The 115343-nt window shown below is 28.0% G+C and carries 115 protein-coding genes, 6 tRNA genes and 1 other RNA gene (2 of these 122 only partly in view); 34 read left to right on the top strand and 88 right to left on the bottom strand.

What is annotated here, in order from left to right; genetic code table 11:
- A protein-coding gene (gene ligA / locus F0310_RS02715; RefSeq protein ID WP_182117418.1) for an NAD-dependent DNA ligase LigA crosses the window boundary here: on the bottom strand, positions 1 to 1107 show its 5' portion. It extends 909 nt beyond the left edge of the window; 1107 of the gene's 2016 nt are visible here — the first part of the coding sequence; its start codon is at positions 1105 to 1107; its stop codon lies beyond the left edge, outside the window.
- A gap of 346 nt (positions 1108 to 1453) precedes the next feature.
- Between ligA and F0310_RS02710 the strand changes: the two genes are divergently transcribed.
- From F0310_RS02710 to F0310_RS02685, 6 genes are read left to right on the top strand one after another with little or no spacing between them, the layout of a single operon-like run.
- Positions 1454 to 1834, top strand: coding sequence for a response regulator (locus tag F0310_RS02710; protein WP_182117417.1), 381 nt, complete (start codon positions 1454 to 1456; stop codon positions 1832 to 1834).
- 10 nt (positions 1835 to 1844) lie between these two features.
- The gene (gene fliS, locus F0310_RS02705) at positions 1845 to 2264 is read left to right on the top strand and encodes a flagellar export chaperone FliS (RefSeq protein ID WP_182117416.1); all 420 of its coding nucleotides are present in this window, start codon (positions 1845 to 1847) and stop codon (positions 2262 to 2264) included.
- Positions 2254 to 2652 carry a hypothetical protein gene (locus tag F0310_RS02700; RefSeq protein WP_182117415.1) on the top strand — a complete coding sequence of 133 codons (399 nt, stop codon included), beginning with the start codon at positions 2254 to 2256 and terminating at the stop codon, positions 2650 to 2652. Before fliS ends, F0310_RS02700 begins: the two co-directional genes overlap by 11 nt.
- Positions 2649 to 5417, top strand: coding sequence for a DNA polymerase I (gene polA / locus F0310_RS02695; protein WP_182117414.1), 2769 nt, complete (start codon positions 2649 to 2651; stop codon positions 5415 to 5417). The genes F0310_RS02700 and polA overlap by 4 nt, the downstream gene beginning before the upstream one ends.
- Positions 5396 to 6007 carry a dephospho-CoA kinase gene (coaE, locus tag F0310_RS02690; RefSeq protein WP_182117413.1) on the top strand — a complete coding sequence of 204 codons (612 nt, stop codon included), beginning with the start codon at positions 5396 to 5398 and terminating at the stop codon, positions 6005 to 6007. The genes polA and coaE overlap by 22 nt, the downstream gene beginning before the upstream one ends.
- Positions 5991 to 6689 (top strand): SPOR domain-containing protein, encoded by a 699-nt coding sequence (locus F0310_RS02685; RefSeq protein WP_182117412.1) that lies wholly within the window; start codon positions 5991 to 5993, stop codon positions 6687 to 6689. Before coaE ends, F0310_RS02685 begins: the two co-directional genes overlap by 17 nt.
- On the opposite strand, the gene F0310_RS02680 is transcribed toward F0310_RS02685, so the two are convergent.
- The 6 genes from F0310_RS02680 to F0310_RS02655 form a co-directional block, all read right to left on the bottom strand.
- Entirely contained in the window at positions 6672 to 8042 is a 1371-nt protein-coding gene (locus F0310_RS02680; RefSeq protein ID WP_182117411.1) for a xylulokinase, read from the bottom strand. The two genes, F0310_RS02685 and F0310_RS02680, sit on opposite strands and share 18 nt — an antisense overlap.
- A gap of 4 nt (positions 8043 to 8046) precedes the next feature.
- Positions 8047 to 9267, bottom strand: a complete 1221-nt coding sequence (locus F0310_RS02675; protein ID WP_182117410.1) for a ribose-phosphate pyrophosphokinase — start codon at positions 9265 to 9267, stop codon at positions 8047 to 8049.
- 188 nt (positions 9268 to 9455) lie between these two features.
- A complete protein-coding gene (locus tag F0310_RS02670) occupies positions 9456 to 10088 on the bottom strand; it encodes a hypothetical protein (RefSeq protein WP_182117409.1) in 633 nt (210 codons plus the stop codon).
- Between the two features lie 95 nt (positions 10089 to 10183).
- On the bottom strand, positions 10184 to 10717 hold the full coding sequence (locus F0310_RS02665; protein ID WP_182117408.1) for a tetratricopeptide repeat protein: 534 nt from the start codon (positions 10715 to 10717) through the stop codon (positions 10184 to 10186).
- Between the two features lie 70 nt (positions 10718 to 10787).
- Positions 10788 to 11873: a hypothetical protein gene (locus F0310_RS02660; RefSeq protein WP_182117407.1), complete on the bottom strand. Its 1086-nt coding sequence runs from the start codon at positions 11871 to 11873 to the stop codon at positions 10788 to 10790.
- A 191-nt stretch (positions 11874 to 12064) separates the two neighbouring features.
- On the bottom strand, positions 12065 to 12292 hold the full coding sequence (locus F0310_RS02655; protein WP_182117406.1) for a KTSC domain-containing protein: 228 nt from the start codon (positions 12290 to 12292) through the stop codon (positions 12065 to 12067).
- 360 nt (positions 12293 to 12652) lie between these two features.
- Between F0310_RS02655 and fusA the strand changes: the two genes are divergently transcribed.
- The 8 genes from fusA to F0310_RS05785 all read left to right on the top strand — a co-directional run bounded on the left by fusA (position 12653) and on the right by F0310_RS05785 (position 18362).
- On the top strand, positions 12653 to 14731 hold the full coding sequence (gene fusA, locus F0310_RS02650; protein WP_182117405.1) for an elongation factor G: 2079 nt from the start codon (positions 12653 to 12655) through the stop codon (positions 14729 to 14731).
- Positions 14732 to 14746: 15 nt separating this feature from the next.
- Complete coding sequence (locus tag F0310_RS02645) at positions 14747 to 15442, top strand: Bax inhibitor-1/YccA family protein (protein ID WP_182117404.1); 696 nt, start codon at positions 14747 to 14749, stop codon at positions 15440 to 15442.
- Positions 15443 to 15521: 79 nt separating this feature from the next.
- Positions 15522 to 15872 carry a bactofilin family protein gene (locus F0310_RS02640; protein WP_182117403.1) on the top strand — a complete coding sequence of 117 codons (351 nt, stop codon included), beginning with the start codon at positions 15522 to 15524 and terminating at the stop codon, positions 15870 to 15872.
- A complete protein-coding gene (locus tag F0310_RS02635) occupies positions 15869 to 16513 on the top strand; it encodes a tetratricopeptide repeat protein (RefSeq protein ID WP_182117402.1) in 645 nt (214 codons plus the stop codon). Before F0310_RS02640 ends, F0310_RS02635 begins: the two co-directional genes overlap by 4 nt.
- 52 nt (positions 16514 to 16565) lie before the next feature.
- Positions 16566 to 16638: transfer RNA gene (locus tag F0310_RS02630), tRNA-Lys, on the top strand.
- Between the two features lie 94 nt (positions 16639 to 16732).
- Positions 16733 to 16805: transfer RNA gene (locus F0310_RS02625), tRNA-Lys, on the top strand.
- Between the two features lie 124 nt (positions 16806 to 16929).
- Positions 16930 to 17364 carry a hypothetical protein gene (locus F0310_RS05790; protein ID WP_232535943.1) on the top strand — a complete coding sequence of 145 codons (435 nt, stop codon included), beginning with the start codon at positions 16930 to 16932 and terminating at the stop codon, positions 17362 to 17364.
- Between the two features lie 155 nt (positions 17365 to 17519).
- A complete protein-coding gene (locus F0310_RS05785; protein WP_232535942.1) occupies positions 17520 to 18362 on the top strand; it encodes a hypothetical protein in 843 nt (280 codons plus the stop codon).
- Positions 18363 to 18374: 12 nt separating this feature from the next.
- Here the strand turns inward: F0310_RS05785 and F0310_RS02615 are convergent, their stop codons facing one another.
- The 4 genes from F0310_RS02615 to F0310_RS02600 are packed head-to-tail and all read right to left on the bottom strand — an operon-like array spanning position 18375 to position 23497.
- Positions 18375 to 21197, bottom strand: a complete 2823-nt coding sequence (locus F0310_RS02615; protein ID WP_182117401.1) for a M16 family metallopeptidase — start codon at positions 21195 to 21197, stop codon at positions 18375 to 18377.
- Positions 21175 to 21939 carry a hypothetical protein gene (locus tag F0310_RS02610; protein WP_182117400.1) on the bottom strand — a complete coding sequence of 255 codons (765 nt, stop codon included), beginning with the start codon at positions 21937 to 21939 and terminating at the stop codon, positions 21175 to 21177. Before F0310_RS02610 ends, F0310_RS02615 begins: the two co-directional genes overlap by 23 nt.
- 18 nt (positions 21940 to 21957) lie before the next feature.
- Complete coding sequence (xth, locus tag F0310_RS02605; RefSeq protein WP_182117399.1) at positions 21958 to 22719, bottom strand: exodeoxyribonuclease III; 762 nt, start codon at positions 22717 to 22719, stop codon at positions 21958 to 21960.
- Between the two features lie 19 nt (positions 22720 to 22738).
- The gene (locus F0310_RS02600; protein ID WP_182117398.1) at positions 22739 to 23497 is read right to left on the bottom strand and encodes an MBL fold metallo-hydrolase; all 759 of its coding nucleotides are present in this window, start codon (positions 23495 to 23497) and stop codon (positions 22739 to 22741) included.
- Between the two features lie 249 nt (positions 23498 to 23746).
- Between F0310_RS02600 and F0310_RS02595 the strand changes: the two genes are divergently transcribed.
- Genes F0310_RS02595 through F0310_RS02585 form a run of 3 tightly spaced genes read left to right on the top strand, consistent with a single transcriptional unit; the run spans position 23747 to position 26452 of the window.
- On the top strand, positions 23747 to 25039 hold the full coding sequence (locus tag F0310_RS02595) for a hypothetical protein (protein ID WP_182117397.1): 1293 nt from the start codon (positions 23747 to 23749) through the stop codon (positions 25037 to 25039).
- Positions 25040 to 25041: 2 nt separating this feature from the next.
- Positions 25042 to 25659: a glucosaminidase domain-containing protein gene (locus F0310_RS02590; RefSeq protein WP_182117396.1), complete on the top strand. Its 618-nt coding sequence runs from the start codon at positions 25042 to 25044 to the stop codon at positions 25657 to 25659.
- Positions 25646 to 26452, top strand: coding sequence for a TIGR02757 family protein (locus tag F0310_RS02585; protein WP_182117395.1), 807 nt, complete (start codon positions 25646 to 25648; stop codon positions 26450 to 26452). The genes F0310_RS02590 and F0310_RS02585 overlap by 14 nt, the downstream gene beginning before the upstream one ends.
- 308 nt (positions 26453 to 26760) lie before the next feature.
- Here F0310_RS02585 and F0310_RS02580 read toward each other — a convergent pair whose 3' ends face one another.
- Positions 26761 to 27537, bottom strand: coding sequence for a type III pantothenate kinase (locus F0310_RS02580; protein WP_182117394.1), 777 nt, complete (start codon positions 27535 to 27537; stop codon positions 26761 to 26763).
- Positions 27530 to 29338: a hypothetical protein gene (locus tag F0310_RS02575; protein ID WP_182117393.1), complete on the bottom strand. Its 1809-nt coding sequence runs from the start codon at positions 29336 to 29338 to the stop codon at positions 27530 to 27532. The genes F0310_RS02580 and F0310_RS02575 overlap by 8 nt, the downstream gene beginning before the upstream one ends.
- Before the next feature lie 111 nt (positions 29339 to 29449).
- Here F0310_RS02575 and F0310_RS02570 point away from each other — a divergent pair, with 111 nt between their 5' ends.
- Positions 29450 to 29857: a hypothetical protein gene (locus F0310_RS02570; RefSeq protein ID WP_182117392.1), complete on the top strand. Its 408-nt coding sequence runs from the start codon at positions 29450 to 29452 to the stop codon at positions 29855 to 29857.
- Between the two features lie 148 nt (positions 29858 to 30005).
- On the opposite strand, the gene F0310_RS02565 is transcribed toward F0310_RS02570, so the two are convergent.
- From F0310_RS02565 to F0310_RS05925, 4 genes are all read right to left on the bottom strand, one after another.
- The gene (locus F0310_RS02565; RefSeq protein WP_182117391.1) at positions 30006 to 31598 is read right to left on the bottom strand and encodes a PP2C family protein-serine/threonine phosphatase; all 1593 of its coding nucleotides are present in this window, start codon (positions 31596 to 31598) and stop codon (positions 30006 to 30008) included.
- A complete protein-coding gene (nadE, locus tag F0310_RS02560) occupies positions 31591 to 33141 on the bottom strand; it encodes an NAD(+) synthase (RefSeq protein ID WP_182117390.1) in 1551 nt (516 codons plus the stop codon). The genes F0310_RS02565 and nadE overlap by 8 nt, the downstream gene beginning before the upstream one ends.
- 92 nt (positions 33142 to 33233) lie before the next feature.
- Positions 33234 to 33386, bottom strand: coding sequence for a hypothetical protein (locus tag F0310_RS05755; RefSeq protein ID WP_198422654.1), 153 nt, complete (start codon positions 33384 to 33386; stop codon positions 33234 to 33236).
- Between the two features lie 11 nt (positions 33387 to 33397).
- Positions 33398 to 33478: a hypothetical protein gene (locus F0310_RS05925; protein WP_476577989.1), complete on the bottom strand. Its 81-nt coding sequence runs from the start codon at positions 33476 to 33478 to the stop codon at positions 33398 to 33400.
- 463 nt (positions 33479 to 33941) lie between these two features.
- On the opposite strand from F0310_RS05925, the gene grpE reads away from it, so the two are divergent.
- Genes grpE through rlmB form a run of 4 tightly spaced genes read left to right on the top strand, consistent with a single transcriptional unit; the run spans position 33942 to position 38255 of the window.
- Positions 33942 to 34490 carry a nucleotide exchange factor GrpE gene (gene grpE, locus F0310_RS02550; RefSeq protein ID WP_182117389.1) on the top strand — a complete coding sequence of 183 codons (549 nt, stop codon included), beginning with the start codon at positions 33942 to 33944 and terminating at the stop codon, positions 34488 to 34490.
- Between the two features lie 24 nt (positions 34491 to 34514).
- Positions 34515 to 36416, top strand: coding sequence for a molecular chaperone DnaK (gene dnaK / locus F0310_RS02545; protein ID WP_182117388.1), 1902 nt, complete (start codon positions 34515 to 34517; stop codon positions 36414 to 36416).
- Positions 36413 to 37513 carry a molecular chaperone DnaJ gene (gene dnaJ, locus F0310_RS02540; RefSeq protein ID WP_182117387.1) on the top strand — a complete coding sequence of 367 codons (1101 nt, stop codon included), beginning with the start codon at positions 36413 to 36415 and terminating at the stop codon, positions 37511 to 37513. The genes dnaK and dnaJ overlap by 4 nt, the downstream gene beginning before the upstream one ends.
- A 7-nt stretch (positions 37514 to 37520) precedes the next feature.
- The gene (rlmB, locus tag F0310_RS02535) at positions 37521 to 38255 is read left to right on the top strand and encodes a 23S rRNA (guanosine(2251)-2'-O)-methyltransferase RlmB (RefSeq protein ID WP_182117386.1); all 735 of its coding nucleotides are present in this window, start codon (positions 37521 to 37523) and stop codon (positions 38253 to 38255) included.
- Between the two features lie 750 nt (positions 38256 to 39005).
- On the opposite strand, the gene trxB is transcribed toward rlmB, so the two are convergent.
- The 7 genes from trxB to der form a co-directional block, all read right to left on the bottom strand.
- Positions 39006 to 39986 (bottom strand): thioredoxin-disulfide reductase, encoded by a 981-nt coding sequence (gene trxB, locus F0310_RS02530; RefSeq protein ID WP_182117385.1) that lies wholly within the window; start codon positions 39984 to 39986, stop codon positions 39006 to 39008.
- Between the two features lie 82 nt (positions 39987 to 40068).
- Positions 40069 to 41811, bottom strand: coding sequence for a phenylalanine--tRNA ligase subunit beta (gene pheT / locus F0310_RS02525; RefSeq protein WP_182117384.1), 1743 nt, complete (start codon positions 41809 to 41811; stop codon positions 40069 to 40071).
- Positions 41812 to 43359 (bottom strand): phenylalanine--tRNA ligase subunit alpha, encoded by a 1548-nt coding sequence (gene pheS / locus F0310_RS02520; RefSeq protein WP_182117383.1) that lies wholly within the window; start codon positions 43357 to 43359, stop codon positions 41812 to 41814.
- Between the two features lie 11 nt (positions 43360 to 43370).
- Positions 43371 to 50228 carry a SpiroCoCo family coiled-coil protein gene (locus F0310_RS02515; RefSeq protein ID WP_182117382.1) on the bottom strand — a complete coding sequence of 2286 codons (6858 nt, stop codon included), beginning with the start codon at positions 50226 to 50228 and terminating at the stop codon, positions 43371 to 43373.
- Between the two features lie 19 nt (positions 50229 to 50247).
- Entirely contained in the window at positions 50248 to 50934 is a 687-nt protein-coding gene (locus F0310_RS02510; protein WP_182117381.1) for an HAD family hydrolase, read from the bottom strand.
- A 5-nt stretch (positions 50935 to 50939) separates the two neighbouring features.
- Entirely contained in the window at positions 50940 to 52190 is a 1251-nt protein-coding gene (locus tag F0310_RS02505; protein WP_182117380.1) for a hypothetical protein, read from the bottom strand.
- Positions 52187 to 53491 carry a ribosome biogenesis GTPase Der gene (gene der, locus F0310_RS02500; RefSeq protein ID WP_232535957.1) on the bottom strand — a complete coding sequence of 435 codons (1305 nt, stop codon included), beginning with the start codon at positions 53489 to 53491 and terminating at the stop codon, positions 52187 to 52189. The genes F0310_RS02505 and der overlap by 4 nt, the downstream gene beginning before the upstream one ends.
- Before the next feature lie 95 nt (positions 53492 to 53586).
- On the opposite strand from der, the gene F0310_RS02495 reads away from it, so the two are divergent.
- Positions 53587 to 54351, top strand: a complete 765-nt coding sequence (locus F0310_RS02495; RefSeq protein WP_346010448.1) for a GerMN domain-containing protein — start codon at positions 53587 to 53589, stop codon at positions 54349 to 54351.
- Here F0310_RS02495 and F0310_RS02490 read toward each other — a convergent pair.
- The 51 genes from F0310_RS02490 to F0310_RS02240 all read right to left on the bottom strand — a co-directional run bounded on the left by F0310_RS02490 (position 54338) and on the right by F0310_RS02240 (position 89044).
- Complete coding sequence (locus tag F0310_RS02490) at positions 54338 to 55141, bottom strand: TlyA family RNA methyltransferase (protein ID WP_182117378.1); 804 nt, start codon at positions 55139 to 55141, stop codon at positions 54338 to 54340. The two genes, F0310_RS02495 and F0310_RS02490, sit on opposite strands and share 14 nt — an antisense overlap.
- The gene (locus F0310_RS02485; RefSeq protein WP_182117701.1) at positions 55122 to 55913 is read right to left on the bottom strand and encodes a TIGR00282 family metallophosphoesterase; all 792 of its coding nucleotides are present in this window, start codon (positions 55911 to 55913) and stop codon (positions 55122 to 55124) included. Before F0310_RS02485 ends, F0310_RS02490 begins: the two co-directional genes overlap by 20 nt.
- A complete protein-coding gene (rny, locus tag F0310_RS02480; RefSeq protein WP_182117377.1) occupies positions 55903 to 57444 on the bottom strand; it encodes a ribonuclease Y in 1542 nt (513 codons plus the stop codon). The genes F0310_RS02485 and rny overlap by 11 nt, the downstream gene beginning before the upstream one ends.
- 74 nt (positions 57445 to 57518) lie before the next feature.
- Complete coding sequence (rplQ, locus tag F0310_RS02475) at positions 57519 to 57890, bottom strand: 50S ribosomal protein L17 (RefSeq protein WP_182117376.1); 372 nt, start codon at positions 57888 to 57890, stop codon at positions 57519 to 57521.
- A 17-nt stretch (positions 57891 to 57907) separates the two neighbouring features.
- Positions 57908 to 58939, bottom strand: coding sequence for a DNA-directed RNA polymerase subunit alpha (locus tag F0310_RS02470; RefSeq protein WP_182117375.1), 1032 nt, complete (start codon positions 58937 to 58939; stop codon positions 57908 to 57910).
- Positions 58940 to 58950: 11 nt separating this feature from the next.
- Positions 58951 to 59340: a 30S ribosomal protein S11 gene (rpsK, locus tag F0310_RS02465; protein ID WP_182117374.1), complete on the bottom strand. Its 390-nt coding sequence runs from the start codon at positions 59338 to 59340 to the stop codon at positions 58951 to 58953.
- 27 nt (positions 59341 to 59367) lie between these two features.
- Positions 59368 to 59745: a 30S ribosomal protein S13 gene (gene rpsM, locus F0310_RS02460; protein ID WP_182117700.1), complete on the bottom strand. Its 378-nt coding sequence runs from the start codon at positions 59743 to 59745 to the stop codon at positions 59368 to 59370.
- 9 nt (positions 59746 to 59754) lie between these two features.
- Entirely contained in the window at positions 59755 to 59868 is a 114-nt protein-coding gene (gene rpmJ / locus F0310_RS02455; RefSeq protein WP_002557090.1) for a 50S ribosomal protein L36, read from the bottom strand.
- 8 nt (positions 59869 to 59876) lie between these two features.
- A complete protein-coding gene (secY, locus tag F0310_RS02450; RefSeq protein ID WP_182117699.1) occupies positions 59877 to 61181 on the bottom strand; it encodes a preprotein translocase subunit SecY in 1305 nt (434 codons plus the stop codon).
- A 16-nt stretch (positions 61182 to 61197) separates the two neighbouring features.
- Positions 61198 to 61638 (bottom strand): 50S ribosomal protein L15, encoded by a 441-nt coding sequence (gene rplO, locus F0310_RS02445; RefSeq protein ID WP_182117373.1) that lies wholly within the window; start codon positions 61636 to 61638, stop codon positions 61198 to 61200.
- The gene (gene rpmD / locus F0310_RS02440) at positions 61631 to 61945 is read right to left on the bottom strand and encodes a 50S ribosomal protein L30 (RefSeq protein WP_182117372.1); all 315 of its coding nucleotides are present in this window, start codon (positions 61943 to 61945) and stop codon (positions 61631 to 61633) included. Before rpmD ends, rplO begins: the two co-directional genes overlap by 8 nt.
- 3 nt (positions 61946 to 61948) lie before the next feature.
- A complete protein-coding gene (gene rpsE, locus F0310_RS02435; protein WP_182117371.1) occupies positions 61949 to 62443 on the bottom strand; it encodes a 30S ribosomal protein S5 in 495 nt (164 codons plus the stop codon).
- Positions 62444 to 62454: 11 nt separating this feature from the next.
- On the bottom strand, positions 62455 to 62814 hold the full coding sequence (gene rplR, locus F0310_RS02430) for a 50S ribosomal protein L18 (RefSeq protein ID WP_182117370.1): 360 nt from the start codon (positions 62812 to 62814) through the stop codon (positions 62455 to 62457).
- 20 nt (positions 62815 to 62834) lie between these two features.
- The gene (gene rplF, locus F0310_RS02425) at positions 62835 to 63377 is read right to left on the bottom strand and encodes a 50S ribosomal protein L6 (protein WP_182117369.1); all 543 of its coding nucleotides are present in this window, start codon (positions 63375 to 63377) and stop codon (positions 62835 to 62837) included.
- Between the two features lie 17 nt (positions 63378 to 63394).
- Positions 63395 to 63793 carry a 30S ribosomal protein S8 gene (gene rpsH / locus F0310_RS02420; RefSeq protein WP_182117368.1) on the bottom strand — a complete coding sequence of 133 codons (399 nt, stop codon included), beginning with the start codon at positions 63791 to 63793 and terminating at the stop codon, positions 63395 to 63397.
- Positions 63794 to 63802: 9 nt separating this feature from the next.
- On the bottom strand, positions 63803 to 63988 hold the full coding sequence (locus F0310_RS02415) for a type Z 30S ribosomal protein S14 (RefSeq protein WP_182117367.1): 186 nt from the start codon (positions 63986 to 63988) through the stop codon (positions 63803 to 63805).
- Between the two features lie 15 nt (positions 63989 to 64003).
- On the bottom strand, positions 64004 to 64552 hold the full coding sequence (gene rplE, locus F0310_RS02410; protein ID WP_182117366.1) for a 50S ribosomal protein L5: 549 nt from the start codon (positions 64550 to 64552) through the stop codon (positions 64004 to 64006).
- 3 nt (positions 64553 to 64555) lie between these two features.
- The gene (gene rplX / locus F0310_RS02405) at positions 64556 to 64861 is read right to left on the bottom strand and encodes a 50S ribosomal protein L24 (RefSeq protein ID WP_182117365.1); all 306 of its coding nucleotides are present in this window, start codon (positions 64859 to 64861) and stop codon (positions 64556 to 64558) included.
- Positions 64862 to 64871: 10 nt separating this feature from the next.
- Positions 64872 to 65240 carry a 50S ribosomal protein L14 gene (rplN, locus tag F0310_RS02400; RefSeq protein WP_182117364.1) on the bottom strand — a complete coding sequence of 123 codons (369 nt, stop codon included), beginning with the start codon at positions 65238 to 65240 and terminating at the stop codon, positions 64872 to 64874.
- Positions 65241 to 65268: 28 nt separating this feature from the next.
- Complete coding sequence (rpsQ, locus tag F0310_RS02395) at positions 65269 to 65523, bottom strand: 30S ribosomal protein S17 (protein WP_182117363.1); 255 nt, start codon at positions 65521 to 65523, stop codon at positions 65269 to 65271.
- Positions 65524 to 65527: 4 nt separating this feature from the next.
- Complete coding sequence (gene rpmC / locus F0310_RS02390) at positions 65528 to 65728, bottom strand: 50S ribosomal protein L29 (protein ID WP_182117362.1); 201 nt, start codon at positions 65726 to 65728, stop codon at positions 65528 to 65530.
- Between the two features lie 4 nt (positions 65729 to 65732).
- Positions 65733 to 66149: a 50S ribosomal protein L16 gene (rplP, locus tag F0310_RS02385; RefSeq protein ID WP_182117361.1), complete on the bottom strand. Its 417-nt coding sequence runs from the start codon at positions 66147 to 66149 to the stop codon at positions 65733 to 65735.
- On the bottom strand, positions 66150 to 67019 hold the full coding sequence (gene rpsC, locus F0310_RS02380; RefSeq protein WP_182117360.1) for a 30S ribosomal protein S3: 870 nt from the start codon (positions 67017 to 67019) through the stop codon (positions 66150 to 66152).
- A 3-nt stretch (positions 67020 to 67022) separates the two neighbouring features.
- Positions 67023 to 67385, bottom strand: coding sequence for a 50S ribosomal protein L22 (gene rplV, locus F0310_RS02375; protein ID WP_182117359.1), 363 nt, complete (start codon positions 67383 to 67385; stop codon positions 67023 to 67025).
- 5 nt (positions 67386 to 67390) lie between these two features.
- A complete protein-coding gene (gene rpsS / locus F0310_RS02370) occupies positions 67391 to 67669 on the bottom strand; it encodes a 30S ribosomal protein S19 (RefSeq protein ID WP_182117358.1) in 279 nt (92 codons plus the stop codon).
- 9 nt (positions 67670 to 67678) lie between these two features.
- Positions 67679 to 68512, bottom strand: a complete 834-nt coding sequence (gene rplB, locus F0310_RS02365) for a 50S ribosomal protein L2 (protein ID WP_182117357.1) — start codon at positions 68510 to 68512, stop codon at positions 67679 to 67681.
- A 21-nt stretch (positions 68513 to 68533) separates the two neighbouring features.
- On the bottom strand, positions 68534 to 68830 hold the full coding sequence (rplW, locus tag F0310_RS02360) for a 50S ribosomal protein L23 (RefSeq protein WP_182117356.1): 297 nt from the start codon (positions 68828 to 68830) through the stop codon (positions 68534 to 68536).
- Between the two features lie 21 nt (positions 68831 to 68851).
- Positions 68852 to 69481, bottom strand: a complete 630-nt coding sequence (gene rplD, locus F0310_RS02355; protein ID WP_182117355.1) for a 50S ribosomal protein L4 — start codon at positions 69479 to 69481, stop codon at positions 68852 to 68854.
- A 1-nt stretch (position 69482) separates the two neighbouring features.
- Positions 69483 to 70112 carry a 50S ribosomal protein L3 gene (gene rplC, locus F0310_RS02350; protein WP_182117354.1) on the bottom strand — a complete coding sequence of 210 codons (630 nt, stop codon included), beginning with the start codon at positions 70110 to 70112 and terminating at the stop codon, positions 69483 to 69485.
- A 38-nt stretch (positions 70113 to 70150) separates the two neighbouring features.
- Positions 70151 to 70459 carry a 30S ribosomal protein S10 gene (gene rpsJ / locus F0310_RS02345; RefSeq protein WP_120104268.1) on the bottom strand — a complete coding sequence of 103 codons (309 nt, stop codon included), beginning with the start codon at positions 70457 to 70459 and terminating at the stop codon, positions 70151 to 70153.
- A gap of 55 nt (positions 70460 to 70514) precedes the next feature.
- Positions 70515 to 71699, bottom strand: a complete 1185-nt coding sequence (gene tuf, locus F0310_RS02340) for an elongation factor Tu (RefSeq protein ID WP_182117353.1) — start codon at positions 71697 to 71699, stop codon at positions 70515 to 70517.
- 1482 nt (positions 71700 to 73181) lie between these two features.
- Positions 73182 to 74531 (bottom strand): MATE family efflux transporter, encoded by a 1350-nt coding sequence (locus F0310_RS02335; RefSeq protein ID WP_232535940.1) that lies wholly within the window; start codon positions 74529 to 74531, stop codon positions 73182 to 73184.
- Between the two features lie 29 nt (positions 74532 to 74560).
- Positions 74561 to 75844, bottom strand: a complete 1284-nt coding sequence (gene murA, locus F0310_RS02330) for a UDP-N-acetylglucosamine 1-carboxyvinyltransferase (RefSeq protein ID WP_182117351.1) — start codon at positions 75842 to 75844, stop codon at positions 74561 to 74563.
- Positions 75845 to 75879: 35 nt separating this feature from the next.
- Positions 75880 to 76701, bottom strand: coding sequence for a YmdB family metallophosphoesterase (locus F0310_RS02325; protein ID WP_182117350.1), 822 nt, complete (start codon positions 76699 to 76701; stop codon positions 75880 to 75882).
- Between the two features lie 245 nt (positions 76702 to 76946).
- Entirely contained in the window at positions 76947 to 77453 is a 507-nt protein-coding gene (gene lspA, locus F0310_RS02320) for a signal peptidase II (protein ID WP_182117349.1), read from the bottom strand.
- Positions 77454 to 77462: 9 nt separating this feature from the next.
- Positions 77463 to 78209: a Nif3-like dinuclear metal center hexameric protein gene (locus tag F0310_RS02315; RefSeq protein ID WP_182117348.1), complete on the bottom strand. Its 747-nt coding sequence runs from the start codon at positions 78207 to 78209 to the stop codon at positions 77463 to 77465.
- Between the two features lie 2 nt (positions 78210 to 78211).
- Positions 78212 to 78901 carry a peptidoglycan editing factor PgeF gene (gene pgeF / locus F0310_RS02310; protein WP_182117347.1) on the bottom strand — a complete coding sequence of 230 codons (690 nt, stop codon included), beginning with the start codon at positions 78899 to 78901 and terminating at the stop codon, positions 78212 to 78214.
- Positions 78898 to 79689: an LPS export ABC transporter ATP-binding protein gene (gene lptB, locus F0310_RS02305; RefSeq protein ID WP_182117346.1), complete on the bottom strand. Its 792-nt coding sequence runs from the start codon at positions 79687 to 79689 to the stop codon at positions 78898 to 78900. Before lptB ends, pgeF begins: the two co-directional genes overlap by 4 nt.
- Positions 79667 to 80356: a hypothetical protein gene (locus tag F0310_RS02300; RefSeq protein ID WP_182117345.1), complete on the bottom strand. Its 690-nt coding sequence runs from the start codon at positions 80354 to 80356 to the stop codon at positions 79667 to 79669. Before F0310_RS02300 ends, lptB begins: the two co-directional genes overlap by 23 nt.
- Positions 80353 to 80880, bottom strand: coding sequence for a hypothetical protein (locus F0310_RS02295; protein WP_182117344.1), 528 nt, complete (start codon positions 80878 to 80880; stop codon positions 80353 to 80355). The genes F0310_RS02300 and F0310_RS02295 overlap by 4 nt, the downstream gene beginning before the upstream one ends.
- Before the next feature lie 471 nt (positions 80881 to 81351).
- The gene (locus tag F0310_RS02290; RefSeq protein WP_182117343.1) at positions 81352 to 81861 is read right to left on the bottom strand and encodes a nucleoside-diphosphate kinase; all 510 of its coding nucleotides are present in this window, start codon (positions 81859 to 81861) and stop codon (positions 81352 to 81354) included.
- Between the two features lie 233 nt (positions 81862 to 82094).
- Complete coding sequence (gene recR / locus F0310_RS02285) at positions 82095 to 82679, bottom strand: recombination mediator RecR (RefSeq protein WP_182117342.1); 585 nt, start codon at positions 82677 to 82679, stop codon at positions 82095 to 82097.
- 3 nt (positions 82680 to 82682) lie between these two features.
- Positions 82683 to 82982 (bottom strand): YbaB/EbfC family nucleoid-associated protein, encoded by a 300-nt coding sequence (locus F0310_RS02280; RefSeq protein ID WP_182117341.1) that lies wholly within the window; start codon positions 82980 to 82982, stop codon positions 82683 to 82685.
- Positions 82983 to 82985: 3 nt separating this feature from the next.
- Positions 82986 to 84611 (bottom strand): DNA polymerase III subunit gamma/tau, encoded by a 1626-nt coding sequence (gene dnaX, locus F0310_RS02275; protein WP_182117340.1) that lies wholly within the window; start codon positions 84609 to 84611, stop codon positions 82986 to 82988.
- A 164-nt stretch (positions 84612 to 84775) separates the two neighbouring features.
- An RNA gene (gene ffs / locus F0310_RS02270) (signal recognition particle sRNA small type) lies at positions 84776 to 84873 on the bottom strand.
- 2 nt (positions 84874 to 84875) lie between these two features.
- Positions 84876 to 84961 (bottom strand) — tRNA-Ser (locus tag F0310_RS02265).
- A gap of 15 nt (positions 84962 to 84976) precedes the next feature.
- Positions 84977 to 85050: transfer RNA gene (locus F0310_RS02260), tRNA-Arg, on the bottom strand.
- Positions 85051 to 85901: 851 nt separating this feature from the next.
- Positions 85902 to 85988: transfer RNA gene (locus tag F0310_RS02255), tRNA-Ser, on the bottom strand.
- Between the two features lie 69 nt (positions 85989 to 86057).
- A tRNA-Ser gene (locus tag F0310_RS02250) sits at positions 86058 to 86147 on the bottom strand.
- A gap of 67 nt (positions 86148 to 86214) precedes the next feature.
- Complete coding sequence (locus tag F0310_RS02245) at positions 86215 to 87528, bottom strand: tetratricopeptide repeat protein (protein ID WP_182117339.1); 1314 nt, start codon at positions 87526 to 87528, stop codon at positions 86215 to 86217.
- On the bottom strand, positions 87521 to 89044 hold the full coding sequence (locus F0310_RS02240; protein ID WP_182117338.1) for a fibronectin type III domain-containing protein: 1524 nt from the start codon (positions 89042 to 89044) through the stop codon (positions 87521 to 87523). Before F0310_RS02240 ends, F0310_RS02245 begins: the two co-directional genes overlap by 8 nt.
- Positions 89045 to 89158: 114 nt before the next feature.
- On the opposite strand from F0310_RS02240, the gene uvrC reads away from it, so the two are divergent.
- A complete protein-coding gene (uvrC, locus tag F0310_RS02235) occupies positions 89159 to 90958 on the top strand; it encodes an excinuclease ABC subunit UvrC (RefSeq protein WP_182117337.1) in 1800 nt (599 codons plus the stop codon).
- A gap of 752 nt (positions 90959 to 91710) precedes the next feature.
- Here uvrC and holA read toward each other — a convergent pair.
- Positions 91711 to 92688, bottom strand: coding sequence for a DNA polymerase III subunit delta (gene holA / locus F0310_RS02230; protein ID WP_182117336.1), 978 nt, complete (start codon positions 92686 to 92688; stop codon positions 91711 to 91713).
- A gap of 57 nt (positions 92689 to 92745) precedes the next feature.
- Here holA and F0310_RS02225 point away from each other — a divergent pair, with 57 nt between their 5' ends.
- Complete coding sequence (locus F0310_RS02225; protein ID WP_182117335.1) at positions 92746 to 93909, top strand: glycosyltransferase; 1164 nt, start codon at positions 92746 to 92748, stop codon at positions 93907 to 93909.
- On the opposite strand, the gene F0310_RS02220 is transcribed toward F0310_RS02225, so the two are convergent.
- Positions 93893 to 94759 carry a mechanosensitive ion channel family protein gene (locus F0310_RS02220; protein WP_182117334.1) on the bottom strand — a complete coding sequence of 289 codons (867 nt, stop codon included), beginning with the start codon at positions 94757 to 94759 and terminating at the stop codon, positions 93893 to 93895. The genes F0310_RS02225 and F0310_RS02220 overlap by 17 nt on opposite strands.
- Positions 94760 to 94901: 142 nt before the next feature.
- Here F0310_RS02220 and F0310_RS02215 point away from each other — a divergent pair, with 142 nt between their 5' ends.
- Genes F0310_RS02215 through aspS form a run of 7 tightly spaced genes read left to right on the top strand, consistent with a single transcriptional unit; the run spans position 94902 to position 101739 of the window.
- Positions 94902 to 95495, top strand: a complete 594-nt coding sequence (locus F0310_RS02215; protein WP_182117333.1) for a chromate transporter — start codon at positions 94902 to 94904, stop codon at positions 95493 to 95495.
- Complete coding sequence (locus tag F0310_RS02210; RefSeq protein WP_182117332.1) at positions 95492 to 96025, top strand: chromate transporter; 534 nt, start codon at positions 95492 to 95494, stop codon at positions 96023 to 96025. The genes F0310_RS02215 and F0310_RS02210 overlap by 4 nt, the downstream gene beginning before the upstream one ends.
- Before the next feature lie 2 nt (positions 96026 to 96027).
- A complete protein-coding gene (rpoN, locus tag F0310_RS02205) occupies positions 96028 to 97284 on the top strand; it encodes an RNA polymerase factor sigma-54 (RefSeq protein WP_182117331.1) in 1257 nt (418 codons plus the stop codon).
- Entirely contained in the window at positions 97274 to 97570 is a 297-nt protein-coding gene (locus tag F0310_RS02200; protein WP_182117330.1) for an HPF/RaiA family ribosome-associated protein, read from the top strand. Before rpoN ends, F0310_RS02200 begins: the two co-directional genes overlap by 11 nt.
- 6 nt (positions 97571 to 97576) lie before the next feature.
- Positions 97577 to 97855 carry an HPr family phosphocarrier protein gene (locus F0310_RS02195; protein ID WP_182117329.1) on the top strand — a complete coding sequence of 93 codons (279 nt, stop codon included), beginning with the start codon at positions 97577 to 97579 and terminating at the stop codon, positions 97853 to 97855.
- A 59-nt stretch (positions 97856 to 97914) separates the two neighbouring features.
- Positions 97915 to 99975 (top strand): cation:proton antiporter domain-containing protein, encoded by a 2061-nt coding sequence (locus F0310_RS02190; RefSeq protein WP_476577988.1) that lies wholly within the window; start codon positions 97915 to 97917, stop codon positions 99973 to 99975.
- A 3-nt stretch (positions 99976 to 99978) separates the two neighbouring features.
- Positions 99979 to 101739 carry an aspartate--tRNA ligase gene (gene aspS / locus F0310_RS02185; RefSeq protein WP_182117327.1) on the top strand — a complete coding sequence of 587 codons (1761 nt, stop codon included), beginning with the start codon at positions 99979 to 99981 and terminating at the stop codon, positions 101737 to 101739.
- Between the two features lie 26 nt (positions 101740 to 101765).
- Here aspS and F0310_RS02180 read toward each other — a convergent pair whose 3' ends face one another.
- The 11 genes from F0310_RS02180 to dnaA all read right to left on the bottom strand — a co-directional run bounded on the left by F0310_RS02180 (position 101766) and on the right by dnaA (position 111955).
- Complete coding sequence (locus F0310_RS02180; RefSeq protein ID WP_182117326.1) at positions 101766 to 102176, bottom strand: Hsp20/alpha crystallin family protein; 411 nt, start codon at positions 102174 to 102176, stop codon at positions 101766 to 101768.
- A gap of 204 nt (positions 102177 to 102380) precedes the next feature.
- Positions 102381 to 103463, bottom strand: a complete 1083-nt coding sequence (fbaA, locus tag F0310_RS02175) for a class II fructose-bisphosphate aldolase (RefSeq protein ID WP_182117325.1) — start codon at positions 103461 to 103463, stop codon at positions 102381 to 102383.
- A 131-nt stretch (positions 103464 to 103594) separates the two neighbouring features.
- Positions 103595 to 104650: an NAD-dependent epimerase/dehydratase family protein gene (locus F0310_RS02170; protein WP_182117324.1), complete on the bottom strand. Its 1056-nt coding sequence runs from the start codon at positions 104648 to 104650 to the stop codon at positions 103595 to 103597.
- Between the two features lie 169 nt (positions 104651 to 104819).
- The gene (jag, locus tag F0310_RS02165; RefSeq protein ID WP_182117323.1) at positions 104820 to 105527 is read right to left on the bottom strand and encodes an RNA-binding cell elongation regulator Jag/EloR; all 708 of its coding nucleotides are present in this window, start codon (positions 105525 to 105527) and stop codon (positions 104820 to 104822) included.
- Positions 105528 to 105542: 15 nt separating this feature from the next.
- A complete protein-coding gene (gene yidC, locus F0310_RS02160) occupies positions 105543 to 107165 on the bottom strand; it encodes a membrane protein insertase YidC (RefSeq protein ID WP_182117322.1) in 1623 nt (540 codons plus the stop codon).
- Positions 107162 to 107506 (bottom strand): ribonuclease P protein component, encoded by a 345-nt coding sequence (gene rnpA, locus F0310_RS02155; protein WP_182117321.1) that lies wholly within the window; start codon positions 107504 to 107506, stop codon positions 107162 to 107164. Before rnpA ends, yidC begins: the two co-directional genes overlap by 4 nt.
- A complete protein-coding gene (gene rpmH, locus F0310_RS02150) occupies positions 107487 to 107642 on the bottom strand; it encodes a 50S ribosomal protein L34 (RefSeq protein WP_182117320.1) in 156 nt (51 codons plus the stop codon). Before rpmH ends, rnpA begins: the two co-directional genes overlap by 20 nt.
- Positions 107643 to 107731: 89 nt before the next feature.
- A complete protein-coding gene (locus tag F0310_RS02145) occupies positions 107732 to 108031 on the bottom strand; it encodes a DciA family protein (protein WP_182117319.1) in 300 nt (99 codons plus the stop codon).
- A complete protein-coding gene (gene recF, locus F0310_RS02140) occupies positions 108012 to 109079 on the bottom strand; it encodes a DNA replication/repair protein RecF (RefSeq protein WP_182117318.1) in 1068 nt (355 codons plus the stop codon). Before recF ends, F0310_RS02145 begins: the two co-directional genes overlap by 20 nt.
- A 14-nt stretch (positions 109080 to 109093) precedes the next feature.
- Positions 109094 to 110254 (bottom strand): DNA polymerase III subunit beta, encoded by a 1161-nt coding sequence (dnaN, locus tag F0310_RS02135; protein ID WP_182117317.1) that lies wholly within the window; start codon positions 110252 to 110254, stop codon positions 109094 to 109096.
- Positions 110255 to 110500: 246 nt separating this feature from the next.
- Positions 110501 to 111955: a chromosomal replication initiator protein DnaA gene (gene dnaA / locus F0310_RS02130; RefSeq protein WP_182117316.1), complete on the bottom strand. Its 1455-nt coding sequence runs from the start codon at positions 111953 to 111955 to the stop codon at positions 110501 to 110503.
- A 236-nt stretch (positions 111956 to 112191) separates the two neighbouring features.
- Here dnaA and gyrB point away from each other — a divergent pair, with 236 nt between their 5' ends.
- Both gyrB and gyrA read left to right on the top strand, forming a co-directional pair.
- Entirely contained in the window at positions 112192 to 114096 is a 1905-nt protein-coding gene (gene gyrB / locus F0310_RS02125) for a DNA topoisomerase (ATP-hydrolyzing) subunit B (protein ID WP_182117315.1), read from the top strand.
- Between the two features lie 11 nt (positions 114097 to 114107).
- Positions 114108 to 115343 carry the 5' portion of a DNA topoisomerase (ATP-hydrolyzing) subunit A gene (gene gyrA, locus F0310_RS02120; RefSeq protein WP_182117314.1) on the top strand. The gene runs 1197 nt beyond the window's last position, so only the first 1236 of its 2433 coding nucleotides appear in the window; it begins with the start codon at positions 114108 to 114110; its stop codon lies off the right edge, out of view.

The following is a 115343-nucleotide window of genomic DNA, read 5'->3' as shown; positions in this document are numbered from 1 at the left end:
AATATTTAAATCAATAGAATCTATATAATCTTGATTATGCAAAGTTGCATTTTCAATAAAAGCTCCAGAAACAAGAACTCTTTCAATATGCGCAACAGGAGTAATCTTACCACTTCGACCAACCTGAATAAAAATATCTATCACCTTGGTAACGCTTGTAATAGATTCAAATTTATAAGCTATAGACCACTTCGGATGATGTGAAGTATACCCCAAAGCTTCCCTTAAGTTAAAACTATCGACTTTAATAACAACACCATCAATTTCATATTCAAAAGAATTTCTTTTCTCCTCTATTTCTCTAACATAACCCACAATATTTTCTTCTAAATTTTTACCATCAAAAACCTTAAAAAAAGGATTAACTTTAAATCCTAGTTTTTCAAGTTTATCCAAAGCATTATGATTTGTGTTAAAATCTATACTAGAATACAAAACATCATAAACAAAAATATCTAAAGGTAAATTAGAAACTTCCTTACTATTTATTCTTCTAAGAATACCTGAAGCTAAATTTCTAGCATTAATATAAGAGTTTTCAAATGTTTGATTTATTTTCAAAAAATTTTCCTTACTAATATAAATTTCACCCCTTAATACTAAATCAAACTCTTTATCAATAAATAAAGGAACATTTTTGATTGTTCTGACATTCTCAGTAACATCATTACCAACCCTTCCATTTCCTCTAGTTAGGGCTTTATCTAGTATTCCATTCTTATAATAAAGAACAATTGAACACCCATCTATTTTTGGTTCAACAGAAATACAATTTGAAACTCCTAACCTAGTATTACACTCATCCAATCTAATCTTATAAATCCACAACAACAATTCATACTCATTATAAACCTTATCTAAACTTAATATAGGAAAAGAATGCTGAATTTCCTTAAAATCATTTAAAAGATCACTACCAAACTTAAAAGTAGGAGAATCTAAAGTTTTATATTCAGGATACTTATTCTCCAAATCTTGCAGTCTCAAAAGAGATTTATCATAATGAAAGTCATCCACACTTGGTGAAGAATCGATATAATACTCTTTATTCCATCTATTAATTAAATTTTTTAAATATAAGATCTCATTCTCTATTCTTTTATTCATACATTCAAAATAAAAATTACTCAAAAATTTAAAATATATTTTAACAAAATAATGCAAATAATGAATATTATCTTTAAAAAGTAAAATAAAAGTATAAGTAATACTATTTCAAATATAAAAACTATAAATTTTCTAAAATTTTAAAAGTTGAAAATTGAATATACGCTTAATAAGCTATTTCAATAACTAAAACACATCTTTAAGTTAAACGCTAAGTAATAAACAAATTAATTTTTAAAAAAAAACTTAAAATGAACAAAATCAATAATTATGGGTTATATCTTTAATTGATACTGAAATCAATTTTAATATCTTAATTATGTTAAAATAAAATAAGGAGTAAAATTTGAAAGGAAATAGCAAGGCCTTAGTTGTTGATGATTCCATCTTTATGAGAAAAAATCTCATCAAAATATTAAAAAAAATAGGCTTTAACGAATTTTTTGAAGCAGAAGACGGAATTCAAGCGGTAAAGGTATTTGAACAACAAAAAGAAATTGATCTAATAACTCTTGATATAACAATGATGGGAATGGATGGAATTACAACTCTTGAAAGAATGAATGAAATTAGCAATAAATTTTCTAAAAAAATTAATGTATTAATGGTTACAGCACTCGGAAAGCAAGAACTTATTAAAAAAGCATTGAAGCTTGGTGCTAAAGGATATATTACAAAACCTTTCAGAGAAGATCAAATAACAGAACAAATAAAAATATTGGAATAGGAGAAAATTTTTGATAGCAAAAGAAGATATATATAAGAAAACACAAATTAATACATCAAGTCCCCTCTCGATATTAGTTATGCTCTACGAGAAAGCAATACAAGACTTAGAAATTGCTAAAGAATTTTATAAAAAAGAAGATCTAGAGAGTACAATAAAAGCAGATGAAAAAATTTACCATGCACAAGACATAATTATTGAGTTAATGTCTACGCTAAATTTTGAAGATGGTGGAGATATTTCTAAAAATTTACTTTCAATATATTCATTTCTAAACAAAGAACTAGAAAGAGTTGTATTAGAAAAAAATAGAGATTCTATTCAAGAAGTATTAAAACATCTTAAAAATCTACATGTAGCTTGGAAAAAAATACTTAAAAACAACCATAACACTAACAACAAGAAATTAGGAATTAATATTGTCAGTTAACCATATATTAAAAAAATATTTAAAAGATTTAATACTCGAATTTAAAAAATTAAAAACAATTTTAGAATTTGAAAATGAAACTTTCAATAAAGAAATAACAAAAGTATTAAATTTCACAAACCCTAGAAAAGATTTGATTTTAAATTCAATTAATAATTATTATACCACTATAAATTCATGGCTAGAAATACAAGATCAAACACATAAAGAAGTTGAAACTTTAATAGAGAATATTAATTTAATAAAAGAAGAAATATACATAATATATCAAAATTCACGCAAAACTATGAAAGAAATCTATAAAGAAAAATCAACAATACCAAAGGTAAGATTTTCTCAATATCTCTTTGAGTATAACAATCCAATTTTAGTAGATGTTAAAATATGAAAAAAATTTATCTCATCGATGCCCTAAATATAATATTTAGAAGTTATCACGTAATGAAAAATAATCCCCTATTCAATAAAAAAGGAGAAAATGTTAACGCATTCATTGGATTTTTTAAAACTCTCTTTCTCATCATGAAGGAAAAAAATCCAGAAAATTTAATTGTAGCTTTTGATTCAGAAACACAAACCTTTAGAAAAGAAAAATATCCAAGCTATAAATCAACAAGAGATGCGCCTCCTGACAATTTAATACCTCAAATCTACTGGATAAAAGAAGGACTAATAAAAGCAAATATTCCAATATTTGAAATACAAGGATATGAGGCCGATGATCTTATTGCTAGTTTTGTAAGAAAAGCGGAAGCAAATAATTATTTAACCTATATCATCTCTCCAGATAAAGATTTATTACAGATTATGTCTAACCAAACCAAAATATTTAAACTAGAAAATGGCAACTTTATCGAGATGAATAATGATTATGTAAGAAAAAAATTTAAAATAAATAGTTCTCAAATAAAAGATTACCTATCCATTGTTGGGGACAGGTCAGACAATATTCCAGGTGTTAAAGGAATTGGAGAAAAAGGAGCTGCTAAGCTTTTGAGTGAATTTAAAACATTAAATGAAATATATGATAACATAGAGTCTATTAATAAAAAATACAAGAAAATTTTAATAAAAGAAAAAGAAAATGCTTTTTTAAGTTATGAACTTGTCAGTCTTGTAGAAGACCTAGAATTACCTAACCTAGAAGAATTTAAATTAAAAAATTTAAAAGAAGATATTATTGAATTGTTCGAAGAACACTCTGCAATAAAATTAATTAAGTCCTATAAAAAAGATATCTTAAAGAAAACTCCTATAAATCAAGAGCAAAGGTCAATGTTACAAGAAAAGGTTCCAACTATCAATCAAGCAGACAAAGATATTTTAAAAACAATAATTCCATATTCAAACACATTAAAAACAATAAAAGAAGAAAATACCAAATATGAAACAATATTAACAAAAGAACAACTTGATTTACTAATAGAAAACTTAAAAACAGCAGATTATGTAGCAATAGATACAGAATCAACTTCTTTTAATGCTCATGAAGCTAAAATAATTGGGATTTCTGTTTCATTTAAAGAATTCGAAGGTTACTATATCCCAGTAGATAATAAAGAAAAAAAATTCATTGAAAAAGAGTATATAATACAAAAATTCAATGAATTTTTTAAAACAAATCCTAAACTAATTGGACAAAATTATAAGTTCGATTATAAAATACTTAAACATAATGGATTTAATGTAATTCCTCCTTACTTTGATACAATGTTAGCAGCTTATATAATTAACCCAAATACAAAGGTATCCCTTGATTTTCTAGCAGAAAAGTATTTAATGCATAAAAACATAATATATGAAGAAATAGTTACAAAAAATAACACATTAAAAGATGTACCACTTGAAGTAGCATCCACTTATTCTGCAGAAGACGCCGATATCACCTTTAGACTATTTAAAATATTTACAAAAAAGCTCAAAGAAGACAATCTTGAAAAATTGATGATGGAAATAGAAATGCCATTTAGCAATGTAATTACAGATATGGAAGAAAATGGCATTTACATTGATAGAGATTATTTAAGACAATATAGTCATGAACTTGATAAAGAATTAAACTTAATTGAAAATGAAATAATTAAAAGCATAGGCATTGAATTTAACTTAAATTCAACGCAACAACTACATGAAGTATTGTTTGAAAAATTAAACTTGAGTATACCAGAAGATGCTAAGCGAAATTCAACAGAGAGCAAACTACTAGAGGCAATAAAACCTCAACATAACATTATAGAAAAAATTATACAACAAAGACAACTTGCAAAATTAAAAAACACATATACAGATATTTTAATAGATTCTGTTAATAAAAAAACAAATAAAATACATACAAATTTCTTACAAATAAGAACTGCAACGGGAAGAATTTCAAGCACATCACCTAACTTACAAAATATTCCAATAAAAGATGAAAAAGGACGCAAAATAAGAGAAGCATTTAAACCAGACAAAGGAAATATTTTCATTTCAGGTGACTATTCACAAATTGAACTTGTAATATTAGCACATCTTTCGGAAGATGAAAATCTCATCGAAGCTTTTAAAAACAAAAAAGACATCCACACAGAAACAGCCTCACAACTTTTTAAAGTAGATAAGAATAAAGTAACGACTACTATGAGAAGAATTGCAAAATCAATTAATTTTGGAATAATTTACAAAATGTCAGATTTTAGACTTGCAAAAGATTTATCAATTTCAAGAGAAGAAGCCAAGAAATTTATTAATTCTTATTTCACTCTTTATTCTAAAATAGAAACTTTTATGACAAATCAAATAAATTTTGTAAGACAAAATGGGTATAGTGAAACTCTTTTAAAAAGAAGAAGATATATTAAAGAAATTAATAGTCAAAATTATACAGAGAGGTCAAGTGCTGAGAGGATTGCTATAAATAGCACAATTCAAGGAAGTGCTGCTGATATAATGAAGATTGCAATGATTAAAGTTTATGATGAATTTAAACTTAGAAAACTTAAATCAAAGATACTCTTACAAGTACATGATGAGATGTTAATTGAATCTCCCAAACAAGAATGTGAAGAAGCAAAAAAAATAATCAAAGAAATGATGGAAAATGCTTACCCTTTAAAGCTTCCTTTAAACGCAAATATTGAGACTGGAAATTCATGGGGCGAATTACATCCATAATTGGCATAACTGGAAGAATATCAGCTGGAAAAGATACTGTTTCAAAAATAATTATAAGTGAATATGGATATCATGAAATAAATGTAGATAAAATTGGTCACATAGCACTATATGAAAAACAAAAACAAATAGTAAAGGTATTCGGTGAACAAATACTCAATAATAAAAATGAAATAGAAAGATTAAAAATTAGAAAAATCGTTTTTAACGATAAAAAAAAGCTACAAAATCTAGAAGCAATAACACATCCCTTTATACAAAAAGAAGTAGAAAGAATAATATTAAAAAACAAATTTGATAAAATCATTATAAATGCTGCATTACTTTTCAAGTTAGATCTTGAGCAATTCTGTAGATACATATTTGTAATAAAAGCAAGTGATTCTGTAATAAAAACAAGACTAAAAATAAAGCGCAATCTTGAAGATAATTTAATTATGAAAATCCTTAATCAGCAAAAATGCATTTTTTTTAATAAAAATACTCTAAATTTAAAAATAATAAATATAATTAACAATAAGAGTTATAGTTATCTAAAAAAAAAGATTAAAACAAAAATGAAAGAGGTCATAAATGAAAGATTTGAATGAAAATAATAACAAAGGATTTTTAGTAGCACTTACTTCAATTATAGCTGTTTGTACAATAATATTTCTTGGAATAATTATTTTCTTCCCAAACAAAAACCTAGCCTCTGATATTGCAAGTAAAAATATTATTTTAGAAGAAATAGAAGGAAACAAAGACACAGAAAATGAAAACACCGAAGAAACATTAAAAATAACTGACAATCCAAATGAAATTATAATTGATCTTACAAAAGATCTTAAAAAAAATAAAAGTTTGGATAGTAATAGGAATACTGATAATCAAAACTCTAATAATAAAAAAGAATTACAAGTCATAAAACAAAACAAAGCAACAAAAAAACATAAAAAGGAAACATATCAAAAACCAAAAACTATTGCAAAGATAAAAAAGGGCATAAAAGAGAAAGCTTATAATAAAATTGAAAATAAATATGACCCTAATAAAGAATATTACATACAATTTGTATCACTATCAGATCCTGTTTCTGCTGACAATAACATTCAAGAATTAATGAAATACAAAATAAATGCAAAAATCTATTCCGCAACAGTAAATGAAAAAGATATCTACAGAGTTAGATCTGGACCTTATAAAAATATATCAGATGCAAAATCTGACTTAAGAAAAATATCAACATCAAATGTATTTAAAGATGCTTACATTTTAACTATCAATAAATAAATCAAAGTTTGAAACATATTTTTGATATTTTTCTACATAAATATAATGAAGGCTAGTGTTACACAGTATTATCTTTTTAAATTTAGCAATTTTGTCAAATGCTTTTTCTAGCGTTTCAAATTCTTTTAAATAATAAAAAGCCAAAATTGAATTACCGATAATCTCTGAATGCTTAAATTCAAAAATCTTTAAATCTCTACCAATAATATTAGCTTTCAGTTCATTTAAGAACAAATTATCCGAATTAGAACCACTAACAAAAATATCCAATATCTTCTTTCCAAAAGATTTAAACTGTAACAATCTATTATAAAAAGCAAAATAAGAAGATTCAAGGATTGCAATTCCTATCTGTAAAGGACTTTCTAATTTACCCAAAATACCTTTATTTAAATCTTCCTTTATTTGAGAATCTACTAAAGCATAGTCAGAAAAAATTTCCTTTTTGCTTCTATAAAAATAAATATCACTTATAGAATGAAAATTTACCTTAGATATTTCTTCAAAAAATTCTTTAAAAGATTTTCTTTTCTCAAAAAATCTATCCTTAAGTAACTGCAATAAATATCCAGAAGGAACTATTCTTCCTATAACAAACAAATTATCTAAAAAATAAGGATATTGCATAGAAAACCCTGTTAAACACTCATCTGAGACCAAATTAAAACCTTCACTTGTTCCTGTTCTGTTTGACAAAACACCAGGGTAAAACGCACCACTTCCAACAAGAACACTTAAATAATCCATTCCAGCATTAATTACCTCTATTCCACTTTTAATTCCAAATTTAATACTAGCATTAATAGTAACCCTACCAGCACTCTCTCCCATCCTTAAAAAAGGAGGAAATTTATTTTTGTCAAGCTTATATTTTCTTATCTCAATATCACTCCAGATAAAAGGGATATAGGCTGAACTTGGATAGCTTGTAATAAGATTGTCTGTAAGTAAATAAATAAAATATTCAAAACAAGATACAAAATAACTCACTTTGTCATAAATTCCTCTTTCAAGTGTACTAAGAACAAAGGGCAAAAAAGCTGATTTACCTTTAAAACCACTAACTACCTTAGAAGAATTCCAATGTAAAACATCTAAAGGAAAAAAATTTGAATCAAGAGCTATTAAACATGGAGAGATACCACTAATAGAAATACAATCTACGCTCTTATGTCTAAAACTAGAAAATACCTTTTTTAAAGCAAAAACCCATATTCTGTAATCAAAATTTTCAAAATCAACACAAAAATAATCAAAATAGTTTACATCAAAACTTTCTAAAACTCCACAATTAGAATTGAGTAAAGCAGATTTTAAAGTACTAGTGCCAATATCAATACTTAGCACATTCATAAAATTATCTCTTTGAAATTAAATTTTGAATATCATCACTTCTATCAAGAATTTTTTGTAAACTAATTCTATTGTGAATTGCAAAAATTGCACCTGCAAAAATATGCGCAACATTAGCTTCGTAATACCAAGGTTTATTTATAAGTTCAGAATCATTATAAACCGCATTTGTTCCAATGATTTTGTAAAAATACCCTTCCTCATAAGCTTTATCAAAATATCTAATAGCATCTCCATTGAAAAATGGTAAACTTATTGCACATATAATCTTCTTAGCCCCCATGCTTTTGAGTAATTTCATAGCCTTAATAAAAGTTCCACCAGTAGCTAGCATATCATCACTCATAAAAACATTTTTACCCTCGACATCTCCTAGAAGCTTAGTAACAGATATATTGGAATCACTGACACTGTGTACTACTCTTGAATAATCTCTTTCTTTATAAAGTAAAGCTAAGGGCCTCTTAAGATTAGACGCAAAAAATTTATTTCTATTAACAGCTCCTGTATCTGGCGAAACAACGACTAAGTCTAAATCTTTAATATCTATTAACTCAGCCAGGGCTTCAAAAATTTCATAAGATACATTTAAATTCTCAAAATATGCCCTTCTAAAAACATTTTCAATAGCTTTTGAATGAATATCCAAGGTTAAAATATGTTTAACTCCTAATTCTTCTAAAAACCTACCAAAGAGACTTGCTGTTAATCCCTCCCTTGAATGTTTTTTATCTTGCCTTGAATAAGGATAAGAAGGAACAATAACACTTACAGAATTAGCTTTAGCTTGAATACATGCATCTACCGTAGTCATTAAATTCATCATATGATCATTAATAGTCATTATTACCTTTTCATTACCATTTACATTAACTGGAGAAGTATTAGAAACATCTTGAACAATAAAAATATCTTTATTCCTTATAGTTTTTAAAATCTCCGATTTAAATTCACCATTAGCAAATTTAACAAACTTTACAGGAATTGCCATGTCTTCATCAACTCCCATACTAGAAAACTCAAGTCCTTCCAAAAAAGGAGGTAAAATTCCTTCTAGTTTTAAAATATCTTCTTTTAAAGAATCAGAAGTCTCAGAGATTTTTTCAATAATATGCTTTTCAGAATATAGAAATATCTTTTTAAGTTCATCAACTATTTTATTAGCAAATACCTTTCCACCAGGACAAGCAATAATGCCTATTGATTTTTTAATAAGCAAACTCAATTTTACAAACTCCCTAATTAAATAAAATCTTTCTTACATTTTATATTATACTTAATAAAAATTCACATAAAACTAAAGAAGACGCTTAAAGCCAAGACAATAAAAGAGCCCTTTTATTAAGAAAACACATTAATAAATTAATTATTCTAAATTAATACAAAAAATTATTTAAGTTACCCAATAATGTTCTATATAATTCCGAATTCAAATCCTAGCCCAACTTTTAAGTCAGAAAACACATTATTCTTAATATTCCAACTATAAAATGCCTCAAGCATTAAGAAAGAAAATACAATTCTTCCACCTAAATCCCATGAAAAAATACCAAATTCATCTAAAATAGAATCCTTAACCCAAGTAGCCATATTCAATCTAGGACCAGTAAAAAGTGCAACAGCACCAATAAAAAAATCTAATTTTGTATAAATTCGAGGTTCTAATGATCCAATAAAGGAAACCCTATCGCTTAATTGTCCAGAACGATTTATTGCATGAAATACATTAAAATCAAATCCAAGCTCAAACCCAAGTGAGAAAAGATCATCAAATCTCGCTCCCATTTGTGCATGACCCCCATAATTTAAACCAGTCTTAGCAACATTAACCATATCTGAAAATTCTTTTACTATTTGCTTTCTCTCAACTGAAACTACATCTGTTTTCAATTTATTTCCCAAATCTACAGCTGTATTATAAAAGTTTGAAATAATACTAACTGGTATGTCTAGTCCAATCCCAAGATTAAGCTCAAAAGTGGTGTCTGAAAAAGCATTAATTGAAATAAATATAAGAAGACTCAAAAACAAAATCTTCGCCCTCATGTTAACTGACCCTCCAAGATATTTAAACAATTTATTATATCAAAATTGATACAATAAATACTGGCTAATTATATCATAAAACCCATCTTTTAAACTCAATTCTCTAAGATAGAAGAAACTATGTCACTTGCATTAGAGGGTATCAAATAATTTAATTCTCTATACTTCAATATATATTTTTTTGCATTTTCCTTGTCATTCCTTAAATGACAAATGTAAAAAATATTGAATAGTGCTTCCTTATTAGAAGGAGCAACTTCTAACGTCTTTAAATATAAGCTTAAAGAATCTTCCAAATTTTTCTTTTTTAAAAACAAATAAGCTTTTAAATTAATCAACAAAATATTGTTAGGATCACTTTCCATTAAAGATCCAAGTCTAAGTTCAGCTTCATCATATTTTTTCAAATTTATATAAGCTAAAATAAAATTATAACTAGATGCATTATTTAAATTAGAATTAAATTTAATAGACTTCTCATAAAGGGATACAGAAGCCTTATTATTACCAAGATTCTCATTTAATTTGGCGAGCTTATAATACTCGTCTGAAATATCCTGATATTCCCTAGAAAGAGAATTACAAGATAATAACAAACAAAAATATAAAATAAAAAACACTTTATACATAAAAGATATAAATATTATCCATTTGGATAGGTCATTATATATTAAAATTAAATACTAAACAAATAAAAACTTAAATAATTATTGGAATCTCAAATCCAAGTCCAAGTCTTAAGTCTCTATATTTAAAATCACTAATAGAAAACAATCCCGATGTTTCTAAATTAAGAAATGCCAACCTTAATCTAAATCCTGTCTCAATAACATTAAAAGAACTAGTTATTTTATCGTCACTAATCAAATTACCCACATAAATAGGATCTAATACTAAAGATTTATCACTAAAACCCACAAAAAGAGCAGTAGCTATATAATAAATATCGTACTTTAAAAAAAGTCTTGGCATTATCCCAAAACCCAAATCATCAGATGAATAATCCCTTAAAAATCCAACATGAGGTGCTAACGCTCTTCCCAAATTCATACCAAACCCAAGTTCAAATCCAAAATAAAAATCGCTATTTACAATAGGCATACCAACTTGAAAATATCCCTGAAGACCAGTACTAAACAAAGGAGATAACTTCTTTCTAAGAGCATTATTTAAAACACTTTTTGGAGTAGAAATTCCACTTAATAATGCAAAAAAATCATCTGAACTACCAATTCCAAATTCATCCAATTGATTAAATACCATTTCTTTCAACTCAACAGCATGCTTGGATGTCTCGCCTAATTGTGATAAAAATTTTTTAATTCTAATTCCACTAGTTCTATCTAACCTTTCAATCAAAGTACCTACATTTAACTTACTTAATTTAAAAAAAATTTCTCTAAGTTCATGGGCATTAGCTAAAATAGATTTAATATCTTTTAAATAAGATAAATTAACTTCAAAAATATCTGCTATTTGTAAAACTTTTAATCTATTAAGTATACTGAGAACAGAATCATAATTTTCCAAATAAGATTTATAAATAGTAGTAGCACTATTAACAAATACATTAAAACGAGGTATAGCTCTATTTTTAAAATCTCTCAAGATAGAAAATAATCTCATACTTAGCCAATTATCTAATACTGTACCAGTATCTCTATTAAATAAAAAAAGTGATTCAAGACTAACCTGAAAATTAACGCCTGCCGAGAAGTAAAAAACCTTAGCAAAAGAAATCTCCATACACAAAAACATAATTACAATAATTAAAACCTTTTTCATATCTTCTACCTTTACCATATAAACCACAATACTTAACTACTTATAATAATATATCTTATGCTAATAAAGTTCAATTCAACATTTAAAAACTTTTTCTCTTTAAATATTTAAAATAACACTAAATTTAAACAGTAAGTAAATAAATAAGAAGGGTTCCTAGAATACTAGAAACCCTTCTTTACTAACTAAAATTAAAGCTTTTCTTGATCATATTTGTTAAATATATGCTCTGTTAAATATTTGCCAACTGATTTTCTCTCTTGAACAAGCTTAGAGATTATATTAAAATGCCTTGGTTCAATCTTAAAATATTTGTAAGCTCTTCCGTCTTTAAAAAATACAGAAAGCTCAGCCAAAGCAGAGTCATAATCAACTTGACATATTTTACTCAACTCATGAGATATTGTTAAAGTATTCAAACTTATACCCTCCAAATGGTTATTCTTAGGAGTATAAAATATAAAGTAAAGAAAGAGTAAATTCATTAAATAAAAAATCTTAATCAATAAAATCAAAATTTACTAAATGCTATATTCCTGTCAACAAATCTTATATTTTTAATAAAATTTAGTCAAGATAACTAAAAACAAATTAATTACTATAACAATACCCTTCTCTAAACTACAGTTTTATAATGACCATTTATAACTACTAACACTTTAATCTTAATTCAAACTTCTTACTTAACACAGTTAAAATAGCTTTTTTGAAAAAAATCATGTAAAATAATCAATGGCAATTAGTTTTCTATTATGCAAACTTAGGAGGAAAAATGTCCCATGGACTATAAAAAACTGCGAAACATAGGTATTAGTGCTCATATTGATTCAGGAAAAACTACACTCACAGAACGGATTCTTTTTTATTGTAATAAAATACACGCCATCCATGAAGTTAAAGGAAAAGATGGAGTCGGGGCAACGATGGACTCAATGGAACTTGAAAGAGAACGAGGAATTACAATAGCATCAGCTGCAACTCATGTTGAATGGAAAGATTATCCTATAAACATCATTGATACTCCGGGTCACGTTGACTTTACTATTGAAGTTGAGCGTTCACTTAGAGTTCTAGACGGAGCAATACTTATCCTTGACTCTGTTGCAGGAGTTCAATCTCAATCAATTACAGTTGACAGGCAGCTAAAGAGATATAATGTACCAAGACTTGCATTTATAAATAAATGTGATAAAACCGGTGCAAACCCTATTAATGTTAAAGAACAGCTTAAAAAAAAGCTTAACTTAAACTCTGTTTTAATGCAAATTCCAATCGGACTTGAAGATAAACATCTCGGAGTTATAGATCTCATTTTAATGAAAGCCTATTACTTTGAAGGAAAAGACGGAACAAAAATTATAGAAAAAGAAATTCCTAATGAACTACTAAAAGAAGCAAAAGAAAAAAGAGTAGTAATGCTTGATGCTTTGTCTGACTTTAATGACGAACTCATGGAACTTCATATGGAAGGGAAAGATGTTAGTGTGGAAGTAATATATGATGCTGTTAGAGCCGGTACTTTAGCTTTAAAACTTTGCCCTGTATTTATGGGATCTGCTTACAAAAATAAAGGAGTTCAACTTCTACTCGATGCTATAACTAGATTTTTACCCTCTCCCCATGATATTAAAAATGTAGCACTTGACATAAACAACAATGAAAAAGAAATTAACCTTGTGCCTGATGATACCTTGCCTACTGTGGCATTAGCATTCAAGTTAGAAGATGGTCAATATGGACAATTAACTTATGTTAGAATATATCAAGGAGCCTTAAAGAAAGGGCAAGAACTTATAAACTCAAGAACCTCTAAAAAGTTCAAGGTTGGAAGACTGATTAGAATGCATGCTAATAATACTGAAGATATTGAATCTGGAAGTAGTGGAGATATTGTTGCATTATTTGGGATAGAATGTTCATCTGGAGATACTTTCTGTGATCCTTCTATTAATTATTCAATGACCTCAATGTATATCCCAGACCCAGTAATATCTTTATCCATTAAACCCAAAGATAAAAAATCAGCAGATAACATGGCAAAGGCTCTCGGTAGGTTTACTAAAGAAGACCCTACTTTTAAAACGTATGTGGATCCCGAATCAAACGAAACAATAATACAAGGTATGGGAGAATTACACCTAGAAGTTTACATTGAGAGGATGAGAAGAGAATTCAAAGCAGAAGTCAATACAGGTATGCCACAAGTAGCATATAGAGAAACCATAACAGGAAAAGCAGAATTCAATTATACACATAAAAAACAATCAGGAGGAGCTGGTCAATTTGGAAGAGTTGCTGGATTTATAGAACCACTTGACACAGAAGGGAAAACTTATGAATTCATAAGCCTCATAAAAGGTGGAGTAATTCCAACAGAGTATATTCCATCATGTGATAAGGGCTTCCAAAAAGCTATGGAAAAAGGTACCTTAATCGGATTTCCAATTGTAGGCATTAAGATTACAATTAATGATGGACAATACCATATTGTTGACTCATCCGACATTGCATTTCAACTTGCAGCGATTGGAGCATTCAGAGAGGCATATAACAAAGCAAAACCCACTATACTTGAACCAATAATGAAAGTATCTCTTGAGGGACCAACAGAATTTCAAGGGAATATGTTTGGTCTCTTAAACCAAAGAAGAGGTATAATTCTAGGATCTATTGAGGAGGGAAGTTTCTCAAAAGTTGAAGCTGAAGTGCCTTTAAGTGAAATGTTTGGATTCTCGACTATTTTAAGATCATCTACACAAGGAAAAGCTGAATTTTCAATGGAATTCCTAAGATACGGTAAAGTTACAAGCACTATATTTGATGAATTATGTAAAAAATTTAACGAAAAAACTAAATAAAAAGGAGGAATTATTATGTTTGAACTAACTCAAGATCAACAAGAAATAAGAATAAAAAATAAATTCTTATCTCAAGTTTTTGGACTAATGGCAATTGGTCTTTTAATATCTGCAGTATTTGCCTACACAACATCTGAAAATGCAATAATGAGAGCCATAATCTTCTCAAATCCAATGTCATTCATGGCAATAATACTTGTACAATTTGGACTTGTTTATGCAATAAGTGGGGCCATTGAGAAAATATCAAGCACCACAGCAACCGCTCTTTTCTTAGGGTACTCAGCATTAACAGGGGTAACATTATCTTCTGTGTTTTTAATATACACTCAAGGTTCAATATTTTATACATTTGGAATTACTTCTTTAACTTTCCTTGCAATGTCTTTTTATGGATATACAACAAGTACAGACCTTACAAAAATGGGAAGTTACTTTATTATGGGCTTATGGGGTATCATTATAGCTTCTATTTTTAATATATTCTTCAGAAGTACAGGACTTAACTTTTTAATCTCACTGTTAGGAGTAATATTATTTACAGGTTTAACAGCTTATGATGTTCAAAATATTTCTAAAATGAATAGAATGTTAGAAGATGGAACAGAACTCAAAAGTAGAATGGTAGTCGTTGCCTCTTTAAAACTTTACTTAGATTTCATAAATCTATTCCTATATTTACTAAGATTTATAGGGCAAAGAAAAGATTAAAATCAAAATTTTTATATAAATACTTTAATTTTTCAAGTAAAAATGAATGCTTAAGATGCATTCATTTTTAGGAGATAAAATGAGCATAGATAGTTTAGAATTTGAAGAGAGTAACACTCAAAATGTAATAAAGAGTAATTTTGAATTTGAAGGATACATAGAAAGCAGTAAGCCAATAATCATTGAAGGCTTGCTTAAAGGATTAATAAATTCTACAAGTTCAATATATTTAAGAGAAAAAGCTAATGTAAAGGCAGAAATTAAGTGCAACCATTTTCTAAATCACGGAACAATAAAAGGTAATATTGAAGCGTTAGAAACAATAAAAATATATAAAACTGGTAAATTAATTGGAAATATTAAAACAAAAGAACTCTTCATAGATTCAGGAGCAATATTTAAAGGAAATTGTATAATGGAGGAAAAATGACATATAAAAGATTTTTTTCAAGGATAATCTTATTTCTCTTCTCATATTCAAGTTTCTTAATTGCACAAGAAAAAGAAGAAAAAGAAGATTCACTTCTATTATACAAAGGAGGCAGATTTCAAGAAGCAATCGCAAATACTCAAGAAGAACTAAATCAAAATCCAAATAACCTAGATGCAAGAGTAATACTTATATGGAGTCTAATAGGAGCAAGAGAATATAAGAAGGCAGAAATAGAATCCATGAAAGGACTTGCAATAAAAAAATATGATTCAAGAATAATTCAAGCATTAGGAGAATCTTACTTTTTTCAAAAACAATATAAAAATGCACTTAAGTATTTTCAAAAATATATTAGCCTTGAACCAAGCGGACCACGCATAATAAAAGTATACAATCTAATAGCAGACTCTCTATATAAACTTGAAAGATACAATGAAGCTGATTTTGCATATGAAAACGCTCTAAGATTTTTACCAAACAACCAGAACTTACTGCTAAAACTTGCAAAAGCAAGAATTAACACAAAAAACAAAATTTTAGCAAAAGAAACTCTAACAACATTATTAAGCCTAAATCCCAATCATTTAGAAGCAAAAAAATTGCTGGAAAAACTTGAAAAAAATAATAATAATTCTTGACATTGCCCTTATAAAAAATTATTCTATTTATTAGTTTAAATAATAAAGGGCTGGGCTGCTAGCTCAAGTGGTAGAGCGTCGGACTCTTAATCCGCCGGTTACAGGTTCGAGTCCTGTGCAGCTCAAAGAAATTAAAGCTTGTTCATTTAGAAGTATGCATTGACATACTTTTAGGTAAGTTATACTATTAATTTTAGTGGACTTATTTTTTGTTTTCAGGGGCTCATAGCTCAGGTGGTAGAGCAGCGCCCTTTTAAGGCGTTTGTCGTAGGTTCGAGTCCTACTGAGCTCGTATTTGTATGTCCTCTTCGTCTATCGGTTAGGACTCCAGGTTTTCATCCTGGCAAGAGGGGTTCGATTCCCCTAGAGGATGTTTTAAAGAGAGGATCTTTTAGATTCTCTCTTTTTATGCAATAATGAAAAAAATTTTTATCTTATTAGCATTAATAAGCTTTTACGTAATAAACGCACATGAAATAAAAACACAAATAAATAAAAATAAACAAACTACAATATACTTTGACAAAAAAGAAAAATTTAAAACCCTTATACTAAACCTTCAAACAAATGAAAATACAAATATAGAAATCAATACCGAAAGTGAAATTCATTCATACAAAATCCCAAAAATAATTAATCAAGAGAAAGAATTAACAATAGAAATTAAAATGAATAATATCCTGTCTATTATTATAAATAATATTGAAAATAAAAACTTAAGTATAGAAACAGAAGAATCAAATATCAAAAAGTTTAAAATATTAATTAGTCAAAATGAATATTCTATTGCATTTAATCTTGATAGGAATATTTTTCCTCTTATAGGCTTTAAAGCTAAAAAAAAATATTAAATCCTATAATTTCAAAATTATATTCTGAGAAAGAAACTCAAAAAATAATATTATCCAACATTACAAAATACACATCACTAGAGAATGAAAACGACGAAATAAAATTTAATAAAAACAATGATATGATTCAAATAAGTGAAATTGGATATATCAACATGAATGAATATTATGATATTAATAAACCAATAAATTCTGATTTAAAATTCATTTTTAACTACAAAAAAGAAAATTATAGAAGAAACTCTTTTGAATTCTTTAATCTCATAGCAGATCCTGCAATATATGTATTAAAATTCAAAAAATTAAAAGATCAATCTTTAATGCTCAAAAGATTAGCATTTTTTACAGAGAAAAAAAATTTTATAGGAAAAATATTATCAAATAAAGAACTAGAAAATAAAAAAGGTTGGACAGGACACAACTACAGACTTGAAGATATAATTATATTTTTTAATATGGCTAAAAAATTAAATATTAAATTAAATAAAGAAGAGATCATATTAAGAAATATTATTATAGCTAATAAGCTAGTAAATATTGAAAATCACACATTGAAAGTAAAAAATAAATCAAGAAATATTGCATTTGCTACCTATTCAGAAGATAAAACTATATCAAGAGATGCTCAAATGATAATACTAATGCATGAAATCTTGCATATGCATTTCTTTACAGACAATAATATTAGCAAATCTGTCTCTACTTTTTGGAATCAAAATATTCTTAAAAAAGACAAAAAAGCTTGGATAAAATTTCTAGACAGTAAAGATTATTATATTAAGTCTAATAATCTAGTAATAAATGAATTTTATGCTTATACTATCCAAATTCCAAAAGAAGATATTGCAGAATTTTTAATCAATACCAGATATTTTCCCAAATCTGGCGCTAAAAATTATGAAGAATGGGCATTAAAGCTAGAAGAACTATTATGGAATGAAAAAGGACTAATAGCTGGAGAACTACTAATCCTTTTCAAAGACAAATATATATTTTAAACAAAATTCAAACTAATTATTATAATTATCTTTTTCTGGCATCAAAACAATTTCTGTTTTCTGATTAAAATTAATTTTCTTTAAAAATGAATTTATAATATCTTTATTTAAATTATTTTCAATAAATGTAGTACTTATAGTATCTTCAAAAGTACCTGTCCAAAGAACTGAATCTAATATTAAGGAAGCCCAATACCAATTAGATTGAGATTTAATTTTCTCTTCTTTAATGATATTTTTCTTAACATAATTAAAATCTTCTTCCGTATAATCTATCTTTTGTCTCTTTAGCATGTACTCATATACAGATTTTAAGACTTTATCAAGAACTTTAGGCTCAACGGTAAAATTTACAACTATAAATCCATCTGAACTTTTATATTGCCTAACAGAATAATCAAAGTATGCGTTTATTGAGTAAACACTAGACATATCCCTTCTAATATTTTTAACAAGACTATCAGTCAAAAGAGAAGTCAAAGCGTAATAGTTTAAAGCAATCTTGGGTGTGTAATTGAATTCAAAAGGATAAAAAATATAAACAATACTACTTGAATCCTTACCTTTCCTTACTACTATTCTACCAGCATCTTTCTTATAAGAATAATCTAAATCCTTAAACTCATTCAATTTTTTAGTATTCAAGTTACCTAAATACTTCTTTGAAAGAATTTTTATTGTATCTAAATCTATATCTCCCACAAAAACAAACTTGAAGTTATTTGCATAGGTAAATCTCTTTTTATAAAAATCTAAAAGAATTTCCTTTTTCATATTTTTCAAATCAGACTTCTTAATATCTCTATAACGATAATCATCATTATTATAAAATCCATTAATAGCTCTTCTAAAAATATATTTAGAATCCTCCTCCCTGCTTTTAATGACTGCTTCCATATCGCTAATAGTATTTTGCAATACAATATCATCTACCTTTGACTTATTAAATATAAAGTATATAAGCTCAAAAAGAGTTTCAATGTTTTTGACCTCAGCACTGCCACTAAGACTCGTCTGTTGAAAATTAACTGCTGTATTTAAACTTACAACCTTATCTGCCAAATATTTCTCAACTTGAAGTTGAGAATAGTCTCCATAACCTGAATTTGAAACTACAGCTGGCGCCATAGCTAAAACAGGTATAAGATCAGCATTCTCATTTATTAAGCCCCCCCAAGAACTTGCACTAAGAGTAACTATATTCCGCTTATATTCATTATGCTTAAAGTAAACTTCAACTCCATTCTCAAGGGTAAATGATGATATTCCTCCAAAAAATTCTTTATTATCAATAATTTCTTTGCTTACCAAGTCCTCCTTTAAAAATTTTCCTTGAATTAATACATCTTCATAAGGCTTAATTTCTCTTTTTAATGCAAGCTCCTGTATTTCTTGTATTTTATCAAAAGTCAAATCAAAATGAGACTTATTAGAATAAGAATAAATAATTGCCTTATCATTTATAGACGTTTCACCCTTAGCCAAAATTGCTATTGTAGCCAGACTAACTTTATTTAAATGCTCAATAGCAATATCATAATAATCATGCATATCCAACATGTAAGAATTTTCTGCTGCAATATCTACTAAAATATTAATAATAGTAGATGAATCTCTATTACCTATGTTATCTTTACTTAACTTATAAAAGCTTATAAGTTGAGCCTTAACCTTATCCACCTCACCTTGAGTAAATCCAAATTTATTTATTCTCTTAAATTGGTAAAAAAACTCTTCAATACCTTCTTTTAAAGAATCTGGATTTAAATCAATAGAAATTTTATTAATTAAAATATAATTATCATCTGATTTTTTAGAAAAATCATCCTTGTTAAAAGACATAAAATAATTTATTCCAGAAGCCTTTAGCTCAGAAAATCTATTTGTAAAAAGACTATTTAATAAGACCCTTTCAATATTCTTCTTAATATGATTAGATGTAGAGATAGGTACAACAATATCTTTTTTAACAAAAGTTATACTAGGAAAAGGAATTTCAAAGTCCTCTATGCTAATAAACCTTTCATTCATTACTGTATCTAAATTTATGTTAATCTTTTCCTTCTCACTCTTAGGTTTCTTGAAAGATGAAAATTTTTCTTTTATCTTTTCTTCAATCTTACTAGGATCGATGTCTCCTACAATAATGACACTAGTAAGTTCTGGTCTATACCATTTCTTATAAAATTTCTTAAAATCTTCTGATTTAAATGATAAAATTCTATCTTCGAGTCCAATAGGAAATCTGTCTACATATCTACTATTGCCAAGAATAAACTTAAATATTCTTTCAATAATTCTACCTGGATAACTCTCTCCACGTTTCTTCTCTTCAATGATAATATTACGCTCTTTTTCTATTTCTGATTTATTTAATTCCATCTTTGATGCCCAGTTATTCAAAATATTTAAAGCCTCATCAACTGCTGCCTCATTATTACCATCTGGCACATTAAGGCTATAATAAGTTTTATCAAAAGTAGTATAGGCATTAATATCTGCTCCAAATGACATTCCAAACTTTTTAAGAACCTTTAAAACACCCTCACTACCTGGATAATCTTCTGTTCCTTTAAAAGCCATATGTTCAAGGTAATGAGCCAAACCTCTCTCATGATCTTCCTCATTCAAAGAACCAACATTAAATAAAATACCCATATAAACAGCTTTCTCTGGTATTCTGTTAGGATAAATATAATACTTAAGTCCATTCTCAAGTTGACCACTTACCAAGTTCTTGTCAGTTTTTAATTTATAAGTAGCACAAGATAAAATAAGAAATACTGAAATTAAAACGATAAGCCTATTTATATTAGTGATATTCTGATATTTCAATTCTCCTCCTTGAGTCTATTTCTAGACTATAAACTTTTTTAATCTCTTTAAGAATAGATAAAAATCCAAAATCAAACCAATCTTTTATGCCCTTTAACTTCGAAATAGGGAATAATTCATAAAATAAGAACAAAATTTCAATATTAGATAAACTTGAAATATTATTAAAGTAAACTTTTTTATTAAACTCACTAAGAAAAACAAAAGAGCCTACTTTATCCAGCCTAAACTTATTAAAATCAGGATTTAAAATACTTACTTCATAAATTTCAATAGTAGTATGCTCCTTAGACACATCACCATAGCTTTTCTTATAAAAAGAATCTAAAATTACAAACTTACCATCTTCAATGCCTATATTCCGTCCATCTAAAGTTTTTAAAATCCTATCCTTACTATCAAAATAGATTAAAATATTTAAAGCCTTTGATACATTTAAAACAAATTTTTCACTACTGTAGTTCTCAGGTCGTCTTAAAGATTCAATATAACTTTTCTCACCTACTCTATTTTTATCTTGAACTATCCGAATATCTTTTTCAGCTAAAGCTTCCTTAGCTAAGTCAATATATATTAAAAGCTTACTATTTTGGCTCAAATATTTTTCTCGTTCAAATAAATGAATTACCAATACTAATTCTCTCCTATCAAGAGCACGATAAAAATCAATATTTTCTAAATCAATTCCAAAAACAAACACTTGAATAAAAAAAATAAGAATAAATAAAAAAAATTTATTCATGCATACCTCCCCCATTCATCACAAATCTAACTGCAAAAAAATAGGACAATGATCACTACCCATTACTTCACTTAAAATTAAAGCATTTTTTACTCTAGCTTTAAAAAGCTCATTCACAATAAAATAATCAATTCTCCACCCAATATTACGTTCTCTTGCCCTTGTTCTATAATCCCACCATGTATAGTTATATGGATTCTTATTAAACATTCTAAAAGTATCAACATAGCCCTCATTCAAAAAATTATCCATCCAAGTAGTTTCTTCAATATAATATCCAGCATGGTCTCTACTAGTCTTAGGATTAGATAGATCAATCTCAGTATGAGCAATATTAAAATCACCACATATTATAAGGTTTTTACCAAAATTTATGAAAGAATGTGCAATAGACTTAAGATGGATTAAAAATTCAAGCTTAAATTCCAGTCTTTTTCTCAAAAATTGAGAATTAGGAAAATATGCATTAATAAGAATAAAATCATGATAATATAAAATAAGTGCTCTTCCTTCCTTGTCAAATATTTCTTTATTCATGTTATCTACTTTAACAGGTTTTATTTTTGAATAAATACAAACACCACCATATCCCTTTATCATAGAACTTGAAAAATAGGAATGATATCCTTTAATCTTGATAAGATCTTTTGTTAATTGCTCTTTATTTGCCTTAATTTCTTGAAGGCATAAAATATCCGGTCTATGGTTTTCAACAAAATCAAGAAACCCTTTCTTTAAAATAGCCCTTATTCCATTTACATTCCATGAAATTAATTTCACAAAGATCTACAACCTCTAATTAAATATGTATCTGAAGCCTATCATAAGCCAAATAAATATTATCTTTTTTTAAATAATCAAATTCTTCATGCATTATATCATGTGCTATGTGCGTAAAATAAGCAACTTTAGGTTTTATTTTTTTAACCTCATCAGTAGCATCATCAAAATTCAAATGACACGGATGAGATTTAATTCTTAAAGCATCTATTATTAATACATCTAGTTCCTTTAAATATTTATAAGAAATATCTGGAATAAACTTAACATCAGTAAGATATGCTATATTTTTTATCCTATATCCCAAACTAATTATATCACCATGCAGTAAGGGAATTGGAATTATTTCTATTCCTCTAAAAATAATTGGCTTTAATTCTGTTGCTAAATTGGAAATAATATTAGCTTTGCCACTTAAAGATATTTTTGACGTAAAATTATGTGGAAAAGCATTTTTAATATGTTGCATAGTACTTTCCCGGGCATATATATTTAAAGGGAAATTTCTTGTATAAAACTTAATATCATCAAGACCCATAATATGATCATAGTGTTCATGAGTATACAAAACTAAATCAATACTAGAGATATTTTCTCTTAAAAGCTGAGTTCTAATATCAGGACCTGTATCAATCAATATGTTAATTTCACGCACATTAAGGAGTAATGAACTTCTAAGCCTTTTATTTTTAGTAGAATCTGAGTTACATACCCTACAATTGCAATTTAACATAGGGACACCACTCGATGCACCTGTTCCTAAAAAAATCCCCAACACACTATTTCCACTTCACCTCTTAAGGTATCTCATTATACAACAATAAACTAAAAGAATAAAAGAAAACCCAATTTCTATACAAAAGTAAAATATAAATAATATAATCTAATTTCAAAGCACATCTCTACTTTATCAGACAATAGTTAGTTAGTTATATAACCTAAAATTCTTATTTGAAAGGATGTATTTTATAAACTATTTTGTAAATAACATTTTTATGCTTATAATTACTTAAGGAAAAAGTATTTTATGAATGAACAATTTTATGAGATTATATTCTTACTAAGCTTTAGCATATTCTTAATCATAAATTTTTTCAATTTTAAAAGAGAATTTTCTTATGAAGATTGCTTAATAATTTTACCAGGGATATTTTTTATAATAAATCTATATCTGATAGAAGTTAAACCGATTATGCTGTATGTTTGGACCCTATTTTTAGTTTTCTTAATAATCATTATCATTAAAAATATAAAAACAATACTATTTAGAAGAAAAATAACAAACAGAAAAACTAATAAATTTAGGATAATAATTTACTTTATATTCTTTAAAGGAATATTAATAATTCCTTCAATAATGGTTTTACTAATAGCTACATTATTTTCCTACATTGGTTTCTTTACAAATTATCCAGAAGATATACGCTCTAGCTACAAAATAGGTTTTACTAAAATTAAAGATTATACGAATAAGCTAAGTATATCAGTTTGGTATCCAACAAGCCTAACTCTTGGTCTTAAAGGTCAAAATCCTTTTATTTACTATAAGTTTAATCCATTTTTCATCAATGAAATGAATTATATACCAAAATATACAAATGTATATAAAGATGCTTTTATTAGCAACAATCAAAAACTATATAATAGTGTATTTATTATACTACCTTCTCACTCTCATGATTCAATGTTTAAATCATTAGTACATAGACTAGTTAAGAAAGGGAATGTTGTCTATTTATACTCACCCAAATATCAAGCCTATTTTACTGATGACTTTATTAAAAATAATGATAATAGCTTGATAACTGATATTTCAAACAAAGCCATTAAATATTTAGTAGAACCTATAAAAATTTTAAATGAAAGAAAAGATAAAACATCTGAAGTTACTGAAATTCAAAAGATTATTGAACTCATTAAGTCTACTCAAAAACTAGAATTTTTGGATTTAAAGATGAATTTGAATAAATTAACATTAATTACAATTGGAAATCAAGCAAATATTGCGAATTCAATTATTAACAATAATAAAGAGATAAAAAAATATATAAATATTGGGGGAAAGCCTCAAAACTTAAATAAAATAAAAACTTTACAATTATTAATAAAACAAGATGAAAATGAATTAAAAGAAAATCAAATAAATTCATCTTCTATAAAAGTTATAAACATGACTAATATTGGAGAACTTTCTGATTTCATATTTAGTAGAAGTTATTTAAAAAGTTTTAATTTTTTTAAAGACAAAGAATTAATGCTACCAAGATTTAATTTTGTTATTAAAGAAATAAACAAATTTATTGAAGAAAGAGGATTTTAAAAATGTCAAAAAAATCTATATTCTTAGTAATATCAAAAATCTTAATATTATTAACTGTAAAGGGTTACTGCGAAGATGAAATAATTGAAATAAGTACTGAAATAGAAAAAGAAAAGTATATTCCTTTTCTTTTAAGCAAAGGAATAAGCGAAGTAGAAGATCTTGTGAAATATACATTAAAAATGAATCCTTACCTTGAATCAGAATATGTTCGAGTAATTGCACAAACCTATATAGATGAAGCCTTAATCGAAGGGATAAATTATGACATTGCTTATGCACAAATGTTACTTGAAACAGGAATTTTAAAATTTAATGGTGTTGTTTCTAAGGAGCAATATAATTTTTCAGGAATAGGAGCTACTGACAATTTTACAAAGGGAAACTCCTTTTCGAATATTAAAGAAGGAATCAGAGCACATATTCAACACTTAAAAGCTTATGCTTCAAGTCAAGATATAAATTCCAATATGGTCGATCCTAGATTTTACCTTGTAAAAAGAGGTTCTGCTCCAACCATATATGATCTTACTGGTAAATGGGCTAAAGATAAACTTTATGACAAAAAATTAAAAAAAATATTGCTTAGATTATTAGAATTTAATAATGCAAAAAGCTAAAGATATTACATTTAAAATCTTAGAATTCGTATACAATAAATACAATAAGAGAGAATTCGTTCATCCCGATCCCCTAGAATTTTTGTACAATTACACAGAAAAAGAAGATATTGAACTTGCGGGCCTTATTAGCTCATCATTAGCAATTGGAAAAGTTGAAAAAATATTAGAGGCAATTAATAAGATTTTAATCCCGTTAGGAACAAAACCTTCAAAAAAACTTAAAAAGTTTAATAAAGATGACTTAAAAATAATATACAAAGATTTTATTTACAGATTTTTTAAAGCAGAAGACATTATAAAATTAATGATGGCTATTAAAGGAATACAGGAAAAATACTCAACAATTGAGAATATTTTCTATGATATTTACAAAAAGAATGGGAATTTTATATCAAGCCTAGATATACTAATAACCTATATGGAAAAAATTAATGGAGAGTCCTTTGGTTTATTGGTTCCAAGACCTTCAAAGGGAAGTGCATGTAAAAGATTATTTTTATTTTTAAGATGGATGATAAGAAAAGATGAAATTGATTTAGGAATATGGAACAAATTTAACCCCTCAAACTTAATAGTTCCAATGGATACTCACATGACAGATATATCTTTTAAATTATTTAATCTTAAATATAATAAAAATGTAAACCTTAAGAAGGCAATAGAAGTAACACAATATTTCTCAAATAGTAATAAAAATGACCCTGTCAAATATGATTTTTCATTAACTAGGTTCGGAATCAATAGAAAACTTAAAAAAGAAGATTTATTTATAAATATTCTAAAGCTTTAAAATCAATTATTTACAAAAAGATAAAATAATAAGCTTAGTAAAAGAATATAACAATAAAGATACATTATTAACCAAGCTTTAATTGATTTCAATTTCAAGCTCTAGATATAAAATTAACTAATTTATAGCTTATAATATCAAAAATACAAAAATAAATATATAAAACACAAAGCATAAGAAGTAAAAATAAGTGGACAGAATCAGGATAACAAACAATAATTTCAGTTATACTATTCATAACTTTATACTAAAAACACATATTTCCCAATATACAGGACATAAAATAAATTAAAATCTTCAAAAATAATCTATTTAAAAGAACTGCCTAAAATCTTAATTCCTTCAACTGTTAAATATAAATTAAAGACAAAATCTACACTTATTAAAGGTAAAATTAAGTTAGCATTGCCTCCCGTAATTATCAAACTAAATTTTTTCTTATGCTCCCTAATAAGATCATAATAAACTCCTTCTATTAAATATTTGTACTGATAAATTATGCCACTATTGACACTAGAAATTGTTGAAATTCCTAACAATTCTCTTGGTGTTATAAGATCAAATTCATTTAAAAGATATGCACTCTTAATTAATGCATTAAAATTTGTTAAAGGGCCTCCATTAATAATCCCTCCAAGTATCCCATCTGCCCTGGTGACAGCAAAAATAGTACAAGCCGTTCCAACGTCTACTACTAAAGCATTATCAAGATTATAAAGCTCAATGGCGCAAATAAGATTTGCAAAAATATCTGATCCTAATAAAAATTGACTACCCTTATAAGGGTTAAAGCTTATATCATAATTCAAGTCAAATCTAATAAAAAAAGGAATTACCTTATAAAGATAATCAATAACATTTATTAATATATTGTCAATAATTGGTACAACACTACTTATAAATACTTTATTAACTCTAAAATCAAATTTCAATTTAAGAAATTCATAAATTTCATCAAAAGTTAAATCATGTCTTGTTTTAAGCTTACAAAAGATTTTAATTTTATCTTCGCTATATAATGCAAAAGATATGCTTGTATTCCCAACATCAACTATTAACTGTATTTTATCAAAAATATTATTCATCAATATTTCTAGTTATCTTAATATCATCAAATCTTAATAAAACATTTGTATCTTCTTCCTTTTTAGGAGTTATTTTTAATACCAACATCTTGTTACTAGGATAATATCTCCATCCATCTGAATATCTATAAAATTGAGGGTCCGTATGCCAATTAATACCCCTAAATCTAACCAAAGTAGGATTTAAAATACCCTTGAAGAAAAAATATCCAGGAGAATTTAAACTACGATTAAAATTAAGAGAATAACTAACATTAGATATATTGTAACTTGAAATTTTTGACGCTCCATACACCCAATTTCCAATACCAAGGCTTGGAATCAAGGTAAACTTTGGAAGATAATCATTATCTACAATATCAGCGTAATAAGCCTCATAAGGTACTTTATCAACTTCCTTGCTCATTAAAGCATAATAAATAGCATTCAAAGAAAGTTTAAATATTAAATCATCGCTTATCTCATAAGCCAATCTTTTAAGTAATCCGGCAACCTTTAATGTATATTCGAAATCCCAAGATAAATTATTTTTATCAACAGGTATATAAGCCCTTCCATTATTAGACACAAGAAATAAACTAGATATAAAATTACCCAGTTCTTTTTTAAATTTTTCAATAATAAAATTATCATTATTCAATTTTAAAAATACAATATAATTAGATAACACATTATACGCTTGTACCACATTAAACCCAGAATTCAATATTATTTCTGGCTTCTTTAAAATATTTAATGCCTCATTAAAAAGAGAAATATTCTCAGATAAGAAAATCTTTTCTAAAAGAGAAGAATCTTCTTTCAAATACCCTAAAAGTTTATCTGACTCTAAAGAATCAATAAAAGTTTTATTTACAGATAAATAGTTAAAAAACTTATCTAACTTTTCTCCGTCAACATAATAACTTGAACTCAAATAAGTTAAATTATGTTCATTCAGATTCATTAAAAATTCAAGTTTGGGAAAAATATTCCCATGATCTAGTCTTGTAAAAGATTCTGCCAAAAGATAAACAAATATATCTTCATCAAAAGAATATACATTACCTTTAAGCCATCCACCCTGTTTAATACTAAAAGTTGACTCACTAATCCACGAATTATATGCCTTATTCTTAAATCTAACTATTGCAGAGTCAAATACACCTTTTTCTACCTCCTTAATTGTTTCATACACAACAGGAGAACTTATATCTAAAGAAATGCTTCTAAATTCCTCTTTAGCTAGAATTTCTTCTGATTTCTCAATTTCTTTAATCAAATCTCCAATCTTAAAAATTTCTTGAGGGCTAATTAGAATTTCTCTCTCGTTAATCTGAGTCTTATCTCCTAAAAAAACTTCAAAATAAGAATCCCTATTCTTAATTAAAACATTTTGATCAAAAAAAATTTGATAATCACTTTCAATTTCATAGTTTAGTATCAACTTCTTAGAAAGATTTGAACTAATGCTAAATCTATTCTCTGAATCAAATAAAAATAGCAAGAAAATATTATTCTCAAAATAAACATAAATTTCATTATCTTGAAATTTATAAGAAACAGGATGAAGATAGAGTTTACTATCAGGAATAATAAGTGGATTTTCTTTAGATAAATTTATCTTCATTCCTCTTACAATAAAAGTAAGATTATCCAAAACATATTTATTATCTTCAACTTTATTATTAACTAAAATTTTTAAATCTTTTAATAAAAATACATTTAAACTTAAATCTCTAAATTGAATAAAAACAATAAAAAATAAAACGAGTATACCTATTAATAAATTTAAAAAACTTATACTCAAATATTTCTTCATACTACTAAATTTTAGTTATAAAGGATTAAAATATCAATCTCAGTTGTATAAAAGCAAAAAACTTAATAAAATTAATCGGAGCACAGCTTATTTAAATAGGAGTAAATATAAATGAAGATTCCAAAAAATCATATACCAGGAACAAATCCATATAAATCTCTGCCTAAAAAGCCCATGATCGAATCAAATAAAAAAATATCAAAAAAACAAGAGCAAATAAATTCAGAAATAATGAAATCACAAGAAAGAATACTAAAGTTATACATGAGAAGATTGCAAAAAAAAGATCAAATAATGCTCCAAAATTTTATCATCGAAGGATATAAAGTTGGTTCTAAGATTTTCAATAATCTTCCAAAGATTCTAAGAGAGATAATAACTATAATGAACTTAGAATCCTTAAAAATACTACTTAAAAATACAAAAAATCCTTTCAAAATACTTTATATAAAGTTTTCTATTTGGACACTAAATAAACTATTAAAATCTTTTAACAATTCAAAATGTAAATCAAGATAAACTGCCTAGAAAACAAGAAAAAAATGAGAAATTAACAAAAGTAGTAAATTTACTATTTGAAAAGTTTTAAAATATTAACTATTCTTCCTGCTTTAAAAATTTCTCAATACAAAAATAAAATTAAATTTTAAACTTTAAGCTACACCTCTTAATTAATAACAAATTCTAAAACAGAAAAATCATCTCTAAATTTATTATATTTAGATAGGCTAAGCATACTCTCATAAAGATGCATTAAAATAAAATCATCCATGATCTGTGTATTTTCTTTAATTATTTCACAAAAATCATCAATAGACATTATTAAATTTTTTTTATTCTCAATTTCATATACACCATCACTAAAGAGTAATAAATGCGAACTTCTATTTAAAAAGAAGCCACTCTCTTCACAAGAATATCCATCTTTTTCTATTCCAAGAATCATCCCCCTAGTCTTACTAGTCTTAAGGAAAATATTATCTCTAGAATTTATAACAACAGCAGGAGGAGCTCCTGCTGATGAAAATCTAAGGTGCTTCGTACGTATATTTAATACACCATACCACAGCGAAATAAACATATCACTTCTAAACTTAAAAAAATAATTATTAACATATTCTAAGACTTTAGAAGGATTAATAGCATTATTGCTCATAACATAAGAATCAATAACATTTGAAACACTAATAGATAAAATCCCAGAACCCAGTCCATGTCCTGAAATATCTATCAAATAAATTACTAATTCATCATCATTAACAAAATAATAATTAAAAAAATCACCTCCAATTTTCCCTGAAGGAATAAAAATCCAATTGGTACTAAAAAACTCGTTCTGTATTTTATCAGGCAATAAGTTTTCAATGTAGGTTCCAACCTTAACTAATTCACTCTCAAGGTATTCTCTCTCTTCAAGTATTAGGTCTAAATATTTTTGTCCCTGCTCTATCCCTTTTTTCTTTTCAATAAAACTACTTATCCTAGTCTCCAATACTAATAAATCTAAACTTTTTAAAAAATAATCATCTACTCTTTCTTCAATAAAAATTGAAATAATATCCTTTCTAGTTATATTAGAAACAATAATAACTGGAATTGCCTCATAAAGACTATTTTTTTTAATGCCTCTAAGCAAATCTAGAATTAGATGAACATCCATCTCTGAACAAAAATCAAGAATAATTAAATCATAAAAATCACTACAAAGTAGTGTATTGAAAAAGCCAACAGCATCTACAGATATAACATGATATTTTAATGTAAAATATTTTGTAACATTATTACTGTAAATTTTATCCTCAGAAAAAATTAATATTTTATGCCTATCCTTATTTAAGACATGTCTAATTATATGTTCAGAAGAAATATTTAAATTCTCAAGTTCAACCTCTGTAAAAGATATCATTGATGCAATCTTAAAAGAAATAGCCCTTAAAAAAGCAACTCCAGCATCTTTGATTCCACTATAATTCATAGAATTATTTATTAATTCTAAAGATAAATACAAATAAGAAATTAAATCACATTTCATACTTTTAATAAAAAAGTTACCTATTTTTAACTCTTCAGAAGTTTCAAGTTCTTCCTTAAATTTATTGGAGATTTCTAAAGTTAATCCAAGATAATTTGTAATATCATCATAAAAATATCTAGGAGTCTCTTTATAAAGCTCATAAGAATAAGTACTTATTAGTAAAAAAACCTTTTCTAATTTTAAATTAAATTCATTTAATATACTAACAACACTAATGCTATTCATCTATCGTTAATCCAACCTTTGAAACAGGCAATAAAATATCATGACCAAAAGCATTCCTAGAAATTTTAACTATCATAGGCCCTTGCCTCCTTTTATATTCACTACCAGAATAAAGACTTAATACTTTTGTTACCAATTCTTTTCCAAAAGCATTATATAGCAAATCTAAGGGTTCATTCTTAATCAAATATCTAATCAATATATCATCAAGAACTTCATATATAGGAAGAGAATCAGTATCCTTTTGTCCAGGCTTTAACTCAGCAGAAGGTTCTTTTAAAATAATATTAGTAGGAATTACATCTCTACCCTCTCTTATATTAATATGTTTTGCAAGTTCATACACATCACATTTAAATAAATCGCCGATTAAAGTAATCCCTCCACAAGAGTCTCCATAAAGCGTGTAATAACCAACAGCAATCTCACTTTTATTACCAGTATTTAAAAGTAAGGACATATTTGCATTACTATAAGACATTAAAAAAAGACCTCTAAGTCTTGCCTGTAAATTTTCTTCAGTAATTCCATTTGTATTGAAATACCCATTAAAAAATTTTAAAGTAGTTGAAAACACTATTTCAATAGGCATATCAAGCAACTTAAATTTTAATTCTCTAGCTAATTCCTCTGCATCAGAAACAGATTCTGATGATGAAAACTTACTAGGCATAGAAATACCAACAACTTTATCAGAACCTAAAGCAACACAAGCAATATAAGCAACGAGAGCAGAATCAATACCTCCTGAAATACCTAAATGAACTTTATCAAATCCAGTAAGATACACATATTCCCTTAAAGCATTCACTAATGCTAAAATAACCTTATCAAGAATTAAAGAATGAGAATCAAGTTCTAAATCATGAAATCCTTCATTTAATAAAATATCTTCTTCAAACTCTTTAGCTTGAACTAATTTACCATGCTTGTTAATAAAAAAACTTAATCCATCAAATACAATAGAGTCATAGACACCACATAAGTTGGCATAAGCAACCTCTATATTATTTTCAATAACTAATCTTTCAAAAAAAGAAAGCCTTAAGTTATTTTTTTCTTTAGTAAAATAAGATTTTGATGGTATTAAAAGATATTGAATATTTTCAAAACAAGCACTAAAATCATAGTTGAACCCTCTAAATAAAAGCTCATCCTCAAAATTTAAGACGGTAATGCTTTGTCCCTTATATTCAAATAATATTGGGATATTAATTTCTCTGGTTGTTAATATAAATTCATGATTGTTTACTACAGATATACAGTCTACTAACCTTCCATCGTAAAAATCATAATGTCCAAATACAACACAAATTCTACTATCAACCTGATTTTTTATAAAATCAAGGCAATCAAGATTTTTTTTCAAAATTTCTGGCCTATGTAACAAATTTTTATATTCACTATAAACAAAAAACATAAAAGGAAGAAGTAAAATATCAACATTATTCTGCAAAGCATATTCACAAACTTTTTTAAATTCATTCAAAGTTTCTTCAAACTTAGAAATTCTGTGTCTTATCTGAGCTATACATATTTTCACAAACTAAATCATAAGCAATAAAAGAAAAAATTACAATAAAAACTATTTTACATCCAATAATCTTTCAATTACCTCCCCCCCCCCACTTATACTCATTGGAGTAATCTTAGAGAATCATACCTACATACTACTCTAATTTCTCTATCTACCAAAAACTTAGTAAAATTCCATCTAATATCTGCCTTAAACTCTTGAAAAGATTTTTTTGTTAAATAATTTATAAAAAGGATGTGCACTCTCACCATTAGCCTCAATCTTAGAAAAAATAGAAAATGAAAACATTATAAATTATTTGACAAAATCTTAGAATTTCCTCATTTGCTCGAGGTTCCTGCAGACCAAATTGCTTAAAAGGAAATCCTAATATAAAAAGCCTCTCCTTTTTACATTCTATAAATCATTTCAAGATCTTGATACTGACTTGTACAAATACAATTACTTGCCAAAGTTACAATAAGTAATACTTTTGTGCATATAATTTGAAATAGAAATCTCAGGCTCAGACGCAAATCTTACCCTAAAATCATAAATACCTACAATATCCCTCCCCCACAAATATTTTTAAACTTATAGATACTGATTTAAATAAAGGAATAAATATTTTTATTTTGACAAGAAAATACACATAAAAATTCTTTAATTTCAAAATATGTGTAAATACTATACTAATATGATTGAATAGTCAAACTTCATTCTTTTAAAAGCAATCAAAATGAATCAAATTAATCAAAAAATCTTTAAATAAAAAATTTGTAAATTATTCCCTTTAAAGATAAAATACTTTACTAAAGGAGGCTCACATGGAAGAAAATAACAAAGACGAAGAATCTGGAAAGACAAAAGAACAAGGAAAAGATACACTCCCAAATAAAGAAAACTCCAATATGGAGAAAAAAATTACTGAACTAGAAAATGAAATCTCAAATATAAAAGATTTATATCTAAGAAAACAAGCAGAATTTGAAAATTTCAGAAAAAGACTTGAAAAAGATAAAGATAATTTCATTAAATTTGCAAATGAAAACATAATGAAAGACATAATTAATTTTCTTGACAACTTAGAAAGAGCAATAGATTCATCAAAAAAATCAAAGGATCTTGATACTTTGCTATCAGGAATTAGCATGATCGAAAGTGAAATACTTTCTAGTTTTGACAAAAAATATAACTTAAAAAAATTTGGAAACATTGGTGATGTTTTTGATCCAAGCCAGCATGAGGCAATAAGCATAGAAGAAAAAAAAGATATTAAAGACCCAGAAATAATAGAAGTATACCAAAAAGGATACTGCTACAATGATCGCGTATTAAGAACTGCAAAAGTTAAAGTTGCGCAAAGCAAAAACTAACATAAAAATAAAAGGAGGTTATATATGGGAAAAATAATAGGAATTGACCTAGGAACAACAAATTCATGTGTAGCTATAATGGAGCATGGAAAGCCTGTTGTAATACAAAATTCAGAAGGAGGAAGAACCACGCCATCAATCGTAGCCTATACAAACAAAGGTGAGAGACTTGTAGGACAGGTTGCAAAGAACCAAATGGTTACAAATCCTGAAAATACAATATATTCAATAAAAAGATTTATGGGTAGAAGGTTTGAAGAAGTTGCAAGTGAAATCAAGATGGTTCCTTATAAAGTAGAAAAGGGTAAAAATGGAGATGCTCGTGTAAACATTTCTAACATAAAGAAACAAATGTCACCTCCAGAAATATCAGCCGCAACTCTTACAAAAATGAAAGAAACAGCCGAGGCTTATTTAGGAGAAACCGTAACTGAAGCTGTAATTACTGTTCCTGCTTATTTTAACGATGCACAAAGACAAGCAACAAAAGATGCAGGCAAGATTGCAGGTCTTGATGTTAAAAGAATTGTAAATGAACCTACGGCTGCAGCTCTTGCTTATGGAATTGAGAAAAAGCATGAAGAAATAGTTGCTGTTTATGACCTTGGTGGGGGAACTTTTGATATCTCAATACTTGAGCTTGGAGATGGTGTTTTTGAAGTTAAATCAACGAATGGTGATACACATCTCGGTGGTGATAACTTTGACGATGAAATAATTAAACATTTAATTAATGAATTTAAAAAGGATAGTGCTATTGATCTTTCAAATGATAAAATGGCACTTCAAAGACTTAAAGAAGCATCTGAAAAGGCAAAAATCGAACTTTCTGGTGCTCAAGAAGCATCAATCAATCTTCCATTCATTACAGCAGATTCAAATGGACCTAAACACTTACAATACACTTTAACAAGAGCAAAATTCGAACAGATGGTAGATCACTTAGTACAAAAAACAAAGGAACCATGCCTTAAAGCTATTAAAGATGCTGGTCTTAAATCCTCTGATATAAATGAGGTAATACTAGTTGGAGGGTCTACAAGGATACCAGCTATTCAAAAAATTGTAAAAGAAATATTTGGACAAGAACCAAACAAGGGTGTAAACCCTGACGAAGCTGTTGCAATAGGAGCTGCAATTCAAGGTGGAATCTTGACAGGTGAAACTAAAGATATGGTATTGCTTGATGTAACACCTCTTTCTCTAGGTATTGAAACTCTAGGTGGAGTCATGACAAAATTAATTGAAAGGAATACTACAATTCCTACAAAAAAAAGTCAAGTCTTCTCAACAGCAGCTGACAACCAAACTTCTGTAGATATTAAAGTTCTACAGGGTGAGCGTGAAATGGCAGCCCAAAACAGAATACTCGGTAATTTCATTCTTGACGGTATACCATCAGCACCAAGAGGGATTCCACAAATTGAAGTTAGCTTTGACATTGATGCTAATGGAATAGTACACGTTTCTGCTAAAGATATGGGAACTGGAAAAGAACAAAAGATTCGAATTGAATCATCATCAGGACTATCTGAAGATGAGATTGAAAGAATGGTAAAAGACGCTGAAGCTCATGCCGAGGAAGATAAAAAGTTAAAAGAAGGTATCGAAGCTAAAAATACAGGGAATTCTTTAATTTATCAAACAGAAAAATCTCTTAAAGAACATGGAGACAAAATTACAAGTCAAGACAAACAAGCTATTGAAAATAAAATTAAGGAACTTAAAGACGCTCTAGAAGGGTCTGAAGTATCTTTAATCAAATCAAAAACAGAAGAACTTCAACAAGCTTCTTATAAAATAGCTGAGGTAATGTATAAAGATGCTCAAGCCAATGCAGAAAATCAAGGAAATACTCAAAACAATACAGGTAGTGAAAGCAAAGAAGCTGATTACGAAGTTGTTGATGAGGATAAGGGGCAGTGAAAAGGGATTATTATAAAATTTTGGGGCTCTCAAAAGGAGCCTCAAAAGATGAAATCAAGAAAGCATATAGAAAAATAGCAATCAAATATCATCCTGACAAAAATCAGGGCAATAAAGAAGCAGAAACTCTCTTTAAAGAAGCTACAGAAGCTTACGAAGTTCTAGGAGATGACAATAAGCGTGCTCAATATGATAGATTTGGGCATACAGCTTTTGAAAGTGGAGGATCTGGGTTTAGTGGTTTTTCCAGTGGATTTGGAGGATTTTCAGACATTTTTGAAGATTTTGGAGATATTTTTGATTCATTCTTCACTGGAGGACGCGGGAAAGAAAATAACAGGCAAAGTACAAAAGGCAAAGATATACCATATCAAATAGAAATATCACTTGAAGATGCTTATTTTGGATACAAAAATAATATTAATATCACAAGAGAAAAACTATGTGAATCATGCTTTGGGAAAAAATCTGAAAAAGGAACAAGTCCTTCAATGTGCAATATGTGTAATGGCAGCGGTCGAGTAATGCAAGGAGGGGGATTTTTTAGGGTAACAACAACATGCCCAAAATGCCATGGAAAAGGAAAAATAATATCAAACCCATGCAGGTCATGCAAAGGAAAAGGAAGTTTTACAAGTCAAGAAACAATTACTCTCAATATTCCACCAGGAATTGATGACTCACAACAAATCAAAATGAGAGAAAAAGGAAGTATAAATCCTGACAATCAAAAATATGGAGATCTTTATGTAAGAGTTTTAATAAAACCTCACAGAATTTTTAAAAGAAATGGAAAAGATCTATATGCAGCTCTTCCAATAAGCTTTACTCAAGCACTTCTTGGTAAAGAAGTAAAAATAAAAACAATATCTGAAAAAAAGATCACAATTAAAATTCCAAAGGGCACAGAAAATGATGAACAAATTATTATTAAGAATGCAGGCATGCCGATATTACAAACAGAAAAATTTGGAAATCTAATTCTAGTGACTAAAATAAAAATTCCTAGAAATCTAAGTTATAACGCTATTAATTTACTGGAAGCCTTAAGCCAAGAAATTAAAGACTTTGATGAGGTAAGCTTAAGTAAAATTTAATATTAATATGTATATTACACATGCTAATTCCATCATTGAAAGTATAAAAAACAATAAAGGGCTTGAATTATATATATCAAAGACAAGTCCAAAAATAAAAAACATTGAAGAATTAGCTAAGAGACACAACATAAAGGTAATAAAAGTTAAAGATATCACAAAAATAATTAGAAACAATAATCACAGAGGATTTGCCTTAAGACTAAAAAATTTAAAACCCAAAAATATAAAAACTGGCAATAAAAGTTTAGAAAAATTTTTAAAAGAATTTCAACAAAAAAATAATATATTTATACTAATATTAGATGGAATCGAAGATCCTCAAAACCTTGGAGCAATTCTCAGGACATCAGAACAATTTAGCATTGATCTTGTTATTCTTAGCCAAAGACGAAGTGCTAAAGACAACTCAACCGTATTACGCATTAGTTCTGGAGCAAGTCAATATGTCAATAAAATATCAATTCCTAACCTAAATAATGCAATAAAAATTTTAAAAAAAAGCGGATTTTGGATATATGCCAGTGATACTAAAGGAAAAACAATAAATAAAATTAAAATAAATGATACTAAAATTGCATTAATTATGGGAAATGAAAGTAAAGGAATTCACAAGCTTATTAAAGAAAATTCTGACTTTTTAGTTAAAATTCCAACTAGTGGAAAAATAGATTCACTAAATGTATCTGTCTCAACAGGAATTTTAATATTTGAAATCAAAAGGCAACTTAACTTACTTTAGATAGTTATCGAATATAAAATAAATAACAATAATATCTTTAAATAAAACTAACACCTAATATAAATATTAAGAAGTATTTAAAAATAGGAGCTAAGAATAACACAAAAAATGTACTTCAGAAGAATTACCAATACTATAAAATACCACAACAAAAAATTGAAATAAAGTATAAAAAGTTCCAATTAAAATAAGCCAAAAACATGCTTCAAATTTTCAATATCAATTCTCCAAATAAAATAAAAATGTAAAAGAACCTATGTATCTTCCTTTACTTGAATATCCAATTAAAATGTAGAATAAAGCAAATAAAATATATATATTAAAAATGATAATGATAAATATCAAGTAAAGATACAACTAAAATAGAAACAAAATATAAAAATGTTAAAAGCTCTAAATATAAGAATAAAAAAAAGAGTAAAATCATAACATAAAAGATTAAAAATACTTCTAGGTTGCATATAGAATATCGTCATTATTAAAATCTTATATCTTAACCTCTATCCCCCCCCCCTCCTTTTTTTAATTTTTAGAAAAACTAAAATAAAAACTAATACACTATATAAGGAAATAAAGATTTAAAACTAATTTAGAAAACAAAGAATACTGTGGTTATGTGCATACCTAATACACACAAAAATCAAAGATTATAAAGCCATACAAATGATATAGTACCTATCCACATATCATAACATCCAAAAACAATTTTATTTTAATTCAAGCAAATAACCAATGGTATAAATTTCATAATTAACCTAAAAAATTTCTCATTTCAACAGAAGCTATAAACCCTTCAGCTGCTGCTGTAATGGCCTGTGCATAGAGCTTATTGTTAGCATCTCCACATGAAAATACTCCATCAACACTTGTCTTAACACGATCTTGAGTTACAATATATCCATCCTCATCAAGCTCTAAAAATCCCTTTAAAAACTCTGTGTTTGGCTTATATCCAACAGCAATAAATATACCACATACACTTAATACAAAAGTAAAATTATTTTTATTATTCAAAATTTGTATTCCAGATACAGAATTATCTCCCTTAACTTCAATAGCTTCACAGTTATACAAAATCTCAATATTAGATATTTTTTCAACATTCTTCTTTAACATATAAATAGCCTTCAAATAATCCTTTCTTACAATAACATATACTTTTGATACCAATTTACTCAAATAAATAGCTTCTGAAATTGATGTATTGCCTCCTCCAATTACTGCAACATTTTTCCCTCTAAAAAGATGTCCATCACAAATTGCACAAGCAGAAATACCCCTATTCCAAAACAAATCTGCATTTTTGAGCGTATCAAGTCTCTTAGGTGATGCTCCTACTGCAATAATAACAGTTTTACTCTTATAAACATAATTATCAGTAAATAGACAAAAAATATTATCTTTCTTTTCTATAAATCTTACAGTTTCAGGATAAGTAGTAGCCCCTAAATTAACTACCTGCTTATTCATATTCAACATCAGTTCTCTTCCATTTATACCATTCTTAAATCCTGGATAATTATATACCTCTGTAGTTGTTGTAAGCTGTCCTCCAGGTTCTGGACCTTCTAAGACAACCGTTTTATATCCACTCATAACAGTATAAATTCCAGCTGTAAGCCCTGCAGGGCCTGAGCCTACAATTATTACATCTTCAATAGAATTTATTTCTTTTCTTACATTATTTTTACCAGTACGCCTTTTTAAATCAAGTGTTTCAAACTCTAACATAAATATTTCAGCCTCTCTCTAACCTTTTTGCAAATACACTACTAAAATTAATTACTATAAAACAAATTTATCATATAGTATACTAAAATATTTGGGACGCTTTTAAAAGAAAGCCAAGATTAATCTCTAATACAGAACATGGGATATAAATTCCAAAATTACTTAAAACATAAGGTGATACTTCGCCAAAATTTCCAACACAAAAGTCATTTACTAAAATTTCAGCTCTTCTTCCTTCTATATAACGTATTTCTTTAGATTCTATTAGCCTATATTCAATATTTAAATAATAAAAGAGCGACGAAACTAAAGAATTAATCTCATTAAATGTAAAATCTTTATCTGCCATCAGAAAAGCCAAATTATCACACGTTACAGAACCCTCAGGACTACTTGGTTCTCTTAAAGCTACCTTGCCAATTTCAAAAATCTTATGTGGATAAGGAAAATTAGAACTAATACTTTCAGATTTAAGCAAATCAGAGACTATAGAGCCCCTAATATACTCATATTTTTCTGTCATTGGATTATCAATACTTAAAAAGAATTCTTCCATATTATAATTATTTAAATTTTCAATAAGATCCTTTCTAGATCCTAGATAGTTATAAATCATTTCCTGAAACCCCATTCCAATCATTAAAGACCTAATCTTTCTTGAAAATTCTTCTATCTGAGTAAGTCTACCTACGGTAAACCTTTTAGGAAGCTCTGGTTTAAAATTATCCAATCCCCTTGCTATCATTATTTCTTCAACAGCATCAACTTCATGAAGAAAATCATTCCTGTAAACAGGAGGTTCGATGCGAATTTTGTCTTTATATTTAGAATCACCTGTTTTAGAAGAATAAGCAAATGCAGATACCCCTATTTTTTTCAAGTCAAGACACATCTCATCTGCTGTTAATTTACTACCAAGCATTCTATTAACATTATCAACACTAATTTCCAGATTGTCTTGGAAATAGAAAGGACAAACTATTTCTTTACCAAGTAAAGTTTCCTTAGGAAAAATTGTCCTCACTGGGAAAATCTTAAAATCCATATCATGTAAATCACAAGCAACAACTGACAAAGATAACAAAGTAGCCTCAATATTTACCCCTGTAACCTCAATAAATAAATCAGTATCACCCACCTTTAAAGCCCCAACATCATTAGAATTGATTATTGGGGGATAAGATAGGGTTTGCCCCTTATTATCTACTAATAAGGGATATCTATCCCAATATTCAAGAATTGATGAATATTCTATTCCCTTAGGATGCTTTTTATTGATTTCCAAAATAGACATCTTGCTTTCCATACCTAAAGGAATAAACTTATAATTATAGTCACAGGCAATATAACTTATTGGAAAATCAATAAACCTTGCCGAATACATTCCCATTGCAACTCTTCTACGTTTTTGTCCATAATTTTGACAAAGTTTTTCTTGCAACTGAATTAAAGTATCAAGCATTCTTTCATCACAAATTATTCCTTTTGCTAAAAATCCAAAAACAAAAGGCCTGCTGCTAGACATCATTTCAGGATAAACCTTAATCTCACCATAGGACTTTTTTAAATCACCTGCTTTAGAGAAAAATTCAAAAAAAGGCAAACTATCAAAAAGATACGTCTTAATTTGACGTGCAAGCCCTACACAAGACCATAAATCTGGTCTATTTGTATCATTAAACTCAATTTTTATCTTATCATTTGCTTCATGAAATTTATCAACTTCAGCTTTAGCTATTTCAAGTACAGATTCAAGCTCAGAATCCGTTAAATTCTTTCCTATTTTTTTGAATAAAATACTTTTATATAATTCAACCTTTGGCATTTACCTTCCCCGTCTCAAAACAGCACTACCAATATCATGAGTAAAAAGTTCTCTTATATCATCTAAACCCAAATGCATTAAAGCCATTCTATCAATACCAATACCCCAAGCAATAACAGATGCATCAACTCCAAATGGTTTTGTAACCTCTGGTCTAAAAATACCACTACCACCTAACTCAAACCAACCAAGAATAGGGTGCTTCACATGAACTTCAATGGAAGGTTCTGTAAATGGAAAATAAGCAGGAACATATTTAATCTCAGTAGCACCAGCAAGTTCTTTAGCAAAAATTTCAAGAAGACCAAGCAGGGTATTAATATTAACATCATCTCCAATAACAATCCCTTCTGTTTGGTAAAAATCGACTCCATGAGTAGCATCAACTTGATCATACCTGAAACACCTAACAACTCCAAAATATTTACCAGGATTTTTTGCATTCATTAATTTCTTTGCTGATAAAACTGTACCATGAGTTCTTAATACCAACCTCTTTGAAATACTTTCGTTAAAATCATATCTCCATCCTCTTGATCCTGTATCAAATCCATCTTCATGAGCAGACTTAACATTAGAAAAATAAGGCTCTGGCAGGAATTTTATTGAATTTGGTTCTCTAATATAATAAACATCCCTTACGTCACGCGCAGAATGAAATTGGGGCATAAAAAGAGCATCATTGTTAAAAAATTCTGGCTCTACCAAAGGGCCATCAAATTCTTCAAATCCAAGATTTACAAGCCTATCCTTAACCTTAGCAATATATTCAGTATAAGGATTAGCCCGCCCAATAAAAGTCTTACTGGGCGTAACATTAATATTATATTCTCTAAAGATACTATTAACATAGCTCTTGTTTTTTAAAATTTCAGGTGTTAGTTTTCCAATTCGATCTTTTGGAAAATTATGTTTTATATATTCTGTCTTCACCATTATTCCAAAATCAGTGAACTCAAATTTCAAATCCAATCTTTCTATCACCTTAAATAAGGTATCACTAGCTCCTTTTCTCTTAGAAATACCAGAAATAACAAATAATTCATCTTTTGATAAATCATCTTTCAAAAGATCACCATTTTGAGCTCTTGAAAGCAATTTTTTAACTATTTTATAATCAGAATATTTCTCTAAATCCTCACCAATAATTTCTTTATCTGGACCTAAAGATAGTACTTCCTCTTTAATTAAATTACCAAATGCCCTCCCAACATCTTTAACTTCAACTCCTAATTCTTTTGACAAATCAGTAATTAAAACCTTTTTACTAGATATAAGACTTATTATTTTTTCTTCAACCAAACCATTTTTTAAAGCATCAAATCCTTTATCAGTCATACGATAAAATACATTAACCTTTCTAAAAACTTCACTAATAATACCCTTGTAAGAAAGCCACTCTATTATTTTATTTGCCTTTCCCTCATCATACTCTAAATCTTTAGAAAGACTTGAGGCAGAAATTTTATCACCCTTTTTATATCTAAGAATTACTTGTATCTCGAGAGGATGCAATGTTTTTACTATTGTCTTCTGTCTATTATCCACAAAAATACCCTTTAATCTTCACCTTTATTACTACTAATTCCAAGTTCCAAAATAAGCTCTACCTCTCCAACAGATAATTTAGTAGCTCTTGAAATTTCTGAGGCACTCCAACCCTGCCTCATAAGCTTAACAACAGAATCTCTGACTGTTTCATTATTAAGACCAACATTATCTTTATACTTAGACTCTGTTTTTACGAGAATTCCGAGCGTCTTTATTCTTTCTTCCGCAGCAAAATTTAAGTTCTCTAATCTAGTTTCTGATTTTGCAATCTTCTCTCTTATATTTCTAGTGTGTTCTAATTTATTTTCAATCTCTACTAGGATTCCCTTAAGCGCCTGAGCATTACCCAAAGCTTCTTGCGATAAATTCTTATTCACCATTAGTTCTTCTATAATAACTTTTAATTCACCAAGACTTTCCTGAAATTCTAAACTCTCTTTAACTAATACCTGCATTCTATTCTCTATTTCAATTATTAAGTCAAAATTTTTATCAACAGATTCTATGGTGGTTTTTAATATACTCTCCTTATTAATAATCCTATCATAATTATCAAAGATACGGTTCTGTTCATCTCTAATTTCCTTAAGCTTAGTTTTATAAATCTGAATTTCATCATAAGTTTCTCTAAATTTCTTATACCTATCCTTAAAGGAAGCATAAAACTCAAGAAATTGATTAAACTCCTCTCTAATATCTTTAAAGGCTGCTTGGTGAGTCTTTAAATCATTAAATATATCTAAAATATCTGACGACTGATTTTGAATATTATTAATTTCTTTATTAATTTTTTCAAATTCTTTCTTATAGTTTTGAACAAGTCCCATTTCACCAGCTAAAGATCCCCATAAATTTTCCAATTTGTCTTTGAAAGAATAAATTTCGTTAAGAATCTCATTGTTTTTCTCTAGTTCAACTTCAAGCTTCTTGTATTTTTCAACTTGAACACTTATAGTAGCATAATGGCTATCAAATTCCTCTCTCAAATCAGCCTTATATGAAATCAAATCACTTTTAACTTTATCAAGAAAATGACCAAACTCACTATCATAATCCAATATCTTCAACTTAAACTGAGAAACATCATCCTCTATTCCTTTAATCATCTTCTCATACATACTCTTAAGTTCAACTTCCATCTGATTAACACGAATATTCAATCCATCTTTCAAAACTCTAATTTCTTCTTCTGAGTAACTAAAACTATTCCTAATTTCATTTTCAAATGAAATATAATCCTGTCTTATTGAATTGGAAAAAGAATCATAACTCTCCCTTATTGTTTTCTCAATATCAATCCTATAGGTGCTTAGTTTCTCAGAAATTTCTAAAATATTATTTTTCATAATATTCATTTGATATTCAAACTTATCTTTATTATCTAAAAATTTGTCCGCAATCTCTTGTTTTTCTTTTTCAAGTCTCTCAACTATCAAACCAAATTCATATTCTAATTTTTGATTAGCATCTCCTATTTTAACTTCAATATCTTGTTGCTGGCTTAAAGTCATAGCTTCCATCTGAGCTCCAATCTCTTTAATATGAAAATTAACTTTCTCGTCTAGAGATTCCATTTTAGAATCGATTACTTTTTCAATATTTAAAACTCTATCCTTAAATTCGTCTGCAATATTTTTTAAATTAATGCTAGAGCTGTTTTTAAATTTCTTAATGTCTTCTTGCAAATTACCAAAAATTTCTTCTGTTCTTTGATCAACAGTATCTTTAATAACCCTCAATGTATTCTCAATAACAGAAATATCACTTTCAATTCTTTTTACACTTATTTCTGCAATGTCTGTTCTCTCTTCAAGTGCCTTATAGGTGCTTTCTTGCCAATTTTTCATATCATCTTTAACTTTTAAAAACCAAGAGTCAATATTGTTTTGACGATTATCTATGAATTCAATAAATTTATCAATACGACTAGCAACACTTGTTTCCATTGAATTTATTCTACTTTCTGTATCTCTTTTTCTATTATCAAATTCTCTACTAAATTCCAAGTAAAAATTCTCTTTATTACGTACAAGTTCTTGTTCAACTTCAACCTTAAAATTTCTTATAAGGAATGATTTATCTTCCAAACTATTAATTATATCTCTTTCTAAATTTTCAATTCTCTGATCTGATAATTCTACAAAATTTTCTATAGAAGTTTTTAAATGCTCACTTTTTTTACTTAAATCTTCAAAAAAATCCTCTTCAATAAGTTTTAAATGTGATGAAACATTTTGATAAGAATCTTCTTTAAGTTTTATGATATCTTTTTCAATATTATTTAAACCTAATTTAAGTTCTTCAAGTTTATCTAATTGCTCTCTAATTTCTCTAGTCATCCTTGTATTTGAATGATTAAATCCCTCTTCTAAATCAGAAATATATGAATTTAACTTATTCTCCATATCACGTTGCATATTAATATACTTATCCTCAAGTTCACTATACTTTAAACCAATAACATTGTTTATTTCATTATGACATCTACCTATTTTATCTTTAAGTTCTTTCTCAATTTCTCTAAAACTATTCTCAATCAATTCCTGTTTTTCATTGTACTTATTCTCTAGCTCACTATACTTATTTAATATCAATCCTTCTACATAACTACTTCTCTCATTTATCTTACTCTCTATTAAATCATGTTTCTCATCATACTTATCCTCAAGTTCACTATACTTTAAACCAATAACATTGTTTATTTCATTATGACATCTACCTATTTTATCTTTAAGTTCTTTCTCAATTTCTCTAAAACTATTCTCAATCAATTCCTGTTTTTCATTGTACTCATTCTCTAGCTTACTATACTTATTTAATATCAATCCTTCTACATAACTACTTCTCTCATTTATCTTACTCTCTATTAAATCATGTTTCTCATTATACTTATCCTCAAGTTCACTATACTTTAAACCAATAACATTGTTTATTTCATTATGACATCTACCTATTTTATCTTTAAGTTCTTTCTCAATTTCTCTAAAACTATTCTCAATCAATTTAAGAGAAGATATTTTATTATTAATCCCACTTTCATATTTTGTAATCTCTTCATCGATTGAAACAATTGTTTTAATCATATAGGAATCAAATTGAGCTTTCATTTCCTTCTCAATATCTGTCTTAATCACATCAAATTGATAGCTTATAGTATCATTGTTCTCACTTATTCTCTTTTTTAGGCTTTCTTCAAATTCTAAAATCTCTTTTGACCTTTCTTCCACTATCTCAAAATTGCGGTCCATCTCAGATATTTTTATCCTTAATTTTTCATCATTATCAGTAATTGTCTTGTATACTTCATCTCTAATCTTTGCAATAGCACCCTCGCTCTCAATTAAAAATGTTGAATATCTCTCTTCAAGATTATTTTCAATAATTTTGAATCTCTCTTTATAAAGATCATTTAAAAACTCAGATTTATCTTCAATATTATTCTTAAGATCATTAATTATCTCTGCAAACTGCTCTTTTAATTGAATAACATCATTATCCATTATTTTTTTGTAGTTAATAGCTTCTTTTTTTCTATCTTCATATTGTTGTTCAATTTCTTCCAAAAATTTACTAATTCTTATCTCTTCATTTTCTATTAAGTTCTTAATCTTGACTTCAAAATTTTCAACTTGATATTTTGACATATCAAAGGATGATTTAAAACTTTGTAACTCTTCATTAATATTCTTACTCATAACGTTTATTTTATCTGTTAATTTCCTGTTTATATCTTCAATCTCATATACTATTTCATTCTCTAATTTATTTGAAAGAATTTCTGAATAGCCCCTAGAATTAAGTATCACTTCATTATATTTTTCATTAATCTCCTTATTTAAATCATTAAATCTTGAACTAAGAGAATCGAGAGTAATATCAATATTAGCCTGAAATGAAGTAATATCTGTTCTTTTATCCTGTAATAAACTGTCAACTTCTTTAACGAACTCTTCAGATTTTTCTAACACTTTAGCAAATTTCTTAGATAAATTTTCCTCTATTTCCTTAGTATCCGCTTCAAAATGAGTAATAATATTTTTCAGTAACTCATCCGAATATATGCTCCCTTGATGTCTAAATTCATCTATTTTTTCAAGATAATAACTATCAAGACCTTCAATAGTAGTTTTTAATTCCTTAATTTTTAAAGTCATCTCAGAATCTACTAAATTTATATCAACCTTTCCTGAAGATAATATATTTTCAATATTAACAGTTATTTCACTTAATCTTCTTTGCCAATCATTAAGCTTACTGTCTATTTCAACATTAAGCATATCTTTTCTACTTAAAATATCTTCTGTTATCGTACTTAAAAAACCGTCTATCTGTTTCTGATTTTCGTTTTTAATTTCAGAGATTTTTTGTACCCTAGTCTCAATAAACGAGTCAAGGTCAGTCCTAAAACTATTTAAAATATCCTCTCCTTCAAGCTTAAAATCTTTCAACCTATATTCAAACTCCTCTATTTTATCCCGAATTAATTCTTCTTTATTAGAAAAACCTTCATTAAGTCCATTAAGTGCCATAATAACCTTATCATGGATTATTTCAACTTGGTTATCAATAAACTCTTTAATACCTAATAAAATCTCATCTCCCTTCGTATATGACATATCTTTTAATTCTTTATACTTCTCTAATACTGAAATTTCAAGATCTTCAGTTTTTGAAGAAACATATTCAAATCTTTCACTAATATCTCTTTCTAAAGACTCCATTTTTGATGAAGCGGATAAAAGCAATTCTTCACTTGAAATTTTAATATCAAGTAAAGATTTATTTAAAGCAATAAGCTCTTCTTTCCAATTGCTATGCACATCCATCGACTTGTTCTTTATATGCTCTGAGAGTTCATTAAAGATATTTTCGCTAAGTTCCTTTCCCCTTGATCTTTGTACTTCAATCAAACTTAAAAATTCTTCATTTGTTTTATTTAAATGGGATTCAATATTCTCTAAATTAGAATTAACCCTTTCCTGCCATTCTTCATACTTTAATTTAGTAGACTCCATTTCACTAACAAATCGGCCTATATCATCACTATAATTATTCTTTAAACTAGATATTTCCTTACTAATATCATCACTTATACTAATTAAATTGGATTCAAAATCTCCCCTTAAAATCTCAAAGTCTTTAACCAATAAATCATTCAAAGACCTAATCTCATCTTCCAATTTTTTACTAGTAATTTCAAAATTATGATAATCAATATTTGATTTTTCAAAAATTCTATCAAATTTTTCATTATATCTAGTAGAAAAATTATCAATGTCACCCTCAAGTTTATCTACAATATTCTTGTATTTACTTTCAATCTGATTTTCTAAATCACTACTTTTTAAACTTAAAGACTTTATGAGAGCCTCATACCTAGAATTAATACTTTCATCTAAATAAGAATAATCACTAATAAGCCTATCATTGATTTTTTTAAAATCTGCATATAATTCATTATTCAACTTAAGCATCTTATCTTGCACATCTGTTTCAATATTTAAAATCTTAGTTTCTAATTCACCCCCAATTTTATTCATTCTTGAAAATACACTCTCACTAAATTTATCAATGTCTCCCTCTACTTTTGTCTTAAATTCAACATATATTTTATTAGAATCTTCATCAAGATCATCTAACAATGTTTTAACATTGTTCTCTACACTTTCCATTCTAGAGTTAGCATCATCTAAGCTAATTTCTATTCTCTCTCTTATATCATTATTAAACTGATTTATTTTGTTGTCATATTCTTTATAAATTTCCCTTACATTAGATTCAATCTGAACTCTAAACTGATCAAAAATATCTGCCACTTGTTCCTCATATTGCCTTATTTCTTGTTTTATGGTCTCCTCAATAGAATTTAACCTAGAATAAGCATTATCTTTAAAAACAGAACTTACAGAAGAAATTTCATTATCAATGAAGATAAGTTTATCTTCAAGCTTATCTTTCATTTGCTCAGAACGCTCATTAACATACATAAACACTTCATCAAACTTTAGCTGTAACTCCTCATTCAGTCTAGTTAAAATAAAATCTTCCTTTTCATTAACTCTGGATTTTGCCTTTTCAAGAATAGATTCAATATAATTTTCTATCGATTTATATTTATCCTCATAAGCAAAAAAAGATTCTTCCATCTTTTTATTATAATTATCTATACTAGACTCAATTTTAAATAAAAATTCCTTAAATTCATTTGCAAGCTTATCATTTCCTTTATCTAAAATTTCATTTTTTCTCTCCTCAAGCATTACTAAAGACTCTTGATAAGATATAAGCTCCTGATCTAAATTATTCATTCGCAAATTGAGATCTTTAACAGTGATATCAAACTTCTCCCAGCTTTCAATCTTAATTGCCTCAAGATTTTCCCTATTTTTTTTATCAAATTTTTCAAAAACCGAAATCAATCTAGAATCAATAGAATCAATCTGAACATTAAAATTTTTTAAAGTTTTTGAAAGCTTATCTACGATTTTTCCATCAACTTGAAGTCTTTGTATATTATCTTGAACTTTAAGAGTCATGTCATCTAACTCTTTAAGCATAGAGTCATGATAAGCAATCTTTTTCTCCACTTCTGCAAAATCATTACTTTTATTTTTAATTTTTTGTTGAACTTCATCTATTTTTTTTATAATTTCTATGCTAGAACGTTGATAAGCTTCCATATCAACAGCAAGATTATTAATTTCCTTTGTCTTATCTTCAATAAAATCTTCAAGGTTATCCTTAGCAATATCAACAAACTTTTTAATCTTATCTAAAGCTCTTGAACGTCTATCATACTGTCTATAGATAAATAGAATTACAAAAACTAATAAAAGATTAACTAGGATAGTTACAAAATCTATCATAAAATATTTTACCCATAATCTATATATTTAAAAGTATATATTCTTGCAAATCTTTATAATTACTAAAAATAAAATCACATTTCATATTATCTAATAATTTTTTACGAGAAAAGTAAGCAGTTCTCATTAAAACATCACAAGCACCTAAAATATCATACTCATAAGAATTCCCCACATATAAAACATGATTACTTTGAATACCAAGCTCATCCATAATTCTCAAAAAAGCCATTTTATTTGGCTTTAAATAACCAGTATCTTCTGATGAATAAAGAACATCCCAAAAACTATCCTTAATTCCTAATAAATTACTTACACGAGTTGTAATCGGAAAATCTGACATTACTCCCAACTTTATTCCTTTAGATTTAAGAGAATAAATTAAATCATGAATGCCAAAATAAGGCTTAAACCTTCTAAATTTATTTCCAAAAGCTTCACCATAATAAATTTTATTTAATAAAAATTCACATCTGCTCTTACTAAATCCTAAATACATAGAAAGCATTTCTATTTGCATAGACATTAACTTATCTCTATTAGAAGGATCACTTATTCCTTTTTGTAAAACTCTTATTTCTTTCCTTACTCTTTTAAAAGCTAAAAAAAATTTAATATTTCTTACAAACTCAGGAAACATTATTAAATTTATATTAATTTCAGGGTAAAGAGTCCCATCAAGATCAAATACCACAGCTTTTATCATAATATCTAATTATTTATCCTTCTTGGTATTGGAACTACGGTCACATTTTCTAAAGCTTTCACTCTAACTAAATGAATATATGAATTTGGATATCTATCCCTAAGTGACTTAATTGAAGTTTCATTATTAACTTCCATCACAGAAGTTCTAAAAATAGTATCTTTATCAATAAATGGGAATAGTACAACAACATGTTTATGAAATACCTTCCCAGGCAATCCATTCATTGTCGTATTAACAGATCCAAAGTATATATAACCAGGTTCATTTAAAGTCAAATAATATAAAATAAACTCTAAATTATCTATCTCATATCCACGATTTTCAATATAGTTTAAAAAACTAATATTATTTACATCTGCTTCTTTAACCCTATCCAAAACCAAGTCAGTATTAATATACTTAAGCCTGTATCCAATATTACGAATCCAATCAAGAGCAAAAAATAAATCTTTACTAAATTCATACTGTTCAGTAAAACTATTACCCCTAACTCCAATATGTCTCACTTTAAGATCTTCTATTTTTAAGAGTTTTCCAGTCATTGTATTATAAATTGAATCAGCTACCCATTTACTAAATCCAGAACAATTAAATCCTTCAACATCACCTTGAAGTGCACCCGTTTTAATGTATACCATTTCTCCCAATTCACTCATAGCGCCATCAGGAACCTCAGCAATTGAAAAAGTTTTTAAAAACTTTCTAAAGTTATCAACAATATGAGAAACATTCTCATATTCTTTAAAATATTTAGGATCAAAAAGTTTTAAATCAATAAAATTACTAACATATTTAACTATATCAAGAAAAGAACCAGTAGCAATATCTTTAATTTTAAAGGGTAATTTAATATCTTTATATATTAAAGTATTTATTAAATAAAAGTCAGCACTAGAATTTATACCACTTGCTTTTATTCTAATAAAAGTATCAGCTCTATGTATAAAAAATATTTTTACCTGTTCAATACCATTTTTCCCAACTTTAACTACATAAGAACCTGGAAGAATATAAGACACACTTTCTTTTCGATTAAAAAAAGAATAGTAAACATAATCTCCAATTATTGAATTTGAAACCTCAACATAATAGCCATCTGTAGTATAATGTTTTTGAGGATTCATTTTCTTCTTATTACTGCTTGAATTAAAATGTTGTGTATAGCTTGATCTAATAGTAAAATCGTAAACAAAATTTTCAAATCCTAAAACATCTAATTTAATAATGACTAAAAATAAAAGTATATATATCACTTTAAGATTCTTGCCTTTTCTCTCATTTCTATTAATATTGGAATATTTTTATAACCAATTTTACGAATATTATTTACTAAATAATTATAGTAAGAATTGGGAAAATTAGTTACTTTACTAGCGAATAAAATAAATTTAACAGGGTTAACACTAACCTGAGTTATATATTTTATTTTATGTGCATCACTTAAATGATAATCCTTAGTCCAAAAATTTAACATCTTATTCAAATCAGCTGTATTGACCCTAAGTTCAAGCTGTTTTTTAAGTCTAATTGCTTCTTTGAAAAGATTATCCAACCCTATTTTTTCATGTACTGATATCCTTAATACAGGAGCAAACTTTAAAACCGGGAAAAAGAAATTAAGACGATCTCTTATAGCTTCAAAATAACCACTCTTTATCTTTACACAATCCCATTTGGTAAACACCAGTATAATACCCTTTCCCTTTTTAACTGCATAATGAGCAATTTTCTTATCTTGAGCTGTTAAGTCTTCATTAGTATCAATTAATAAAAATACAATATCTACCATATCAATTACTCTTAAAGCCTTACTTACAGAATAATACTCAATAAGTCCATCTATTCTTGATCTTCTTCTTATCCCAGCCGTATCAATAATTTCAAATGTCTTTCCATTCCTTTGAATTTTTGTTTTAACAAAATCTCTTGTAGTTCCAGCTTTATGAGAAACAATTGAAACTTCATATCCTGCTAAAAAATTAATAAGAGTAGATTTACCTGAATTTGGTTTTCCTATAATGCCAATTTTAATATCAATATTTTCTTCATTAACTTTTAATTTACCAATTGAATTTTTTAAGAAATTTTTTAAAGAATTAATTCCTTTACCATGTATTGCACTCACTAAAAAGCTTTTTCTAAACCCCAATTTTTGAAAATCATAAGCCAAAGATTGCTTATTCTGGCTATCTATTTTATTTAGTATCAAGACTATCTTATTGCTATATTTTCTAAGTCTCTCAATAAGTTCATAATCTTCTGATAATATTTCATTTATATCTAAAACAAGTAAAATTAAATCAATACTATCAAGTAAATTTATAACTTTGTCAGCTATAACTTTACTAAGTTCATCCTTTAAAAGTGTAAATCCACCAGTATCAACCAAATAAAATCTATAAAAATCTATCTCGCATATCTCTTTAATTAAATCTCTCGTAACACCATAAGTTTTATCTGTAATACTTCTTTTTGAGTTTAAAAGCTTATTAAATAAAGTAGACTTTCCAACATTTGGCCTGCCTAAAATAAAAACATTACTATAATCTTGTATCTTAGAATTAATCAAAAATAATTTGCCTCTTTCTTTATATAGCTATTTTTATTATAATATCAAATATTGTATGTTTATGCCAATTACAGGCGGATATTCAGTTGAAAAGAAAAAAAAAGCATAGGAGAAAAAAAAATAGTGTTAAAAAAATAGATATATTCCTAGTAATATTTGCCATTTTTCTGACAGGATTTTGCCTATTACTAATAATTAAAAATTCATTAATTAAAAATATATTCAATGAACAAATTAATAATTATGAATACTTTGAATTTGATTCATCAAAACCTAATAAAGTAATAGAAGCAGAGCTAGATAACACAAAAAAAGAAGCCATTAAAATAGTCAGTAATGAAAAATTCTTAATTAGGCCCCCTGAAATAAAAAAAATTGAAGAAGAATTTAAACATCAACAACAAAAAATTTTAAAAAAGAAAAAAATAGTTAAGCTATATTTCATAAAAGTTACTGCTGAAGGACATTTTTTAAAGCAAGATATCAAAAGAACTATTCACTATGACAAAAATATTCTTGAAGAAACATTAAAAGCACTTATTAATGGACCAAATGAATATGAACTTAAAAACAACTTTTTAAGTTTAATTCCTATTAATACTAAAATATTAAATTTAAGCATAAATGATGGAATTGCTAACATTAACCTTTCTAAGGAATTTTATGAAAATAGCTTTGGGGTAGAAGGAATTATCAATCAGGTAAACCAAATTATTTTAACATGTCTTGAAATTAAAGGCATTAATGGAATAACTTTAAAAATTGAAAATAATCCAGTAATACTTGAAGACCTAAATTTAAACTTTTCAGGTATCTTAGATAAGAAAAAATTTAATAAGTATTAATACAATTAAGATTTTTAAGTAGTCCAAGGGATTTCCCAAGATCTAATAAGCTGTTCTTAGTAACCAAAAACATAAATTCTTGATTTCCCTTTTTCCCTTTGATTTTAAGCTTTAATATATCCTTAACTTGTAGATTTTTAGCATAAAATTTTCTAACTATCTTATCTAAAATTTTATCTAGATATCTAGTCTCAACTACACCACTAAAATTTTCTATGTCTAAATCTAATCCTTTAAGTTCAAATTGAGGCTTAATAAGAGCAATAATAAAACCATCAGAAAGTTTATTAAGCATATCTGCGCATATGTTAACCGAAGACCTAAAAGAAACATCAATAACAGCTAGATTGGGAAATATTTCAAATTTATTCATATCAAATATATTGGTTCTTTCAAAAACTCTAACTCTTGGATCAATTCGCAGTTTATAAGAAAGCTGATTAAATCCAACATCAATTGCATAAACCAACTTAGCTCCTTTCTGCAAAAGACAATCTGTAAAACCACCAGTTGAAGCCCCAACATCAACACAAATTTTATCTTTAACAACAATTTTAAATGCTTCTAAGGCTTCTAAAAGTTTATATCCTCCTCTTGAAACAAACTGACTGGTTTCATTTTGTGCTAAACTTATTACACTCTTCTTTAAGAGCAAGGCTTTAGGATTTTTCTCTTTATGAGAATTGACATACACTTTACCAGTTAAAATTAATATTCTCAGCTTTTCCCTTGTCAAATTAGGATACTTTTTACAAAGTAAATTAAGTAAACTATTTCTGTATTCTTTCAATTTTCAAAGCACGTCCTGTTTTCAAATCAGAAGAAATAACAACACCCTGTATAACAACATTATCTTCAATCACCTCTGTCCGTAAAGTTATATACTCAAGTAATCCCCTAAGAGAAATTTCAGGGCTAAATCCTATTACAGAATTTAAACTACCAGTCATACCAAGATCGCTAATATAAGCAGTTCCTTTTTCTAAAATTCTTTCGTCTTGAGTCATTATATGAGTATGAGTACCTACAACTCCTGTAACAAATCCATCTAAAAAATATCCAAAGCTTTCTTTTTCATAATTACTCTCCGCATGAAAATCAACAAAAATAGTTTTAACCTTATTCCCAATCATATTTACAAACTTTTTTATGTTTTCAAAAGGGTTTTTAACAATAAAAGTCATTCCTAAAAATCCTTGAATATTTATAACAGCAACCTTTTCATTTCTTATACCTAAAATACAATAACCATGACCTTCAAGTAAATCTGAAAAATTATTTGGCCTTAAAATATATTTCTGCTTATTTAAATATTCTTTTATACTAGGATCAGAATAAACATGATTACCAGTAGTAATAACATTAACACCAGCTTTAAAAAGATTTTCTGCTATTTCTGGATTAATTCCAAATCCACCAGATGAATTTTCTCCATTAGCAATAACAAGATCTATATTATATTTATTTTTAAGAGTCTTAAGATCAAAAAAAACCTTTTTTAATCCTGCATCGCCTATTATATCTCCAATTAATAAAGTCCTAATAATAGCACTATCTTGCATATTCAATAACTCTGGTCTCACGAATAATAGTGACTTTGATTTTACCAGGATACCTCATTTCAATTTCTATTTTCTTTGCAATATTCCTTGCAAGCATAGTAGCCTTCTCATCATTAACTAATAAATTATCAACAATAATTCTAATCTCACGTCCGGCTTGAATTGCATAGCATTTTTGAACACCTTCAAAACTATAAGCAATTTCTTCTAATCTTTTAAGTCTATTTATATAATTATTTAAACTTTCACGTCTTGCACCTGGACGAGAGGCAGAAATAGCATCAGCTATTTGAACGACAATAGCCTCAAGACTTTCTGGTTTTATCTCATTGTGATGGGCAGCAATAGCGTTAACAACAACATCACTCTCACCACAACTTTGAGCAAGTTCAGCTCCTGTAATAGCATGACCTTCACTATTTTCAGAAATGCTTTCCATTCCTTTACCAATATCATGTAAAAGACATGCTCTTTTTACAACAACAGGATCTAACTTCATCTCTTTAGCTAAAATTTCGCCTATTATTGCTGTTTCTTTTGAATGACTTAAAACATTTTGTCCATAGCTACTTCTAAAATAAAGTCTACCAAGTCCCCTAATAAGTCTTTTATCAAGCCCATGAATATTTAAATCAAATACAACCTTCTCTCCTTCTTCAAGAATAATATTATTTATCTCATTAGTTACGCTATGAACAACTTCTTCAATTCTTGCAGGGTGAATTCTACCATCTGTAATAAGTCTTTCAAGTGTTCTCTTAGCTATTTCTTTTCTTACTGGATTAAAACAAGATATAACAACAGCTTCAGGAGTATCATCAATAATAATATCTGCCCCTATTAAAGTTTCAAGGACTCTAATATTACGTCCTTCCTTCCCAATTATCCTACCTTTCATCTCATCATTAGGCAATGCAACAGAAGCAATCGTAAATTCAGAGCTAACCTCTGTAACCATACGTTGCATTGTAGAAACTAATATATCTTTTGCAAGCTTATCTGCTATTAGCTGAGCCTCTTGTTCGCTTTTATTAATAATAATTTGAGAATCTCTTCTAGATTCATTTTCAATTTTTTCAATGATAATCTTTTTTGCTTCTTCCTTTGTTAAACCAGAAATATTTTCTAATTTTTTAAGTAAAAAAATCTCTTTTTCTCTTATTATTTTTTCTTTTTGTTCAAATTCCTTACCCTTAGAATCAATTCTACTTTGCTGTTTATCAAGAGCAGACATTCTTTTATCTAATGCGTCTTCTCTTTGTAATAATCTTTTTTCCAAGTTAAAAATTTCATTTTTTTTCTCTCTTATTTCCTTTTCTTGCTGATTCTTTTCTTTAAGCAATTGAGCTTTTGTATTTGAAATAATTTGCTTTTTTTCATTTTCTATATCTAAAATTGCTTCTTCTTTTTTCTTTTCTAGCTTTTTATCTAAATTTAATAAAGAAAATCTACCTAAAATAATCCTTATTGCAAAACCTAATATAACTCCTATGATGAAAGCAAGAATAGAAGAAAAAGTAATATACAACATACAATTTACCTCTTATTCTCTAAACTTAATTAAATATAACTCTTTAAAAAGGAAATACTTAATATGTAAGACTATTACTTTTCTTCTAAGGTTTTATCAACTAGCTCAAGAATAGCCATTTCAGCAGAGTCTCCATATCTTTGACCTAGTTTAATAACCCTAGTATAACCACCCTTTCTTTCTTTAAAAATGGGAGAAATTTTGGTAAATAATTTATTAAGAATATATTTATCATGTATAAACTTTGACACTTCTCTTCTATTATGTACGCTATCAACCTTTGCTCTAGTAATTAACTTCTCAGCAAACCTCTTAACCTCAATTAACTTAACTTTAGTAGAAGTTATCCTCTCATGCCTCAAAAGAGAAGTTATCATATTCCTCAAAAGTGCCTTTCTATGACTTGATTTTCTATCTAATCTATTAAATCCTACCCTAGTCTTCATACAAAACAGTCTTCCTTTTACTTAGATATTTTATCATTCTTACTTAATACTTTAAGAGCTTCTGTCCTAGCCATACCTAAAAATAGCCCATAAAAACTAAGCTTTTCAATAATTTCCTCTAAACTTTTTTTCCCAAAGTTTCTTGCTCTTGAAAGCTCCTCTGAAGTCTTACTAATAAGCTCTCCTAAAGTTTTAACATTTTCTTTAGTCAAACAATTTAAAGATCTAACAGATAAATCCAACTTTTCAACACTCATATTAAGCAAATCAGAATCTTTAAATTCAGAATTTTCAAGAGACTGAACAATTTTATCCTCAAAATTTACTAATGGAAGTAAAAATTCCCGCACTATAGAAGCAGCTTTTTTAATAGCATCATTAGCACTAATAACGCCTGTTGTCCATATTTCCATAATAAGCTTATCATAATCAGATCTTTGCCCTACTCTAGTGTCTTCAATAGAATATGATACCTTTTGGATTGGAGAAAATATAGAATCAATAGCAATAGTATTAACTTCTTCTAAATATTTAGCATTGTGCTCAGAAGAAACATAACCTCTTCCATAATTAACTTGAAACTCAAAATCCAAACTTGCATTACTTGAAAGAGTAGCAATTACCAAATCCCTATTTAATACTTCAACTCCTTCTCTTTCAAGATGACCTGCCTTTAAAACATTAGTATCTCTACCATTAACAGAAAAATTTATCACTGTATTATTAATTCCTTTGTCTAACTTTAAATGAACATTTTTAATGTTAGCAATTACTTCAAGAGTATCTTCTACAACTCCAGGTATTAAATCAAATTCACTTGAAACAACCCTTAAAGATCCTCCTTGATTAGATTGAATCCTCATAGCAGATATAGCATATCCTTCAATAGAAGATAATAAAACTCGTCTTAGCGTATTCCCAATTGTAACACCAAAGCCTTTTTCGAAAGGATATATTGTAAATTTTCCATAGGAACCATTATCTTCTCCCCTTAAGAACTCAATTCTATCAGGTATGGTAAAATCTTTCAAAAGTTTCTCTAAAGACATTAACTCCTCCACTAAACTCGCCTTGTTTTTTTAGGCCTGCATCCATTATGGGGTATTGGAGTGATATCTGAAATTGACTTAACAATTATACCCGTTGACCCAACAGCTCGTATAGCAGACTCTCTACCGACCCCTGGTCCCTTAACAAAAACATGTACATAATTAATCCCAAAATCTTTAACTTTACCCAAAGCAGCTTCAGCAGTTATCTGAGCAGCATAAGGAGTTGATTTCTTAGCACCCTTAAACCCCATACCACCAGCACTTGCCCAAGCCAAAGTATTACCCCTTATATCAGATACAGTTACAATTGTATTATTAAAAGTAGCTTGTATATAAATATTTCCCTCTCCAATATTTCTTTTTACTTTTCTTTTGTTAGTTGATAATTTTATATTCAACCTTCTTCCTCCATAAACAAAACAATTTTATTTAGCAGCTATTTTCTTATTAGCCACAGTTCTTCTTTTACCCTTTCTAGTTCTTGCATTAGTTTTTGTTCTCTGTCCTCTTAAAGGTAATCCTTTCCTATGCCTAAGCCCTCTATAACATGCAATATCCATAAGCCTTTTAATAGACATAGCCAATTCACTTCTAAGCTTTCCCTCAATAACATAATCACTTTCAACTATTTTTCTAAGCTTATTAACTTCATTATTATCTAAATCTTTAGCTTTTTTATCTGGTGAAATATCTGTTTTTTTACAAATTTCTAAAGCTCTAGCTCTTCCTATACCATAAATAGATGTAAGAGCTATTTTAATTTGCTTACCATTAGGCAAATCTATTCCTGCTATTCTAGCCATCATATCCCCTTATTTTTGTCTTTGTTTGTGTTTAAGATTATCGCAAATAATCCTCAAGACACCTTTTCTCTTTATTACCTTACATTTTTCACAAATTGGTTTTACACTTACCCTAACTTTCATAAATACCCCTAAATTTTTTGTAAAAAAGCATACTTCTTATTATTTCTATTAGATATTCCTTGTGTCTTTAGATATGCATCAATCTGAATCAATGTATCAAGCGCTACACCAACCATAATAAGCAATGAAGAACTACCCATAATCCTTGAAACATCATAAGGAAATCTAAAAATAGTTTGCACCAAAAACGGAATTATTGCAATAATAGACAAAAAAATAGAGCCTGAAAATAACGTTCTATTCATAATACTATCCAAATAACTCTCCATTTCATCTGCCTTTATACCTGGAATAGTCCCTCCATTTTTTCTAATATTATTACTTATATCTTTGGGACTTAATTGTATTTTAGAATAAAAATATGTAAATCCTATTATCAAAACTATATTTAATAAAGTATAATACATTCCATTAGGCCTTAAATAAGATAAAAACTGCCTTGCAAGAACAGAAGTTTCAGCAAAGCCACTCAAAATTTGCAAAGGCAAAGTAATAAGAACAGATGCAAAAATAACAGGCAAAACACCTGATGGATTAAGTTTTATTGGCAAATATGAACTTACAGAATTTCTTGAGTTTACCCTAGCATAGTGTATAGCAATCCTTCTTTGAGCCTTATACTCATATATAATTAACACTATAACCACAACAAAAATGCTTAAAATTAATATTACAAAAACAGGATTAATATTTTTAGAAGGGTCCCTCATTCCTTGAAATAAATTAAACAAAGCTGCCTGAAGTCTAACTACTATTCCTGAAAAAATTATTAAAGATACACCATTTCCAATTCCTCTCTGATTAATTTGCTCACCAAGCCATAATAGAATAAAAGTTCCCGTAGTAACTGTTAAAATAGCAATAAAAATATACCTATTAAAAGGCATATTAAGAGCTCCTGGTATGCTCCTAGCATAAAGACTAGTAGCGTATCCCTGGGCAATTGCAGCAATAATTGTTAAATACTTTGTATACTTCTTGATCTTTTTTCTTCCACCATCTCCCTCTTGCATCCTTTTAAGAGAAGGAAAAGAATAAACAAGAAGCTGGATAACAATTGATGCTGAAATATAAGGACCTATACTAAGCATAAAAACAGAAAAATTACTAAAAGCACCACCTGAAAAAAAATCAAAATAATTAGTGATTGAAAAATCTGATTGTGTCTTGAAATAACTCTTAAGAGCTACAGGATCTATTCCTGGTATTGGCAAATAAGAACCTACTCTAAAAATAAAAAGAATAAAAAGAGTAAACAAAAATTTAATCCTTAAATCTTTAATACTAAATAAATTGAAAAACAAATCTTTCATTTCACTACCATTCAAGCTAATTTACTAATTTAATATTACAACCAATTTTTGTTACAATTTCTTCAGCTGCTTTTGAAATACGAGAAATTTCAAAATTTACCTTCTTAGTAAGTTTACCATTAGCTAAAACTTTAATGTTCTTAGAATCTTTACCTACAAGCCTCTTTTTAAATAAAGTATCATGATTTACTAAATCTCCATTCTCATAATTTTTCTCTATGTCTCCAAGACCCACAATCTCATATCTTAATCTATAGTCATGATTAGAAAATCCTCTTCTAGGAAGTCTTCTATAAAGAGGAGTCTGACCCCCTTCAAACCCAAGTCTTGGTGAGGTATTCCTAGCTTTCTGTCCTTTTTGTCCTCTTCCAGATGTCTTTCCAAGACCAGATCCTGGACCTCTACCTACAACTTTCCGAGTTTTATTAGCACCCAAAGGTGTCTTCAACTTAATCATTTTTTACCTCACTTATTAAAACCATATTAATTACCTCATTAAGCATTCCTCTAATTGATTTGTCTAAGTTATGTACCCTTATATCTCCTATTCTATTTAATCCCAAAGCTCTCAATGTCCTAACCTTGTTGTCTAACTTACCAATCAAACTTCTCTTAAGTTTAACCTCAATCTTAATGTTATCACCCTTAGAAATAATTTCTCTATTATTCTCCATCCTCCTAATAAAAGCCTTATTTTTAAATCTAGATCTGAAAGCTTTAAATCTAGTATTCTTAAGCTGAAGTCTTAATTTTCTCTTAATCATAAATTAACCCCATAAAGTTCCTAAAGTTTTTCCTCTTACTCCAGCCACATTTCTACCATCTAAAACTAGATCAAACGCTTTAAAAGTTGCTTTTACCACATTCATAGCATTATTTGAACCAATAGACTTACTTAAGATGTCATGAACCCCAACAGCCTCCATTACAGCACGGACAGGCCCACCCGCAATAATTCCAGTACCCTCAGTAGCTGGCTTAATTAAAACTTTAGCCTTCTTAAAATCACCAATAACCATATGAGGAAGAGTACCCTTCTTAATAGGAACAGAACGTAAATTTTTTCTAGCATTTGTTGAGCTCTTCTTTATAGCATCACTAGCATCATTGGCCTTACCAAAGCCCCATCCAACTTGACCTTCTCCATCACCAACAACCATAAAAGCAGCAAAAGAGAATCTTCTACCTCCTTTTACAACCTTAGTAACCCTATTAAGAGATATTAACTTTTCTATTTGTTTTTTATTAGCTTGAACTTCCACCCTATTTCCTCCTAAACATCAATACCAGCTTCACGCAAAGAGGTTGCAAAATCTGCAATAAGACCATGATACTTATAACCATTCCTATCAAAAATAAGTTTACTTATATTTTTATTTTTAAGTCTATTTGCAAGTATCTCACCAAGCTTCTTTACATCATCAATATTCTTATTCAATTTAAGATCTTTTTCAATAGTCGAAACACTTGCCAAAGTATGCCCAACTATATCATCAATAACTTGAACATAAAAATATTTATTGGACTTAAAAACAGTAATTCTAGGTCTGCCTGCAACACCAAGACCAATTCTATCTCTTATTTTTTTCTTTCGTTTGATTTTTCTTTTTTCAGCTTCTCTTATTTTTTTCATAAATAATACTCACTTAAAATTTATTTTTTTACCCCTGACTTCCCTACTTTTCGTTTAATTACCTCATCATCATATTTAATTCCTTTACCCTTATAAGGCTCTGGCATTTTTAATCTTCTAATTTCAGCAGCAACTTGCCCAACCTTACATTTATCTATACCTTCAACAGCAATTTTAGCATTACTATCAAGCTTAATAGAAATACCATCAGGTATCACATATTCAAATTGAGTTGAATATCCTAAATTAAAAAAGAGACTTCTCCCCTGCTGCTCAACTCTGTAACCTATACCATTAATAGTGAGGGATTTCGAAAATCCATCCGTTACTCCTTTAACCATATTAAAAATCAAACTCCTATAAAGACCATGAAAAGCCCTTGTTTGCTTATCTTCAAAAGAACGTTCTACAATAATGCTACTATCCTCAACTCTAACCTTAATGCCATTCCTTATCACCTGACTCAACTTACCTTTATTCCCTTCAACCGTTATCAAATTACCATTAATATCAACTTTAACAGAACTTAAAATTTTTATAGGAAGTTTACCAATACGTGACATCTATATCCCCCCTTTTTTTACCAAATTGAACAAATAAGCTCTCCGCCCACCCTACTATCTCTAGCTTTTTTCCCAGTAATAACACCTTTAGAAGAAGATACAATTAATATTCCATATCCGTTTTTTATTCTAGGCATATTTTTATATGAAGAATATACCTTTCTTCCAGGAGTCGAGATAGCTTCTATTTTATTTATAGCCGGATTTCTTTTATTATCATAATTTAATATTGCCTTAATAAAAAAAATTCCATTTCTATCAAAAAAATTATAATCTTTAATATACCCTTCTTCTTTAAGAATATTCAAAATTGATTTATTTATTTTAGACATCTTTATTTCTACAGATTCATGCCTAACTCTACTTGCATTTCTTATCTTAGTTAACATATCTCCAACTGAATGTGTAACTGCCATAAATTCTCCTTACCAGCTTGACTTTGAAACACCAGGAATTAATCCAGAAGATGCATATTTCCTAAAGCATATACGGCACATACCAAAATCTCTCATATATCCCTTCGGACGTCCACACAATTTACATCTATTTTTTTGTCTTGTTCTATATTTTGGCCTTTGTAAAGCCTTAATTATCATTGACTTTTTAGCCATAAAATACAAACTCCTTTAACTACTAAATGGCATACCAAATTTGGAAAGCAAAGCTTTCCCTTCTCTATCATTTAAAGCCGTTGTTACTATTGTAACATTCAAGCCAGATATCCTCTCTATTTTATCATAATCTATCTCAGAAAATATTATTTGTTCTGATATTCCAAAAGAATAATTACCATTGCCATCAAAAGAATTACCGTTAACCCCTCTAAAATCTTTAACACGAGGCAAGGCTAAATTTATAAGCTTATACAAAAATTCGTACATAATATTACCCCTGAGTGTAACCTTAGCTCCGATTTGTTGCCCTTGTCTAATCTTAAATCCAGCAATAGCTCTTTTAGCTTTAGTCTTTATAGCCAGCTGTCCTGTAATTTGACTAAGCTCAACAACGGCCGAATCTAAAAGTTTTTTATTTTTAACAGCTTCTCCAACACCCATAGAAACAACTATTTTATCTACTTTAGGAACCTGCATAATAGATTTATACTGAAATTCTTCAACAAGTTCTTTTATAATATTATTCCTATAATATCTCTTCAATTCAGGAACATAACTCATGATCTAAATATTCTCCCCATTTACTTTAAGAAATCTCTTTTTTTCATCGTCTTTAAACTTAATTCCTACCCTAGAAGCTACTCCCCCTACATATAGCATTACATTCGAAATGTCTATAGCTGCCTCTTTATCTATTATTTTGCCTTTTTCTTGGGGTGTTCTTGCTTTAATAACCTTTTTAACCATATTACAGGCTTCAACAATAACCTTAAATTTTTTTCTGTCTATGCTAATAATCTTACCAATCTTTCCCCTGTCCTTACCGCAAAGAATTTTTACATTATCACCTACTCTCAATTTTGTCTTCATATAACCCCCCTTATATTACCTCTGAAGCTAATGAGACAACTTTCATAAAATTAGCATCTCTTAATTCCCTCGCAACAGGACCAAAAACCCTTTTGCCTCTTGGATTTAAATTAGCGTCAAGTATAACACAAGCATTATCATCAAATCTAACATACGTTCCATTCTTACGTCTTATTTCCTTAGAAGTTCTAACAACCACAGCCTTATATACATCTCCTTTCTTAACGGAAGAATTAGGAATGGCCTGCTTTATAGCAATGACGATTATATCTCCAACTCTAGCATATCGCTTTTTGCTTCCACCTATAACTTTTATACATTGTGCTATCTTACCGCCCGTATTGTCAGCGATCGTTAGATACGTCTGCATCTGAACCATATTAATCTCCTTTATGAAATAATAAAAATTACTTTGATTTTTCTAAAATTCCAATAAGCATCCATCTCTTCTCTTTACTAATAGGTCTAGCTTCAATAATTCTTACTTTATCTCCAACTTTAGCTTCTTCCTTCCCATCATGGGCCTTAACTCTTCTACTAACCTTCAAATATTTATGATAGATAGGATGCATCCTTCTCTGAACAATTTCAACAACAATAGTTTTACTCATTCTATCACTAACAACCTTACCAATTAATTCTCTCTTATTTTCTCTTGCCATACAATTAAACCTTCCTAATTCCTATTTCATATTCATGAATGATTGTATTAAGTCTTGCAATATCTCTTCTTACTTCTCTCTTTTTTAAAGTATTCTCAACATGCCCCACAACTGCTCTAAACCTTAAATCCATATATTCTTTCCTTAAAATAAGCTTCTTAGCTCTAATATCATCAAGTGACATATCTTTAAATTTCTTTAACATAAACTCACCTCAAATCTCTTCTTACAACAAATATAGTTTTAACCGGAAGCTTAGAACTAGCAAGCATCATAGCTTCTTCAGCAAGTTCTTTAGTCACTCCGGCCATCTCAAACATAACAGTACCAAGCTTAACAGGAGCATTCCAATGATCAACACCTCCCTTGCCCTTCCCCATTCTGGTCTCAGCCGGCTTCTTAGTATAAGGAATATCTGGAAATATTCTTATCCAAACTTTACCTCCCCTCTTAACCCTACGCGTCATAGCAATACGAGCTGCCTCAATTTGCCTTGAAGTAACAAAATCTGTTTCAAGAGAAATAAGCCCATATTCTCCAAAAGATATCTTATTTCCTTTCTGAGCTTCTCCAGTAATATTTCCCCTCTGCCTCTTTCTATATTTAACCTTTTTAGGACTTAACATTTAACTCTCCTTAAGACCATAGGTACTAGAATCCCTCTTAGAAAAAGATTTATTCTTATACCCAGATCCAACTCCTAATTTCTCCTTAAAAAACTTATCCCCATCTATAGCTTTTCTATTTTTGTTATCTGAAACATTCTTATCATTAACTATTTTACTCTTATCAAAGCTTTCATTTTTTTCTCTTAAAATCTTCCTATTTATCAACTGACCAGCATCTGAATTAACTTTTTTACCTAAAAGCTCACCTTTAAACACCCAAACCTTAATACCAATAACACCATAAGTCGTTTGTGCCTCAGTAAACCCATAGTCTATATTAGCTCTAAGAGTATGTAACGGTATTCTTCCTTCTTTAACTTCAAAAGTTCTAGCAATTTCAGCGCCACCAAGTCTGCCTGAAACTTTAATCTTTATACCCTGAAGACCTTTTGAAATAGAAGATGAAATTGAAGTTTTTAAAAGCTTTCTATAAGAAACTCTATTCTCAATTTGTCTTGCTATTCCATTAGCAATAATTTGGGCATCAAATTCTGGCTTCTTAATCTCTTTTATTTTAATATTAATCTTTTTAGAAATTTTCCTAGCTAATAACTGCCCTATCTTTTCAAGATTAGCGCCCTTAACTCCAATAACAGAACCAGGTCTTGGAGTAGAAATTATCACTGTTACACCCTGAAGGTTATTTCTAATAATCTCTATATTGGAAATATCAAATCTAATCCCCTTAAGAAACTTCATAGTTTCTTGTCTTATTAAGAAATCTTCGTAAAGTATCTCAGGATACAACTTTTTATCAAAATACCATTTCGACTTCCAATCCTTATTAATCTTTATTCTTAGACTGTAAGGATGTACTTTTTGACCCATATTTTATTCTCCATTTTTCATCTTTTCATCAACTTCAACAAAAATATGACAACTTCTATTAATAAGTCTGTCAGCTCTACCTCTAGCTCTAGGCCAAATACTCCTACGTCGACTTCCATCATCTACCATAACTGCCTTCACAATTATCATATCTTCAGAAAGATTCTTATTGTGATACATAGCGTTTGATGCTGCCGACTTAACTACCTTATTCAAAAGCTTAGCACCTTTATTGGGCATAGAATAAAGCATTGCAACTGCTTCAATATAAGACTTACCTCTTATATTATTAGCTATAGGTCTTACTTTCTTTGGAGAAGATGGTAAATTTTTACCCCTTGCTGTATATCTTCTATTCACAAACATATCCTCTATTTCCTTCCCTTCTTATCCGATTTAGCATGTCCTCTAAAAATCCTTGTAGGAGAAAATTCACCAAGCTTATGTCCCACAAGATCTTCAGTAATATAAATAGGAATAAAAGATTTTCCATTGTAAACAGATATAGTAAGACTAACCATTTCAGGTATTATTGTTGAAGCTCTAGAATATGTTTTAATAACCACCCTTTTATCTTTGCCAGAAGCTGCCAAAACTTTCTGATAAAGACTTTTTTCTATAAAAGGTCCTTTTTTAATAGATCTTGCCACTACAATCTCCTACTTATTTCTTCGCTTAACTATAAATTTATCTGAGTATTTTTTTTTCTTTCGAGTTTTATACCCCTTAGTAGGTTGTCCCCAAGGAGAAACAGGATGACGTCCTCCAGAAGTCTTACCTTCACCACCTCCATGCGGATGATCAACAGGGTTCATCGCAACACCTCTTACCTTAGGTCTCTTCCCAAGCCATCTACTCTTACCAGCCTTGCCCACAGTAACATTCATATAATCCTCATTTCCAACCTCTCCAAGAGTTGCCATACATTTCTTAAAAATCATACGCATCTCTCCTGAAGGAAGTTTAACAGTTACATAATCTTCATCAGAAGCAAGTAACATAGCATAACTTCCAGCACTTCTTACAAGTTGTCCTCCTCTTCCAGGATTAAGCTCGATATTATGTATCATCTTGCCAACTGGAATATTTTCAAGAGGAAAAGAATTACCACTTCTTATTGGAGCATTCGGACCACTTTCTAAAATATCTCCAACTTTAATTCCTTTAGGTGCAATAATATATCTCTTATCTCCGTCTCTATAAGCAAGTAAAGCTATATTAGAACTCCTATTAGGATCATACTCAATAGAAACAACTTGAGCAGGCACGCCAAACTTATCTCTTCTACCAAAATCAATCTTCCTATATCTTCTCTTATGGCCACCACCTCTTCTCCTAATGCTAATTCTGCCAGAAGAATCCCTTCCAGCTCTAGATGCCTTCCCCTTAGTCAAAGACTTTAAAGGCTTATTGCCCTTACTTAAATCATTAAAAGACAAAGTTGTCTTATATCGCAAAGAAGATGTTTTTGGCTTATAAGTTTTAATACCCATATTTTTCTTTCTCCAAAATAACTAAAAAATATCTATCTTATCTTCTTTTTTAAGATAAACATATGCTTTTTTCCATGAAGAAGTTTTCCCTTTACCTATAGGATAACCTTTCCTTGACACCACTAACTTATTCTTACTTTTAATATTAATCACATTACATGATATTGGAACAACATTAAAAAGTTCTTTAATAGCAGCACTAACCTCTTTTTTATTTGCCTGTTTTTTAACTCTAAAAGCATAAACATTCATATTCTCTCGCTGAATATTAGTTTTCTCAGTAAGCATAGGTGAGATTATTATATCATAAGCTTCCATAATTCATCCTCAACATTTATCTTATTTAACATAAAACTTATTAAGCCCCTTAATAGCAGATTCAAGGACTATTAAATTCTTAGCATAAAACAAATCAACAACTCTAAGTTTATTAAAAGACAAAACTTTTAAATCTCTAATATTCTTTCCCGCCCTCTTAAGCATCTGATCATCATTCCCCAATATAAATACTGTCTTTCCATTATCTCTTGCAAAATTCTTTATTATTAAAGCAAGTTCCTTTGTCTTTCCTGACTCAATAGTAAAATTTTCAATAACTCTAAAATTATCTTTTACAGATGCATGCAGACTAAGAACAGACCTAAAAGCAAGTCTCTTCACCTTTTTTGGTAATCTATAACTATAATCTCTTGGTTTTGGACCTAAAGCTATTCCTCCACCAACCCAGATTGGATTTCTCTTAGTTCCAACTCTAGCACGCCCCATTCCCTTTTGTTTCCAAGGTTTCTTAGAACTGCCTCTAACCTCAGCTCTAGTTTTAGTTGAAGCTGTTCCAACTCTAAGATTAGCTAATTCGTTTTTAATAGCATTATATATAGATCCATAGCTAATATCTATATTAAAAACCCTATCTTCCAATTCTATAGATCGAAGTTCTTGTCCATCCTGAGAAAAAACTTTCATTTCCATATTAAACACTCACTTTTCTTGCTTTTTTAACAATAACAAAAGAACCCTTAAATCCCGGTACAGCTCCCTTTACTAAAAGAGCTCTTCTTTCCACATCAATCAAAATGACTTCAAGATTTTGAATAGTCTGCTGTTCTCCTCCCATCCTGCCAGCCATTTTAGTGCCCTTAAAAGTTCTAGCAGGTGTAGTAGCCTGCCCAGTGCCACCAAGATGTCTATGAAATTTAGACCCATGAGAAGAAGGACCACCACTGAAATTATGCCTCTTCATAGCTCCCTGAAATCCTTTACCTTTAGTAGTACCAGTAACATCCACATACTTAATTTCTTTAAAAACATCAATCTTAATTTCATCACCAGCATCATAACCCTTGAGATCTCTAAATTCTATAACATACTTCTTAGGTACAATGTTTTCTAAGTTTTTATATTGACCTCTTACAGGTTTTAAAACCTTAAAATTTTTAAGATCAACAGAACCCATTATAAGAGCATCATATCCATCCCTCTTTACTGTCTTTTTCCCTATAACATAATTGGATTCAAATTGTATCACCGTAACAGGCACCACAACCCCATTTTCCTGAAATATTTGAGTCATACCTACTTTTTTTCCAATCAATCCCAACATTAAAACACCTCAAATTAATATACTTAAAATCTTGTCCTCTACTTGATATCCACTTCCACTCCCGCTGGAAGCTCTAATTTCATCAAAGAATCCATCAAAGCAGAAGTAGGATCTAAAATATCAATAAGCCTCTTATGAGTTCTCATTTCAAATTGTTCTCTTGATTTTTTATTAACATGAGGAGAACGCAAAACAGTATATTTTTTTATCTTTGTGGGTAAAGGAATAGGACCTTTTATTTGAGCTTTAGATTTTTGAACAGCTCTAACAATAGACTCAGCACTCTGATCCAATATCTTAACATCAAAACTAAAAAGCCTCACCCTTATTTTATCTTTAGCAATCAATTTACTCTCCTAAACTTTGGGGGGTGGGAAATAAAACTACCCTTGCCCCCAAACACTATTCCAATATTTCAAGAATACGCCCGGAAGCAACAGTTCTACCGCCTTCTCTAACAGCAAACTCAACATTCTTATCCATAGCTATTGAAGAGATAAGTTCAACAACAATATCAACGTTATCTCCAGGCATAACCATTTCCTTATCCTCTAAAGTTACCATACCTGTAACATCTGTTGTTCTAAAAAAGAATTGTGGCCTATATCCTGGGAAAAATGGTTTATGTCTTCCGCCTTCTTCCTTAGTTAAACAATATATAGAAGCCTTAAACTTTTTATGAGGAGTAATTGTTCCAATAGCAGCAATAACCTGTCCTCTTTCAATGTCTTTCTTATCAACACCTCTAAGCAAAAGCCCAACATTATCCCCCGCTTGTCCTTGCTCAAGAATTTTTTGGAACATTTCAACCCCAGTAACAGTTGTTTTCCTAGTGTCTCTAATTCCAACAATTTCCACTTCTTGTCCAACCTTAATAAGGCCTCTCTCAATACGACCAGTAGCAACAGTACCACGTCCAGAAATAGAAAAAACATCCTCAATAGCAAGTAAAAATGGCTTATCAATATCTCTTTCAGGAAGATCAAAATAAGTATCCATAGAATCCAGAAGCTCTTTTATACACTTAGTAGACTCAGGATCATCAGGATTTGACATAGCTCCAAAGGCCGACCCCTTTATTATTGGCGTATCACCAGCAAATCCATATTTTTCAACAAGTTCCAAAACTTCAACTTCAACAAGCTCAACAAGTTCAGGATCTGCTAAATCTAATTTATTCAAAAATACTATTATTTTCTTTATTCCCATTCTCTGTGCAAGAAGTAAATGCTCTTTAGTCTGTGGTTCTGCTCCACTGTCAGCAGCAACCAATAAGACAGCAGCATCCATTTGAGCTGCACCAGTAATCATATTTTTAATATAGTCAGCATGCCCAGGACAATCAACATGGGCATAATGTCGAATTGCAGTCTCATATTCAATATGTCTAGCATTAATTGTTATTCCTCTTGCTTTCTCCTCAGGCGCATTATCAATATCTTCATATTTAAGCGCCTTAGCATCTTTATTTACCTTTGAACAATAAATGCTAATAGCAGCAGTTAGCGTTGTCTTCCCGTGGTCAACATGCCCTATTGTACCAACATTCATATGCGGTTTTGTTCTCTGAAAAACTTCTTTAGCCATGAATCACCTCCTAAATTTATACTCCAAATCTTTACTTAATTATTTAAAAAATTCTTATCTTAAGAATTCCACCTTATTTTTAACAATATAAACAATATACAATAATTACAAGATAAATAGAACTACCATAGCATACATTAAAAAGAATATCTTTTCTTAGAAATTGACCCGACTTTCGTGTTTTTCTAAAAGAATCCTTAACAACTTAGATAGTCTACACATTATTTAATATATAGTCAATAGATTTATTGTTTTATTTTAAACACAAGCCCTACTTAAAGATTATTAGAAAAAAGAAAAACAAAAATAGATAAAAAATGGTTATGTAAAAATTTTTACATTTTACACTGCCACTCTCCCCTCTCCCTTCCTCAAAACTTACCGCAACCCATTCCAATAGCCTAAACTTATTCTAAAAATAAATAATTATTAGAATAAATTCAAAACCTCTAAATCATCTTAAAAAGATTATAATGCATCCTCTAAAATAGATTATAATTCACTAACTTTGAATAATAGAATAATACTACTAAAGACATAAGATCTTTTCCTTAAATTATTTTTTACCACACAAAATTATTTTTTCTAAAATTTTACTCAAAAAAAGTAGTAATATCATTTGTAAATTCATAATAATCTAAAAATTTTGAATAATTTAAATTAAAAGATAATCAAAAACAAAAAAGAAAGAAAAGCAATAATCTGCGCAAAAGCAATTTGCAAAGAATAAATTAAAATGTCTATCATTAAAAGATAATCTTACTAGTATCCTTTTGTTTTTGTCTTAAATCTAAGATTTAATAATCTATAGGTTAAAAACAAACAAGAAAATCCTACTACTAATTTTAAAAAAGAGTAATCTAAAAAATACCGACAATATCTAAATTAAGAGCAAATATTAAAATTAAGATCAAGAATAAAACTAGTAATATTTGTAGCTAAAAATGTCATCATTAAAATGATAGTGCATGTGTGCACCACCTTTGGGATTTAATACATATATGTTATCAAAATTCAAAATATTTAAAATTATAGGTATTGCCATAAATTTTCACATAAAAATAAGGCATAAAAAGTTACTTAAGATTTTTTTAAAAGATATTAAATAATAGAATAAGCTCTACAAATAGAAAAATAAAAATTTTAACAAAAAATACAGTATAAAATTAAGGCATAACAACTATCTAACAATTTTTAAAACTTAAAAAATGTCTATTCATAAATAGATTTAGATATTAACGATATGCTTTTTCACCCCCCCCCCTTAGGGAAAATCATAATAAGAAAACTAGTAGAAGAACCCGTAAGATATAGAGATAAAAAAGAAATTCAAATAACTTTCCTATATAAAACATATATTGCAAGTAAACAAAAAGCTTAAATAATAATAGTTATCAGAACAAAAAAATTAGTAGCCAAAAACAATTCACATAAATTCCCTCTTAATATTAACTTTCCAAGCTTAGTTTTACTTTGGGCCATTTAAATTTTTTTCTGCTTCCAAGAACCACTAAGTAAAATAGCAAGCATAATGAAGAATCCAATATAACTTGGAATCATAGCAAAAATCCAAATATATTCAAAAAGTACACCAAAATATTTAATTATTAACATAATGGGCATTGCTACAAGCCATACTCTAGTAAAAGTAACGATCATCACTATATTAGTTAAACCAGACCCGATTAAAGCACTCTGCAGTGCAAGTTGAAAAGAAAATCCAATACTACCAATGGCAACAAAAAATAAATAATAATTTGCATATTCTAAAACTGTTTGATTACTGGTAAAAAGAGATATTAAAAAATTTCTATTAATAATCAAAATTAATGTAGTCGAAATAGAAATCAAACTTATAACAAAAAATCCCTTATGTAAAGTCTCTATAGCCCTTTTTACCTTATTGATTCCAAGATTTTGTCCAATTATCGATGCTAAAGCAGAACTAAAAGCCATTGCAGGCAAAAACAAAAAAGTATCTATCATATTAGAAATACCATAAGCAGCCAAAAAATCAGTCCCAATTGTTACAATAAATGAGTTAAAAATGATAAAAGAAAAAGATACCATAGCCTGACTTAAAGATGCAGGTATACCACATTTGAGTATCTGAAATAAATAATTAAGATTAGGAATTAAATCTTTAATATAAATTTTTAAACATTTATTAAAACAAAAGGCCATAATAAGATAACTTACAATAGTAATTAATTTTGAGAAAAGAGTAGCCCAAGCAGCACCAGCAATACCTAAATTAAAAGTAAATATTAAAATAGGATCAAGAATGAAATTAATAATATTTGCAATTAAAATCATCATCATTGAAATAACTGTGGATCCTATTGCATTTAATACAAACATAATAGACATACTTAAAAACATAACAGGAATCCCATAGATAGCTACAGAAAAATACTCCCTTGCATGATTTTTAAGATCTCCCGTAGCACCAATATAATCTAAAATAGGATCAATAAAAATGAATGCTAATACTACGACTAACATAGAAAGAAAAAAGCTTAATATCAACAACTGGCCTGAATATCTAGCTGTTTTCTTATAATTACCCTCGCCAAAATTCCTAGCTATTAAAGATATACTGCCTATGCCCATGCCCATGCCTAAAGATACAATAAAAAAATTTATAGGCCAAATAAGAGAAAGCGCGCTTACATATAAAGTACCAAGTTTTCCTACATAAAACATATCTGTAAGTTCATAAAAAATTTGAATAATATTAGTAATAACTAAGGGTAAACCAACAACAAAAATTACTTTATATATATTTCCATTAATAACAAGTTCTCTTATTTTATCTTTCTTTCTTATCAAAAACATTCTCCTTTAATAGAATAAAAATTTTATTTATCGATAATTCTTTTAATTTTTGCTCCTAAAGAGCTAAGTTTATCAACAACTTCTTCATATCCCCTCTCAATCTGATAAACATTTTGAATCTGGCTTTTTCCTTTGGCACAAAGAGCAGCAATAAGCAAGGACATACCTGCCCTAACATCAGGAGAAGATAGAACACTTCCCTTAAGAATTGTTTTTCCTGTAACTACAACTCGATGAGGATCGCAAAGAACAATTTGAGCACCCATTTTTATAAGTTTATCTACAAAAAACATTCTTGATTCAAACATTTTTTCAAAAATAAGAACTGTTCCCTGAACTTGAGTCGCAGTAACTATAACTATACTCATAAGATCTGTAGGGAAAGCAGGCCATGGACCATCATCAATTTTAGGAATATATCCTCCATAATCTAGCTTTACCTTTAAATCTTGATTTTTCTTTACATATATACTATCTTCATCATATTCAAAATCAATCCCAAGTTTTGAATACACATGCCTTATTAAAATAAAATGTTTAGTGTCAGCTCTATTAATTTCAAGCTCTCCTCCTGTTAATGCAGACAAGCTAATTAAGGAACCTACTTGCATAAAGTCAGCCCCTATTCGAAATCTAGTTCCTCTTATTTTTTTAACACCTTTTATTTTAATAACATTAGAACCAACTCCAGAAATATCAGCCCCCATAGTAATTAACATCTTACACAAATCTTGCACATGTGGTTCACAAGCAGCATTCATTATCACGGTTTCACCAAAAGCAAAAACAGCAGCCATAATAATATTCTCAGTGGCAGTAACTGATGCTTCATCTAAAAACATTTCAGTTCCAATTAATTTGTCTGCTTCTAAAATAATCCTCTTGTCATTATCTATTAACTTAGCACCAAGTTTCTTAAGTCCATAAAAATGAGTATCGAGTCTTCTCTTTCCAATAACATCTCCGCCAGGAGGAGCAATATCAATCTTTCCACATCTAGCAAGAAGAGGTCCAACAAACAAAATAGAAGCCCTAATTAAATCTGTTAAAGAAGAATTCATTTCCGTTTTAGTAATATTTAAAACTTTAATTCTAACAATACTTCCGTTTCTTAAGACTTGAGCACCTACATCCTTTAAAATATCTAAAATAACTTCTACATCTTTAATATTTGGAATATTTTCTAAAATAACCTCTTCATCTGTAAGTAATGCAGCTACAATACAAGGTAAAGCTGCATTCTTATTGCCACTAGCTGTTATCCTACCACCTATTTTAAAACCACCCTCTACAATATAGCTATACATTATTTTGCCTCCAGTCTTACCCAAGTATCAATAATTTAAATATCATTTTCATTCTTTGGTTTACCTTTAAAATTTACATATTCTCTTACAGTCTCTACTAAAATAGCTTTTCCATTATCATCAATTTCAACTATAGCACCATTAAATCCAAGTCCTTCCCAAGATTCAGAAAATCGGTTATACAAAAATCCTTTTAAAAATTTATCTATCTCAAATTCAGGAACATATCCAATGACACTATTTAAACTGCCAACTCTACCAAGATCAGTAATAACTGCAGTATTATCTAAAATTCTAAGATCAGCTGTCAATACTCTTCTGCCAATACCAAAACAAACACTAACTCTAGATTTCAAATAAAAAAACATAGAATTAGTCTCAGCTGTAGTATTTGAATCAAAAAGCACAATTATATTATTGGTATGCAACTTTATTTTCTCGTAAACATAATCAAAAGAAAAAAAAGGACTATTAAAGTTATATTTCGTAATCCCAGTCTGCCCAACAAGTCTAATTACGGCAACCTTACTACCATTAACATTATAAATAAAATAAGAATAACCCTTTATTCTAGCAGCACAATTTAGAGGCTTTAAAATAAAGTTATATTTATCAAGTTCATCACTTAATACAGTTCTTGAAAACGCATTTTCTCCTAAAGTTAAGACATCAACACCATACTTTTTTAGCAAAAAAACATGTCTTTTGTTTAGGCCCCTAAATCCTGTAGTAAAATTATTACCAGATACAACAAAATCTATTTTTCTATTCTTTTTAAAAGTAGACAAAAACTCTTTCGTAACAACAATGCCAGGTTTGCCTACAATTTCCCCAGCAATCAAAACTCGCAAAGCCACTAAAACCTCTCTTTTTATTTATCTAAATTGAAAAATTTAGAAATAATACTTTTTGCAATAATATTTGATAAAAAATAGCTTATGACAATTGAAATAATTATCATAAGCAAAACCAAAATAAACTGGAGAAAAGGAGAAATAATAATATTAAATTTAGCAACAAAAAAAAATTCTAGAAAAAAAACTAAAAGCATTAAAGATAAGTTAGTCAATGAACACAAAATAAAATATAAAATTTTCATAAATTAATGCTTTCTATTCTTTATAAACAAATCATAAATTGCAAATAAACCTATTCCTACAACAACATAACTGTCTGCAAAGTTAAAAGTTGGCCATCTCTGAAGTCCCAAAATGCCAAAAAATTTTATATCCAAGAAATCTACAACGCCTAAAGGTCTAAACAATCTATCAATAATATTCCCAATACCGCCAGACAAAATCAATAAAAATGAAATTCTAATTATTTTATTATCTTCTTTTAAAGAAAAACAAAAAACAAAAAATAAAACAACAATAGGAATTACAAGAAAAAATAAATTTTTTAAATTATTATCAATATTAGAACCTATTGAAAATAAGGCTCCAGTATTCCTAACATGTGTTATTTTTAAAAAATCTCCAAAAATAGATAAATATTCAGAATAAAGCTTGACATATTTAACAATTAAATACTTAGATAATTGATCAAAAAAAACTAAAATAGAAATAAATATAAAATTATTAATCATTTTGATTTTATTTATATTCATAAAAAATCCTTATAAATTAGTGTCTTTACTAATAAACTTAATTTGTAATTCTTCACAAGCCCTAAAATAATCCATTAATTTTATCAAACCAAATGTTTCAGTAAAATAATGTCCTGCAAATATTAAATTCACACCATACTCTTCAGCTAAAGAATAAATTTGATGAGAAGTATCCCCTGTTATGAATAGATCAACATCATATTGTAAAGCTTCTTCAAAAAAAGAATATCCAGAACCACTAACAATAGCTACCTTACAAACATGTTCTTTAAATTCTTTATAGTAAAGAATGTGTTTATTTCTTTCCTTAATCTTATTAAGGATCTCAGAAAAATTAAGACTAGAAATAGAAATAATGCCTAAATTAACTCCCTTATAGTTCGCAAAAGGGATAGGATCCCTAAAACCAAGAAAGTCAGAAAAAACCTTGCTATGAGAATAAACAGGATGCGCATCCATAGGTAAATGAAGAGAATAAAGAGCTATTTTGTTATCGATAAGATACTTAACCTTTTTATACATCACAGAAACAATTCTTTCAGATTTCGACCAAAAAATACCATGATGAGTCACCAAAAAATCATAACCCTTAGCTTCCTTTAAAGTCATCATACTCGCATCGACAGCAAAAGCAATATTCCTAACCTTGGACTCCAAATTTCCTACTTGAAGGCCATTAAGGCCTTTGTCAATATTCTCAAAATTTTCTATCTTAAATAACTCATCTAACTTAGATGATAAATCCCTAACATTCAAATCTAAACTCTCCAAATTGCAGCATAACTTCTATTACCTCTAAGTCTTCTATAAGAATAAAGATTATGATCACAATGCGTACAAAGACCCGAATCTTTAATATCTAAATTAAAACTAGAAATTAAGCTTAAATTAAAACTAAAATTATCAAAATATATTTTATCATCTCTATTACAAAAAGATATATTTAATAATTTCTTACTAAATTTTAATTTTGCTTCCTCTAAAAATTCCGAAGAAATCTCATAACAGCATACCCTATTATAAGGTCCAAATACAATTCTCAAATCTTGGAAGTTTGAGCCCATATTTTCAAACATAAGTAACATTTTTAAAATAATAAGCTTGAAACTACCCCTATATCCACTGTGAATAAGTCCAATATAGTTTTTTAAACTGTCAAAACAATATATTGGAAGACAATCTGCATAGTAAGCAAGAAGAGCAACATTATAAGAAGAAGAAACAAGACCATCTCCTTCCTGAAAATTGACAAAATCATCATAGACTTCATGAATAATATTTGTATGCAACTGTTTCAAATATTTTATTTTTTTGCTCTTCGGAATAAAATCTAGGTTATCATTGTTAATATCCTTAATACTCAAATTAAAAGGTTTTTTGGTGTAGACTAACTTAAACCTAGGATCTAATTCAAATTCATAATAAAATTCTCTTTCAACTACTCTCATAATCTAAACCCTTCACCAAGATAAAGCTTTTTAGCTTTTTCACTATTTATAATATAGGAAACATTACCTTCATCAAGTACCTGTCCTTGATAAATAATATAAGCTCTATCTATTATATCAAAAGCATCTCTCACATTATGATCAGTAATTAAAACACCAATATTTTTGCTCTTCAAAATTTTTATTATATTTTTTATATCTCCTATAGCAATAGGATCAATACCTGCAAAAGGTTCATCAAGTAATAAAAAATACGGATTAACTGCTAAAGCTCTAGCTATCTCTGTTCTCCTTCTCTCACCACCAGAAAGAGTATATGCCTTTTGATGCTGTATTCTTTTTATTTCAAATTCTTTAAGAAGATTTACAAGCTTTATTTTACGTTCCGCTTGAGATAAATCTTCTCTTCTTTCAAGAGCAACTAAAATATTATCTTCAACTGTAAGCTCTCTGAAAATAGAAGGTTCTTGTGGTAGATATACAATACCTATTCTTGCTCGCTCATACATATTAAGACCAGAAACATCATAATCATTTATTAAGACGCAACCACTATCAGATTTAATAAACCCTACAATAGTATAAAAAGTAGTAGTTTTTCCAGCGCCGTTTGGACCAAGAAGACCTACAACTTCACCTCTATGAACATCAATAGTAACACCATTAACAGCTATTTTTTCTCCATATTTCTTAACAATATTATCTGCCTTAAGAACAATATCATTAACATAGCCAACATCAAGCCTCTCTTTTATTGATTTTATTCTATTTTTTTTCCTTAGAAACATCTTCTTCTATCTGAGTAAATTTACCTTCAACACTCCCCTCAAGATTATATTTATTAGTTTCTATATTAAAAATTATCCTTGCAGCAGAATAATAATTATCATCTTGATAAATAACTGGAACACCCTCAAGAATAATTTCTTTTTCTTCTTTGTTATAAATACCATTCTCAGCTCTTGCAAAAGTTTCACCTTTATATATTTTAACAGAATACTGCATAACATAAGTGTTTGATTTATGGCCTCCCTCTATCCTCTCGGCCTTAACAACAAGTTCATTTTCTAAATCTTCAAGTTCAACACTTTTTTGAAGATAAAAATTATCCAATTTCCTATTAAAGAATAAAAATTGTGATTTAACATTCATTTTATTTTTATAATCTTCATAATAAACATTTCCACGAGCCTCAATATAAGAACTACCCTCACCATAAATCTCAATCTCATCAGCCCTAAGTTTAAAATCAGATGAAGTCACCTCAGGATTTCCCTTCAAAACAACTCTCCTATAAAGAGAAGACATAATCCCCTGGGAAAAATCTGCTTTAAAAGTAAAATCATTTTTATTTTGTGATTTTTTTTCTTTTTTAGCATACTTAAGCTTATTTTTATCTTGCCCATAACTATTAAAGAAAGAAATAAAAATTAAGAAAATAATGAAAAATTTCATCTTAAAAACCCTTCAATACCAGAATAAAAATAAAAATGATTTTGATTTAAAAAATATGAAAAACTTTTGCCAATTATATTACTATCATCAAATCTAACTAATACTATCTCATTTGGAGGTGAAAACAGCTCCTTGCTATTATCTCTCCATAAAAGTCTATTGGTATTAATCAAGTAATAATTATTCATATCTTCTATTTTTAATTCAACAGAATCTTTCATATCTAAATTTTTGGTAACATGAGAACCCTCTAACTTATTAAATTTACCTGAAATCTTATTATCCAATAAATGATATAAAAATCGTCCATTTTCTATTGTATAAATCTTGTAATCATGAAAATAATTAAAACTTAAAGATTCTAATACGGTTTGTTTCTTTCCTCTTACAATATTATGATAGCTAATTCCCAATATTTGTATTGAAGGAGTTTCTTTAGCAGCTTCTGACCTACCAGAATATTCATTATAATCAAAAGTACAACTTAAAAGCAGCGAAAACATAAAGAAAGTAAATCTTTTCATATAAACACATTGCATAAACTTACAAAGCTTTCTCTAGGCTTTTTAATTAAAAGAACAAATATTAAAATCTTGAAACAACCCTTATTAAACAATTTAAGTAATTATATTTTACATCATTAAATCTAAAAAAATCATTAACTTTCAAATTATCAAAGTTTCTTTTAAATTTGTAATTAACTTAAAATAAATTCTTATTATATCCATAAATACAATCAATAATCAGTAAATATTTCTAAAGTGCCTTATCAATAAAACCTATATTATACTTTTTACCTCTTAAATATTATTAATATAATTTTCATTATTAACAAATTTTATATAATTTTTGAACTAAAAAATCTATACAGATTAAAAGTTTAAAATCAAAAGCTTATCTATTTTTATGAGTAATTCAACATTATTAAAAATATAAATATCATCTTATTACCGATTTAGCTTAATATTCTCATTACCAAAAACTGCAAATTAAAATTAATAATAATAATGCTCAAGTTCATCATCCCTTTTATAAGTTACAATTTCATTTTCTTTAAACCAAATGGGAATCTCACGAAGAGCATCTGCAACATTAGCAGAAGAATGAATGATATTATAAATTGAAAACTTTTTTTCATTTGCATATTTAAAGCTATGATAAGAAAAATCTCCCCTTATTGTACCAGGAGACGCTGTTTTTGGTTCTGTAGAACCACAGAGTTTTCTAACAACCTCAATAGATTCAATACCTTCAATCACAAACGCAAAAACTGGAGAACTCATTATAAAATTAATTAAAGATTTCCAAACAATTTCTCCGTGTCTTATAGCAATATCATTGTATAAATAATGTTTTTCAGCTGTTTTTCTGTCAACTAAAACTATTTTGGTAGCTACAATTTTTAATCCCGCTCTTTCAAATCTAGCAATTACATTACCAATTAAGCCTCTTCTAACACCATCAGGCTTAATAATGCATAGAGTTTTTTGTATTAAAACAGACACAAATCCTCCTTACTTTTGGAATACAAATAAAGTTAATTATAAATTATAATTAACTTTATTAATAAATGTCTATTTCAGAATGGATGAGCTATAAAACTATACATATGATAAAATGGAAAATAATACACTAAAATATTTTGTTAAATTTTAATAAAATATTTTAACAATAAAATAAACATTAAACTCTTAAAAAAATTATTATTTATTTTTAAATAAAGAATTACCAAATAATTTTATATCTTAAACCTTAAACGAAAAGCTCTAAGAGTAGTAATTTTATCTGAACTGCTAATACTTCCCCCAACAGGAAGTCCAGAAGCTATTCTCGTAACACTAATACTTAAACTCTTTAAAATATTATTAATATAGTTGGCAGTTACATCCCCCTCAATGCTAAATTCTGTAGCAACAATTACTTCTCTAGCTCCAAGGTCTCTAACATATCCTAATAATTTATCAAGATTTAATTTATTAGGACCAATGTCCTTCAAAGGATCAAGATGCCCATGCAACACAAAATAAAATCCATCATACTCTTTAGTAGATTCAATAATATCTAAGTCTTGTGGTGTTTCCACAACACAAACTAAATTCTTGTTTCTATTTAAATCTGTACAAATATCACAAAACTCTATCTCTGTAAAGTTATAACAATTCCTACATTTTTTTATCTTAGAATGAAGGTTAATTAAACTTTCACCAAGTTTTTTTGAATATTCCTCATTGTTAGATAATATATCATAAACCATCCGTACTGCAGTCTTTTTGCCTATACCAGGTAACTTAGAAATTAAAGTAATCAAATCTTTTATAACCAACTCTTAAATCCCAAATGGGATAGACCCCATTGCTTTTGTCTTTATTTCTTCTTTAACTTTAGAAATAGCATCATTAAAAGCTAGTTTTAGCATATGTTCAAGTGCTTCATTATCTAGATCATTAAAGAATTCTTCTTTAACTGTAACCTTTTTAACAATGAACTCTCCATTCATTTCAACAATAACAACATCACTTCCTACCCTACCATAAACACTAATTTGAGATATCTCCTTTTTGATATTATCAACATTGTCCTTAAGGTTTGACATATTTTTTAAAAAATCTAGAGGACTTACTGCCACATTCTACTCCTTTACCTCAATTGCTCCAAAAATATTTTTAACTTTAATCACTTCACTTTCAAAGTCATCATCACTATCCTTAAAATGGCTTTGAAACACAACCTCTAACTCAGGGAATTCCTTACAAAACTCAATTTTTATCTCATTTTGATAAATCTTAAGCTGATTATACTCAAATATACTAAAAACCTTATAATAAAGTATGCCATTTTCAATTAAAATCTCTCCAGAATATATCAAGGTTTGCACATACCTAGATACAAAATAAATAAATCTTTCCTTAATCTTATCAATCTCTGCTAATTTATTAAAGTCATTTTTTGTTTCTATAAAAATCTCATCAATTTCATGAGAATCTAAATCTTTAGAAGTATCAGATTCTATATTCAAAGGAATAGGTTCGCTTCTATCTAAATCAAGCTTCACTGAAGTAATACTCTCCGATTCTGCGTTTAAATCAATATTATCTATATTAAAACCAGCCTCACTATATGCCTTATCTTCAATATTTTGTATTTTTTCAATTAAAATATGATTTGGAATATAATATTTAAGCCTGAGTATTTTAATGAAATTAATTTCAAGTTCATATTTAGGATTTACTGAAAACTGTAAATTCCTATAAGTTTCAAGTAAAATACTAATACTTCTCTCAATATGACTTAAATCAAAGCTTAATAATTTTTCTCTTAAACTTTCAGATTTAACTCCCATAAAAGTAAGATTTTTAATATCTAATTTTAAAAATAAAATTTCTCTAAAAAACTCAATTGCATCAATAAGAAATTGTTCACACGAAATTCCCGTCAAAAAAGAAGCGTCTAAGACATGAATCAACCCTTTTAAATCTTCATTAAGAATACTTAATGCTAATTTTTCTAAAAACTCATCGCTAGCCAATCCCATCTTAGTTTTTATTTGTTCAAGTTTTATATCAGAATTACTAAAAGAAACAATTTGATCAAAAAGAGTATAAGAATCTCTTACACTTCCCCCACTCTTATAAGAAATCCATTTTAATGCTTCATCCTCATATTTAATATTATCTTCAAGACAAATTTGCTTTAACATCTCATAAATCTTATCTAAAGGCAAAAGTCTAAAATTAAAATGTTGACACCTACTCTTTATTGTATCTGGAAGTTTATGTACTTCTGTAGTGGCAAAAATAAAAACAATATAAGAAGGAGGTTCTTCTACTGTCTTTAAAAGCGCATTAAAAGCAGAATTTGAAAGCATATGTACTTCATCAATAATATAAATTCTATACTTTGAAGTAGCAGGAGGAAACATTATTTCTTCTTTAATTTGCCTAATATCCTGTACAGAAGTATTTGAAGCACCGTCTATTTCAATAACATCAAGGCTATTATCATTGTCAATAGATTTACAACTGATACATACACCACAAGGAGTGACAGTTGGTCCTGATTTACAATTTAAGCACCTAGCAAAAGCTCTTGCAGAAGTTGTCTTACCCACCCCCCTTGGACCTGAAAATATATAAGCATTTGCTATTTTATTTTTTTCTATTGAATGTTTTAATGTTTCAACAACAAAATCCTGTCCTTCAAGAGAATTAAAATCCCTAGGACGCCTCTTAATGGCAGTACCTCTTGAAGATCTCATCTCACTTCTCCATAAATAAAAACCTTTAATTAAACTTTAGATGGTACATTGTAAAAATTATCAAATATAAAAAGACTACTCTTCAAATATTATAATATACACTGCCAACACTTAATTAAATGTTAACCAAATTAACCAAAAAGAAAACATATATACACAAAAATTTAACCTAAGACTTACGCACTCACTAAGTAATTACTTACCGCTGCTACCTTCCAGTCCTGACGGGATTAGGCAATCCTTAATAGTGCGGATCCTAGGAATCGGAGAGAATGGGATTCGAACCCATGATACACCTTGATGTAACACGCTTTCCAAGCGTGCGCCTTCAACCACTCGGCCATCTCTCCAAATTTGACAAATTCCGTGCCCAAGAGGATTTGAACCTCTGACCTTCAGAACCGCAATCTAATGCTCTATCCAGCTGAGCTATGGGCACAAATGATATTAAATTTATTGTAATAAAAAACATCATTTATTACAATAAATTTAACTTATAAAGTTAAACCAAAATATCTTTTAAGCCCAAAAAATGCAAAATAAATTCATTTATAAAATGAGTAATAAATGATAAAAATCCAATTATTATAGCAATACTCATTTTAATTATATCTTGCTCAAAATCTAAGAAAAATACAAAATCTTCTAACATTAATATTTAATATTAAAACAAAAATAATAAAAGAAACCGACTCTTATTAGAACAATAATATTTTTCACATAGATACCTAATTCCATTGTACCGGTAATAGAATCTTAGCTTGAAGATCTTATATAGAAATGCAATACATACAACAAAAACTAAAAATTAGAAGTAACAAATCTTAAAGAATGTAATCATGAATATTTATATTATTTTAATTTTAAAATATTTACAAACTCAAAACTTAAAATCATATCTATTATTCTATACTCATAGTAAGACAACAAAAGAATATGCAAATGAAATTATAAAATATCATCCTATTTAATCTTAAGGAAAACAAAAAAACAAAAATTTTAGATCTAATTTTAAACATAAATTAGAGTCCTTATTGAAAGTATTAAGAGAACAGGAGAAAAAAAATTTAAAGAATTCATAAAATTTGATATGAGAAATTACTTTTCTAAAAATAAATTTGAAGAAATTTTTAACAAAAATAAATATTATTCTAAAGCAATAGTATAATACCTCTTTTATGATTCACTATAATAAAAAACCATTCAAATAGAAAAGTTGAACTCACACTTTCAGCTGATAAGGATAGCTAGAACTAGCTTATTTTTACCAGTTCTCAAAATTATTAAAAACGGAGAGGGTGAGATTCGAACTCACGGTAGGCGTAAACCTACGACGGTTTTCAAGACCGTAGCATTAAACCACTCTGCCACCTCTCCAAACATAACTACAATTTTAATAAATTAAAGAAATTCTTGTCAAGATAAACATTATAACTAGAATTTCTACGGAGAGAATGGGATTCGAACCCATGGTCCTCTTTTTAAAAGAACAACTTCTTAGCAGGAAGCCCCATTCGACCACTCTGGCATCTCTCCTTGTCACATACTAGTAAATAGTATATTAGACACATCACATTGTCAATAAACAATACAATCATTTGCATTAACAATGAATCTTAAAGTCCCTATAAGCATCAATTAAATCCTTAATCTCTCTAATTGAAACATCCATTTTAATATTCTTAAGCTCATTTAATAAAATTTCTCTATTAATATAAACTTCATCATTGCTAACTTTAAGTTCAATATGTTCATCTTTAATTTTCCAAATATAAGGACAAAGCCTAATATCATAATTAATCAAAAATACAGGATCTTTTAAATTTAAAGAATTATCCATAAAAAATAAATATTCTAATATCCAATTCCCTTTTAAAACTATTGCAAACTCTTCTAGAAGTTCTTCAATTAAAATATCTTCTCTAGCCTCAAGTAACCTTAAAAATTCAGAATAAGTACCTGGATTAAGTTCGCAAAGTTTTTTAATATAAAAATATGCATCTTCAAGATCACGATTTCTTAAAAAAAACAAAAAAGCATAAAAACAAATTAAATCCACATCAGGATAATCTAAGACCATTCTTTCAATAGCTTTTTTAGGAGAAAAATTTAAAAGTTCAACTGTAGCAATATGCATATTGTATATTGTGTAAACATTAGGCAAACTTAAAATAGCCTTTACATAAGATTTAGTAGCTTGCGTCATATTTCCTATTCTATGCAAAATAGTGGCCCTATTATGCCACATATATTTAGAGTAATTAGAATCTGTTAAAAACCTTTCAGAAAGTTTAACCGCATTGCCTATCTCTCCCATAGAATAGAGATAGTACATTAAATAATTAATAACAAGAGCAAGATTAGCACTATAAAAACTTTTATCTATTTCTAAAGGCTTTGCGTTATTAAATGTACAATTATTTTTCAAGAGCCATTCATTTATTTTAATAATAGGATTATCTTTATCTATATCAATAGCCTTAATGAGAATATGATTAGCTTCCTCTCTTCTATTTAATATTTCAAGTAAAACCGCAGCATTATTAACAGCCTGAACAAGACTAGTATTTTGTTCGATAGCCCTTAAAAAACAACTTAAAGAATTTTCATATTCTTTAAGTCCAAAATAAAAAATACCAAGATTATAATTTTCAAAATAACTTAATTTATCTATTTTACCTTCAAATTTACTATCATTTAAAAGATTAATTAAAAATCTATATTCACTTAATATAGGATAAGTATTTAGGACATATAAGAGTGCCTTATAATCTTTAAGTCTGAAGTAAATTAGAGCTTTAAGAGACAGAGAATCAAAATTATCATCAAAAACATCTAAATTAAGAAGAGCATTCTTAAAATCACTCTTCTTATAAAGCTCTAATGCTTTTTCAAAATTCCCACTACTACTATTCATACTTTTTAAATATCTCCATAGGCCTTACAGAAATTTCTTTTGAAAAAGAAGCTTCATTTACAATCTTATCTAAATTATAAGAAGCAACACTAATATAATAAAGCCTTCCATCCTCAAGACCTGTAATCTTAAAGGAAGTTTTATTACCTACATCAATAGGAGATGATATAATACCTTCAGATGCTTTACCATGATAATTTCCAGGACTAACTCCAATATAAATATAATAACCAACAATGCTACTGTTAACAACAGGTATCCATTCAACAAATACTTCTCCTGAACCTGGTACGGCTTTTGTTATAACAGGCGGAAAGGGAGCAGCCTCAGGTACATAAGTAATCATCATATTATAAAGCGATGGACTATCTATAGGGTTACCGCTTGGATAAAATTCAACCTTAATTTGTATATATTTTGCTACATTATCAGCATTAGGAAATCCATCTTTAGGATCAAAATGAATCCAATCCCCAGTTAAATCCTTTTTTATCTCTCCATTCTCATATGACCCATAAAACACTTTATTATCTAACCTATAATAATAAATAATATCTGTATCTTTAGGCTTTTTAGTATCAAAGTCAATAGATAGGATTTGAGAATAATCTTTAGATAGCTTTATTGGCTCAGTAATAATATATCCCTTATTTCTTGAAAAAAAAGCATTGCTCACCTCTTCAAAACTTTTATGAATTTCAAAATTTTCAATAGCTCCCGTAAAGTATTGTCCTAAAGTAAAATCAATAAAATTACCAATGTTTAACAAATAACCAGCGCCCTCTTTTTTATCATTTGTAATATATTCTACAGCTTGTGGAATAGAATCTATTAAATACTCAAGCAGGCCTTCCTTCTGCTTATATCTTATAGTATGCAAATGCCACTCTTTAGGAATAAAGTCATCATCACTCTTTATTTTAACCTTAATAGGAATTCCTTCTTCGTTCAAAAAAACGTTGTTAAAGCGCCAAACAAAAGCCCCATCCTCACTCTCCAACCGAATAGCTTGGTCTAACCAAGAGCCCTTAATATTCTTATATCCATTCCAACTTACAATCATCTCTCCAGTAACAGAAGTAGTACGATATAACCAAAATTGAATAGTAAAATCAGATATTACATTGCCTGAATAAAAAAAAGCCTTCTTTGTTAGTGGCTTAAGCTTAATAGTATTTCTACTTGAATAAAAAATTAAAGAATTACCTGAAATATTATGAAAAGAATTCGAAATTTTCACATTTTCTGAATCAACAAAATAATTTAAAGAAGTATCTTTAAGAAGATTATCCTTCTCAATTTCTAATCTCAAATCAATATTATTAATATCTAGTACACCCTTATGCCTATCTAAATAAATTCCAAGAATGCCTCTATTATCCTTTTCAAAGCTAATATTATGACATTCCTGAATAAACTTAAATCCATCTTTGGAATCTAGAATCAACTTAAGTTCTTGAGAAAAAACATAATAAACACATAAAAAAAATAACAAAAACGTAAAAATAAATTTCATTACAAACCTTCAATTTTTCAAACAAAAAAACAAAGCACTTAATAATTATTTTTATGATACAATATTATATCATAAAAATAAAAATATTATTCCAAAAGGTAATAATAGAAAAATATGATAGGACGTTTACAGTATTTATACAAAAAAGTACAAGACTTTCCAACAACTAGTGGATGTTATAAGATGTATTCTACATCTAATAAAATATTATACATTGGAAAAGCAAAAAATTTAAGAGCAAGACTAAAAAGCTATTTTCTAGAAAGAATTGGACACAGAACAAAAATGTTAATGAGAAATGTAGAAAACATAGAAATAATTACTACAAACAGTGAATATGAAGCCTTACTTTTAGAATGCAACTTAATAAAAGAACATAAACCAGACTACAATATTAAACTAAAAGATGACAAGGGATATCCTATGATAAAAATAACTCGTGAGAAATATCCAAGAGTCTTTAAAACTAGAAAAATAATAAATGACGGAAGTGAATATTATGGACCATATGTTAACGCAAAAAACTTAGATCTAATATTAGATCTTATTAACAAAACATTTAAAACCAGAAAATGCAAAAAAAGTTCAAACACTCCATGTCTTTACTTTCACATGGGACAGTGTCTTGGAGTATGTTACAGAGATGACCTTGAAGAAGAATACAAAAAGGAAATAGACAAAATAAGACTAATACTAAATGGAAACATATCTGAACTTTTAGATGAAATTGAAAGAAAAATGAAAGAAGTAATTAAAAAAGAGAACTTTGAACAAGCAATAAAATTAAAAGAAACTAAAAAATCATTAATAGAGATAAATCAAACTCAAATAATTATAAAAATCAATAAGATGAGTACTGACTACATATACGTATACAAATCAGATATATTCAATGTTATTGTAATATTTAAATATAGAAAAGGAAAATTAGTAGAAAAAGATATCCATTTTGATGAGAGCATATATGAAGAGGATGAATTAGTAGCAGAATTTTTAATCCAATACTATACAGCTATTAATATGATAGTACCTGACAAGATATACATTTTTAAAAATATTGAAACTGAGAACATTGCTAAATTAATAAATGAACTTAAGCACATAAAACCTGAAATAATTTATGAAGAATCTCAAAACAACATAAAAATAATGGAAATGGCAATTTCTAATGCAGAAATCGCATTAAGAGAATATGTTAATGAAAGGCATAAAACACTAGAAAGTCTAAGAATTGTTATTAATATGAAAAAACTTCCAAAAGTAATTGAAGGATTTGACATTTCCCATATTAATGGATACAAAACAGTAGCGTCTTTAATTACCTTCAAAATGGGAAAACCCTTTAAAAACGGATATAGAATTTATAAAATAAATTCATTAAATAATGGAGAAATTGACGATTTTAAGGCAATAAAAGAAGTTATATCAAGGAGATATTCAAAATTAATAAATGAAAACTTAGAACTACCTGATTTAATTTTAATCGATGGAGGAAAAGGCCAATTAAACGCTGCTTATTCTATTTTAAAAAGATTAAAAATTGAAGATAAGATTGCTATTTGCGCTCTAGCAAAAAAAAAAGAAACAATATTCTTGCCAAATAAGGCACAAGGTATTAATCTTGTAGAAGGAAATCCTGCTCTTAAAATATTGCAAAATGTTAGAAATGAAGCACATAGACGAGCGAATGGGTTTAACAGTAAACTACACAGAAAAATAAAACTAAACTATGGCGACTTAGAGGGGATCGGTAACAAACTTGCAAAAAATATCTTAAAAACACTAGGAACATATGAAAATATATTAACTTTAAATGAAAATGAAATAGCTGAAAAGATGAGTATTAACATTAATCTTGCAAAAAAAATAAAAAAATTTTCAGAAAAGAAGCATTTTAAAAATATGAATCCATAAAACAAATTGTTTTTATATACCCACATACTAATCTTACTAAAGCAATTAATATAATATTCATACTCTAAGTTTTTTAAGTTAGCTTTATTATGATTAACTAAAGAATTTTGACCATCCATCCAAGAAGATAATTTTAATAAAACTAATCAAGCAACCTATTTCTCTCAGACATATTTGAAATATTATTTAATAATTCTTATACTCACCAAAATATGTTTTTATGAAACTAAACACATATAAAACTGAAACATAATCCAATTTGCCCCCCAAGCTATTTATAACTTCATTTATTATCTTATCCAATAAACTCTTACGCTCATTTTTTAAATGATTTCTTATATTCTCAACTTTTTTAAATCTATCTAAAACTTTTTATATATAACTTTTAAATTTAATATTTCTAATATCTAATATCAACCTCAAATTTAAAAACATCTTCAGCAATAGTTTTATTGAATTACATATTGTATATAATTAAAAATGATGAGATAAAAAGTAAAACATCTTCAGCTTCTATCCTAAGATCAGAGATTCTTGAAATCATATCATTATCACTAGAAATCCTGAGAAATCCATAAAATTTCTCAGGATTATTTTACAAATCTTTAACAGAATTTAAAATTCTGCTAATATAGCATTAACAGCATTATTATCTGATATAAAAGAAACATTAAAAAACAAGAATAAAGTAAAAAACTTGCTGCTCCTTATAAAAATCAAATCATATTCTTTATACTAAAAATTCTATTAATTTAAAAATTATAATTAAATTTACAAGAAAAATTATTAAGAATAGTTTCCTCCTGCCTGAGTAGTATAAATATCATAAAATATGCTAAATTTAAATGTAAATTTTTACCATAAATTCTTGAATACAAGTCAAACTTATGAAATATTTTTAAAATGAATTTAATATCAAAACATGAATAATTTTTAAGTCCTACCTTATAAATACTCTCTAATGAGAAAAATATTTTATATTTTTTAAATACAACCGAAATATTACCAGAATTTTGAAAATCCATTTTTATTTTTAAAAGCTTTTTAAAATGCCAAACAAGACTCATTAATACGCTAATAAAATCCTCTCCATGGTCTAAAATAGATTTAATTCTAACCAAAGAACTTTCCATATCTCTTTTTAAAATTGATTCAAATAAAGAAAAAGAATTTTCAGGTCTCACATAACCAATCCAAGAATTTATATCATGTTCATCAATAGTTTTATTTTTAGCAAGAAGAGAAAGGGAATCTATATAAAATTTTAAAATTTTAGTATCTGAATCTAACATAAAAAGCATTAAACTTATGGCCTTATCCGTAATTTTTGTACCAAGCTCAAAAAAACTTTTCTTTACAAATGAAAACTTAGCAGAATCAGACAACTCATAAAAAATTTTCTTAATTAACTTCAAAGAATCCTTAGGATCAAAGCTAATTGAATTTTCACTAGAAACAAGAATAACAATCTTATTTAAAGACTTAGAAATAGTACTATAAATTAATTCTAAATCCTTTTTGTTTTTTAAATTTTCAGCTTCATAAATAATAAAAGCCTCTTTTTTATAAAAAAAAGAGTTTGTTAATAGTAACTCAGAAAGCTCTACTGATGACAAATCAGATAAAAAAATTTTATTAACCAACAAATCACTAAACTTACTTAAAATGTCTTTCAAATAAGCTTCCTTTAATCCTTGCTCTTTACCTAATAGTAAGTAAACTTCCTGCATATAAAATATTATAATTCAAATGCTAAATATATTATAATTTAACTGTTAGGTAAAAATATGAAGATTGCAATATTCACAGACACGTATCTTCCCGATAAAAATGGAGTAGCGACATCAATAAAGCAAATTAAAGAAGGATTTGAAAAAAAAGGTCATATTGTTTATATTTTTTGTCCAAGTTCTAAAAAAGATTCCTTGAAAGAAAGTAATGTTTACCGATATTTATCAATAAAACTGAGTCACAAGGTAGATGCTAGAATAGCTTTTCCAAATAAATTAAGAATAAAAAAAATTATAAGTGAATATCAACCTGACATAATTCACACACACTCTGAATTCACTATGGGTAAGATTGGAAAAAAGCTGGCTTTAGAATACAATATTCCAATTGTTCATACAAATCATACAATGTGGGATTATTATCTGCACTATTTAGGAATTTTTAAATATTTAACCAAACCAGATAAATTAATGAAAAAATTTTACAATCAAATACATCATTTTATATATCCATCAATTAAGGCAAGAGATAAATATTTTCAACTAGCAAATCATTCTGATTACAAAATAATCCCAAATGGAATTGACAGAAAACTCTTCATAAAACATTTAAACAAAATAAAAAAAGAAGAAATTCTAAAAAAACATGGGATAAGCTTAAATGATAAAGTGATAGTATTTGTTGGCAGGTTAAATAAAGAGAAGAATATACACTTACTACTAAAACACTTAAAAAAGTTTTTAATTGAAAATAAAAATTATAAATTAATTCTTATAGGAAAAGGAAAAGAAGAAAATGCAATAAAAAGATTTCGGAAAAATTTTGGACTTGAAAAACAAATAATACTCATTGGAACAATTCCATGGGAAGAAATGTATTACTATTACAAAATCTCTGATGTATTTGCAAGCCTATCAATGAGTGAAGTATATCCAATGACAGTAATTGAAGCTTTAACTGCTGGAATACCTGCCGTGCTCATTAACGATATAATATATAAAGATGTAATCTCTCAAGGAAAAAATGGTTTTTTAATAGAAAAATATGAAGACATACATAAATATATTAATAAAATAATAGAAAATGATGAAAAACTAAAAACTTTTAAAAAAAACACAGAAGACAACTCTCTTATTTTTTCAAGTTTATTTTTCATAGAAAAAATTGAAGAATATTATTCTCAAATAATTAAACAGAAAACCTCTAACATAATTTATTAAAATCAATAATATGAATAGGAAATTTTATTCCCATATCGTCTAGAACAAATTTAATATTCTCAGATATGAAATATTGAAAATCCCAAAAAAACTCCGTATTTACAAAGCATCTTACTTGAATAATTATGTAATAAGGAGTATAACTGTCTACAATGGTACTAGGACTTTCAATTCCATGTTGTTCTCTATTAAATGAAAAAGCTAATTTTTCTATCTTATCCTTAAGAAGATTAATATCTGTATCATAAGGCACTTGAAAGTTAAAAGCAATTCTTCTTTTAGGATTTGCAGAAAAATTAATAACTGATATATTTGTAAATTTAATATTTGGAAGCCTTACAACCTTACCGTCTACAGTCTTAAGTGTAGTAAAGAATATTTGAACATCATCTACCTGTCCTTCAACATCATCACATCTAATGTAGTCACCGATTTTAAAAAAATTAGAGTTTAGAATTATTAAACCACTAACAAAATTAGATAAAATACCTTGAGCAGCAAGTCCAATTGCAATGCTTAAAGACCCAAATATAGCAAAAATAGAAGTTGTTGAAACACCAAGATAAGGCAAAATTATCAAAACTAAAACCATATCTACCATTACTCTAAAAAATGACTTTAAAAAGTTCAAAATAGTAAAATCTAATTTTGTTTCTAACTTTGATTTTTCCAAAGTCTTAAAAAATAACTTACTCAATTTATTAATCAAAATTCTTAAAAAATACCATACAAAAACAGCTATAAGAATTTTAAAACCATAACTTATTATCGTTTCAAGCATTTTATTAAAATAATTTTGAAAGATAAATATCTCTTTAAATACATTTGAGGTTATTGACTGATCACTCATAAGCTATCAAATTATAACATAAAAAATATAAAATGAATCTTATATCATTAACCACTAATAAAACACTTAAATTAAAAAATCTATATCTAACATGATATAATTATGTTTAAGTTCTATCTATTAAACCTAAACTAAGGAATATATGAACAAACTAAAAGAAGAATCATACGGATTATTTAATTTATTCTACCTTGTACTCAAAATAGCAATATTCACTATTGGCGGAGGACTATTAATAATATCTGAACTTAGAAAAACAATTGTGAATAACAAAAACCTAATTTCTGAAAAAGACTTCAATGACATTCTTGCCTCGTCCAACCTAGTTCCTGGCGTGACGGCTATCAATTTTGCATTCTTAATTGGTAAAAAACTTAAAGGATTTAAAGGAGCAATTTTATTAACCATTGCTGGTATATTACCCTCCATAGTTGTAATTACAACACTAGCATTTTATATAAAGTTAGATTCAAATAATATTTATTTTAAAAAATTTCTTGAAGGTGCAAAAATATCATCTACTATGATAATGTCAATGGTTATACTTGAATTCTCAAGAAAAATGATAAATAAATCAATATCAAAATGGTCCATATGTTTAGCAGTGGCATATATAATATACAATTATCATCTAGACCTAACATATATACTACTAATATTTTTATTAATTTATTTTGCAAAATATACAATAAAAAAAAGATATGATGATAATGTCAATAAAAAGGCACAAATTTGAATCTTATAGATTTATTTATCACATTCTTTAAAATAGGAATTCTAAATTTCGGCGGGGGTAATGGAATTACAGCAATAATTAATAAAGAAATAATTGATAATAAACAATGGATAACAAAGCAAGAATTTATTAATATTATTACAATATCCAGAATTACACCAGGTCCCATTGCTACTAATATAGCAACTTATGTTGGTGCAAAAATTTCCGGGGTTAGTGGAGCCATCATTTCTACGATAGCTTTAATTACTGCACCTCTACTAATTATTACTCTTATAACACTAGTTCTACATAAGATCAATTTCCTAAAATATTATTTGGAAAACTTAAAACCTGTGATTATAGCATTATGGTTAATTACTATATTTATTTTAGTTAAAAGTATATTCTTAAAAATAAACACTAATAACACAGAACTTTTAAAAAGCTTTTCACTTGCATCACTAAACTTAATTATTTTATTACTTTACAAAAAAACTAGCCCTGCTATACTAATAATTTTCAGTGGAATACTGTATATTTTCATGTAAAGATGATTAAGCAAAACTTAAAAATAGCACAAAAACTACGCATGACTCAAATAAATACAATAAAAATGTTAAGTCTTGATACAAAAGACCTAATAAAGATTATATTAAATGAAATTGAAAATAATGATTATCTTCAAGTAGATTCAAATCAAATATTTTTTGAAACACTAAAAACTTATAAAGTTAGAAAACTTTTTTATAAAGAAGATGAAAATACTAAAACTCTATATGAAATTGCACTAGAAAAAACATCAATTAAACCCTCTTTTAAGGAACATCTTTTATTTCAGCTAAGAATTCAAAAATTGAATAAAGATCAAATTAAAATAGGAGAAACTATAATAAATAATTTAAATAATAAAGGATTTCATATAATAAATCCTTATGAGCTATTTAAAAAAGAAGACTGGCCTCAAGTCACTCAAATGGTTGAACTAATTCAAAAGTTTGACCCAATAGGAATTTGTGTTTTTAACATAATAGAATCACTAATACTACAAGCAAAACACCATAAATTAGACAATATTATAATTAAAATTCTTGAAAAAGCTGATTTACTTGATAATACTCAAGAAAAAATAAAAGAAGAACTTAAAATTAATACTCAAGTTTTCAATCAAGCCCTTGAAACAATTAGACTTACCCTTAATCCTAATCCAACATTTGAGTTTAAAGATATAAAAGACACAAATCACTACATTGAACCTGATATCATCATCATAAATAAAAACAATAAACTCAAGATAAAAATTAAAGAAGTAAACATTTTTAAAAAAGAATTAAAAAAACACGAAGTCAAAGATTTAAAAAAATATAAACAAGCAAAATGGTTAATTGAATCATTAAGATATAGAGATGAAGTACTAGCCAAAATAGCAATAGCAATATATACATTTCAAAAAGAATTTTTACGAAGAGGGTTTAAAAGCTTAAGACCAATGAAGTTAGCTGACATATCTGAAAAAATTAACCTATCAAAATCAACTATATCAAGAACAATAAAAAATAAATATCTAAAATTTGATTGGGGGATAATCTCTGTTAGAAAATTATTTAATTCAATAGGAGGTTCAAAAACAAATGAATTTTCTAAATTAAGTATTAAATTAATAATAAAAGGAATCTTAGACAAAAATAAAAAGGTGTCCGATAATAAAATTTCTGATATACTGAAATCTAAGGGAATCTCTATTTCAAGAAGAACTGTAAATAAATACAGAAATGAATTAAAACTTGAGGGGGAAGTTTATGGAACATAAAATACAAGCTATTAATTATCACTTAAGTAGTACTACAGAAGATTTTATTTTAAAAAAATTAAGCAAAATTGGAGAACATATTAAAAAGAATTCGGAAAGTTTAAAAATCACAATAAAAAAAGAAAACGATGCTTTTGATATAGATGCTCATCTTCATTTTAACTGGGGCAAAATAATACATATTAAAGAAAAAGGCAAAGAGTTATACCAAATAATAGAAAGCTTAATATACAGGCTTCAAAATACAGCTAACAAAGAGAAAGACAAAAAAGAAAATAATAAGTAAAATTACATGCAAAAAATAGAAATTGAGATAACCAACAAAGAAGGTATTCACTCAAGGCCATCTAGCATGATTTCGTTAATTTCAAGTAAATATCCTTCTTGCAATGTAAAACTGGTTACAAAAGATGGTAGACAGGCTGACGCCAAATCTACTATTGAAATCATAATACTCGGAGTAATATATAGGGAAAAAATAACGATTTTAGCAAATGGAAAAGAAGAAAGCGAAATTATTGACAAATTATCAAAACTATTAAAATCAAATTTTAAAGAAGAGATTAAATAATGAACAAAAAAATCTTGTACAAAATATTGATTATCCTCAATCCAAAGGTTGCATTTGGCATGCTAGATTATGTGCAAGATGCAAGCCATCATGTTGAAGCTAAAATGTCTTCATTTATAATGAGTCTAGCTGTTATTGTAATTTCAGCTAGCTTCCTTGGGAATTTAGTAGGAAGAATAGGAATCCCAAAAGTAATAGGACAAATAACAGCAGGAATTATCTTAAGTCCAACATTTCTTGGAAAAGTTAAAATACCTTTATTGTTTCCATTAGGAATTACTCGAATTGGAGACAATTATCTAATAAACGAAGAAATATTTGCAATTTCAACAATAGCTTCAATCATCTTACTCTTTACAGCAGGTATTGAAACTGACCTAAAACTATTCCTCAAATTCTTACCTCGTGGAGGATTAATAGGAACAACTGAAGTGATCGGTACTTTTGCAAGCTTCATGCTAATATCTACAATTCTTTTTGATATTCCATTAATCAGTCCTACATCCATTTTTATAGGCATCATTGGAACTCCCACTTCTGCAGGAATTGCTGCAAGCATACTCTCAGCCAAAAAAAAGATGAGCACATCGGAAGGAGTTACCATAATATCAACTTCAATAATAGATGATGTTCTCTCAATGATAATGTTAACAAGTGTAATAACAATAGCAAGATCAATATCAGAACTTGATATCATGAGTTCCATTATAGCTACAATTCAAAACATACTAATTTGGTTATGCCTAACCTTTATATTAATCTTATTATCAGAGCCAATATCAAAACTACTTAAAAGACTGAATAGTGTCACTCTAGCCACTGTAATAACTATTGCTTTAACTTTTATTGTATCAAGCTTCTTTCAAAATTTAGGAATGTCATTTGTAATTGGGGCTTATGTATTTGGTCTTGCCATGTCCAAAACAGATATCGTATATGTAATCCAAGATAAACTAACAATATTTGAAAGATTTTTCATACCAGTATTTTTTACATCAATAGGCCTTATGGCTGATATAAATGAAATACTATCAAAAGAAGTCTTAATACTAGGAGCCATGCTTAGTTGTGTAGCAATAGCAACTAAGCTTTTTTATTGTTTTATTCCAGCATGCTTCCTAGGCTTCAATAAGCTAGGAGCATTAAGAATAGCTTTTGGTATGATTCCAAGAGGTGAAATATCATTAATTATTGCAAACGTAGCGCTTTCTTCCGAATTTATAAGCCAAAAAATATTTGGAATAGTTATAATAATGGTTTTCCTGCCTACAATAATTTCAACACCAATAATCAACTTACTGTTTAAAATAAATAAAAATGGCTTAAGAAAAATATTCAGAACAGAACATAACACTCAAATCACAGTATCGTTTGCATACGATAACTTAGCAAAAATACTTACATGGGATTTAAAAAATGAACTAAGAAAAGAAGGCTTTTTCACTCAACAAGTAAAAAATGATTTCTCTCAATATATAAATGCAAGACGAGATGACATTTCCCTTTCAATTAAAAGAGAGGGAAGTAAAATAACATTTGAATGCCCAAATAAACATTTAATGATAATACAAGATCTTTTTAGAGAAACTATTCTACATTTAGAAACAATAACTGAAGAAGTTAAAACTGTTTCTATGAATGCAAAAAAGTTAGATTACTCAATAAATTATGATAAAATACTTAGAAATAGTAAACTTAATAAAAGAATCAAAAAGGAAAACATTATCTTAGAATTAAAAGCAAAAAACAAAATTGAAGTATTAAGAGAACTTTTAAGCGTAATAAAAGTTGAGATTGACAAAGAAATGATTCTACAAGACTTAATGGCAAGAGAAAAAATCATAACTACAGCCCTTAAAGAAGGATTTGCAATCCCTCATTTAAAGACAAATTTAATCAAAAAAATGCATATAGCTATTGGAATAAGTCATAATGGAATCGATTTTAATGCCATTGATAATAATTTAAGCCACATATTTATATTAATACTATATCCAGCTAAGGATTACGTTAATTATCCTCCAATTTTAGCATCTATTGTAGGTAAAGTTGACCTAAATAAACAAGAAATGCTTAACGCTAAAACTGACAAAGAAATTTATAATATAATAGTAGGATAAATTATGTTTAAGATTATTAAATGCAATCAATTGAACAATAAGCTTATAAACAAAAGGATAGAAATAAATGCTTGGGTCAAAAAAATTAGGCATCACGGAAAAGTTACTTTTATCAACATTAGAGATAGATACGGCGAAGCGCAAGTGCTTGTAAATGATGAAAATCTATTAAAAATAGTATCCCAGATTAAGATGGAATACTGTATTAAAGTTCAAGGAAAATTAAATCTAAGGCCTTTAGAACTTTTAAATAAAGAAATGAAAACAGGAGCTTTTGAAATACTTGCAGAAAGCATAAATGTAATTTCAAGATGCAATGAACTACCCTTTATGATTGAAGATAACAATAATGCAAGTGACAACTCAAAACTTGAATATAGATATTTAGACTTAAGACGAAAAGAACAAAAACAAAAAATAATAATAAGAAGTAAAGTAATACAAATAATTAGGTCTTATCTAACAAAAAAAGATTTTTTGGAATTAGAAACTCCAACTTTAGTAAAGTCAACACCAGAAGGTGCAAGAGACTTTTTAGTTCCATCAAGGATACACAAAGGACAATTTTATGCATTACCACAATCACCACAAATTTACAAACAACTTACAATGATAGCTGGTTTTGATAAGTATTTCCAAATAGCTAGATGTTATAGAGATGAGGATTCAAGGGGCGACAGACAACCAGAATTTACACAACTTGATTTGGAAATGAGTTTTATAAAGAAAGAAAATATTTTTAAGCTAATTGAAAGTCTTATGTCTATCGTATTCAAACAAACACTCAATATTAAGCTTCCCAAAAAATTTAAAAGGATTTCATATAAAGATGCAATGAATAGCTATGGAAGCGATAAGCCAGATACAAGGTATGAATTAATTATTCAAGATATGGGCCATCACCTTAAAAAGTCTTCATTCAATGTATTTAAAGAAGCATTAAAAAATAAGAATACAATAAAAGCAATTATAATTAAAAATGAAGCTCATAACTTTTCAAGAGCCAAGATCAATAATCTAGAAAAGCATGCGAAACTTTATAACAAGGTTAGTAATCTTTACTTTACAAAAATAGAGAATAGCGAGTTTACAGGTGGAATTGCAAAATTCTTAACTGAAACAAAGAAAACTTTATTTGAAGCTTACTCTTTGCAAAATAACGATATAATATTTTTTATATCTGACTCATGGGAAAAAGCTTGCAAAGCAATGGGACAAATTAGGATAAAAATTGCAACCGAACTCAATCTAGCTAAAAAAAATGTTTTTGAATTCTTATGGATCGACAATTTTCCTATGTTTGAATACGATGAGGATACAAAAACCTATAAAGCAGCTCACCATGTATTCTCTCTTCCTCAAAAAAAGTACATTAATACTCTAGAAAAAGAACCAGGTAAAGCTTTAGGCGAAGTTTATGATCTTGTATTAAACGGAATGGAAATTGGCTCCGGCTCCATTAGAGTACATAATAGGGAATTACAACAAAGAATATTTAATATAGTAGGTTTTAATGAAACAATAATAGAAGAAAGATTTGGATTTTTTTTAAAAGCATTAGAATATGGAGCTCCCACTCACGGTGGGATTGCAATTGGAATCGATCGACTATTAATGCTTATGACAAATTCAAGTTCAATAAAAGATGTAATACTTTTCCCGAAAAACTCATTTGCCGTCAATCCTCTTGACAACTCTCCTTCTAAAATCTCAAATAAACAATTAATAGAATTAAATTTAAAAGTGGAAGAATATAAAAAGTAAGGATGCAAAGCATCCTTACTTAAGATTTATTCAATTGAAATCTTTTTCTCTTGCGCTTTCTCAACAACCTCTGTTTTTTTAGGTAGACTAATAATTAGTACACCATCTTTAAGTTCTGACTTGATTTTATTCTGATCAATATTAGTAGATAGCCTAAAACTTCTTGAAAAAGAAATATCTTTTCTTTCTATTCTTAGATACTTATCGCCTTTCTCTTCCGTGTCATACTTACTCTCATAACTTATTGTCAAATAATCATTTTTAAGCGAAATAGAGATATCCTCTTTCTTTATTCCTGGCAAGTAAGCTTCAAGAGTGAATGAAGTACCTTCATCCTTAATGTTAACTGGAACATCTTGAATTCCTTTAGGGCTCATAAAATCAAAATCATCATTCAAAAAATCCAGAAAACTTTTTTTATAATTTGTTAACCACATATACAACTCCTCTTTTATCACTGTATATATAAACCTATGCAAAAACCATACCAAACACCTGCTTCAAATAGTAAAACATAAAAGACAAAAATACAACAACATAAAAACAGATCATACATTTATTATAACTAAAAGCTCTTTTATGTGTATTTAATACACATAAAATCACCTTTCAATTGACAAAATTCTTTTATTATTTTTACTTCAATTTCTATTGATATTATTAAGATTTCTGCAAGCAAGTTTTACACGTTCTTTCATGCTAACCTCAGATTCTCTAAGCCAAACTCTTGGATCATAAAACTTCTTATTTGGAACATCCAAGTTTCTACCATCTCCAAGTTGGCCCTGTAGTCTATCTTCATTCTTTTTATAATAATTTAATACACCTTCCCATGCAGCCCATTGAGTATCTGTATCAATATTCATCTTAACAACACCATAAGAAAGAGCCTCATTAATCTCCTCTATAGTAGATCCAGAGCCTCCATGAAACACATATGAAACAGGCTTAGGATTATTACTTAATCCTAATTTAGATACAACATAAGCTTGGCCATCTCTTAATACTTTAGGAGTAAGTTGAACATTCCCAGGCTTATAAACTCCATGAACATTTCCAAAAGCAGCAGCAATTTGGAAATTAGGGCTAACCTTCATAAGCTCAGAATATCCATAATAAATATCATTAGGAGTTGAAAATAATTCTTGATGTGCCCTATCTGAATTATCAACACCATCTTCTTCTCCTCCAGTAATCCCAAGTTCAATCTCTAAAAACATTTCAATCTTATCCATTCGTTCTAAGAATTTCTTAGATACATCAATATTTTCTTTAATTGTTTCTTCAGATAGATCTAACATATGTGAAGAAAATAAAGGCTTCTTGTGTTCCTTATAATATTTTTCTCCATATTCTAAAAGTCCCTCAACCCAAGGAATTAATTTCTTTGAGCAGTGATCTGTATGAAGCACAACAGGAACTCCATAATATTCAGCCATTAAATGAACATGCATGGCACCAGAAATAGCTCCAAGCACAGAATTTAATTGAGGTTTATCAACCTTCAATCCCTTACCGGAAACAAAAGCAGAACCGCTGTTTGAAAACTGTATCATAATAGGAGAATTTATTTCTCTAGCAGCTTCTAAAACAGCATTAATTGAATTTGTCCCTATGCAATTAATTGCAGGAATCGCAAAACCCTCATTCTTGCATATTTCATATAGAACATGTAAATCTTTTCCATAAACTACACCAGGCTTAATTTTTTTTAATACACCCAACTAGACCCTCCTTATAATATATAACTACATTATACACCGAAACCTTAAAAGTGACTCCAGTTTAAAACAAAATCTCTAAATAGCATTAAAACAAAACTACACAATTCCAATCTAAAATCAAAAAGATAAAACTAAATTAACCTAGACTTATACCAATCTGCAAACCTTTTTATTCCCTCTTTAATAGAAATTAAAGGTTTATAAGCAAAATCATTTTTAAGCTTTGAAATATCACAACAGCTCTCTACAACATCTGCTTTTTGCAAAGGCAAAAAATTTTTTAAAGCTTTACTACCAAGATTTATCTCAAGTTCATTAATAAAATCCATCAATTTAGTAGCATGTCCTGTTCCTATATTGTATATTTTATAGGGAGCAAGTGAGCTTGAAGATCTAGGATTTTTTATATTAAAGTTATTATCCCTCTTAGCAGGATTCCTAAGAACAGTATAAATACCATCTATAACATCATCAACATATGTAAAATCTCTAGCCATGTTCCCATTATTAAAAACATCAATAGTAGTTCTCTTTACAATTCCATCTGAAAACAGATATAAAGCCATATCAGGTCTTCCATAAGGACCATAAACTGTAAAAAAACGTAATCCTGTTGTTGGAATATTAAAAGACGAACTATAAGAATGTGCTATCACTTCATTAGATTTTTTACTAGCTGCATATAAATTTAAAGGATGATCTGTAATATTATCCTCATCTGAAGGAATGATTTCATTTATTCCATACACCGCAGAAGTTGAGGCATAAACAAAATGTTTGATACTCTCTTTATATATCCTACAAGCATCTAAAACATTAAAAAATCCAACAATATTAATTGATATATAACTATCGGGATTTTCAATGCTATCTCTAATTCCTGCTTGCGCTGCTAAATGACAAACATGCGTAAAGTTATGCTCTAAAAAAAGATTTAATATCTGTTCTTTATCCAATATGTCAAGATAAACAAAACTTAAATTATCATACACATCGCTCTTAACAATCTTCTTATTCTTAATATTTTTACAGTCCAAACCTAAAACTTCTAATCTCTCATACTTCAAGCTAGGTTCATAATAGTCATTTAATACATCTACACCTAGAACTTCATGTCTATTATCAGCAAGCTTTTTAGCTAGATGAAACCCAATAAATCCTGCAATACCTGTTAAAAATACCTTCATATAAACCCTCTTAATACCATGTATATCCTGTTAAAAATAAATATATTTTTGAAATATCTAAATTATTATGTTAAATAATACTAGATTGAATTCTTATAACCCATAAAAATTATCTAACTAAAATTTCAATTTCTAGAAAAAAGAAGAAATAAAATTCTAATTCTTTCTTCTAATATCCTCTTCTTTGATAACTACGAAAATTATTATATTTACCATTCCTTACATAAGAAATTCTTACCCTTTTCAAGTTTCCATCCCCTTCGCTTTCTGTCCTAATATCATTATAACGATTTAAAGTAGTATGAATAATTCTTCTTTCAAAAGGATTCATTGTTGGCAAAAGAATGGAACGTCTGCTTCTTTTTACTTTATGCAAAGAGCTTATCGCTAAATTAATAAATTTTGATTTAAATCTTTCTCTATAATCTTCAATATCCAGTATAACTTTGTTAAAATTACCATTTTTTCCAATAAGCTTAGATGCATAAATATTTGCTAAAAGCTGTAAAGCATCCAAATTTCTTCCTTCCCTTCCAATTAATATACTAGGACTATCTGTCTCAATAGATATTTTAATATATTCGCCTTCACTAGACTCAATCTTTAAATCAACACAGTAACCCATCTTAGTGACCATGCCCTTAACAAAATCTAAAACTTTATTATAAATATCTTCACTGTAGTTAACTTCATCTCCTATATTTTTCTCTTTTAAATGAGGAGATACTCTTATTTTAATCATCTCCTTTTTAAACAAAAATCCAACTTTTTCCTTTTCTAAAATCTCTACATCAAACTCTCCTTCTCTTAAATCAAGATCCCTCATTGCCTTTTTAATCGCTTCTTGCTCTGTTTTTCCATAAAATTCATAACTCATTATTCCTATTCCTCCTTAAGATACATGCTTTTTTATATAGTATTGTTGTAAAATAGTAAAAATATTTGTCGTAATCCAATAAATTAAAAGCCCCGACGGCATATCATAAAGTATGAAAAAAAACATAATAGGCATCCCAAAATATAAAAATTTTTGTTGCCCACCAAGATTTTTGAGATCAACATTAGAGCTAAAAATTGTAGAAAATAACTGAGTAAACATCATAATAAAAGGTAAAATTCTAATGTCTGTCCATAAAAAAACTTTATACCCAAAATAATATATGCTATCGCCAATTGATAAATCATCAATCCATCCTGGGATAAAACTAGCTCCCCTTAGTAAAAAGAAATTATTTACAAGTCCATAAAGAGCAAAAAATACAGGAAGTTGTAAAAGGATAGGAAAACATCCACCAAGAGGATTAACACCTTCTTCCTTATAAAGCTTACCTATTTCTTCATTTAATCTTTTAGGATCATTTTTAAACTTGATCTGTATTTCTTTCATCCTTGGTTGCAATTTAGAAAGTTCTGCTGTAGCTCTGAATCCTTTAAAAGTCAAGGGGAATATAAGTATCCTTACAACAATTGTCAAAAATATTATTGAAAGCCCCCAATTAGGGATAACATTATAAAAAATTTGCATTATCAATTGCATAGGAACTTGAATAAAGTATAATAAGCCTTTTTCAACAGACATTCCAAACTCCATATTAAATATATTAAAACTATTTTCATATTTTCTATCAAAAATATCTAAGTATTTATTATCTCTAGGGCCTGCATAAATATAGAAAGTATCATTAATATTTTTATTGTCTATTCTATTTAAAATAAAAGCCTTTAAAATTTTATTTTCATTTTTAAACTCAACATTCATATTTTTTTTTGAAACCAATATTTCAAAATATTTAGTACTAGATCCCACCCATTTAGGTTGAATAACACTTAACCCTTCTTTTCCATACCTAACTTTAGTATCGTAATAAATAGCTTGAGATAAGTAGTTATTGTATTGAAGCTTACCTCTATCACTCAACTTTTCAATATTAGAACTTAACACAAAGTTATAAGAATCAATATCAAGCTTATTGCTAGAGTCAGTGCTATTCAATAAGATTTCAAGCTTTATCAAATATTCATTTTTTTCTGAAAATTTATATCTCTTGACATATTCGTAATTTTGACCATTATATTTAAAATTGGTCTTAAAATCATGAGTATATTCATCTACTTTTTCGTAAGAAAACAAATTTTTAACCAATCCATCAAAACTAACATAGAAAAAACCTTCTCCATCCATACTAGCATTAACCAACTCAGTGGGTTCTTTTTCTAAATTTAAATGGCCTTTAAGTTTCAAAGAAATTAAATTTCCTCTAAATGTTGAAAAAGTAGCATAATATACACCGGTCTCAATGCTAATATCCTCAGAATTAACACTTAAGTTCAAAATATCACCTTCAACAGTCAAAGATCTATCAATATCAAAATTTTTATTTAAGTCAAAACCAACCTTTTTATCAACTACAGAAGGAGACTTTTGAAACAAAAAAATATCATTAATAAGCATAAAAATACCAATAAAAACCAAAGATAAGTAAATAGATCTTAAAATTTTTTTGTTATGACTCACATTTCCCTCTTATCGACCTTTAAAAATAAACTTTTCATCATCATTTCCAATTCATGATAATTAACATTTGATTTTTTGGGAAAAATTAAAAAAATAAAATCAACACTACTGTTTTTAAATAAATAAAGCTGATTTCTAAAACATTCCTTGAAGATTCGCCTGACACGATTCCTATTAACAGCACCTTTAAAACTCCTAGGAAACGTAACAAGTATTCTAGAAATTGCTAATCTTGTATACTTGTAAAATACACTAAATCCATCCATTCTAATTAATTTACCTTTTTTAAAAAGGTCTTGAATTTCTACCTTTGTTTTTATGCTAATACTTCTTTTTTTCATCAGAAACAGTTAATTTTAATCTTCCCTTAGCTCTTCGCCTTGCAATAATAAGTCTTCCATTTTTATTCTTCATTCTAGATCTAAATCCAAACCTTCTATTCCTTCTAACCCTACTCGGCTGATAAGTCCTTTTCAAAAAAACCTCCAATTAAAAATATTCTTTATTACTAAGACACAAATTAAACACTGTAATATTATAGTATACAAGTACAATTGTCAATAAATTCATCTTATTAAAACCTTTACATCTACTATCTTAATACCTGTAGAATCATTTATTAGCTTTATTATTTTTGATTTCCGCAAAGAAAGGCTATACAAAATGCCTGAATTCTTAACTTCAACATATAATATTTTATTATCCCTCAGATTTAATAATTTCACACTCTCTGAAAATTCGCCAAATATCATTTTCCAATTTTGAGAAAGTAATAAACTAGCATTCAGATTTTCATTAGAAATAATATCTGAGTTTAGATACTTCTTAAGTATATTTCCTGCTTTTTTAAAGTTCAAATTTTCCATTTTTAACTTTATATACTATAAAATTATTATCTCTTTTAAAATCATAGCAGTCATCTAAAAATGTAAAAAAGCACTGAGAACTCTTTGGCAAAACATCAAATACTCTCTCTCTTCTTCTTTTATCTAATTCCAAAAATACATCATCAAAAAGCAAAATTGGTGCTATTCCATTTTTTTTATAAAACATAAGAACCTGCACAAGTCTATAAATCAAAGATAGTATCCTATTCTGACCCGTTGAAGAATGATTTGTAAAAACCCTATCGCCATTTAGTACTTCATATAAATCTCTGTGTGGTCCTATTAAAGTATTCCTTTCAACAAGCTCATTTTTCTCATTCAAAAGTAAAGTTTTTAGGAATTCACTTCTCTCATTACATTTAACGGAAGGCATATATTTAATTTTCAAACTGTAAGAAACATCAAAAATTAGTGAATAATAGTGTTGAAAAATTTCATAAAAGTGCTTTATAAATTTTTCTCTCATTTTTGTTATCTCAAGAGCATAGTCAATAAAGGTCTCATTATAAACTTTCAGCAAATTTCTGTCTCCTTGTCTTAAAATTAAGTTTCTTTGTTTTACAATTTTTCGATACTTTCTAAGAGAATCTAAATAACTTAAAGAAATAAGACTTATTGCTTGGTCAAAAAACCATCTCTTCTTAGAAGGAGTTCCTACAATAAAATCAATATCATAATTTGAAAAAACAATTGCTGGAATATTTAATATCAACTCTTTCCTGTCTTTTATAATACTATTGTTAACTTTTATTTCTTTTTTTCCATTTATAAGTGATATATTAATTTCTCCTTCATTTCCTTTAGTACTATAAAAGCATTTTAAATAAAATTCTTTCTCGCCATATTTGATAAGCTCTTTATCAGTATTAACCAAAAATGAAGATGCAAAAGCAAGATAATAAATAGCATCAAGAATATTAGTTTTACCTGATCCGTTCTCTCCACAAAAATAGACATTGTCATAATTAAAATTGATAACCTGATTCTCTATATTTTTAAAATTACAAAGCTCAATTTTATTTATCATCTTATCATAAAATGTTAATTTAGAGTCATGGGCATTATTAAATGCATAAAGTCATCATTGCCAGGTTCACTTAGTTTTAATACATCTCCTTGACTGAATTTTATTTCTAACTTTGAATTATCAAATGCACTAATTGCCTCAGAAAGGTAAGCGCCATTAATAGCTATGACCTCTTTATTTCCTTCATATTCGTAATTAGGTACTTGTACGAAGAATTCTCCTCTTCTCCCTGTAATCAAATCTTCTGCAACAAGTCTTAGTTGATCAACCAAAAAGTTTAAAATCACCTTTTTGGACCTTTTATCTGTATAGGAACTCACTCTTGAAAGCCTATCCTTTAATATACTAATTTCAGTTAAACATTTATTTTGTTGTTCTTTTGGTACGATACTTTCATAATCAGGATAATTTCCACTTATAAGGCTGCATGCTATTTTATAGTTATTAAATTCAACATAAAATTTTTTATCCGAAACTTTAACTTTTACCATGCCTTCTCCCGTTATCATTTGTCTTAATAGATTAAACATCTTTACAGGGACTATAAAATTAATATCTTCTTCAGCTATTAATTCTGTTTTGTATATAGACATTCTATGTCCATTTGTTGCAACAAATATTATTCTAGATTCTTTTTCCTTTGTAATGTAGACTCCATTTAAAACATTTTTAGATTCGTCTAATGATGCTGCAAATGAAACTTTATTTATAATTTTCTTGAATTCATTTTGACTTATTTCAACCGTAAAGTTGTAAATTTCTCCATTTATCTCACAATTATAGCTCTCAACTTCATCATTAGAAAAAGTTGGTTCGCTTAAATGATCATTTATCTCGTTATTGTCACTTTTTCCGGATTCTCCAATTATACTTAGTTTGTTTTCATTTTCTTCAAATGTTATTCTTAGTTCATTGTATAGGTTTAGAGCCTTTACTGCATCAGAGAAATTTGAAGCATTTATTAATACCTTGAAATTTTCTACTGAGACAATAGGAATAGTACTTTCAAAGAATATATTCCTGTCTGTTGATTTTATTTTAAGATTAGAGTTTTTTATTTCAAGTAATATTGAACTCCAAATATCGTTTATGTTTCTGTTTATGATTATGCTTTTTGCTTTGTCAATTTCATTAGAAATTTGTTCTGTATCGCATAGTATAAATTTTTCATCCAAACTTTCACCCTCCTTAATTATTATATTATTATTTCCCTATTTTTATAAGTTTAGTATTTTTGCAATTTTTTTCTTTTATATTTGTTAGTAGTTGTGTTAATAGAGTATTGTCGAATTGTCTAATTCGTCATATTTATATTTTTTAAAAAGAATAATATCTGTCTAATTGTCTGTCTAATTATCTGTTTTTTTTGTCGAATTATTTGTTTAACTTGTTCAAAAGTATTTTACTTTTTATATATTTTATTAGCTTTTGTTGATTTTGTTCATAAGTTCTATGATTAAATTGTTAATTTCTAGGTCGTTATTTCTTTCTTTATCAATCTTATTTATTGAGTAAAGCACTGTTGAGTGAGTTTTCCCTCCAATGATTTTTCCTATTTCAATTGTTGAAAGTTCTGTAAAATTCCTCAGAAGATATGCATAAATGTGCCTTGCTTTTGTAATTTCTGGCTTTTTACTTTTTCCTTCAATATCTTTATTTGTGAGTTTTAATTCTCTTAGTATAACTTTTTTTATGTTTTCAGTATTTATTTTGTTATGTGTATTTGCATCATCCCTTTCATAAACTATTATTTCTTTAATTATTTTGTCTACTATGTTAGTGTCAATTTCTATATTTTCAAGGTCTATGTGTGCTTTTAATTTTGTTACCGCCGCTTCTAAATCTCTTATATTTGTTGTTACTTTTCTAGCAACTAAGTTTAGAATATCTTTTGAAACTTTGATGCCATCCTCTTCTGCTTTTTTTTCTATAATAGCTACTCTTAGCTCAAAATTAGGCTTTGATATATCTACATTCAGTCCTCTTGTAAATCTACTTTTTAATCTATCTGTAAAGTTTGTGAGTTCTGAGGGCTGCCTGTCGCATGTAAATACCATTTGTTTGTTTTCTTCGTAAAGAGCATTAAATGTATGGAAAAGTTCTTCCTGTATCCCTTCTTTTTTTTGTAGGTCATGAATATCATCTATTAAAAGCATATCTAAGTATCGATATTTCTTTTTAAATTTTTTTGTTTCGTTTGTTTTTATACTTTCTACGAATTCATTTAAAAAGTTCTCAGCGGTTACATACAGTATTTTTAGTTCTTTATGTAATTCTTCTGTTTTGTTTCCTATGCTTTGAAGTAAATGCGTTTTCCCGAGGCCAACTCCACCATAAATTAAGCATGGATTGTATTTTTTCCCAGGATTTTTTGCAATTGATAAGCTTGCATTATATGCAAGCTTATTATTTGGTCCTATGATGAAATTTTCAAATAAATACTTTTTTTTTAGAAATGGATTTTTATATTTTTTATGAATTTCTTCTTGTATTATATATTTATTTGTATTTTCTGTTATGTTTTTAATGTAGCTTTTATTGGTTTCTCTTTTTTTATATAAACCTTGTTGTGTTGAAATCTTGTCTAATGCAATATTTTTATATTCTAAATTCTTATTGTTAGGTTCATTTTTTTGATTTGTAAATTCGATGTTAATTTTTCTGTAACCTTTCTCAACTAAGATTTCTTTTATTCTTTTAGAGAATCTTTTTTCTACTTGATTTTTATGGAAAGAATTTGGAGTAGATATTTGTATATTTTCGTTGACTGTATTTATAAAGTATAAATTTTCAAACCATATGTAAAATTCTTCTTCAGATATTTCTTTTTTTATTTCTGCTATAATTAAACTCCATATATTTTTTCCTTCTTGCATTCTTTGTCCTCGTTGATTTTGGTGATTCTAAGCACATCCTTGTTGATTTTGGTGATGTATATATAGTATATAGTATAATGATTAACTAAAACATTGTCTGGATGATTTGTAGATTTTAAAATTTTATTAAGGATAAAGCAAACTAAATATGTTTTATGTTATTTAATAGATATTATCTTGTTTTTAATGTAAAATTTGGTTATATCATAATTTATGATTAATTGTGTGGAAGGTTTATGAATTATGTTGCTAGTAATATTCAAGTTTTAAAGGGACTTGAAGCTGTTAGGAAAAGGCCTGGGATGTATATTGGATCTGTTTCAATTAGTGGACTACATCACTTGGTTTATGAAGTAGTTGATAATAGCATTGACGAGGCTTTAGCTGGATTTTGTGATAAAATAGAAGTTGTTATCAATCCCGATAATTCTATAACAGTAAGTGATAATGGAAGAGGAATTCCTACAGATATTCATGAAGAAGAAGGAATTAGCGCTCTTGAACTTGTTCTGACTAAGCTACACTCTGGGGGAAAATTTAATAAGGGTACTTATAAGGTTTCTGGAGGACTTCATGGTGTAGGTATTTCAGTTGTTAATGCTTTATCGTCTTTTTTAGAGGTTTTTGTACGAAGAGATGGTAAGGTTTTTAGACAGACTTTTTCAAGAGGTGTGCCAACATCTGGGGTTGAGATTGTTGGAGAAAGTTTTTCTAGGGGCACTAAAGTTACTTTTTTAGCAGATCATGAAGTTTTTGAAACTTTGAACTACAACTTTGAAGCTCTTTCAAAGAGGCTTAAAGAACTTGCATTTTTAAATGATAAAATACGAATTTCAATTGAAGATAAAAGAGCAGGAGAAGAGAAATTTAAAGAATTTTATTTTGAAGGTGGAATAAAGGCTTTTGTAGATTATTTAACAAATAATATTAAAAGTATTCAAAGTGAACCTTATTTTATTGAAGGGTCTCTTGATGATGTTATTGTTGATGTTGGACTTAAATGGACAGAGGGATATTCTGACAATGTTTTATCTTTTGTCAACAACATTAATACTAGAGAGGGAGGAACTCATGTTGCTGGATATAAGAGTGGTCTTTTTAAAGCAATGAATGATGCTTTTAAAAGGGCAAAGATAAGTAAAAAAGACGTTCCCATCCTTACATTAGATGATTTTAAAGAAGGGTTAACGGCAGTAGTCTCTATTAAAATACCTGAACCTCAATTTGAAGGGCAAACTAAGGGAAAACTAGGTAACTCTTATGTTAAAAAAATTGTTGAAACTATTGTATATGATGGACTTTTGAAGATTATTAACGATAATTCTTTAGAAATGGAAATTATTTTTAATAAGGCAATAAGGGCAGCTCGTGCACGTGAAGCGGCAAGAAAAGCAAGAGAATCTGAAAGGAAAAAAAGTACGTTTGAGAGTTTAGCTTTACCTGGAAAATTAGCAGATTGTTCTTCTAAGAATCCTGTTGAGAGAGAAATTTATATTGTAGAAGGAGATTCTGCGGGGGGAAGTGCAAAAATGGGGAGAGACAGATTTTTTCAAGCTATTTTACCTTTATGGGGGAAAATGCTTAATGTTGAGAAAACAAGAGAAGATAAAGTTATTACAAATGATAAACTTATTCCAATAATAGCTTCTCTTGGAGCTGGTGTTGGGAAGACTTTTTGTATTGAAAGGTTGCGTTATCATAAGGTTATTATTATGGCTGATGCTGATGTTGATGGTTCTCATATTAGGACTCTGCTTCTTACTTTTTTCTTTCGTTATATGAGGACTTTAGTTGAAAATAAGCATGTGTATATAGCTATGCCACCTCTTTATAAGGTTAAATTTGATGGCAGAGTGCATTATTTTTATGATGACTTGGAAAAAGAATCTTTTTTAGAATCCATTCAGAGTGAAAAGAAAGACAAGGTTATTATTCAAAGATATAAAGGTCTTGGGGAGATGAACCCTACTCAACTTTGGGAAACTACTATGAATCCTACGACAAGAAAGATGAAATTAATAGAGGTAGAGGAAGCTATGCAGGCAGAGAGAATTTTTGTTACTCTTATGGGAGATGATGTTGAACCTAGGAGAAAGTTTATTGAACAAAATGCACTTGATGTAGTAAATCTGGATGTGTAATTGGAGCAGGGATGTCATCTAAAGAGAATGTTGAACAAATATTAAATATTAAAATAGAGGATGAAGTTAGAACATCTTATTTAAATTATGCAATGTCTGTAATTGTTTCAAGAGCTCTTCCTGACGTAAGGGATGGGCTTAAGCCTGTGCACAGAAGAATTCTTTATTCTATGCATGAAATGGGGCTTAGATCAGATAAATCATTTAAAAAAGCAGGGAGGATCGTTGGTGATGTTCTTGGTAAATATCATCCTCATGGAGATCAATCGATTTATGAGGCACTTGTGAGACTTGCTCAGGATTTTTCTCTAAGATATCCTGTAATAAGTGGACAGGGAAATTTTGGATCTATTGATGGTGATCCTCCTGCTGCTATGCGGTATACTGAAGCACGAATGGCAAAAATAGCAGAAGAGCTTGTTAAAGATATAGATAAGCAAACTGTTGATTTTAAGCCTAATTATGACGATTCTTTAAGTGAACCTGAGGTTCTGCCGACTGCTTTTCCTTTTTTATTGGTAAACGGATCTAGTGGAATCGCTGTTGGAATGGCTACAAATATGGCTCCACATAATTTAAGTGAAATTTGTGCTGCTTTGATTTACATGTTGGATCATGATAATATATCTGTTTATGATTTAATTGGGATAGTTAAAGGACCAGATTTTCCAACTTCTGCGGAAATTATTTATAGTGATAGCTTAGTTAAGGCTTATACAACAGGTAAAGGAAGCGTTGTTGTTCGAGCCAAATATCATATTGAGAAAAAACCAGAGGATATTACTTTTATTATAGTGACAGAAATACCTTATGCTGTTAATAAATCTTCCCTACTTATGAAAATTGCGTTTTTATTAAAAGAAGAAAAATTAGAGGGTATTTCTGATATAAGGGATGAATCAGATCGCGATGGAATTAGGATTGTACTTGAGGTTAAGAGAGGATTTGATCCTCTTATTGTTATGAATTTACTTTATGAATATACTGAACTTAGGAAAAATTTCAGCATAAATAATTTGGCTCTTGTTGATGGAATTCCGAGACAATTGAATTTAGAGGAACTTTTATCTGAATTTATTAAGCATAGAAAGGAAATTGTTAGAAGACGGGTGGAATTTGATTTAAAGAAAGCAAGAGAAAAGGCTCATGTTCTTGAGGGATTAAATGTAGCTTTAAAAAATATTGATAAAGTAATAGAAATAATAAAGTTTTCTAGGGTTATAAAGGAGGCTAAGGAGTGTATTATT

Origin of the sequence: Borrelia sp. A-FGy1, from assembly GCF_014084025.1 — a bacterium.
Lineage (GTDB): Bacteria > Spirochaetota > Spirochaetia > Borreliales > Borreliaceae > Borrelia.
Note: the sequence above shows the minus strand (reverse complement) of the source record. Positions and strands in the feature narration are given on the sequence as shown.

Bases quoted from the DNA above. Each gene is read 5' to 3' on its own strand.
- F0310_RS02300 (WP_182117345.1), bottom strand. From the start codon at position 80,356: ATGAAATTTTTCATTATTTTCTTAATTTTTATTTCTTTCTTTAATAGT.
- holA (WP_182117336.1), bottom strand. From the start codon at position 92,688: ATGCAGGAAGTTTACTTACTATTAGGTAAAGAGCAAGGATTAAAGGAA.
- rplN (WP_182117364.1), bottom strand. From the start codon at position 65,240: ATGGTTCAGATGCAGACGTATCTAACGATCGCTGACAATACGGGCGGT.
- rlmB (WP_182117386.1), top strand. From the start codon at position 37,521: ATGTATATTACACATGCTAATTCCATCATTGAAAGTATAAAAAACAAT.
- F0310_RS02245 (WP_182117339.1), bottom strand. From the start codon at position 87,528: ATGAATAGTAGTAGTGGGAATTTTGAAAAAGCATTAGAGCTTTATAAG.
- pgeF (WP_182117347.1), bottom strand. From the start codon at position 78,901: ATGAGAGTAGTTGAAAGAGAATTTTATTATGAATTTGAATTAGATCCT.
- rpmC (WP_182117362.1), bottom strand. From the start codon at position 65,728: ATGTTAAAGAAATTTAAAGATATGTCACTTGATGATATTAGAGCTAAG.
- rplD (WP_182117355.1), bottom strand. From the start codon at position 69,481: ATGGAAATGAAAGTTTTTTCTCAGGATGGACAAGAACTTCGATCTATA.
- rpsM (WP_182117700.1), bottom strand. From the start codon at position 59,745: ATGGCTAGAATAGCAGGAATAGATTTGCCTAATGGTAAGCAAATTAAA.
- F0310_RS02145 (WP_182117319.1), bottom strand. From the start codon at position 108,031: ATGGAAAATTTGAACTTTAAAAAAGCAGGAAATATACTTAAGAAGTAT.
- F0310_RS02580 (WP_182117394.1), bottom strand. From the start codon at position 27,537: ATGAATAATATTTTTGATAAAATACAGTTAATAGTTGATGTTGGGAAT.
- lptB (WP_182117346.1), bottom strand. From the start codon at position 79,689: ATGTTTCTAAGGAAAAAAAATAGAATAAAATCAATAAAAGAGAGGCTT.
- rny (WP_182117377.1), bottom strand. From the start codon at position 57,444: ATGTTGTATATTACTTTTTCTTCTATTCTTGCTTTCATCATAGGAGTT.
- rplB (WP_182117357.1), bottom strand. From the start codon at position 68,512: ATGGGTATTAAAACTTATAAGCCAAAAACATCTTCTTTGCGATATAAG.
- trxB (WP_182117385.1), bottom strand. From the start codon at position 39,986: ATGTTAGAGTTTGAAACACTTGATTTAAAAAGGCGTACTGGTAAAAAT.
- fusA (WP_182117405.1), top strand. From the start codon at position 12,653: ATGGACTATAAAAAACTGCGAAACATAGGTATTAGTGCTCATATTGAT.
- rpsQ (WP_182117363.1), bottom strand. From the start codon at position 65,523: ATGGCAAGAGAAAATAAGAGAGAATTAATTGGTAAGGTTGTTAGTGAT.
- F0310_RS02485 (WP_182117701.1), bottom strand. From the start codon at position 55,913: ATGCAAGATAGTGCTATTATTAGGACTTTATTAATTGGAGATATAATA.
- F0310_RS02665 (WP_182117408.1), bottom strand. From the start codon at position 10,717: ATGTATAAAGTGTTTTTTATTTTATATTTTTGTTTGTTATTATCTTGT.
- F0310_RS02225 (WP_182117335.1), top strand. From the start codon at position 92,746: ATGAAGATTGCAATATTCACAGACACGTATCTTCCCGATAAAAATGGA.
- murA (WP_182117351.1), bottom strand. From the start codon at position 75,844: ATGTATAGCTATATTGTAGAGGGTGGTTTTAAAATAGGTGGTAGGATA.
- recF (WP_182117318.1), bottom strand. From the start codon at position 109,079: ATGATAAATAAAATTGAGCTTTGTAATTTTAAAAATATAGAGAATCAG.
- F0310_RS02670 (WP_182117409.1), bottom strand. From the start codon at position 10,088: ATGAGGGCGAAGATTTTGTTTTTGAGTCTTCTTATATTTATTTCAATT.
- F0310_RS02295 (WP_182117344.1), bottom strand. From the start codon at position 80,880: ATGAAAAGATTTACTTTCTTTATGTTTTCGCTGCTTTTAAGTTGTACT.
- rpsH (WP_182117368.1), bottom strand. From the start codon at position 63,793: ATGGCAGTTACACATTCAGTTGGAGATATGTTAACTAAGATAAGAAAT.
- F0310_RS02215 (WP_182117333.1), top strand. From the start codon at position 94,902: ATGAACAAACTAAAAGAAGAATCATACGGATTATTTAATTTATTCTAC.
- F0310_RS02590 (WP_182117396.1), top strand. From the start codon at position 25,042: ATGTCAAAAAAATCTATATTCTTAGTAATATCAAAAATCTTAATATTA.
- polA (WP_182117414.1), top strand. From the start codon at position 2,649: ATGAAAAAAATTTATCTCATCGATGCCCTAAATATAATATTTAGAAGT.
- F0310_RS05755 (WP_198422654.1), bottom strand. From the start codon at position 33,386: ATGGTGAGAGTGCACATCCTTTTTATAAATTATTTAACAAAAAAATCT.
- F0310_RS02640 (WP_182117403.1), top strand. From the start codon at position 15,522: ATGAGCATAGATAGTTTAGAATTTGAAGAGAGTAACACTCAAAATGTA.
- F0310_RS02515 (WP_182117382.1), bottom strand. From the start codon at position 50,228: ATGATAGATTTTGTAACTATCCTAGTTAATCTTTTATTAGTTTTTGTA.
- F0310_RS02565 (WP_182117391.1), bottom strand. From the start codon at position 31,598: ATGAATAGCATTAGTGTTGTTAGTATATTAAATGAATTTAATTTAAAA.
- F0310_RS02470 (WP_182117375.1), bottom strand. From the start codon at position 58,939: ATGTCTTTAGAGAAACTTTTGAAAGATTTTACCATACCTGATAGAATT.
- rplE (WP_182117366.1), bottom strand. From the start codon at position 64,552: ATGAGTTATGTTCCTGAATTGAAGAGATATTATAGGAATAATATTATA.
- F0310_RS02685 (WP_182117412.1), top strand. From the start codon at position 5,991: ATGAAAGATTTGAATGAAAATAATAACAAAGGATTTTTAGTAGCACTT.
- rpmD (WP_182117372.1), bottom strand. From the start codon at position 61,945: ATGATTAAGAGAAAATTAAGACTTCAGCTTAAGAATACTAGATTTAAA.
- gyrB (WP_182117315.1), top strand. From the start codon at position 112,192: ATGAATTATGTTGCTAGTAATATTCAAGTTTTAAAGGGACTTGAAGCT.
- rplV (WP_182117359.1), bottom strand. From the start codon at position 67,385: ATGTTTGTGAATAGAAGATATACAGCAAGGGGTAAAAATTTACCATCT.
- rplX (WP_182117365.1), bottom strand. From the start codon at position 64,861: ATGAAGACAAAATTGAGAGTAGGTGATAATGTAAAAATTCTTTGCGGT.
- dnaK (WP_182117388.1), top strand. From the start codon at position 34,515: ATGGGAAAAATAATAGGAATTGACCTAGGAACAACAAATTCATGTGTA.
- F0310_RS02190 (WP_476577988.1), top strand. From the start codon at position 97,915: ATGCTAGATTATGTGCAAGATGCAAGCCATCATGTTGAAGCTAAAATG.
- F0310_RS05785 (WP_232535942.1), top strand. From the start codon at position 17,520: ATGAATGAATATTATGATATTAATAAACCAATAAATTCTGATTTAAAA.
- rplW (WP_182117356.1), bottom strand. From the start codon at position 68,830: ATGGAAGCTTATGATATAATAATCTCACCTATGCTTACTGAGAAAACT.
- secY (WP_182117699.1), bottom strand. From the start codon at position 61,181: ATGAAAGATTTGTTTTTCAATTTATTTAGTATTAAAGATTTAAGGATT.
- aspS (WP_182117327.1), top strand. From the start codon at position 99,979: ATGTTTAAGATTATTAAATGCAATCAATTGAACAATAAGCTTATAAAC.
- pheT (WP_182117384.1), bottom strand. From the start codon at position 41,811: ATGCCAAAGGTTGAATTATATAAAAGTATTTTATTCAAAAAAATAGGA.
- lspA (WP_182117349.1), bottom strand. From the start codon at position 77,453: ATGAATATAAATAAAATCAAAATGATTAATAATTTTATATTTATTTCT.
- rplO (WP_182117373.1), bottom strand. From the start codon at position 61,638: ATGATTAAGTTGAAGACACCTTTGGGTGCTAATAAAACTCGGAAAGTT.
- F0310_RS02180 (WP_182117326.1), bottom strand. From the start codon at position 102,176: ATGTGGTTAACAAATTATAAAAAAAGTTTTCTGGATTTTTTGAATGAT.
- F0310_RS02195 (WP_182117329.1), top strand. From the start codon at position 97,577: ATGCAAAAAATAGAAATTGAGATAACCAACAAAGAAGGTATTCACTCA.
- rplQ (WP_182117376.1), bottom strand. From the start codon at position 57,890: ATGAAGACTAGGGTAGGATTTAATAGATTAGATAGAAAATCAAGTCAT.
- F0310_RS02510 (WP_182117381.1), bottom strand. From the start codon at position 50,934: ATGATAAAAGCTGTGGTATTTGATCTTGATGGGACTCTTTACCCTGAA.
- F0310_RS02200 (WP_182117330.1), top strand. From the start codon at position 97,274: ATGGAACATAAAATACAAGCTATTAATTATCACTTAAGTAGTACTACA.
- rpmJ (WP_002557090.1), bottom strand. From the start codon at position 59,868: ATGAAAGTTAGGGTAAGTGTAAAACCAATTTGTGAAAAATGTAAGGTA.
- rnpA (WP_182117321.1), bottom strand. From the start codon at position 107,506: ATGAAAAAAAGAAGTATTAGCATAAAAACAAAGGTAGAAATTCAAGAC.
- F0310_RS02415 (WP_182117367.1), bottom strand. From the start codon at position 63,988: ATGGCTAAAAAGTCAATGATAATTAAGGCTTTACAAAGGCCAAAATAT.
- grpE (WP_182117389.1), top strand. From the start codon at position 33,942: ATGGAAGAAAATAACAAAGACGAAGAATCTGGAAAGACAAAAGAACAA.
- F0310_RS02645 (WP_182117404.1), top strand. From the start codon at position 14,747: ATGTTTGAACTAACTCAAGATCAACAAGAAATAAGAATAAAAAATAAA.
- dnaA (WP_182117316.1), bottom strand. From the start codon at position 111,955: ATGCAAGAAGGAAAAAATATATGGAGTTTAATTATAGCAGAAATAAAA.
- F0310_RS02585 (WP_182117395.1), top strand. From the start codon at position 25,646: ATGCAAAAAGCTAAAGATATTACATTTAAAATCTTAGAATTCGTATAC.
- F0310_RS02575 (WP_182117393.1), bottom strand. From the start codon at position 29,338: ATGAAGAAATATTTGAGTATAAGTTTTTTAAATTTATTAATAGGTATA.
- rplF (WP_182117369.1), bottom strand. From the start codon at position 63,377: ATGTCACGTATTGGTAAACTTCCTATAAAAATTTTAAGTTCTGTTAAA.
- F0310_RS02660 (WP_182117407.1), bottom strand. From the start codon at position 11,873: ATGAAAAAGGTTTTAATTATTGTAATTATGTTTTTGTGTATGGAGATT.
- rplP (WP_182117361.1), bottom strand. From the start codon at position 66,149: ATGTTAAGTCCTAAAAAGGTTAAATATAGAAAGAGGCAGAGGGGAAAT.
- rplC (WP_182117354.1), bottom strand. From the start codon at position 70,112: ATGTTGGGATTGATTGGAAAAAAAGTAGGTATGACTCAAATATTTCAG.
- F0310_RS02680 (WP_182117411.1), bottom strand. From the start codon at position 8,042: ATGAATGTGCTAAGTATTGATATTGGCACTAGTACTTTAAAATCTGCT.
- F0310_RS02170 (WP_182117324.1), bottom strand. From the start codon at position 104,650: ATGAAGGTATTTTTAACAGGTATTGCAGGATTTATTGGGTTTCATCTA.
- tuf (WP_182117353.1), bottom strand. From the start codon at position 71,699: ATGGCTAAAGAAGTTTTTCAGAGAACAAAACCGCATATGAATGTTGGT.
- F0310_RS02220 (WP_182117334.1), bottom strand. From the start codon at position 94,759: ATGAGTGATCAGTCAATAACCTCAAATGTATTTAAAGAGATATTTATC.
- F0310_RS02240 (WP_182117338.1), bottom strand. From the start codon at position 89,044: ATGAAATTTATTTTTACGTTTTTGTTATTTTTTTTATGTGTTTATTAT.
- F0310_RS02595 (WP_182117397.1), top strand. From the start codon at position 23,747: ATGAATGAACAATTTTATGAGATTATATTCTTACTAAGCTTTAGCATA.
- F0310_RS02635 (WP_182117402.1), top strand. From the start codon at position 15,869: ATGACATATAAAAGATTTTTTTCAAGGATAATCTTATTTCTCTTCTCA.
- dnaX (WP_182117340.1), bottom strand. From the start codon at position 84,611: ATGAGATCTTCAAGAGGTACTGCCATTAAGAGGCGTCCTAGGGATTTT.
- F0310_RS02570 (WP_182117392.1), top strand. From the start codon at position 29,450: ATGAAGATTCCAAAAAATCATATACCAGGAACAAATCCATATAAATCT.
- jag (WP_182117323.1), bottom strand. From the start codon at position 105,527: ATGAGTTATGAATTTTATGGAAAAACAGAGCAAGAAGCGATTAAAAAG.
- rpoN (WP_182117331.1), top strand. From the start codon at position 96,028: ATGATTAAGCAAAACTTAAAAATAGCACAAAAACTACGCATGACTCAA.
- F0310_RS02610 (WP_182117400.1), bottom strand. From the start codon at position 21,939: ATGAATAAATTTTTTTTATTTATTCTTATTTTTTTTATTCAAGTGTTT.
- rpsC (WP_182117360.1), bottom strand. From the start codon at position 67,019: ATGGGTCAAAAAGTACATCCTTACAGTCTAAGAATAAAGATTAATAAG.
- F0310_RS05790 (WP_232535943.1), top strand. From the start codon at position 16,930: ATGAAAAAAATTTTTATCTTATTAGCATTAATAAGCTTTTACGTAATA.
- uvrC (WP_182117337.1), top strand. From the start codon at position 89,159: ATGATAGGACGTTTACAGTATTTATACAAAAAAGTACAAGACTTTCCA.
- rplR (WP_182117370.1), bottom strand. From the start codon at position 62,814: ATGAAAAAAATAAGAGAAGCTGAAAAAAGAAAAATCAAACGAAAGAAA.
- coaE (WP_182117413.1), top strand. From the start codon at position 5,396: ATGGGGCGAATTACATCCATAATTGGCATAACTGGAAGAATATCAGCT.